Here is a 113,229-nt window from a genome sequence, read left to right as displayed (position 1 = left end):
GCGGACATCTGAGATTGCTTCTATAAACGGTGTTTCAATCTCCTTCCAGTGCAATCAGATAGTCTTTGTTCCGCCCACCCGGGCGGGTCACTTTTTGTCCGTCGTGACAAAAAGTAACCAAAAAACACTCGCCCACAAAAGCCGCCCTACGGGACCTGCGCGCTGAACGCCCTTGAGGGGCACAACAGAATGGCCGTCCCTGGCCATACTGTTGCGGCGGCGGCCATCCGGGCCTTGCCCCTGCGGGCTGAAACCCTCAAGGGCATTCAGTGCTCGTCGTCTTTCGAAGGGCCGGGGGTGCCAGCCGCTCTCAGGGTGCCGTTATCTGTTTTTCTGGCTTGAGTAAGAATGCGGTAATCCGGCTGCGACTTGGCCCCTTTGGAGCCGATGAGCACGGTGACGGGGATTCGATCAGGCCCGCGCAAAGCGCGGGGCGAGGCATGGACGCCGAGCCGGATTGCGGCACAGGCAGGTGCCGTCCGATCCGCCAGAATCACCGTTGCCGCGCGCAGTGGACCCGTAGGGCGGCGGAACCAGGGGAGCATAAGGCACAAGTAGTTCTTTCTTCCCCTGTTCTTTGGAACGTTTGCCAAAGAATAGGGCCGCCCGGGTGGGCGGAAGAGAGGCTTTCAATCAGCGCAGATAAATAGCTTAAAATCCATACTGCCCGGCCTTGAACTAAAGACCGCTCTGCGCCGATTCAAGCCATCCGCTAAAACCTGCACACTGGTACGGCTACACAGAAAAGGGCTAGGATCGCGCTATGAGCGAATCACAGCAGCGCCAGCAGCAACTTCTGCAAACCCTCGCCGCCGTGCCTTTTGGACGGGTGGTTACCTATGGTCAATTGGCCGAACTAGCAGGCCTCCCCCGCGCCGCGCGCTTGGTGGGTAGCACCTTGAAGAAGCTGCCAGCCGACACCACCCTGCCCTGGCACCGAGTGATCAACGCCAGCGGCCGGATCAGCTTCCCGATCGACTCCGACGGCTATCGCCGCCAGCGCGCACGACTACTGGATGAGGGCATCGAGATCCAGGGTAATCGGGTGTCATTGACGCGGTATCGCTGGCAACCCTGACTCGTCACAGCGGCAGCAAGCGAGCAGGAACAGTTCCCGTACCGTGTCTTGCACCCGCTGCGGGCTGCAGCAAAAGTCGGTCACCACCAGATCGCCGCGCTCCAATAAACCGCGCACCCGTTCGGCCCCCCAGTCGATCAGCACCCGTCCGCTGCGACGGTCAGTCACCCGCAGCCGTGGCTGGGGTTGCTCCAGCCATGCATCTACGATGTAGGTCATCATTCTCGCCTCCATTTGCCGGACGTACCCAAGTGCACGTCGGGCTAGATAATAGACAAGAACAGAGCCTTAATGCAAATGATTCTTATTTACTATTGAGATATGGAAGCAGCGCCGGTTGGCTGACGCGGTCCACTCCAGGGCGCCACCCAGAACAGCATCAACATGCCGGGCAAGGCGATCAGGGCGCAAAGCAGAAAGAAATCGGTATAGCCCATCGCCTCCACCAGAAAGCCGGTGCTGGCGTTAGCAAAGGTACGCGGAATACTAGCCAGACTGGTAAACAGCGCCAACTGCGTCGCGGTAAAACGCTTGTCAGTCAGCCGCGCCATGAAGGCCACAAACGCCGCCGTACCGAGGCCGACGCCAAAATACTCGAACGCCACCACGGCAAACAGGGCGGAGGGGTTGGCGCCGATCTCCGCCAGCGCCGCGAACCCCAGAATCGATACCACCTGTACCACGCCAAAGATCCACAACGAGCGATTGATACCCAGTTTGATCATTACCACGCCGCCCACCAGACCGCCGACAATCGACGCCCCCAGCGATGCGCCCTTGGCGATGGTGCCGATCTCCGTTTTGCTGAAGCCCAGATCGAGATAGAACGGCGTCGACAGTGCCGTGGCCATGCTGTCACCCAGCTTGTAGAGCAGAATAAAACCCAGCGCCGCCAGCGCGGTGCGCAGGGTCGAACGGGAGAAAAACTCGTGGAAAGGCTCTACCACCGCCGCCCGCAATGTCAGCGGTGGCGCACCGGTGACCGGTTCGGGCGCAAACAGCGACGTCAGCAACCCCACCAGCATGAACGCGGCCACCACCAGATGAACGGTCTCCCAGGGCAACTGATCAGCCAGAATCAGCGCCAGCGAGCCCGGCACCAGGCTGGAAAAACGGTAGGCATTCACAAACAGCGAATTGCCCAGCCCCAGCTCCTCATCGGGCAGCAACTCGCGCCGATAGGCATCCAGCACGATATCCTGCGTGGCACTGAACAGCGCCACCGCAAACACCACATAAGCCACCGCAGTGATCGAATCGGTGGGATTAAACAGCGCAAAGGCGGCGATCGACAACAGCAGCGCCAACTGGGTCAGGATCATCCACCCGCGGCGGCGGCCAAACAGCGGCGGCACATAGCGGTCCAGCGCCGGCGACCAGAGAAACTTCCATGTGTAGGGGAAGGCCACCAGCGAAAACAGACCGATGGTTTCCAAGCTCACGCCTTCATCACGGAGCCAGGCCGGCACCAGTTGATAAAGGATGTAGAGCGGCAAGCCCGAGGAAAAACCGGTGAGGATGCAGATCAGCATCCTTCGATTAAAAATGGCGTTCCACAGCGCGGAGGAGCGGTCAGCGTTCAAAAGCGGCCTCGCGGGCAGGTGAGTGAAACGTCGCGCCGGCCTCAGTCACGGAAATTGGTGTACTGCAACGGCACATCCAGCTCCGCTTCACGCAACATGGCGATCGCCTGCTGCAGATCGTCGCGCTTCTTGCCGGTGACCCGCACCTGATCACCCTGGACCTGAGTCTGCACTTTCATCTTGCGGTCCTTGATCATCTTGGTGATCTTTTTTGCCGTGGGCTGATCCAGCCCCTGCTTGAGCACCACCTGCTGTTTAACCTTCATGCCGCTGGCGACGTGAGGCTTGATATCCATCGCTTTGACGTCGATCTTGCGATTAACCAGTTTACCCCGCAGGATGTCCATCATCTGCTGCAGCTGAAAATCGACTTCTGCCGTCAGGGTAATGTCGCTGTCGCCGAGGTCAAAGCGGGCGTCAACGCCTTTGAAATCAAACCGGGTGGAGACTTCACGATTGGCCTGATCCACGGCGTTTTGCACTTCGTGCATATCGATTTCTGAGACCACATCAAAAGACGGCATCGTTCACTCCCTTGGGATGTTGTAGGACGGATGGCACAATAGAGCCGAGATTCTAACCCAGCTGCTAGCCGCTTTCATCCGTCAGGCCGCAAACCATGTCACAGCCTTCAACTCCGTTCTGGCACCTGCTCGGCGCCGGTAGCATCGGCACCCTGTTCGCCGCGGGGTTGAATCGTCGTCAATGCCCGCCCCGGCTGATCCTGCGCACGGCGGATCAGCCCGTCAGCACCCTGACCCTCTGCCATGGCGATCAACGCTACCGCTTCAACGCGGCCGCAGAAACCGCAGCGACCGACACTCCGATTCGGCGCTTGCTGGTCACCACCAAAGCGTATCAGAGCGTCAGTGCGCTCGACTCAATAGCCCATCGGCTGACGCCCGATGCGGTAATCGTCGTGCTCCACAACGGTTACGGCCCGCAGCAGCAGATCGCCCACCGCTGGCCCCAGCTGCGCATTTACGCCGGCACCACCACCGAAGGTGCGTACCGCCACAATGCCCGCGAAGTGGTGCATGCGGGTCTCGGAGAAACTTGGCTGGGGCCGATCAACCATGCCGCAAAGCTGGCGGGCAGCGCGCCGCTGGCGCCTCTGCTGGAACTGGAGCTGGGCGTCAGCTACGACAGCGAGATCGATACCCGGCTGTGGCAGAAACTGGCCCTTAACGCGGCGATCAACGGCCTGACCGTGATTCACGACTGCCAGAATGGCGAGCTGGCCCGCCAGCCAGAGATGCGGGCGCAGATGGCTGCGCTGTGCGCAGAAACCGAGGCGATTGCCCAGGCGCTTGGCCAACCGCTGTTCGACCAGCCGCTGTTCACCCGAGCGCTGGTCGTTGCCGAAGCCACCGGCAGCAATTACTCTTCCATGCTGCAGGATGTTCGCCACGGCCGCCGTACCGAGCTCGACAGCATCAACGGCACCCTTTGCCAACTGGCGGAGCAGACGCAGATCGAGGCACCCACCCACCACTGGCTGGTGACCGAAGTAAACCGCCGCATCAACGGCAACTGAACCGGACGCCAGCCGGACGCACAGCCGCACAAGGAGCACCCATGGGCAACCGCCTGTCGAAAATCTACACCCGCACCGGTGACAAAGGCACCACCGGCCTCGGCGATGGTTCACGGATCGCCAAGGATGACGCCCGCATCGAAGCGATTGGCGACATTGACGAACTCAACAGTTGCCTCGGGCTGCTCAACAGCGAACTGGACAACGCTGATCAACTGTACCCGCTGTTCACCGAAGTGCAGCAGGTGTTGTTCAATCTGGGCGGCGAACTATCGGTACCGGGCTACGCACTGGTCACCGCGGAGCAGGTGGCTTACCTGGAACAGCAGCTCGACGCCCTCAATGCCGAACTACCGCCCTTAACCGATTTCATCCTGCCCGGCGGCAGCCGACCGGCCTCGGTCTGCCATCTGGCCCGGGCCGTGTGCCGCCGCGCCGAGCGGCGACTGGTTTCGCTGGCGCGCGATGCCGAGGTACGCGCCGAATGCCAGCAATACCTGAATCGCCTGTCCGATCTGTTGTTCGTTACCGCCCGTACCCTCGCCCGCCGCAATGGCGGAAACGAGGTACTCTGGCGCCACCGTGCCGAGCAAGCCGCCAAGGGCAACAACGAGGAATGACCCTGCGCCTTAGCCCAGCGCTGCCTGAGCGCGCTGCACCGCGGGCCGCGCCTTGATCGCGTCCACCCACTGCCGGATGCGAGGGTAGCCCGCCAGATCGATACGGGTCTGCGGGCATATTTCGAACTGGCTGTAACCGATGATGTCGGCAATGCTGAAGCGGTTGTTGGCAAGGAACGTCTGCCCCTCAAGCTGCCGCTCCAGCACCGGTAACTGCTGCTCCAGCATCGTCTGCGCTTCGGCCAGCACCGCTTCATCCGGCGGCTGCCGGAAAAAGTGGCGCTTGATCACCTCCTCCCAGTAGAACTGCAATACCCAGCGCCCGGCGTGGTGGCTCAGAAACTCTGCCCACTGGTCAACCTGCGCCCGCGCCGCCAGAGCCTCAGGGTAGAGCTCGCTGCCACCCAGACCCGCCAGATAACGGCAGATGGCGTTACTCTCGAACAGCGTCAACTCATCATGTTCAATCGCCGGCGTTTTACCCAGCGGGTGGCGGCGCAGATGCTCCGGTGACCGCTGCTCACCCTTGGCGAGATCCACTCGGCTCAACTGATAACGCAAGCCCGCCTCTTCGGCGGTGATCATCACCTTGGTGTTATTCGGGGTAGGAAAAGCATAGATTCGCAACATCGCAAAACCCTCGGGATTGGTGGATGCAGCGGGGAGGTATCTCCCGCCCGCCAGTTACTTTATTTTTTAAAGTAACAACAAAGGTAGCATGACACTTTAATTATGCAAGCTGCTAAACTCTGCTTTCAGCCTTTCGAACAGACCAGTCGCACTCGGTGCCATCGCAGCACGGTCGCGACCCCGATTCAAAGGCATCTATTTAATCGATCCATGGAGCGCTGAACTTGCCGGAGAACTGTGACTTCAAACGCTCACCCTGCCCGATCGCCAACGTGCTCGACCTGATCGGCGATCGCTGGTCACTGGTGATTTTGCGTGACCTGTTTCTGGGCAAGCGCCGCTATGGTGACTTCACCCGCTCGCCTGAGAAGATTCCCACCAATCTGCTGGCCGAGCGGCTGAAACGGCTGCAGCGTGAAGGGTTGATTGACAAGGTGGCGTATCAACAGCAGCCCCCCCGGTACGAATACCACCTGACCGCCAAGGGGCGCGACACCCGCCCGATACTGGAAGCGATGGCGCGCTGGGGAAACCGTTACATACCCGGCACCTTCGTGCCGCCTGACGACTTTTGGCAGCAGCCCGACCCGACTGGAGGTGAGGGTTAGTGAAGACCGATCAGTAGCCCGGCGAGCAGGGTCACTTCCAGCAGCTCTACCATGGCCCCGGCGGTGTCGCCGGTGGTACCGCCGATACGCCGGCACATCAGGGCTCGAAGCCCGAGAAAAGCACCCGCGCCCGCTAACAGGGCCAGCCAGGCAGGGCTGCCCAGCAGCAGCGTCAGCACCACCACCAGCAGCAGCAGATGGCGTAGTTCGCGGCGGGGCAGTTCTGCGGCCAACACCTCGCCCAGCCCGCCCGGGCGAACATAGGGGGTTGTCATAAACAAAAGCGGAATCGCACTGCGCGCCAGCATCGGCACCAACACCAGCCACCCTGCCGCACTAGCCACCACAGCGCTCAACAACGCCGCTTTCAGCAGCAGTACCAACACCAGCCAGACCACCGCTGACGGCCCGCAGGTGGGGTCTTTCATCAGCGCCAGCGTTCGTTCCCGATCTCCCAGGCCGCCAGCCCAGGCATCGGCGCTGTCGGCCAAACCATCGAGGTGCAGACCTCCGGTCAGCACCACCCACAGCAGCAACAGCAGCGCTCCCTGCACCCACGGCCACTGCGGCAACACCCCGGCCAGCAACGCCTGCGCCAGCCACAACAGGGCGCCAATAGTCGCCCCCACCAGCGGATACCACAGCAGCGAACGTCCCAGGGTCCGATTATCCAGCACACCGGTGTCCGGCATGGGTATACGGGTAAGAAATTGAAACGCCAACAGCAGCGAGTGCCAGCGAGCCGAGGGAAGGACGGAGTCAGCCACCCATGGACTCCGTTATCCGATTGACGAAGCGGACCTCTATTCCGGTCAGTTGGTCGCCTTCGCTGTAACACTCCACCCGACTGCAACCGGCATAATCGATCGCCAGACGCTGGCTGTTGGCCAGTGGCATCTCCAGCCAGTGCGCCAACAGCACCCGAATAACACCACTGTGGGTGATCAGCAGCAGGCGCTCACCCGGGTGATCACGATACAGGGTTTCGACAACCGCCAGCGCGCGCTGCTGCAGGTCGGCCATGTTCTCGCCCCCCGGGGGCGGATAAGTCACCGGGTCACGCCAGAACGCCATCACCGCTTCGCTCTGGCGTGACCAGACCTCGGCCAGTGGCTGCCCATCCCAAAAACCGAAATCCAGCTCAGCGAGCCCTTCCCGAATCGCCAGCGGTCGCTGCAAGCGCACCGCCAGCGCTTCGGCAAACACCCGGCAGCGCTTCAGGGGAGAACAGAAAATACGATCCCAGCCTCCGTCGGCGGTGGCGTAAAGCAGCTGCTGCCAGCCATCTTCAGACAATTCTGAATCTGTGCGCCCGCGATAGATGGCGCCATCGCGGCAGGCACCGTGACGGAGCAGGTCGAGGCGGGTGCAGCGTTCCATGGTCAGCCCGCCTCCGATACCGTGGCTTCGGCAAAGGTGGCCATCTGGTTCTGCAAGGCACAAGCCGCCTGCAGAATCGGCACGGCCAGCGCCGCGCCGCTGCCTTCGCCCAGACGCATATCCAGTTTCAGCACCGGCTCCGCCTCCAGCGCCTCGAGCAGAATGCGGTGTCCGGGTTCGGCCGACTGATGTCCGAACAACATCCATTCGCGTACCGTCGGGTTGATCCGCACTGCGGTCAGTGCCGCCGCGGTGGTGATAAAACCATCCACCAGCATCGGCAGACCACGCTGGGCACAGCGAACAAAGGCCCCCGTGATGGCGGCGATCTCCAGCCCTCCGACAGCCGCCAAAGTCGCCACCGGATCGCTGGCCGTGGGCTGATGCAGTGCCAGCGCCCGCGCGATCACCTCGGCTTTACGGCTGACACCGGACGCATCCAACCCGACACCAGGACCCGCCATCTGCACCGGCTGCAGATCCAGAAATACGCACGCCAGTGCCGTTGCCGGGGTGGTATTACCGATTCCCATCTCGCCGGCAACGAAGAGTTGCGCCCCGCTTGCAACCGCGCGATCCACGGTTTCACACCCCACCAGCAGCGCATCTTCAACCTGCGCACTGCTCATGGCCGACTGCTGACAAAAGTTGGCGGTGCCGGCCATCACCCGGCAGTCAAGCACCGCATCCAGTGCCTCCATCTCATCCACGGTGCCGACGTTAACGATTTCAAACTGCGCGTTAATGCGCCGCGCCAGCACCGAAATCGCCGCGCCACCGCGGGAGAAGTTGCGAATCATCTCCTGGGTCACCACCTGCGGAAAGGCGGACACCCCTTCGGCAGTCACACCGTGATCCGCCGCAAAAACAGCTAGTGATACGCGCTCCAGCTGCGGCGTCAACGAGCCCTGCAGTGACGATAGGCGCACCGCCAAACGCTCCAGGTGACCGAGCGACCCTTGCGGCTTGGTCAACTGATCCTGACGCGTCAGCGCCTGCTGTTCGATCTCGATGCTACGCGGCGCGGTCGCGCCCAGATACCAGGATGTGGTCAATGGCTTCTTCTCTCGTTACAACACAACGGTGGATGGTTTAAGCACATGGGGTAGTCCGGCCACCGTCAGTATAACCCGGTCACAGGCGGCACCCAGGCGCTGATGCAGCCAGCCGTTATGATCCTGAAACTGCCGACTCAGCTCACCCAGCGGTACGATGCCGAGACCGACCTCGTTACCCACCAGAATCTGCTGGCCGGCCAGTCGCGGCAGCACAGCGTCCAGGGCGTCGAGTTCCTGCTCCATGCGCTCGGGTTGCTGCAGGCAGAGCAAATTGCTCAACCAGAGGGTCAGACAATCCACCAGCAGACAGCGCTGCGCAGAAGCCTCGCGTTCCAATGTGGCCGCCAGCGCCAATGGCTCTTCGACCAGACGCCAGTGGGTCGGGCGTTGAGTTTGATGGCGGCTGATACGCTCGGCCATCTCGGTATCATTTGCCGTAGCGGTGGCGATGTAGACCACCTCTAAACCGCTATCGATCGCCAGTTGTTCGGCCAGGCGACTTTTACCAGAGCGTGCCCCGCCCAGAATCAGTTGTTTCACCCGCATCCCTCTGATTTATCTGGCGCGATACTAGCAACCATGCCCTGCCCGGGCAACGAGAGCCTTTGTCAGCGCAGAGGTTTTCGAGTATCTTGCAGCAAACGCCCCACCATAGAGAGGAACAATAACGTGGATGAGCTGAGCACCCTGTGGATCGTCGGAGTCATCGCCCTGCTGATCGGTGCCGTGATCGGCCTGCTGATCGCCCGTAGCAGCTCAGGGGGGCAAAGCCGCGAGGCGTTGATCGAGGAACTGAACGACGCCCGGCGAGAGATGGAAGAGTACAAACAGGAGGTCAGCGTTCACTTCGCCCAGACCGCTGACCTGGTCAACAGGCTTACCGACAGCTACCGGGACGTTCACCAGCACCTGTCCAAGAGCGCGCAAAAGCTGTGTGACGATGAAACCCTGGTGGCCAGCCTGATGGCCCAGGAACAGCGCCCGGTGCTGACCAGCCCTGCAACCGACAACGCTGAAGAGCAGACCGACACGGCGGTCGAAGCGCCCAAGGATTATGCCCCCAAAGCCCCCGACGACGAAGGCACCCTGTCGGAGCAGTACGGCCTCAAGCGCAAAACCGGTCAGGAATCGGAAGAGGAGCCGTTTGATCCCACCAAGGTAGCCGACCACGTTCCTGATGATGCGGCCACGGACGACGACCAAAAAGCGCGCTCTTAAGCGCGCTTTTTGGTTCCGCCTGCCACCACCGGCAGGGCCAGACCTCACACTGGATTGTCGATCTCGATATAGCGGTGCTCGATACCAAACCGCTCTGCCAGCGCGTCGCCCAGTGCCTGCACCCCGTAGCGCTCTGAGGCGTGATGACCCACGGCGAAATAGGCAATATCGTGCTCCCGCGCACTGTGTACCGTCGGCTCTGAAATCTCCCCACTGACGTAGGCATCCAGCCCCAGGGCTACCGCTTGCTCGATATAGCCCTGCGCTGCGCCGGTACACCAGCCGATACGACGAATCTCACGATCAGGGTCACCGATCAGCTGCGGTTCGCGCGCCAGAGTGCGAGCCACGCGGGCCGCAAACGCGGCGGCAGTTTCCGGCTGCGCCAGCTGCCCCCAAAGCCCCACACTTTGGCGCGCCACGGGATCCAGCGGCCCCTCGACACTCAGACCGAGGCGCTTGGCCAGCTGCACGTTATTGCCGTAATCCGCATGCAGGTCCAGCGGCAGATGATAGGCCAGCAAACTGATATCGGCGGCCAACAGGCTCTGCAAGCGGCGCTTTTTGAGCCCGGTCACGCAGGGGTTCTCCCCCTTCCAGAAATAGCCGTGGTGGACCAGTACCGCGTCAGCACCGGCTTCAACTGCGGCGTCGATCAACGCCTGACAGGCGGTGACACCGGTTACCAAACGCCGCACCTCGGACCGACCTTCCACCTGCAACCCGTTGGGGCAGTAATCGGAAATGGTGGCGGGCTGCAGCCATTCGTCGATCTGGTTGAGTAGCTGTTTCAGGGGCACACTCATGGTCAAACTCCGTCAGAAAAATTTTTCGCACCTGCGAACCGCATCCGTATAATGACCCCTTTGCTCGGTCCACCGGTAGGGTCATGCGTAAATACACCTCCATGCTGCTATGGCCGGTCGCGGCAGGCGTTATCGTCGCGCTGGTTATGCTCTCGCTGTTTCCCGAGGGAATCAACCCGCGCCTGAAAACCGTGGAGGTGTACGTTGCGCCGCCAGCCGGACAGAGCAACGGCGGGCCGGTTTCATACGCGGACGCGGTGCGCCGCGCCGCGCCCGCGGTGGTTAACATCTATACTCGCCGCGAGGTCGATGAAGACAGCGCCAACCCGCTGCTGCAGGACCCCTATTTCCGCGAGTTCTTCGGCGACCAGCCGGCCCCCAACGAACACAGCCAGGCTAGCCTGGGCTCCGGCGTCATTATCAGCCCCCAGGGCTACCTGCTGACCAACAATCATGTCATCGCCGATGCCGATATCATCCTAGTGGCGCTGCGCGACGGACGTGAAACCGCCGCCGAAGTGATCGGCACCGATCCCGAAACCGATATCGCGGTACTGCGGATCAATCTGCCTGACCTGCCGGTCATCACCCTCGGCACCTCGGAACAGCTGCAGATCGGCGATGTGGTGCTGGCCATCGGCAACCCTTTTGGCGTAGGGCAGACGGTCACCCAGGGAATCGTCAGTGCCACCGGGCGTAACCGACTCGGCATCAATACTTACGAAAACTTTATCCAGACCGATGCTGCGATCAACCCCGGCAACTCCGGTGGCGCGCTGATCGACGCTCACGGCAACATGATTGGACTCAACACCGCCATCTTCTCCCGCTCCGGCGGCTCGCAAGGAATTGGCTTTGCCATCCCCTCGGATCTGGCCCGCAACATCACCGACAATATCCTTGCCAACGGTCGCGTCGTCCGTGGTTGGCTGGGCATTGAAGCACAGGAGATGACGCCGGTACTGGCCGAGTCCTTCGGGCTGAAAGAGAAACGCGGTCTGATCATCGCCGGCATCTTCCGTAACAGCCCGGCGCATCAGGCGGGCCTGCAGCCGGGCGACATTCTGCTCGAAATCGACGATATACCGGTGGAAAACTCGCGCACGGCCATGAACCAGATCGCCCGCACCATGCCCGGCGAGACCATGGCGATGACCATTTTGCGCAACGGTGAAACCCGGTCCATCGACGTACTGATCGGCGATCGCCCACGGCAAAGACCCCAAGGCTGAGACAGCCACGGGGTCCGACGCGGAGGGCAACAATTAAGCGTTAGCTGTCGAGGATAGCCGCCAGTTCTTCCAGCAAACGGGCATTTTCCGCGCTACTGCCGACCGTCAACCGCAGACAATCCGCCAGGGCCGGATGAGAGCCGTCCAGCACCTTGATCAAAATGCCGCGCAACTTCAGGGCTTCGAAAATATCACGTGCGCGCCCGGCCGGCGTGCGTACCAGCACAAAGTTGGCTTCGCTCGGCCACACGGCAAGAGCCGGTATCTGGCGGAGCATCTCCACCATCAGCTCGCGATCCTGACGCAGCTGACGGGTCTGCGCCTTGAGCACATCGAAGTGCTGCAACGCAAACACCGCGCTGGCCTGGGTCAGCACATTGATGTTGTAAGGCAGGCGCAGCTTATCCAGTTCACCCAGCCATTCAGGCTTGCCGATCAAGAGACCGAGCCGCAGACCGGCCAGTCCCACCTTGGAGAGCGTGCGCATCACCACCAGATTGTCGTATTCATCCAGCAGCGGCAGCGAGTCAGTATCGGTAAACGCGGTGTAGGCTTCGTCCAGCACCACCAGGCCATCGGCCGCTTCGATAATAGCGCGCACCTTGGCTTCCTCGAACAGGTTGCCGGTGGGGTTATTGGGCTGAGCCAGAAAGATCAGCGCCGGCTGGTGGGTTTTCACCGCTGCCAGCATCGCCTCCAGATCGAGTTCGAAGTTATCGCCCAAGGGGACACCGATATACTCCATGCCGACAAACGTGCCGATCATGCGGTACATCACAAAGCTGGGCTCCGGAGCCAAAATCGAACGTCCGGGCGCGGTCACCGCCAGAGCCAGCAGCTGAATAATTTCGTCAGAGCCGTTGCCGAGCAACACCTCATAGTCGTCGGCCACACCCATCACCTGACGCAATCCGGCCTTGACCGCCTCCGCACCCGGTTCTGGATAGCGGTTGATGCTGACCTCGTTGAGGGTATCCAGCCACTGGCGCTTGAGCGGGTCAGGCCACTGGTAGGGGTTTTCCATCGCGTCGAGCTTGAGCAACCCGGCTGCCGGTGGAACGTGGTAGGCTGACAAAGCGCGAATTTCAGGGCGAACCAGCGCCTCAACGCGCTGACTGAGCGGGCGGGTCGACATCTTATTCGTTGTCCTCGGGCAGAATACGGTATTCAGCTGAACGGGCATGAGCCGTCAGGCTTTCGCCCCGTGCCAGCACCGACGCCACCTTGCCCATCTCGGAAGCGCCCTGGGCGGAAAACTGGATCAGCGACGAGCGCTTCTGAAAGTCATACACCCCCAGCGGCGATGAAAAGCGCGCCGTGCCGGAGGTCGGCAGAACATGATTGGGCCCGGCACAATAGTCGCCCAGCGCTTCGGCGGTGTAACGCCCCATAAAGATCGCACCGGCATGACGGATCTGCGGCAACAGCGCTTGCGGGTCGGCAACCGAAAGCTCCAGATGCTCCGGCGCGATGCGGTTTATCATCGCCACCGCCTGATCAAGGTCATCGACCTTGATCAGCGCACCGCGACCTCGCAATGAAGCCTCGATAATCTCGGCGCGTTCCATGGTGGGCAGCAGCTTGCCGATACTGGCTTCAACCGCATCCAGATAGGCGCTGTCATGGCACACCAGAATCGACTGGGCATTTTCGTCATGCTCGGCCTGGGAGAACAGGTCCATGGCGACCCAGTCCGGGTCGGTCTGGCCATCGCAGACCACCAGAATCTCCGACGGTCCGGCGATCATGTCGATCCCAACTACCCCGAACACCGCCCGTTTGGCGGTGGCGACGAAGATATTACCGGGGCCGACGATCTTGTCGACCGCAGGTACTGTTGCGGTACCGTAGGCCAGTGCAGCAACCGCCTGAGCCCCGCCAATGGTGAATACCCGATCGACACCCGCTAGCGCGGCGGCCGCCATCACCAGCTCGTTGACCTCGCCACCCGGCGTGGGCACCACCATGACAATCTCTTTCACCCCGGCCACTTTAGCCGGCAGCGCGTTCATCAGCACCGACGAGGGGTAAGAGGCCTTGCCTCCAGGCACATAGATCCCCACCCGGTCCATCGGCGTGACCTGCTGGCCCAGCAAGGTGCCGTCCGCTTCCTGGTACTGCCAGGAGCTTTGCTTTTGACGCTCATGGTAGCTACGAACCCGCTTGGCGGCGGTTTCCAGCGCTTGACGCTGCTCGGCGGGCAGACCGTCGAGGGCAGCCTGCAGCCGCTCCCGGCCCAACTCCAGTGCTGCCATGCTGTCGACCGAAAGACGATCAAAGCGATTGGTGAATTCCACCACCGCGCTGTCGCCGTCGCTGCGCACGCGCGCCAGCACTTCGTCGACGATGGCGTTGACCTGGGGATCAGAAACCGACTCCCAGGCCAGCAGTTGATCCAGCTTACGCTCAAAGCCGGCATCTGCGGCGTTCAGGCGGCGAAGATTCAGCTCAGCACTCATACCGATACCTCCTCTGTACGCGCAGCCTCCACCGCCTGGCGCAGGCGTTCAATGATGGGCTGGATCTGGGCGTGCTTCATCTTGGTCGCCGCCTGTCCCGCCACCAGCCGGGTACTGATCGGCGCGATCAGTTCACGCGGTTCCATCCCGTTGGCACGCAAGGTGTTGCCGGTATCGACAATATCGACGATCTCGTCCGCCAGCCCCATCAACGGCGCCAGCTCCATTGCCCCGTAGAGCTTGATGATATCCACCTGAACACCTTGCTCGGCGTAGTAGGCTTTGGCCACATTGACGAACTTGGTTGCCACCTTCATTCGCCGACCCGCTACCTGTTCACCCACCTTGCCGGCGGTCATCAGACGACAGCGGGAGATCTCCAGATCCAGCGGTTCATATAGCCCTTTGGCGCCGTGTTCCAGCAACACATCCTTGCCGGCCACGCCGAGATCCGCTGCACCGTACTCGACGTAGGTGGGCACATCGGTCGCCCGAATCACCAACAATTTGATATGCGCATGGTTGGTATCGAAGATCAGCTTGCGGCTCTGGCTAATATCTTCAGCCGGTTCGATACCCGCCGCCGCGAGCAGCGGCAGCGTTTCCTTGAGGATGCGTCCCTTGGACAGCGCGATGGTGATCGGTTGATTCATGAGGATTGTTAGACCTTCAAACTCAGGAGGGCACTCGCCGGATTTTGGCGCCCAGCAGTTGCAGTTTTTCTTCAATACATTCGTAGCCGCGGTCGATGTGGTAAATCCGCTCGATCACGGTGTCACCATCAGCGACCAGCGCCGCGATAACCAAACTGGCGGAGGCGCGCAGATCCGTGGCCATCACCGGTGCTGCGCGCAGACGCTCGACCCCTTCGATGATCACGGTGTTACCTTCGATCGCCGCTTTGACCCCCATCCGCAACATCTCCTGGATGTGCATGAAGCGATTCTCAAACACGGTTTCCTTGATCCGCCCAACCCCTTCGGCCACCGCGTTCATCGCCGCGAACTGGGCCTGCATATCGGTGGGAAACGCTGGGTAGGGCGCGGTGGTCATGTTGACCGCTTTGGGGCGCCGGCCTTCCATATCCAGACTGATCCAGTCGTCACCGGTTTCGATCTTGGCGCCGGCCTCTTCCAGCTTCAGCAGCACCGCTTCGAGGATATCAGGGCGGGTGCGCTTGCACTTGACCCGCCCGCCGGTGGCCGCTGCCGCCACCAGATAGGTACCGGTTTCGATCCGATCCGGCAGAACCGAGAAGGTGCAGCCGTGCAGCGACTCCACACCGCGTACGCGAATGGTGTCGGTGCCCTGCCCCTCGATGTCAGCGCCCATGGCGATCAGGCACTCGGCCAGATCCACCACTTCCGGCTCGCGCGCGGCGTTTTCGATGGTCGTGGTGCCGTCCGCCAACGTCGCCGCCATCAGGATATTTTCAGTGCCGGTCACGGTCACGGTGTCAAAGAATACGTGAGCACCTTTCAGGCGGCCGTTGACCTCGGCACGGATGTAACCATCCTCCACGGTGACATCAGCCCCCATGGCCTGCAAGCCACGAATGTGCAGATCCACCGGTCGTGAACCGATGGCGCAACCACCCGGCAACGACACTTCCGCTTTGCCAAAGTGAGCCAGCATCGGGCCCAGCACCAGAATCGACGCCCGCATGGTTTTCACCAACTCGTAGGGAGCAACCAGCGTATGCACGGTGGTGGGGTCGATCTCGACGTTCATCTTTTCATCGAGGATTACTTCAACCCCCATGCGGCCCAGCAGCTCGATCATGGTGGTGATGTCGTGCAGGTGCGGCAGGTTGCCGATAGTCACCGGTGCATCCGCCAGCAGCGCGCTGGCAAGAATCGGCAAGGCGGAGTTTTTGGCGCCGGAGATACGGACTTCGCCGTCCAGCCGACCACCGCCAGAAATAATCAGTTTATCCATGAAGAGTTCCGGTTAGAGCGGAGCCACATCAGGCAGCTCCGTGAGGCGCGGTCAGTGACCGAGCGCCTGCCATTGTTCGGGAGTGTATGCTTTGATGGTCACAGCATGAATCGCGCCACTGGAGATCTGTTCGGTCAGACAACCGTAAACCAGCTGCTGTTTCTTGACCGGGGTCAGCCCTTCGAACAGGCGACCGACAACGGTAATCTGGAAATCGCAGCCCTCACCCGAGGTGATCACTTCACAATCGCTCAGCTGCGACTCAACCAGTTGTTTCACTTCAACCGCTTGCATCAATTCACTCCAATATAAACGCTTAGACCGTGCTGTCAGGCGGCCAATAATATAGAAAACCGCAGCAAAAGGCGAAAAGCGGCCGTTAGCGCAGCAGTTCCTCGAGTTCGCTGACAGCCGCCATGGAGTGCAGTTCCGACGGCAAGTTAGTGAAGCGCAGTTCACGGCCGCAGGCGCTCGCCGCACGCTTCCAGCACAGTAACAGTGTCAGCGCCGCAGTGTTGGTCTGGACCACCCCGGCAAAGTCAAAGCTCAGCTCACCAGAGCCCTCACGGAGCAGCTGTTCACCCTGCTCACGAACGGCGACCACGGTGGCAAAATCGATCTCACCTTCCAGACGCGCCTGATGGGCATCGATAGTCCGCAGCTGCAAGCCGGACCCCATGGTCACGTTTCTTTACCCGGCTGATCTACCAGATCAGCCCACGCATCTATCACCGCGCCGATCTCACCGCGCGTATTGAGAGCATCGGCAAACTGGTTGCGGAACACCTGACGCAGGTTGATACCGTCCAGCACCACGTTGGTCAGACGCCAGCCGCTGTCGTCACGCACCATGAAATACGCCAACTCATAGCGGGTACCATTACTGTCGATGACGTCCACGCGCACCAGTTGCTGGTGCGGCTTCTTGCTCGGCGCACGGTTGGGAACCACCTCGTAGCGCTCAAACTGGAACGCCGCCAGCGCCTTGGCGTAGGTCTTGATCAAGGTACCCTTAAACACCTCGGCAAAGCGCTGCTGCTCGGCGGGCGTGGCGCGACGATAATATTTGCCCATGACACCACGAGACACCACCTCGAAATCGACCACCGGTGTGAGGATCTGATCGACGCCGGCGAATAGCGCCTCAAAGTTGGCCTCATCGCGCAGTGCCGGATCCGCCAACAGCGTCATCATCTCACCGGTGGCTTGCTCCACCACCGCCCGCGCATCATCCCAGGATGCCGACGCCGGCAGCGCCAGCATCAGCAAACAGGCGGCGCAGCAGGAGCGCCACTCGGTCATCGCTCGTAACAGACTCATATCGATTACTCGTTAACTTTGTTGAACAGAAACTTGCCTATCAACTCTTCCAGCACCAGTGCGGACTGGGTATCGCTGATGGTATCCCCGTCGCTGAGGGTTTCCAGATCCGCCCCCGGAGTGATGCCAATATACTTCTCGCCCAGCAGGCCTGCGGTCAGAATGGCCGCCGAACTGTCAGTGGTGAGGTAGTCCACCCGCTTGTCGATCTTCATCTCCACCAGCGCCTGCAGATAATCCGGGTCGATACGGATATCGGTCACCTGCCCGATCACAACGCCGGACATGGAGACTTTGGAGCGCACCGTCAGCCCGCCAACGTTCTCGAACCGGGCGTAGACGGTAAAGGTGTCGGCCCCGGCGGATGCGCGCAAACCGCTCACGTTGATGATAAGGAACGCCAGCGCCAAACAGCCAGCCAGAATAAAGGCTCCGACCCCGATCTCCAGAGTACGAATTCGCATGATCAAAAATCTCCAAACATAAGCGCGGTCAGCAGGAAGTCGAGACCGAGAATAGCCAGCGAGGCGTAAACCACCGTCTTGGTGGTAGCCTTGCTGATCCCTTCGGACGTTGGCACGCAGTCATAGCCCTGAAACACCGCAATCCAGGTCACCACGAAGCCGAAGGCGATCGCTTTGATAACGCCGTTGACCACATCTTCACGGAAATCCACCGCAGCTTGCATGTTGGCCCAGAACGACCCTTCGTAGATGCCCAGCCACTCGACGCCGACCAGAACGCCCCCCCAGACACCGACGACGCTGAAAATCATCGACAGCAGCGGCAGGGAATAGAAGCCGGCCCAGAAGCGCGGCGAAACGATACGACGCAACGGATCGACACCGATCATCTCCATGCTGGAGAGCTGCTCGGTGGCTTTCATCAGTCCGATCTCGGCAGTGAGCGCGGAGCCCGCCCGGCCGGCAAACAACAGCGCCGTGACCACCGGCGACAACTCCCGGACCAAACTGAGCGCGACCATCTGCCCCACTGCCTGCTCGGAGCCGTAATCCACCAGAATGGTGTAGCCCTGAAGACTGAGCACCATGCCGATAAAAAGACCGGAAACCACAATAATCACCAGCGACAGCACACCCACCGAGTGCAGCTGCTTCATCAGCAACGGGAATCCGGTGCGCAGATTGGGCCACGCCCACAAGGATTGCAGCAAAAATATCCCTGAGCGTCCCAACGACGCCAGTACCGACAGAGTTTCATGCCCCAGCCGCTGGACCTGATCGATCATCGGCGCACCTCCGGATCAAGCAGCGACGACAGGTAATCATCGGCCGGGTAATGAAAGGGAACCGGGCCATCCGGCAGGCCCTGCATGAACTGCTTCACCTTGGGGGACTCTTCAGCCAGCAGATCGTGCGGAGTACCATGCGCCACCACTTCGGCATCGGCGATCAGGTAGATATAGTCCGCGATACTCAGGGTCTCCTGAATGTCATGGGAAACCACGATGCTACTGTGCCCCAGCGCACGGTTCAGCGACTTGATCAGTTTAACCAACACCCCCATTGCGATAGGATCCTGGCCAGTAAAGGGCTCGTCGTACATCATGATATCGGGATCAAGCGCGATCGCTCGCGCCAATGCGACCCGGCGTGCCATGCCGCCCGACAACTCGCTGGGCATCAATTTCACCGCACCGCGCAACCCCACCGACTGCAGCTTGATCTGCACCAGATCCCGAATCATATCTTCAGGCAAACGGGTATGAACCCGTAGCGGAAAAGCCACGTTTTCGAACACGCTGAGATCGGAAAACAACGCGCCCGACTGAAACAACATCCCCATTCGCTCACGGATGTCGAACAGCTCGCGCCGGTTGAGATCAGGAATATTGGCGCCATCCACCTCGATGGTGCCCGCATCAGGACGGATCTGACCTCCAATCAAACGCAACAGTGTGGTTTTACCGGTACCACTCGGCCCCATCACGGCAGTGATTTGGCCGCGCGGGATGTCGAAAGAGACATCATTAAAAATGTAGCGCTCGCCGCGGCGGAAGGTAAGGCCCCGGATGCGGACGATGGCGTCGCTGGATTGATCCATGTATGGTGAGGATTCCCTGCGAAAACGATAAGTTGGCTAGATCAGCGCGCACTATAGCATTTGTCATTTGCGAACTGTAGCCCGTGTCGCAACGCACAAAATCGGATCTGGCACCCCTTGCAACCCCGGTATACGGTGATTACAGTAGCCGCCTCCTGAAGGCCGACGAGACTCCTATGGAAGCCCTGCTTTACCCCATCCTCGCCATCATCGGCGGGTTTCTGGTACTGATCTGGAGCGCCGACCGCTTTGTAGTCGGCGCCGCCGGCACCGCCCGCAACCTGGGAATGTCGCCGATGCTGATCGGCCTGACCGTGGTTTCCCTTGGCACCTCTGCGCCTGAAATGCTGGTCTCCGCCATTGCCGCATCTACCGGCGCCGGCGGCCTCGCCATCGGCAATGCGCTGGGATCCAACATCGCCAACATCGGCCTGGTTCTGGGCGTGACCGCACTGATCGCCCCGCTACCGGTCAAGTCCGGACTGCTGCGCAAAGAACTGCCGCTGCTGCTGGCTGTAACCCTGGCCGCCGGACTGGTGCTGATGGATCTTTATCTGGGCCTGGTGGACGCCCTGCTGCTGATCGCCGGGCTGGTTCTGTCGCTTTACCTGTTCGCCCGCTTCCAGCGTTACGCCAATGCCGACGAAGTTGCCCACGAAGAGGAAGAACTGCCGGACATTCCGCTGCGCAAGGCGCTGTTTTGGGTGGTGCTGGGCTTGATTCTACTGGCCGGCAGTTCGCGCCTGCTGGTCTGGGGGGCTTCTGCCGTGGCCACCCATATGGGCGTCAGCGACCTGGTTATCGGCCTGACTATCGTTGCCATCGGCACCAGCCTGCCGGAGCTGGCAGCATCCGTCATGAGCGCCCTCAAAAAACACCACGACATCGCCATCGGCAACGTGGTCGGCTCCAATATCTTTAACCTGCTGGCGGTAATGCCGCTGCCAGGCCTGATCGCCCCAATGACAATGGAGTCGGTGGTTCTGTGGCGCGATTTTGCCACCATGCTGCTGTTCACTCTGGCGCTGCTGCTGTTCTCCTACCTGCTGACCAAGGGCCGCGTCGGACGCGCCGAAGGCGGCGCCCTGCTGCTAGGGTATTCAGCCTATCTGGCCTTGCTATACTATATGGCCACGCCCTGAGTCCCTCCGATCTTATATTTTCGAGCCCTGACTGACCGATGACCGAGCCCGCCAACCTGCTCCACGCCGCCGCCCGCACCATTGCGTTGGAAACCCAAGCAATCAAGGATCTGGAGCAACTGCTGGACCACAACTTTGTCCGTGCCTGCGAACTGATTCTGTCCTGCACCGGCCGCGTGGTAGTCACTGGTATGGGCAAGTCCGGCCATATCGGCCGCAAGATCGCCGCAACTTTGGCCAGCACCGGTACGCCGGCATTCTTTGTCCATCCGGGCGAAGCCAGCCATGGCGACATGGGCATGATCACCGCCAACGACGTGGTCATCGCGCTTTCCAACTCCGGCAAAACCGAAGAGGTCATCACCCTGCTGCCGCTGATCAAACGCCTTGCTGCGCCGCTGATCAGCATGACCGGCAACCCGGCGTCCACCCTGTCGCAAGCCGCCGACGCCAACCTCAATGTCGCGGTCAAAGAGGAGGCCTGTCCGCTAGGACTGGCACCGACCTCCAGCACTACCGCGGCGCTGGTAATGGGCGATGCGCTGGCGGTGGCATTACTTGAAGCGCGCGGCTTTAGCGCCGAAGACTTCGCCTTCTCCCACCCAGGCGGAGCCCTCGGCCGCCGCTTGCTGCTGAAGGTCAAAGAGCTGATGCATGTCGGTGAGCGCCTGCCACAAGTCACTCTGGATGCCTCGCTGCGCGATACCCTGCTTGAGATCACTGCCAAGGGGATGGGCATGACCGCCGTGGTCAACCCCGACGGCATCCTCGCCGGCATTTTCACCGACGGTGACCTGCGCCGTACGCTGGATCAACAACTGGACCTGCAAAGCACCTCCATCAGCCAGATCATGACCCGTAACGCCCGCACTGCCAGCGAAGAGATGCTCGCCGCCGAAGCGCTGCACATGATGGAGGAGTTCAAGATCAACGGCCTGATCGTGGTCGACGATGACAATCGCCCGGTGGGCGCCATCAACATGCACGACCTGCTGCGCGCTGGCGTGATCTAGGAGTCCCCATGACCCACGTTGCCGACCTCGCCCGCGATATTCGCTTGCTCGCCCTCGACGTTGATGGTGTGCTGACCGACGGCCGCCTCTACTATAGCGCCGACGGCGAAGCCCTGAAGGTGTTTAACACCCTTGACGGCCACGGCATCAAAATGCTCCAGGCCAGCGGCGTAGAGGTCGCAGTCATCACCGGCCGCAACAGCCCCGCCATGGCCCGACGCGTACGCGATCTGGGCATCCAACATCTGTACGCGGGCCGCGAAGACAAACTGATCGCCCTGCGCGAGCTGTGGCAGACCACCGGTTTCAGCGCTGAAACCACCGCTTATATGGGCGATGACTGGCCCGACCTGCCCGCCATCCGCCAATGCCATTTGGGAGCCACCGTACCCAACGCCTGCGATGCGGTACTCAAACACGCCGACTGGTGCTCCGAGCGCGAAGGCGGTCTGGGCGCCGTACGGGAGCTGTGCGAACTGATCATGTATGCCCAGGAAACACTGGACGCCCAACTGGCCCCTTATCTGGCGGAGGGGCAGTGAATCTGCCCCGCTACACCCGCCGCCTGACCTCTCTGGTGCTGGTCGGCACCGTGACCGGCTACTGGGGATTCAGCGGCAATACCGATTTGGTCCCTGAGGACGCAAGCGCCGATGCTGACCGGGTAGACAGCTATCTGGGAGGAGCCGAGATCCGCCAGTTTGGCGCCGATGGTGCCCTGAGCCGCACCCTCACGGCCAACCACATCGAACACCGCACCGCTGGCGACCATTACTTCTTTATCAAGCCCACCATGCAGATCTTTCGCCCGGGCAAAACCCCGCTGCAGATCCGCGCACAAGAGGCGGAGTCCAACGCCGACCAGACGCAGGTGGAACTGCGTCGCAGCGTTCGCGTCGAAGAACTGGCAACAGTTCCCCTGCAGCTGCACACCGAACGTTTGATGGTGATCCCCGGCAACAATTTTGCCTGGACCCCGGAACCTGTGGCTTACTATCGCGGCGACAGCACCACCCTGGCGGTCGGGATGAACGCCTATCTGGACCAGAACCGAATCGAACTGCTGAATGACGTACGGGGACACTATGAAACGCGTTAGCCTGCTCAGAGGCGTGTTCGGGGCGCTGCTTTGGATGGCAGCTGGCGGAGCCCTGGCGTTACCTGAGGACCGTAACCAACCGATCAAGATCACCGCCGACAGCGCCGAGCTGGACGATGGCAAGGGGCTCGCCACCTATCAGGGCGAGGTCAAGCTGGTACAGGGGACGCTCGAAATCAACGCGGATATTCTCACCATCCGCACCGACGGCAACGGCATTCAGCAGTTGACGGCCATCGGCCAGCCCGCCCATTACCAGCAGCAGACCGAGCTGGACACCCCGCTAACCCACGGTTACGGGTTGCGAATCGAGTACGATGTGGTCAACAACCAGATCACCCTGATCCGCGAGGCGCGTCTGGAGCGCGCTGCCGACACTTTTGTGGGCGAACGAATCCAGATCGATACCGAACGCAATCTGGTCAACGCCACTGGCAGTGAAAGTCCGGGCGACAAACCACAACGGGTCGAAATGGTGATTCAGCCCAGGGCCAACAACCAATGAGCCGTCTGCAAGCCCTCAATCTGGCCAAATCCTACAAACGCCGACAAGTGGTCAAAGATGTCTCGCTGTCGATCGAACGCGGCCAGGTGGTTGGCCTGCTGGGCCCCAACGGTGCCGGCAAAACCACCTGTTTCTACATGATTGTCGGGCTGGTGCCTTCCGACAAAGGCAAGGTACAGATCGACGACACCGACATTACCGGTCTGCCGATGCATGGGCGTGCACGTGCAGGAATCGGTTACCTGCCGCAGGAAGCATCGATCTTCCGCAAGCTCAGCGTGCATGACAACCTGATGGCGATTCTGGAAACGCGCAAGGATCTGTCGGCCAGCGAGCGGCGCGCCAAGCTGGAATCGCTGCTCGACGAATTCCATATCCAGCACATCCGCGACAGCCTAGGCATGAGCCTGTCCGGAGGGGAGCGGCGCCGGGTGGAGATCGCCCGCGCACTGGCCACCGAACCGGCGTTCATTTTGCTGGACGAACCCTTTGCCGGCGTCGATCCGATATCCGTGGGCGACATCAAGCAGATCATTACCCACCTGAAGGACCGCAACATCGGAGTACTGATCACCGACCACAACGTCCGTGAAACACTGGATATCTGCGAGCACGCCTACATCGTCAACGACGGTTATCTGCTGGCCGAGGGCACACCGGATAGCGTGCTGGAAAACCGATTGGTGAAAGAGGTTTATCTGGGTGAACAATTCCGCCTGTAGCACTTATAATCCATACGAGTCATGCTAAAATCCGAGCGAACAATCCCAACAGGCAGGCAGATTAGAAGGCGCACCCTGACCCGATGAAACCCTCTCTCCAGCTCAAGATCAGTCAACAGCTGACCATGACGCCGCAACTGCAGCAGGCGATCCGGCTGTTACAACTATCCACTCTCGATCTGCAGCAGGAAATTCAGGAAGCGCTTGAAGCCAACCCCATGCTGGAGGTCTCCGAGGACAGCCCGTCCGAAACCGACAACAACGACAGCGATACCCCCGCATCAGAATCCGCCGCCGACAAAGACACCGAATCAGACCTGCCCGACGAGTGGAACGAACAGATCCCGGTCGAGCTCTCCACCGACAGCGACTGGGAAGACACCTACCAGAGTGCCAGCCCGCCGAGTAGCGGCAGCGCCCCGTCTGACGGCGATATGGGTGATTTCGAGTCGGCCGACCGCTCCAGCGAATCACTGCTCGAATACCTTACCTGGCAACTCAACCTGACCCCCATGAGCGATCTGGATCGGGCGCTGGCGATGGCGCTGATCGACGGTATCGACGACGACGGTTATCTGCGTGTATCACTTGACGATGTGATCACCTCCGCCAACGAGGGCCGTGCTATCGACGCGCAGGAGCTGGTAGAGATGGATGAGGCGGAGGCGGTCCTGCGCCGTATCCAGCAGTTCGACCCTCCCGGCATCGCCGCCCGCGACCTGCGTGAGTGCCTGCTGATCCAGCTCGATCAGCTGCCGGCTGACAGCGAGTGGCTGCAGGAAACCCGCCTGGTCGTCGGTCAGTATCTGCACCTGCTTGGCAGCCACGACTACAAGCAACTGATGCGACGCAGCAAGCTGAAGGAAGAGCAACTGCAGGCGGTTATTCGGGTTATCCATAGTCTCAACCCTCGCCCGGGTAGCGCGGTTGCCTTCAGTGAGCCGGAATACGTGATTCCCGATGTCCTGGTGCGCAAGGAACGCGGAGCCTGGCGGGTCAGTCTCAATCAGGAATCGATGCCCCGTCTGCGGATCAACAACGATTACGCCGGTTTGGTAAAGCGGGCCGACAACAGTAGCGACAACACCTACCTGCGCAACCATCTGCAAGAGGCCCGTTGGTTCCTGAAGAGCCTGCAGAGCCGCAACGAAACCCTGCTCAAGGTGGCCAGCAAGATCGTCGAGTATCAACAGGACTTCCTCGAATATGGCGAGGAAGCGATGAAACCGCTGGTGCTGCATGACATCGCCCAAGCGGTTGAGATGCACGAATCCACCATTTCGCGCGTGACCACACAGAAGTTCATGCATACACCGCGCGGCATTTTCGAACTCAAATATTTTTTCAGCAGCCATGTCAGCACGGCCAGCGGCGGCGAATGCTCGTCGACTGCTATCCGGGCGATTATCAAGAAGCTGGTTGCCGCCGAAAACATCGCCAAGCCCCTGAGCGACAGCAAGATCGCCAACCTGTTGGAAGAACAGGGAATTCAGGTCGCAAGGCGCACCATTGCCAAGTATCGCGAAGCGATGAACATACCGCCCTCCAATGAGCGGAAACGTCTGGTATGATGGGTAACCGGGTACCGGAAACCCGCCGTTGAACAAACAGCAAGTCGCAGCCTAGGAGACTCTTATGCAAATTAATATCACTGGCCATCATGTGGACCTCACTGACGCCATCCGCGACTATGTGAACAGCAAGTTCGAGAAACTCGAGCGTCACTTCGACCACATCACCAACGTGCAAGTCACCCTGACCGTACAAGGCCAGAACCAGGAAGCTGAAGCCACCGTCAAAATCTCCGGCGGTGAACTGTTTGCCAAGTCCTCCGACGAAAACATGTACCCGGCGATCGACAGCCTGATTGACAAGCTGGATCGTCAGATCATCAAGCACAAAGAAAAGATGCAGAGCCGCAAGCAAGGCATCGCCTAAGCCCTCCACTCATCAGCAATGGACCCTTCCGCATGCTGATTCACCAGACTCTGGTACGGGAACGCTGTTTCGACAGCGTTCCCGGTAGCAGCAAAAAACGCATTCTCGAGAACTGCAGCGAGCTGATCGCCGACCAGGTTGACGGCCTTGATGCAGAAGAAATTTTTGGCGGCCTGATCAATCGCGAACGCCTTGGCAGCACCGGCATCGGCGAGGGAGTAGCCATTCCCCACTGCCGCCTGGAGGAGTGCAGAGAAGCCACCGGTGCGCTGGTCAAACTGCCCGAACCGGTCGACTTTGACGCCATCGACGGCCAACCCGTCGACCTGTTGTTCGTACTGCTGGTTCCCAGTGAGGCAACAGAAGCACACCTGCAGATCCTGGCGGCGCTGGCCGAAATGTTCAACGACGCAGGCCTGCGCCAACGGATGCGCGCAGCCAGCGACGAAGACGCACTTTACAAGGTCGCCGTCGACTACGAAATGGAACACATTTAGCGGACTCACCATGCGCCTGGTCATCATCAGCGGTCGTTCAGGGTCGGGAAAATCCACCGCATTGCAAGCGTTGGAAGATCTTGGCTTTTATTGCATCGACAACTTGCCGGTGACGCTGCTGCCGTCACTGGCAGAGCAGCTGGAACGCACCCCGATTGAAGACAAGCAGGGAGTCGCTATCAGTATCGATGCGCGCAACATCTCCATCGGTTTGCATCAGTTCCCGGAGATCTACCGCCAACTGGACCACCCCCCCTTTGACTGCGACATTCTCTATCTCGACGCAGTGCCGCCGACCCTGCTGAAACGATTCAGCTCCACGCGCCGGCGCCATCCGCTGACCGACGATGGCAAGAGCCTGAAGCAGGCGATCGAGCTGGAAAAACAGCTACTGGAACCGATCGCCGATCTGGCGGATCTCACCATCGACACCACCGCGTTGACCCTGTATGAACTGCGCGACATGATCAAGCTGCGGGTTGCCCAGCGCAGCTCTCAGGACCTGTCGCTACAGTTCCAGTCATTCGGTTTCAAGCACGGGGTACCGATGGATTGCGACATTGTCTACGACGTCCGCTGCCTGCCCAACCCCTACTGGGTGCCGGAGCTACGCCAGTACACTGGTCTGGACCAGCCGGTGGATCAATACCTGCGACAGCAGCCGGAGGTGGAAGAGATGTTCACTGATATCGCCGCCTACCTGAGCAAATGGCTGCCCCATTTTGAACACAACAACCGCAGCTACCTTACCGTCGCTATCGGCTGCACCGGCGGCCAGCATCGCTCTGTTTACCTTGCTGAACGCCTTGCTGGTCATTTTGGAGCAACTATGGATAATGTGCTGGTCAGCCACCGCGAATTACCGAGGCCCGCTTAACGCATGATCGAGAAGCAGTTAACCATCATCAACAAGTTGGGACTGCACGCCCGCGCTACGGCGAAGCTTATCGGGGTCACCAACAACTTCAGCTGCAAGATCCAGTTGAGCAAGGAGGGGCGCAGCGTCGATGGCAAAAGCATCATGTCGGTCATGATGCTGGCCGCCAGCCAGGGCACGGTGCTTGATATCAGCTGTGATGGCGAGGACGAAGACAAAGCGATGGATGCCATCGAAGCGCTGATCAACGACAAATTCGGTGAAGGCGAGTAATCCCGCCGGTAACCCCCCACCCCGCTTTACGCTATAATCCGAACGCCGCCGCGGTGCCGCACCAGCACCGCACTTCTCGCGCCATTCAATCGACGTGACATCCATGGCCCAAAGCGCCGAACAGACATCCCGCGACCTGCTTGCCGAAGCGCTCGAGAGCGGCGAATTACAATGGGTACGCCAGTCCATCAACAGCACCCTGCGTCCGGTTGAAGTCGCCCGACTGATCGAGTCATCGCCGCCGCATCGACGCGAAGCTCTGTGGGAACTGCTCGACCAAAGCCTTGAGGGCGAGGTCCTTCAGCACCTGAGCGACGACGTTCAAGTACATTTCCTCAGTCGCATGGACACCGCCACACTGGTCGCAGTGACCGGCACCATGGACGACGATGATGTCGCCGACATCATGCAACAGCTACCACAATCAGTGGTGCTGGAAGTGCTGGAAGCGATGGACAGCCAGACCCGCGAGCGGCTGGAGCGGGTGCTGGCCTATCCCGAGGACAGCGCCGGCGGCTTGATGACCACCGACGTGATCACCGTGCGCCCCGATATCAGCATCGATACCGCCTTGCGCTATCTGCGTCTGCACCCGGAACTGCCCGAGATGACCGACAGCCTGCTGGTGGTCAGCCGCCAGGACCAGTTCCTCGGCATCCTGCCCCTGACCCGGATGCTTGTCAGCCAACCCGACACCCTGGTGCGGGAACTGATGATCACCGATATCGAACCGATCCACGCCGATACCCATGATGCCGAAGTCGCCAAGATCTTCGAGCAGTTGGATCTGGTATCGGCACCGGTAGTGGATGACCTCGGCAACCTGCTCGGGCGAATCACCATCGACGACGTAGTCGACGTTATCCGCGAGGATGCCGATCACTCGCTGATGAGCATGGCGGGTCTCGACGAAGATGAAGACACCTTCGCCCCGACCATGAAAACCGCACGCCGCCGCGCCATCTGGCTGGGCATCAATCTGCTCACTGCTTTTACGGCGGCGGCAGTGATCGGTCTGTTTGAGCATACCATTGAGAAAGTGGTGGCTCTGGCGGTACTGATGCCGATCGTTGCCAGCATGGGAGGCATTGCCGGCAGCCAGACGCTGACCCTGATTATACGGGCCATGGCGCTCGGCCAAGTGGACCGGGGCAACACCCGCTGGCTGCTCAACCGCGAGCTAGTGGTCGGCGCACTGAATGGCCTGCTATGGGCGGTTGTAGTCGCGGCCGCCGCTGGCTGGTGGTTTGATGACCCGCTACTAAGCGGCCTGATCGCCGCCGCCCTGATGATCAACCTGCTGATTGCGGCACTGGCGGGCACCACCCTGCCGCTGGCGTTACGCGCCTGGGGAATCGACCCGGCACTGGCTGGTGGGGTATTGTTGACAACGATTACTGACGTGGTGGGCTTCTTTGCCTTTCTGGGCTTGGCCACCCTCTTTTACGCATGAGATAACTGATGACCGATCTATTCGACGACGCCGAGTCCGGCGAAGACCAGGAGCTTAAAAGCAAGACCCAGCTGAAGCGCGAGATGCATGACCTGCAGGAACTCGGCCGCAAACTGCTGGCGCAAAAATCGGAGATGCTCGACAAGCTCGATCTCAATGCCGAGATGCGCGCCGCCATTGAAGAGATGAAGCGCATTCGCTCCAACGAAGCCCGCCGGCGGCACTTGCAGTATATCGGCAAACTAATGCGCGATGTCGACGTCGATCAGGTGCGGGAAGTGATCGAACGCCAGGAGGCTGGCACCCAGGCCTACATTCGTTACTTCCACCAGCTGGAAAGCTGGCGCGACAAGCTGATTGCCAGTGATGACCACCTCGAGCCCTTTATGGAAGCCTACCCCGCCGCAGAACGCCAGCATCTGCGCCAACTGATGCGCAACGCCCGCAAGGAAGCAGAGCGGAACAAGCCACCGGCCGCGGCGCGCAAACTGTTCAAATATATTCGCGAGCTGGCTGACGACTAACCGCCGTCACGCGTTGGCAGCATACCGAGAGCGCGACGATGCGCCAACAGCGGCATTTTGCGGCGCATCTCGGCCACCAGCTCCAGATTCGTATCCGCCACAACCACGGACTCTCCCCGGGCATGCCGGTTCAGCACCCGCCCCCAGGGATCGACCACCATCGAGTGTCCGAAGGTTTCCCGCCGGGCGTTGTGCACCCCACCCTGATTGGCGGCGATCAGGTAACACTGGGTTTCGATCGCGCGCGCCCGCAACAACAGCTCCCAGTGGGCTTCGCCCGTCACCTGGGTAAAGGCCGCGGGAACGCTGATCAGTTCCGCCCCCGCGTTTGCCAGCTGCTGATACAACTGCGGAAAGCGCAGGTCATAGCAGATGCTCAACCCCAGGCGCCCCACCGGTGTATCAACCACCACCAGCGCATCGCCAGGTTCGATCTGCTCCGATTCGCGATAGGCCGCCTGCGCATCAGCCACGTCAACATCGAACAGATGCAGCTTGTCGTAACGGGCCACCTCCTGCCCCTGATCGTCATACACCAGGCAGGCGGCGCGCACACGCCGGCCGTCAGCCGACAGGATCGGCAGCGAGCCGGCCACCAGCCATACCCCATGCTGCCGGGCCTGCTGCGCCAGAAATGTGCGTATTGGCCCGTCAGGATCCTGCTCCGGTCGGCCACGCTCGAGAAGCTGTTGACTATCGAACACGGCGAAATTTTCCGGCAACAGCAGCAGCTGCGCCCCCCCCGCCGCCGCTTGCCCAATCAGGTCCGCCGCGCTCCGCAGATTCTGCTGCCAGTCAGCCCCGCTGACCATCTGCAGTGCCGCAACGCGACCGGCTACCCTGTCAGCCACCGACAAAGGGGTTCTCCTCCCGCTCTTCGCCAATAGAGGTATCCGGGCCATGCCCGGTCACCACCGTGGCAGATTCATCGAGGGTAAAGAGGCGCTCCTTGATCGACTTCTCGAGCTGGTCGTAGTCACCGCCCCAAAGGTCGGTACGCCCGATGGAGCGGCGGAAAAGGGTATCTCCCGCCACCAGCAACTTGGCGTCTTCAAACCAGAAACTGGTGGAACCGGGACTATGGCCTGGGGTATGGATAGCAACGCCACCACAACAATCAAGCACCTGGTCATCGCCCACATGGGCGTCAGGGTCCGGCTGCGGCGCGTAAGGCACCCCAAACATGCGGCACTGCTGCTCCAGCAGATCCCACAGAAAGCGGTCATCCTCGTGAAGATAGATCGGGGCTCCGGTCTTGGCTTTGATCGCGCCGGCAGCCAGAATGTGGTCCAGGTGGGCATGGGTATGGTAGATCGCCACCACCTTCAGCCCCAGATCTTCGACCTCGGCCAGAATTTTTTCGGCATCACCGCCGGGATCTATCACCATCGCTTCACCGGTGCGACGGTCACCCAGAATGGTGCAATTGCACTGCAGCGGACCGACCGGGAAGGTACGACGAATAAAGGTACTGCCTTGAGCCTGCTCAGAAGACACCGAAAACTCCTCGTCTAAAAGTCAGGCACCAGTGTAAACCATTGTCGCGTTTGGGATCATCTGCCGCTGCGCAATTGCGCCTCGAACTCTTCAACCCAAGTGATCCTTGAAAGCGGCATCCGCCGCGGCTCGCCGGCGTCAGTGGTTACCAGCAGACAATCCTCACCCTCGTGAACTACCAGATCGGTGGGCAACACACGCAGCCGTCGTACCCGTTCCCCGTCGCGGTAGCAGATTCGCAACCACTGGCCTTGCATCACCGCCAGCTCGTAATAATCGGTCTGTGCACAATGGCTAAGAGCGCCAAACCCCGAGTTCACGCGGTCACCAGATCGCTACCCGGGCACTGGAAAGCAGCTCCCGCGGCTCGGCGTTATATTCGCGGCTGAGAATGCATTTGCTCTGGTGATTGTCACCGCGCACCGCTTCGGCGACCCGCAACAGCTGGCCCAGCAGCCATTTATGCCGGGCCAGCGGACGGCCGGCCGGAAAGCACACGTCATTCCAGAACACCATTTCAACCTCGAGCCGCTGGCGCTCCGCGTCGGTCCAGAGATAGAAATAGCAGCTCGCTCCCACTTCCCCCACGTCGCCGCGCAGGCAATGCACCGTGGAACGAGCCGAGGTTCGAATAATCTGCTGCATGACATGGGGATCCAGGGCGCGCGCCCGCGCCAGATTGATGCCATCGAGTCGCAACAACGAGGGTGCAATCAGCCGTGACGACAAGGTATCCAGGACAGGAGCCACCTGAGTCAACGGCAGATCAATGACGAAGATCTCCGAAGCCTCATCGGACCAGGACAATACAATGGGTCGAGCTTCAGCCCAGATGCGCTCGACCATCAGGTCGATAACCACCTCAAGCTCCCGAGCGGTCGCCCGCTCTCAGTTACCGGTTACAGCCTAACTATAGACCGCTCACTGGCGGTTTTTTCTCCGTTACAGGTCTGCGTCGAGCGGGCGAGTGCGATCGGGCTGCGCAGCCTCGGGCTTGCTGATCAGTTCCATAGCGGGGCTTTCCCAGGGTCCGCTCAGTTGATAACGAACCGAAGTAAAGCGCTTGAGTTGCTTGCCGATCAGCCGTTCCACCAGAAACACGGCTCCGGCAATGGCCGGAGAGGCCAGCAACGCCGCCGCAATGGGCAGATTTTCAGCCACCGGCAGTTGCACCAGCATGGTTAGATCCAACTGCTCGCGCCCCAGATCGACATCGCCCTCCAGCTCCAGATCATAGGTGGGACTGATCAGGGTAGCCGGCTGGGTCGTCGAGGCAACACCGGCGCTCAATGCCAGCTCGAAGTCCATACTGTCGAAAAAGGTTCCTTCCGTGGTCAGATCCTTAAAATCCAGACTCAGGCGGCGCAGCAGGGTACTGACGTTGACTAAACTAAACAGCTTCAGTACAGGCCGATCACCGGTATCGAGTATCTGCCCCCGCTCGGCGTGGAAGCTGCTGCTTCCCGCCAGCGAGTTCCAGTCAAATCCCGCCGGCGAGCCCTGCCAGCGCAGCGTGCCGGCAAACCTGGCCGATTCCGTTTCGAGACTGCGCGCAGAGCCCCAGGCGGCCATGACGTCACCCAAATTAGCTGCCTCGGCATCGATCCGGGCCTCAGTCTGGTGGCCACTGCCGTCAAAGGCCCAGTAAAGCTCGCCCCCCAGCTTGAGCCCTCTGACATCACTCTGGACCTCAAGGAAGCGAGCACCCTGCTGATCCGGTCTGAGCTTGAACTGCCAGCGGCCGTATGACTCGTCACCCCGACGCAGGTCGGCGACCCGGAAATCGACCCTGGGCAACTGGCGCGGATCGTAGTCGAGCAACGGGTCCGCCTCGGACTGATCAGCATCGGCAGACGGCAGGTAAAGGCGCTCCAGCTCCGCGACAACCACCTGACCCGATGTTTTCGGCAGAATAACGACCCCCTCAAGCTCACGGCTGTTGAGGTTCAAGCGCCAACCAGGGCCCTGCTGCTGGATGCGCGCATCAACTGCGTGCAGCTGCCGCCCCTGATAGCTGACCCGGTTGCTGCGCAGATCCAGATCCACCAGCTGCACGGCATCTGCGGGTGCCGGTTCGGTATCGGTCAGACTACGTCCTGCCAGCAGATGATGCTCGATAAACGCCTGCCACTGATCCAGCTCGATATCATCAACCGCCACATGCACCGCAATCCCATCGGTGCGTGGTTGAAGCTGCGGGTAGTCGCGCCCCAACGACAGCTCCCCCCCACGCAACTCGCCCGCCTGCAACGCCAGCAACCCATCCAGCTGGGGATAACTCAGTTTCAGCCACTGATAGCCCGGCGTCAGGTCCAGTTCAAGGCTAAAGGGTGCCGCCTCCCCTCCCCGTTTGGCGAATGGTGCCGGCGCATCGACCACTACGCCCAGCAGCTTGCTATCGAGGCGCAGTCCAGAGCAACCCGGTCGCTCACCGCAGATATCCAGCTCGAAGGCGTAGTCCGTTTCGCCGGCAAAAGCATCCATCAGCGGCAATCCGGTCCAGCGGCGCACCGCGTTCATGGTGATCCCCCCCCATCCACGAATGCGTGTGGTGGCGCCAGCGCCCTGCCCCTCGGTGTCGATCTGGGCCACTAGGGGGCGATCAAAGAAGCGGCCGCTGATAACGCCGGAATAGAGGCCCTGGGTCTCATCGAAATGGACGCTGCCGTTAATCTCCTCTATCCGCAAATTCAACGCCCTGGACCAGTATTCCCCCTGGCTGACGTGACTGTCGACGCGGATACTGGAACGCTCAAAGGCGTCAAGATCAAGACCCAGATTGAGTTCGGTATGCAGCTCGCCCATGACTTCCCAGCGTTCGAACTCTTCACCGAGCTTGGCTCCTATGGGGGATTCCAGCAACGCCAGACGGCCATCGGCTGCGGGACCATTCAAGCGCGCCCGCACCTCGAGCCGGTGGGATTTGGGGGGCAGATAAACCTCGGCCCGTTCGATTCGGGTTTGGTCATACACCCGCCCTCTGGGGATATCCACCAACACTTCGCTGTTCTTGATCAGGGTAAACGCATCAGCATCCTCTACTGCCGGCCAGCCGCTTTGATAACGCAGCCGGGTGGCCCCGGTATCAAAAAACATCTGCAAAGTCGGCTGCCGATCGACGCTGTCACTGCGGCGGAGCGGCGCGTCATACACCAGCCCGCCGCTGTGGAGCACGCCCTCATTAAGCGCGCCTTCGAGCCAGCGGAACAGCGCCGGATCAAGAATACGATCGGGAACAAACAGCGGTGCCAGGGCACCGTTGCTGTCACGCATGCCAATCATCAGCACCAGCCTCCCGTCATCGGCTGCGACGGCGGCGCGCGGAATATCGATGGCAAAGCGGCCGTTGGCGTTGACCTCACGGCTTCCCAGGCTCAGCAATTGGCTTTCGATTCGGACCCTGTCTTCATCCAGGCGCCAGGACACCGCTCCGTTCGCGCGCTCAAACTGCCACCCCTGGCGATACAGTTCCGGGAAGTTAAGCCAGAAGGCGTGACTGTCAAGATCGACACGCCCACCTTCAGCATCAACACGCAAACGCCCGCTGACATTGCGTGCCTCGGGTGCCCCGTGCCAGGCCCCAACCGCCACCTGATCCAGATCCGCATCCAGTGACCAGGCCGACCACTCTGCCCCCTCGGGGCGACTCAGACGCAGGTTACGCAATGTCCCTTTAGGGCTCAGAGGAGACAACCGTTCGCGCAACGCCGCGTTCAGCAGTGGCAGACTCTGCAACTGCTGCCACACCGGCTCCAAAGCCATTGCCTTGGTAGCCAAGCCGTTGACCGCAGTGCCGTTACCCCACAAGGAGAGGTCGCCAACACCGAGCGGGGCGTCGCTGAGACGTCCCTGAATGGCGTCAAGCTGTGCATGCCAGTTGCCATCAGCTTGGTGCGCCAGCTGAATTCGGGCCATCAGGTCATCGACGCGCAATGAGCTGTCGCCGCGACGCCACACCAGTCGGGGCAAGCTCAGGGTCCCGCCCACCCACTGCTGGTGCCCCTCAACCTCCGCCCATAGTTCGGTGGTCAGCCCCAGCTCCATAGGGTGCGGCGGCTGCTCAGGCAGCAGCGCCGCCAACAGCTCCGGCGCCAGCATCGATGTGCGCAGATGATAACTCCCCCGGAACTCATCCGTGCCAAGCCGGCCGCTGGAAGCACCTCGCAGGGTTATCGCTGCCTCATCGTCCAGACCAAGGCGGGCATAGAGACGCTGTCGATCGCCCCGGTGCTGCCACGCCAGCTCCAGCTGCTGCACCGGCATTGCCACATCTCGGTCCTGCAAAGTCACCTGTAGCCGTGCGTTGCGAATCGCCACCTCACGCTGCAGCCACAGGGACTGAAGAATCGGCATCAGATCGGCCTCCTCGGCGCTTTGACCAGCCACCGCGCCTGCACCGGCCAGCTGCCAATCACCGTAGTGGTTGCGCCAAACGGCCAGATCCAAACCATCAAGCAGTAGCCGACGAGCCACCGGCCGGCGATTCCAGAGGGACGCCAGCAGATCCAGCTCCATCTCCAGTTTATCGAGGCGCAGCGCCGGTATGTTCTCGTCTCCGACAAGCAGCCGGCTGGCGGTCAAGGTCGGCGACAGGATATGCCAGCCGCCCTGCAGCTTGCCGATGCGCACGGGATAGGGACCACGTTCGGACATCAACTGTTCGAGTTCGGCACGGTAATGATCAACCGACGCCATACTCAGCCGCCCCAGGGTGAGTATCAACGCCAGCAGCAACAGCAACGGTAACAGCAACCAGCGCAACAGGTGGCGGATAAGAGGAAAGTGCAGCAGGGTGGCCATCGGTTGCTAGCGCAGCACCACGTCAAACTGCTCAGGGGTATAGAGGGATTCGACCTGAAACTGAATGGTCTTGCCGATAAACTCTTCCAGATCGGCAACGCGGTCCGACTCCACATCCATCAGCCGGTCGACCACCGACTGCGCCGCCAATACCAGATAGGTATCCGTATCGTAGGCGCGCGCCTCGCGCAGTATTTCGCGGAATATTTCGTAACAGACGGTTTCCGGCGTTTTCATGCTGCCACGCCCCTGACACTGGGCGCAGGGCTCGCACAGCAGCTGCTCCAGACTCTCACGGGTACGCTTGCGGGTCATCTCCACCAGTCCGAGTTCGGACACTCCGGTCACCTTGGATTTGACGTGGTCCTTCTCCAGCACCCGTTCCAGGGTGCGCAGGACCTGACGCCGGTGCTCCGGGTCTTCCATGTCGATAAAGTCGATAATGATGATGCCGCCGAGATTGCGCAGCCGCAGCTGCCGGCCAATGGCGGTCGCCGCCTCAAGGTTGGTTTTAAAGATGGTTTCTTCGAGATTACGGTGACCGACATAAGCGCCGGTATTGACGTCCACCGTAGTCATCGCCTCGGTCTGGTCGAAGATGCAGTAACCACCGGATTTGAGCTCAACCTTGCGCCCCAGGCCTTTCTGGATCTCGTCTTCGACGTTATAGAGATCGAATATCGGGCGCTCGCCGGGGTAATACTCCAGCCGGTCGGCAATCTCGGGAACCAGGGTCGAGACAAACTCGCTGGCCTTCTGAAAGGTTTCACGCGAGTCGATCCGGATCCGCTCTACCACCGGGTAAGCAACATCACGCAAGATCCGCATATGCAACGGCAGATCCTCGTAGATCACCTCCGGCGCCCCGGCACTCTGCATCCGCCCCTGAACTTTGCGCCACAGCCGCAGCAGGAAACGCATATCAGAGCGCAGATCCTCGTCGCGGGCACCTTCGGATACGGTCCGCAAGATAAAGCCACCGGTGACCTCCTCCTCCTGCCCGACCATTTCGGTAACCACATTACGCAGCCGCTCGCGCTCCACTTCACTTTCGATCCGTTGCGAAATGCCGACATGGGGGTTATCCGGCATGAACACCAGATAGCGAGAGGGGATCGACAGATGGGTCGTCAGCCGCGCGCCCTTGGAGCCGATCGGATCCTTGGTAACCTGCACCACCAGCGACTGCCCTTCACGCAGCAGTGTGCTGATGCTGGGCTGCGGCGATACTTTTTCGTCGCCATGCTGGTTGGGCAACAGCTCGGCGACATGGATAAACGCCGCGCGCTCCAGACCGATATCGACAAAGGCAGCCTGCATTCCGGGCAATACGCGCGCAACCCGACCCTTATAGATGTTGCCGACGATCCCTCTCTTCTCAACCCGTTCGATGTAGACCTCTTGCAGCATACCGTTTTCGATCACGGCAACGCGGGTTTCCATCGGTGTAAAGTTGATCAGAATCTCTTCGCCCATCGGTCGCTCCTCAGCGCTGCTGCCAGACATCGACGCCAAATTGGCTCAGCAATGTCGCCGTCTCCTGTAAGGGTAGCCCCACCACGCTGGAGTAGCTGCCATTGATGGCGGCCACAAAAACCGCACCCAGCCCCTGAATACCGTAGCTGCCGGCTTTATCCTGCGGTTCGCCGGTGGCCCAGTAGCGCCGGCATTCATCCTCGCTGAGCGGACGAAAAGCCACCTCGGTTTCGACCACCTCAACCGCATCCCGTTCATCATCCACCAATGCCACCGCGGTCAGCACCTGATGAGTGCGCCCCGACAACCGCATCAGCGTGGCCACGCAGTCGGCCTCATCCATCGGTTTGCCGAGAATCTGCCGGTCGCAAACAACGGTGGTATCGCTGCCAAGAACCGGGCCGCGCCCGGCAAGCTGCCAGCCGGCCCGCGCTTTGGCCAGCGCCAGGCGGGCGACATAGGCAGCAGGCGATTCGCCTGCCAGCGGGCTCTCGTCTACATCGACCTGGACGCAGTCCAGCGGCACGCCTATCTGTGCCAGCAGTTCGCGCCGGCGTGGCGATTGCGAAGCCAGCAGCAGCCGCCGCGAGCCACTCACGCTAACGCACCTGTAACGCGCGACGCACGCTGCGCAGCACCACAAACAGCCAGGGCCAGATCAAAGTGCTGATCAGTGACGGCAGCAGAAACAACAGCGTATCGGAGCCGGTTCCGGTGAGTGTCTGCGCCCACTGGAGGGCCATCTGATAGGTCCCGATCAGCACCAACACCAGCATCGCCTGCTGCCACACCGGATACATGCGAAAGCGTCGATGCAACAGCTGGATAATATAGGCGATGACAGCCAGCGACAGGGCATGGATTCCGAGCAAGCTGCCCTGCAGAATATCCAGTAGCAGCCCCAGCATCCAGGCCTGCCAGGGTCCGACCCGGTTCGGCAGTGCAGCCACCCAGTAGATCAGCGTCAAGGCGACCCATTGCGGTCGTCCCCACTCGACATATTCCGGCAGCGGCATGGCACTAAGCATCAGCGCCAGCAGGAAAGTCAGCAGGATCACCCAGCGGTTGTGAGGAGCGGCGGCCATCACGGCTGACCTCCGGACGCGCTGGAACCGGACGAGGCGGGCGCAGATGCCGTGGGGGGAGCGGCTACCGGATCGGCAATGGGGCCATCCAGCAACGGCGGTTCCTGGCGGGTCACCAGCAACAGATGACGACTCTTGTCCAAACGTGCACGTGGTACCGCCCGCACCAGCGCGAATGGGCGTCCCGGATCGTGGACAATTTCACTCACTTCTGCCACCGGATAACCGGCCGGAAAGCGCCCGCCAAGGCCAGAGCTCAACAGCAGGTCGCCCACCTGAATATCCGCCGTGTCCGGCACATGATCGAGTCGCAGCGACTGTTTGCTACCGTTGCCCAGCAGCAATGCCCTGAAGCCGCTGCGATCCACCTGCACCGGCAGCGCGTGCTGGTTGTCAGTGATGAGCAATACCCGTGACGTGTAAGGGCCCACTTCCACCAGTTGGCCCATGATGCCGTTCTCGTCCAGCACCGGCTGACCCAGATAGGCACCGTCACGCAGCCCTTTGTTGATCACGATCTGGTGGATAAAGGGATCAGCGTTAACTCCGATCAGCTCCGCTAACTGCACCCGCTCATCGAGGCGACGGGAACCATTCAACAGCAGCCGCAGGCGGGCGTTTTCTGTGGTCAGGTCATCCATCCGCTGCAGTTGTCTCGACATCAATAATATGTCGCTGCGCAGGCGACCGTTCTCCTGCTGCAGGGCGTCACGATCGGTAATCTTACTGTTAACCGTCATCCACACCCGGGTAGGCACGTCCACCAGCCACTGCACCGGGGTAACCAGCAGGGTCAGGTAGCCGCGATAATGAGCCATCGGTTTCCATAGCAGATCGGTTGCCATCAGCGCAGCTGATAACAGCAGTATCAGAACGATACCGCTACGACCGGATTCGGTGCGAAAGATAGAGCTAATAGGACACCCCCGCACCACCCAAAGAGCGGCGCGTTGCAAGCGGTGCCGTCAAGCGGTGTCCCTTCACGATCAGTCAGTAGCCAGCAACTCAAACGCGTGCTTATCAATCATCTCCAGCGCCTTGCCGCCACCGCGGGCAACACAGGTCAGCGGATCTTCGGCGACAATTACCGACAGGCCGGTCTCCTCCGCCAGCAGTCGATCAAGATCGCGCAGCAGCGCACCACCACCGGTCAGCACGATACCACTTTCGGCGATATCGGAAGCCAGTTCCGGCGGACACTGCTCCAGCGCACTTTTAACCGACTGCACGATTGCCGACAGCGGCTCCTGCAGCGCTTCCATGATCTCGTTGCTGTTAAGAGTGAAGCTACGCGGAATGCCCTCCGCCAGGTTACGACCACGCACGTCGATCTCACGGATCTCGCTGGAGGGATAAGCGGTACCGATCTCCTGCTTGATCCGCTCCGCGGTGGCGTCACCGATCAGGCTGCCGTAGTTGCGGCGCACGTAGGTAACGATGGATTCGTCAAAGCGGTCACCACCGACACGCACGGACTCGGCGTAAACAATGCCGTTAAGCGAGATAATTGCGATCTCGGTAGTACCACCACCGATATCCACCACCATGGAACCGCTGGCCTCTTCCACCGGCAGTCCAGCGCCGATGGCCGCTGCCATCGGTTCGTCAATCAGGTAAACCTCGCGGGCACCCGCACCCATGGCCGATTCCTTGATCGCCCGACGTTCCACTTGGGTGGATTTGCAGGGCACGCAAACCAGCACCCGCGGACTGGGGTTCATCCAGGAGTTTTCATGCACCTTGGCGATGAAATGCTGCAGCATCTTTTCGGTAACGTGGAAGTCGGCGATAACGCCGTCTTTGAGCGGCCGAATGGCCGAGATATTGCTGGGTGTACGCCCCAGCATGCGCTTGGCATCAGTACCGACCGCAACCACCGATTTCTGATTGCCCACCTGCCGAATGGCGACCACCGATGGCTCGTTGAGCACCACGTCCTTGTCGCGAACATAAATCAGGGTGTTGGCCGTACCCAGATCGATCGACAGGTCACTGGAAAACATACCGCGTAATTTCTTGAACATGTAACGTTTCGCTATGAAAAAATGTGATTCAGGGACCCATACACACAAACCGCTAACTCTAGCAATGGCGGGCTTTTTGGGCAAGGTGCAAATATGTTACCTTAAGGCCCCTTTTGTAACCGCAGATCAGGATCAATAGAAATGTCCCTTGACCGCTCCGATGTGGAAAAAATCGCCCATCTGGCCCGGCTTCAGCTTGATGACGCCGACATTCCTGAATACGCACAGCACCTTTCCAACATTCTGGCACTGGTCGACCAGATGCAGGCCGCTGATACCAGCGCCCTTGAACCGATGGCCAACCCCCACGATGCCAGCCAGCGCCTGCGTGCCGACGCAGTGACCGAGCAAAATCAGCGCGAAGCGCTGCAGGCCAACGCTCCGGCGACCGAGAACGGTTTGTTCCTGGTCCCCAAGGTGATCGAGTAACCCGCCGCACAAGGCCACCCCGCAACCCATTGAATCGAACAGGGCGCCACGCGACACCGGCTCCCGCAGCTATCGGAAACAGGCAACGATGCACACCCAAACCCTTGCCGAACTCAGCCTTGGCCTTGCCAACGGCGACTTCTCCAGCCAGGAACTGACTCAGACGTATCTGACCCGGATCGAACAGCTCGACGGCCAGTACAACAGCTTTATCACTGTCACCGCCGAACAGGCGCTGGCACAGGCTACCGCCGCCGACGCCCGCCGTGCTGCCGGCGATGCCACCGCGCTCACCGGCATTCCGATCGCCCACAAGGATATCTTCTGCACTCAGGGCGTGCGTACCAGCTGCGGCTCACGGATGCTGGACAATTTCATCGCGCCCTATGACGCGACCGTGATCGAGAAGTTCAACGCCGCAGGCGCCGTCAGCCTTGGCAAGACCAACATGGACGAGTTCGCCATGGGCTCCTCCAACGAATCCAGCTTCTACGGCGCGGTCAAGAATCCCTGGAATCCTGACTGTGTACCCGGAGGTTCTTCCGGTGGTTCTGCCGCAGTGATCGCCGCGCGCCTGGCTCCGGGTGCTACCGGCACCGACACCGGCGGCTCAATCCGCCAACCGGCAGCACTGTGCGGCATCACCGGCATCAAACCCACCTATGGCCGGGTCTCCCGCTATGGCATGATCGCCTACGCCAGTTCGCTGGATCAGGGCGGCCCCATGGCCCAGACCGCCGAAGACTGCGCGCTGCTGCTGAACTGCATGGCCGGTTTTGACCCCAAGGACTCCACTAGCATCGACCGCACCGTGCCGGACTACAGTGCCAGTCTCAACGACAGCCTCGACGGCCTCAAGATCGGTCTGCCGAAAGAGTACTTCAGCGACGCTGTCGACAGCCGCATCGCCAGCGCCGTGCAGGCAGCAATCAAGGAGCTGGAAGCACTGGGCGCCACGGTCAAGGAGATCAGCCTGCCGAATACCGAGCTGTGCATCCCCTCTTATTACGTACTGGCACCGGCGGAGGCGTCCTCCAACCTGTCGCGCTTTGACGGCGTCCGTTACGGCTACCGCTGCGACAACCCGGCTGATCTGGAAGACCTCTACAAACGCTCCCGGGGCGAAGGCTTCGGCGCTGAGGTTAAGCGCCGCATCATGATCGGCGCCTACGCCCTGTCGGCCGGCTACTACGACGCTTACTACCTGAAGGCGCAGAAGATCCGTCGCCTGATCAAGCAGGACTTTGTCGCCGCCCTGAACGACGTCGACCTGATCCTCGGCCCGACCACCCCGCACCCGGCTTTCAAGATCGGCGAGAAGAATGCCGATCCGGTGTCCATGTACCTGGAAGATATTTTCACCCTGTCGGTCAACCTGGCCGGGCTGCCCGGCCTCTCCATGCCGGTCGGCTTTGCTGATGGCCTGCCCGTGGGCCTGCAGCTGATCGGCAACTACTGGGATGAAGCACGATTGTTGAACGTGGCCCATCGCTACCAACAGGCCACCGACTGGCACCAGCAAGCGCCCAAGGGTATCTGAGCGTAGCTGCAGCCAGCGAAAACGAATTGAATCCCGTGGCCCCGCCGCGGTAACGAGGAAGACATCATGCAATGGGAAACGGTTATCGGGTTGGAGATCCACTGCCAACTTGCCACTGAGTCCAAAATTTTCTCCGGCGCCAGCACCGCCTTTGGCGCCGAACCCAACACCCAGGCCTGCGCGGTTGATCTGGCGCTGCCGGGCACGTTGCCGGTGTTCAACGAGAAGGCGCTGGAGATGGCGGTCAAGTTCGGCCTCGCCATCGATGCCGAGATCGGCAAGAAGTCGGTGTTCGACCGCAAGAACTACTTTTACCCCGACCTGCCCAAGGGCTACCAGACCAGCCAGCTGGCCCACCCCATCGTTGGCCCGGGCCACGTCGACATTCAACTCGACGACGGCACCACCAAGCGTATCGGCGTCACCCGCGCTCACCTGGAAGAGGATGCGGGCAAGTCGCTGCACGAAGATTTTCACGGTATGAGCGGCATCGACCTCAACCGCGCCGGCACGCCGCTGATCGAGATCGTTTCCGAACCCGATATCCGCAGCGCCAAAGAAGCGGTGGCCTACGCCAAGAAGATCCACGCCATCGTCACCGCGCTGGGGATCTCCGACGGCGACATGTCCCAGGGCTCGTTCCGTTGCGACGTCAACGTCTCAATCCGCCCCAAAGGGCAGGATGAGTTCGGCACCCGCACCGAGACCAAGAACCTCAACTCCTTCAAGTTTATGGAGGACGCCATCAAGCTGGAGGTTGAGCGCCAGATCGACGTGCTCGAAGACGGCGGCACCATCGTACAGGAAACCCGGCTCTACAACGGCGACACGAAAGTAGCGCGCAGCATGCGCTCCAAAGAGGAAGCCAACGACTACCGTTACTTCCCCTGTCCCGACCTGCTACCGGTGATGATCGACGACGACTATATCGACGCCATTCGTGCCACCCTGCCGGAGCTACCGGACGCCCGCCTGGCGCGCTTCAAGGAACAGTACGGTTTGTCAGACTACGACGCCGGCATTCTCGCCGCCTACGGCAGCATGGCGAGTTACTTTGAAACCGCCGTTGACGCCTGCGGCGATGCCAAGCTGGCCGCCAACTGGCTGCTGGGTGAAGTTTCCAAATACCTCAACACCGCCGGTATCGAAATCGACGCCAGCCCGGTCAGCGCCGAAGCCCTGGGCGGCCTGCTGGTTCGCATCAAGGACAACACCATCTCCGGCAATATCGCCAAGAAAGTGTTCGACGCCATGTGGAACGGTGAAGGCAGCGCCGATGAGGTGATTGAAGCCAAGGGCCTGAAGCAGGTCACTGACAGCGGCGCTATTGAAGCGATTGTGGACCAGGTGATCGCTGGCGCCACGCCGCAGGTTGAGCAGTACAAAGCCGCTGAGCCGGATAAACGCGGCAAAATGCTCGGCTTCTTTATGGGACAGGTGATGAAAGCCTCCGGCGGCAAAGCCAACCCGGGCCAGGTCAACCAGATTCTGAAGAAGAAGCTCGACGCCCTGTGCGACTAACCGCCGCAGTGGTAAACTGACCACTACACTGACACGGCAGCCCTCGCGGCTGCCGTTTTGTTTATTCGTTCCATTCCGTTTATTGCATCATCCCACCGAGCCCGCACCATGTCTGATTTCGACTTTGCCAGCCTTAGCCTGCCTGACGCCCAGCTTAAGAACCTGAGTGACCTTGGCTACGCCGCCATGACGCCTATTCAGGCGGCCAGTCTGCCCCATGCGCTGGCTGGCAAAGACCTGATCGCCAAAGCCAAAACCGGCAGCGGCAAAACCGCCAGCTTCGGTATCGGTCTGATCGAAAAGCTCAACCCGCGTTTCTTCGGGGTGCAGGGACTGGTGCTCTGCCCCACCCGCGAACTGGCGACTCAGGTGGCCAAAGAGTTGCGCCGACTGGCGCGCTACCGTGACAACATCAAGATTCTGATGATCGCCGGCGGCCAACCCATTGGCCCCCAGATCGGCTCACTCGAACACGGCGCCCATATCGTGGTCGGCACCCCCGGTCGCATCGCCGACCACCTGCGCAAAGGTACCTTGCAACTGGACCAGCTCAACACGCTGGTGCTGGACGAAGCGGACCGGATGCTGGACATGGGCTTTATCGACGCCATCGCTGGCATCATCGAGCACACCCCTGCAAGCCGCCAAACGCTGCTGTTCTCCGCCACCTACCCGGACGAGATCGCCGCCATCAGCGCCCGCTTTCAGCGTGAGCCGATCACCGTCAGTGTCGAAGCACAGCACAGCGAAACCCAGATCGAACAGCGCTTTTATCGCTGCGACCGAGCCGGTAAAAGCCGCGCCCTGATCCATTGGCTGGAACGCCACCGCCCCGAATCGACACTGGTGTTCTGTAACACCAAACAGGGCTGTGACGACCTGCGCTACGAGCTGGAACAAGCCGGGCTGGTTGCACTGGCGCTGCACGGCGATATGGAGCAGCGCGAGCGTGACGAGATGCTGGTGCGCTTTGCCAACCGCAGTGCGTCGGTGCTGATCGCCACCGATGTCGCCGCCCGCGGCCTCGACATCAGCGACCTGCCGGCGGTGGTCAACTACGATCTGCCGCGCCAGGCAGACACCTATGTGCACCGCATCGGCCGTACCGGTCGTGCCGGCCAGCAGGGGCTGGCATTGAGCCTGTTTAGCGAGTCGGAGCAGTACAAAATCGACCTGATCAGTGACTATCAAGGGCGCCCCATTGAGCCCAAAGACCCGGACCTGCGCCCACTGGATCCGCAAGAAGCCTTTCTGCCACCGATGGTGACGCTGATGATCTCCGGCGGGCGCAAAGACAAGGTACGCCCCGGCGATCTACTGGGTGCGTTAACCGGCGACGCGGAGATTCCAGGCAGCGCGGTAGGCAAGATCGATATCGCCGACTACAGCGCCTTTGTCGCCATCGAGCGCAGCGTTGCCAAGAAAGCACTGGGGCGGCTGATCAACGGCAAGATCAAGGGCCGCCGCTTTAAGGTACGGATGCTGTAAGCCCCCGGTACGACAGACACTGGTCAGGGCCGCCCGGGAACACCGCCGTGACCGCGATAGCCGTTATAGCCGCGCTGCCCACTGAAGCCGCGGTAACCGCCGTAGCTCTTGAAGCCACCGTAATCGCGGTGGCGGTAGTGCCGCGGCGCCTTGTAGCCGTGTGACTTATAGCCGCGGGACTTATATCCGTGAGACGGGTAACGGTGGTTTTTGTAGCCCGAGTAATGGGACGGATAGTGATAGCCGGATGAATAACCGATCCGGTAATAGTGGTGACCGCCACCGTAATAACAGCCGGCGGGCAACATCAGCAGGGCGAGCAAGCTGACCAGTGCGAGCGGATTGCCATGTGCCATAGGGAACTCCCCGGGGCCAACCACAGCGCGGGAACACGGCCCCAACTGTGCACGTTAGCAAAGGGAAGCTGAACCTAGGCTGAATGAGGGCTTAGGTTAAAGCACCACGCCCCATCATCCTACTCCGACACGGCCTCATGCCGCTTCCTTTCATTACGGTTGATGCGCCCCTCTTTCATCAAGATCCCCAGCAAGCTATAGCTCAGATAATCTTTCGAACCGCCGCCATAATCTGATTGCAGGCCTAAATATTTGGCCGCATCCGAGTTCTTGATCCCACTTGGGTTTGCCTTCGCTAACTCCATGACCGCAGATTTCAGTAGTTCCAACCCCATTTGCGCCTTTTCATAGCAACCATCTGGGATATTCACTTTCACTTTTCTGGAAATGTTGTCGGGATTGGGGCGCACTCGATTGGTCAACAACCCACCTTGCGACCGAATTCCAAATGCAGCGATCAACTCGGCCTCGATCTTCAGCGCTTGCTCTTCCGACAGATTGTCAGCAACAACTGTGTGTAGCACTTTGCTGCCGTCGTCGAGGATTGCTTTGATCAACAGACCTTTCTCAGAATCATCTATGTTCGCTTGATGCTCCCATGCGCGATTGCCAGTCCCTTTGCCGATATAAAAGGCTTTGGCTGGTTTATAACGCGGGTCTTTTAGTGCATACACGTAGAAGGGATTGCGAGCCATGGCCGGTCCATTTTGGGTAGGTTCAGCAACCAATCTAACAAACGCTAGCTTTAGCGCATAGACAACAAACAGTTGCGCCGAGGAACGCCACCGGACTTATCGGCAGATCCAGAAAGCCAGCGACCTTACTGGCAAACAGAAACCTCACGCCACCTTCGAAAACCGCCCCGCCGCATGACAGATCGGTACCAGGGTCTCGGCAAAGATCTCCGCGCAGCGTTGCCAGCTGTGTGCCAGTGCGTAGTCCCGGCAATGCTGGCGCGGCACTTTGAGTGCACGCTTGATCGCCAGTTCCAGATCCTCGTCCAGCGCGCCGTTAACCTGCTCACGCACCACATCGATGGGGCCGGTTACCGGATAAGCGGCCACCGGCGTGCCGCAGGCCAGCGCTTCCAGCATCACCAAGCCAAAGGTATCGGTACGGCTGGGGAACACAAACACATCGCCACGGCTGTACCACTCGGCCAGCTCCTCGCCGTACTTGTAACCGGTAAACAGCACCTCGGGATAGTCCTTGCGCATCTGTTCCAGCGAAGGGCCATCTCCGACCACTACCTTCTTGCCGAACAGGCGTAGATCCAGAAAGGCGCGCAGGTTTTTCTCCACCGCGACCCGCCCCACATAAAGCAGCAGCGGCTGGCAGTAATCGTGTTCGCGATCAGCCGCCGGCTGAAACAGCTCGGTGTCGACTCCCCGCCCCCAAACAGTCAGGTGCTGAAATCCCCGCTGAGCAAGCTCCTCACCGATGCTGGCAGTGGTAATCAGAGTGGTCTCCGCCGGGCGGTGGAACCAACGCAGAAAGCGGTAGCCCCAACTTACCGGAATAAAGGGCAAACGCTCATTCAGGTACTCGGGAAAACGGGTGTGCAACGAGGTGGTAAAAGGCACCCGACGGCGACTCAACCAGCGTCGGGCCACCAGCCCCAGCGGGCCCTCGGTGGCGATATGTACATAGTCCGGGCGATGGCGCCGGTATAAGCCACCCAGCTTCCATAGATCCCAGGCCAGACGAATTTCGCCATAGCCCGGCAGCGGCAGGCTGCGAAACAGCCCGGGATGAATCACCTCGGTCTCTACGCCACGCTGTTCCAACAGCTCAATGACTCGGGACAGGGTGGTCACCACCCCGTTGGTCTGCGGGTGCCAGGCATCCGTAATCAACAGCAATTTTTTCATACCGGTTCGTTTTCGCACTCTGCGTGGGCATTCCATGCCGCATTGTTCTCATATTCCGGCAGCCAGCGGATCACCCGGATGCTGCCGTCCGCTTCCTCCACCAGCGCCGAGCAGGACTCCACCCAGTCGCCGCAGTTGAGGTATCCAACCCCGTTCATGTCGCGGATCTCCGGGTGGTGAATATGGCCGCACACCACCCCGTCAAAGCCGCGCTGACGGCATTCACGGGCCAGCGCCTGCTCAAATTCGCCGATATAGCTGACCGCGCGTTTGACCTTCTGCTTGAGGTAGGCCGACAGCGACCAATAGCCGTACCCCAATCGACGACGCATCGCGTTGTACCAACGATTAAGGACCAACAGGATTTCGTAGGCGGCGTCCCCCAGCAGCGCCAGCCAACGATGACAGCGCACTACAGCATCAAACTGGTCGCCATGAATCACCAGCAGGCGGCGACCACTGGCGGTGAGGTGCTGGGCTTCATTGGTGAGATGGATATTGCCGTAGCTGGCGGCGTCGTAGCTGCGCAGGAACTCATCGTGGTTGCCGATCACATAGGTGACCTCGGTACCGCGCTTGGCCAGAGTCAGTATCCGGCGGATGACATTGACATGGGACTGCGGCCAGTAGGCACTCTTGCGCAACCGCCAGCCGTCAATAATATCGCCCACCAGGTACAGATGATCACAGCTGTGCTGCTTGAGAAACTGAGTCAGTGCTTCCGCCTGACAGCCGCGCGTGCCGAGGTGCAGATCGGAGATCCAGATGGTGCGATAGTGGCGTCGCCCCTTGGCCGGGGCCTGCATCGGAATGGTCATGAACGCCAGCATAAAAACGCCACATTGCCCGACCGTGACAGAATCATGGCATTTCAATGACAACCAACATCACCCTGCCTTACGGCGCGCCGATACCGGTCAACAACACGCGCGCCACAGGCCGGCGCAGGAGGTACCAGAGGCAAGTTGCCCTAATAGCAGAGAATCCGCTCCGCAAAGCGGGCACACTGGGACGACGCCGCCGGGTCGTTATTGAGCAGTTCTCGACGTGCCGCAAGGCTGGCAAAAGCGGCGGCATCGGTCAGCCCTTGCAGACGCCGGTCCTGATCCAGTTTCTCTGCATAGAGCAGATACTGCTTGCGGTTGGTGGGATCAGCCAGCCCCAACTCCGTCTGCGGCAGGGTTTTCAGGCATTGATTGAAAACCCCAAAATCGACGGCGCTACAACCGCCAGCAAGCACAGGAGAGGGCGAATTATGGGCGCAGGCCGACAGCGTAATACAGCCTAGCAGCAGTAAGGTATTGCGGTTCATCATATAGACTCCCCTTCAGATGACACCCATCTTAGCCGCTATCCGCAAACGCTCCTTGACCCAGGACAAGTGCAGGGAACGGGCGGCCAGTGACAAAAAAATGTCGATCCAGCAACACCAGTGTCACAATGGCTCTGATAGACTGAAGCCACTATCTCTTCCAGAATCGAGACAGGACTGCCGCCCCATGTCCGACGCGCCTGCCGCTCCCCATTACGCCGCCATCGATCTCGGCTCCAACAGTTTTCATTTAATCATCGCCCGCGAGGTCCACGGCGAACTGCAGCCCCTCGACCGCATCGGCGAGAAGGTCCAGTTAGCCGCCGGGCTAGACGCCAAGCAGCGCCTGAGTGAAGAGGCGATGGAACGTGGCTTCGCCTGTCTGGAGCGCTTTGCCCAGCGCTTGGCCGGAATGCCGCCCCACCAGATTCGGGTAGTTGGCACCAACACCCTGCGGGCAGCCAGGAACCGCGGTGCTTTTATCGAACGCGCAGAGGAGTTGCTGGGGGTCCCAATCGAGGTGATCTCGGGCCGGGAAGAGGCGCGCCTGATCTATCTGGGGGTTGCGCACGCTCTGGCCGACGACGTCGAGCGCCGCCTGGTGCTCGATATCGGCGGCGGCAGCACCGAGCTGATCATCGGCGAGCGGTTTTCACCACTGGAGCTGGAAAGCCTGCACATGGGCTGTGTCAGTTATACCCGGCGCTATTTCGATAACGGCAAAATCACCAGCAAACAGTTTCAGAAAGCGGTCAACGCGGCACAACTGGAGCTGCTCAATATTCGCCGCCTCTACCGCAGCATCGGCTGGAGTGATGTGGTGGGTGCATCGGGCACTATCAAGGCGGCCTTGCGCCTGGCCTGTGACAACAACAGCACCGACGGCAAAGTCACCCTCAAGAAGCTGTATCAAATTCGTGACCGCCTGCTCGACTTTGACTGCCCGGACGACATCCGTTTCACCGAGATCAAGTCCGAGCGCGCGGAAGTACTGCCAGGTGGTATCGCCATTCTGATCGCGCTGTTCGAGTCGCTGGATATCGACAGCCTGCGCTACTCCGATGGCGCCTTGCGTGAAGGGCTGCTCTACGACATGAGCGGCCGTCAGCATCACGAAGATGTGCGCGAGCGTACCATCAGCGCACTGATGACCCGTTATCACGTTGACCAGGACCAGGCCGCCTGTGTCGAGCACAGCGCCTGCCAGATGGCCCGCCAGGCGGAGCTGGACACCCCGGAGAATCTGGAACTGCTGCGTTACGCCGCCCGGCTGCACGAATCCGGCCTGGCGATCTCCCACAGCCAGTTCCAAAAGCACGGTGCTTACCTGCTGCAGCATACCGATATGATGGGATTCAGCCGCAGCGAGCAGGACCAGTTGGCGCTACTGGTGCTGGCACATCGCCGCAAGCTGCCACTGGCTGCTCTCGAGGCGCTGCGCCCCAAAGCGCGCCAACGGCTGCTGCGCCTGGCCTTGCTGCTGCGCCTGGCGGTACTGATCAACCGCAGCCGCAGTGCCGACCAGGCGCCGTCCCTGGCGGTGGCGCTCAATGACACCACGCTGGCGCTTCGTTTCCCGGAAAACTGGCTGGAACAGCACCCGCTCACCCAGGCCGATCTGGAGCAGGAAAGTGCTTACCTGAAGCCGGTCGAGTTGCAGCTCGACTATCAGTAGCTTCGATGAAAACCCTGGTACTGATTCGCCACGCCAAGTCCAGTTGGAAGGACGCCAGTCTCGGCGATCACCAACGCCCGCTGAACAGACGGGGGGAGCGCAACCGCTGGCAGATGGCCGACCACCTTAACCGGCTACCCCTGCGGGTCGAACAGGTCTATAGCAGCAGCGCCACCCGGGCGCGCCTCACCGCGGAGGCTCTGGCCCCCGCCCTCAGCGACCAGCCACCACACTACGAGGATGAACTCTACTGCTTCGACGCCGCCAGCCTGATTCACTGGTTAAGACGCCGCTCTGGGCAGGTGAACGCCATCGCGCTGGTGGGGCACAATCCGGCACTCACTGAACTGGCCAACTGGCTGGATCCGGAACCGCTGGAGAATCTGCCCACCTGCGCCGTACTGCTATTGCACCTACCGATCACAGCCTGGGCAGAGCTGGATCGCGGCCGCGCCCAGCGCCGGCAACTATGGCTGGCGCGAGAACTGTAACCCTCAACCGGACTTGTCGCGTTCGTTTTCCTCTTTAAGCAGCTGCAAGCCTTTGCTGCGCTGACTGTGCACCAGCAGAATCTTCTGCTCCAGCTGGGAGCGCTTCTCCGGGTTGCGTTCAAGATCGAGATTGTGACGTAGTTTGCGCTCCTTGCGTTTGAGTTTTTCCAGCACTTCGCGCAACGCTTGCTGCGACTCGCGACTGTCGGCCGCGCCCTGATCAAAGAACGCCCGAATGCGTGCTAACAGCTTGCGGGTTTTCATGCTTTCTCCTCGCGGGCCGCAGCCTGCTGTTGCTCAAGCACACGCTCAAGCTCCCCGGGATCCAGCGCAATCTGGCGTTCAGCCCCGGCCAGATCCCGTCGCCTATGGGTAAACAGAGTAGCCGCCATATTGAGTAACGTGGTATGAATTTCACTGATGTAGGCGGCATCGTTCATCAACGACCCCCCCATGGCGGGGGTGATGCTGTTGTCACGTATCAGCTGATAAAGGCGCTGATTCAGTTTTTGTTCGCGCTCCTTCTGCGCCAGCTTCAACTCATCCAGCGACAGAATCGTGGTTTCCTCGTCGCTGCTGGTACGCAACTGCTCCAGCTGCTGCAGCAGATGCGCGACACTGAGACGCAACTGGTTGTACTCTTTGCGGATATGATGGTTGTCAGAGAGCAGATAACGCAGCATGTTCTTCTGCGTATGCTTGGCCGCTTTAACCGCTTCGACAATATTGCGGTTGGCATCCCGTAGCCAGTGCAGGTCACCCGACTGACGCTCTTTCCAGGTAAACGATGCCTCACTGATAAAGGCGATAATGGCGCTGAACACAGTTTTGACCCGCTGCTCGTAAAGGCGATCCATATCCACCCGCGGTATGGCCGATTGCCTGGCTAGCTCAGATTCAAATTTGGGATCATTCAACACCCGCTCACTGCGCATACCCAACCCCAGGCAGATGATCTCACGGGCGTTATCGTAAACATGCAGGGTCTCGTTGCGCACCGCCTCAACCGCCGTATCCGGGAACTCGACCGCCGATGCCACGATATAGCGTGGCCCCTCCTTCACCTCCGCCGGCTCCTTGAAGGTCCGCTCCAGCAGTCGCACCAGCGGGTTGATCAGCGGCAGCATCAATACCACTCCCAACAGGTTGAACAGCGTATGGAACACCGCCAGTTTGAGAGTAAAGTCCAGATCGGCAATGCCGGCCCACAGGCTGACCTGATCCACCGCTCGAATCAGCTGATTGATAAACACAATCGCCACCATCCCGGTCGCCACGTTGAACACCAGATGCGCCCCGGCCAGGCGCCGCCCCGGGGCATTGGAGCCCAGGGCGCCGATGATGGCAGTAATGGTGGTACCTATATTGGCGCCGATGGCCAGCGCCAAGGCATTTTCGTAGGTGATCTGACCGGTGGAGAGCGCGGTGATGATCAGTACCAGCGTGGCGTGACTCGACTGCATTACCACCGTCGCCAGCGTGCCGATCAGCGAGAACAGAAACAGACCGGCGTAACCCGACACCGCGTAGGCCGCCAGATCAAAATTATCCTTGAAGGCATCAAAGCCCTCTTTCATATAGTGGATGCCGAGGAACAGAAAACCCAACCCACTGAGAATGTAACCGATCCCTTTGAGATGCTTGGCTTTCTGGAACAACAGGATGGTACCGAATACCAGCATCGGCATGGCGTAAGCCGATATCTTGACCTTCAGGCCAAAGCCGGCGACCAGCCAGGCGCCAGTGGTGGTACCTAGATTGGCACCAAAGATGATACCGATCCCCTCTTTGAGCCCCAGCAGGCCAGCGCTGAGAAAAGAGATGGTAATCACCGATACCAGCGAGCTGGATTGCATCAGGGTGGTGGTAAAGATGCCAAAGCTGAGGCTTTTCCACAGCTTGTCAGTGGAGCGTTTGAGAACCCGTTCCAACACCCCGCCGGAAAATACCCGGAACCCCTCTTCCAGCGACAACATACCGAATAGGAAGATCGCCACTCCCGCCGAGATCGCCTTGAAGTCGGTGCTGACCCAAAAGCCGTAGGCGAGTACAGCAAAGATCACCGGTAACAGAATTTTGCGCAGCATGGCCGCAGTGTCCCCTTCGGCCGGCGCACGACCTCACTGTCGCGCCGTAACCAAAGTTAAGCTTAAGCCGCCAGAAGTTGCAGAGCAATCGCTTGAATTCGTGAAGAAAAAAACCGCATCCGCTGAAGGCAGGACTAGACCGGAAGCAAAGGAGTAAAAAAAAGGTGCCCGACAGAATTTCAGGGACGCAAGCGCCGGGCACCTTAGAGTGGAATCGTTAACAACAGGGACGCTGACAGGCAGTTTTGCCCGACTACGCTACCGCGCGCCAGCGCTTGACCGAAGCCAGTGCTGCGGCCTGGTCCTCCTCATGCCGCAGCCAGGCAACCGACAACAGATGGGGCAGTTCTTCAAACCCCTCCTCGGCCGGCACCCGCAACTCCGGCACGATGTCGTAACGCAGCCCCAATCCGCGGTAAAGGCGGCGATAGAGGCGAGAACGGTTCATCCCCGCCACCATGACGCTGTACTGGTAGCCGAGTTGGCGCGAATGGATGATCATCTCGGCGATAAAGTCCTGCAACAGTTCGGTTGAGCGCACCTCTGGCAGCAGCGCCAGTCGCCCCCACTGACAGTAACGCGGACTGTCCTGTGGCAGGGCACGCCTGAGACAACTCAGGTCAACCCCTTCCTCTTCAATAGGCAGCACGCCAAGCGCTGGCTCGCGGCCGGTAATCCGCATACCGCCAATACAGCGATCACCTTCCCTGGCAATCAAAATCTGGCTGCAGCGATCCCAGGCATCTTCCGACCCGTCAAAGTCGGGCAGCCCCAGATCCTCACGAAAACAGCGTTCGCGCAGCCGGTAATACTGTTCCAGGAGTTCCGCGTTGCGCGTCAGTTCGAAACGTACCTGCATTGCCCCTCCGGTTCACACCTGTTGGTCAAAGAAAAACAGCCCCGGTGCCGATGTCTTGGCTACCCACGGGGCCGGACCTCGCAGTGCTTATAGCCAAACACGTGCCAACTTTTATTTATGCATAAAAATCAGAATATTAAGAATACTAAGCAGCATTATCCAAACGACCGCACAAGGACAACCCCCTGTATATGTCGCCATTCGGAGACAAAATGATCGAAAAACAACCAAGCAGATAGAAATCAATGGGATAGATGTCGCCGTATAGCGACACAGGGAGTGAAGGGGCATTTAACGCCGGTAAAAGAGGCGTTTAACCAGGGTATTCAGGCCGACGACCAAGGCTTATTTATTAGCATATCTCAATAAATAGCCATTCAAACGCCCGCTGCCGGTGCCAAAATATGCCCCGGAAAAGCTGTTGCCAATTCGCGACAGCCTCTCAATCACTCTCTTTGAACTGCTCGGGACGCAGTTCGTGGCGCTGCAGTAGCTTGTAGAAGTCGGTGCGATTTCGCTGCGCAATGCGCGCCGCCTGGGCAACGTTGCCAGCCGTCATACGCAGCACCTTGACCAGATAGTCGCGCTCAAACTGGTGACGGGCCTCGTTGAAGCTGGGCAGATAGCCGCCCTCTTCTGCCAGAGCCTCCCGTATCTGCGCCGCGCTGATGACCGGTGAACGGCTGAGCGCCAAGGTCTGGTGAATTACATTCTCAAGCTGGCGCACGTTGCCGGGCCAGGGAGCCGCCAGCAACAGATTGACGGCATCCGGAGCCAGGGTGCGGGGTTTCTGCCTCGCTTCTTCGGCAAAACGCCGCAGGTAATAGTTCGCCAATAGGGGGATATCTTCCGGACGTTCGTGCAGTGCCGGCACCCGCAGGTTAACCACATTGAGGCGATAGTACAGATCCTGGCGGAAGTCGCCCGACTCCATCGCCTGCTCCAGATTGCGATGAGTGGCCGACAGCACCCGCACATCAATAGGGTAACTCTGAGTACTGCCTACCGGGCGTACCTGTCGTTCCTGCAACACCCGCAACAGCTTGACCTGCAACGGCAAGGGCATATCACCGATCTCATCGAGGAACAGGGTGCCGCCGTTGGCCGCACGGAACAGCCCCTGATGGTCGCTTACCGCTCCGGTGAACGCCCCTTTGACGTGTCCAAACAGCTCCGATTCCAGCAGGGCCTCGGGCAGCGCGCCGCAGTTGATGGGAATAAAGGGGTTGTCGCCACGGGGGCTGGCCCGGTGGATTGCGCTGGCCAGCAGTTCCTTACCACTACCGCTGCCGCCGGAGATCAGCACACTGACACCGCTTTCGGCTACTTGCCGGGCGGTTTCGAGCAGCTTCTGCATCACCTCGCTGCGTGCCTGGATGTGGTCGCGCCACCGGGTGTCGTCATTCTGAGGTTGGGACGCCGCGGAAAGACTCAGCGCCCGGTCGATCTGCTGCAGCAGCTGTTCGCGATCCACCGGTTTGGCCAGAAAGCCGAACACCCCTTTCTGGGTGGCCGCAACCGCATCGGGAATAGAGCCTTGGGCCGTAATGATGATCACCGGCAGTCCGGGATAATAATGCTGCACATGCTCGAACAGCTCGATGCCGTCCATGCCCTCCATCCGCAGGTCAGAGATCATCACCTGGACCGACTGTCCCCGCAGTCGCTGTAGTGCCTCCGCGCCACTGGCGGCGGTGATCACTTCAAACCCCTCGGCCTCCAGCCGCAACACCAGCAGTCGCATCAGGCTGGGGTCGTCATCGACCAGCAGCAGCTTGCCGCGTGCTTTGCTCATGGCTGTGTACTCCGCTTCTCTCGCCGCTGATTCATGCTGTCTTCTAGGTTTGTCAACGCGCGGATTTTTTCCTGCAGCAACTCGGCCTCGGCGGCACGCTCTTGGGCCAACCGGGTCTGCTCCCCGAGCTGCTGCTCGTGATTGATCTGCAGCTGATTGAGCTGCTCCAGCAAGGCTGCCAGTTGACGCGCCTCCCGGGGCAGCACGGCACTGTTTTTGAGGGTACGGAAGCGGTCGCGAGCCACCACCCAGCCGTCACGCTGATGTAACTGTTGATTCAGCATGGCGTAGCGAAAGCGGGCTGTCGGATCCTCCCCGTCGCCAACCTGCAGCAGCGCGTCCGCGGCCTGCTCGGGGGTAAGCGCCGAGATCTCGGCACTGATATCCAACCAGTCGGCCAGCAGCAGCGCATCGGCTCCCGGCGGTTTGAGCGCCGCCAGCTGACAGCCGCTCAAAACGAACAGCATCAATAGCGTAGCCAACCCTCTCATTTAGTCTCCTCAAGCTGGGGCAGAGTGATGCAGAAGCACACATCATACCCTTTGCTGGATGTCAGACGCAGCGCGCCTCCCTGTGCCTGGATGCACTCTCTGGCGACACTGAGCCCGATTCCCGACCCTTTGATCGCCCCCTGGCGGCTTGCCTGGCCCTGAAAAAAAGGCTCGAAAATCCGTGCCGCTTCATCTTCAGCAATGGGGGAACCCCGGTTAGCCACCTCTAAATACAGCACCTGCTTGCGTTCATACCAACGCACCCTCAGCGCCGTGCCCGGGGTGGCATAACTGACCGCGTTGGAAACCAGATTATCAAGCGCCGCCCGCACACGGGCCGCGTCGAGGCACCAGCTTTCCGGTCCGGCATCAATCTCTATCTGCAGATTCTGCCGCTGCAACGCCAGGCGATGGCCATCGACAACGTCGCTGACCAGTTCAGCCAAGTGCGCTGGTTCAATCACCACCTGCTGCTGGCGGTTAAGCTGGTTATAGTCGAGCAGGTTTTCAATCAGCCGCTGCAGTTCCTGACTGTTTTGTTGAATGATGGAGACAATTTCGGCCTGGGCAGAGTTCAATGCCGGTCCCACCACCCCTTCATCGAGCAGATCGGCCCCCTCGCGCAAGCTGGCCAGCGGGGTCTTGAGTTCGTGCGAAATATGGCGCAGAAACTGCTGCTTCTGCGCGTCAAGTTCAACCAGATGATCACGCAACCAACTGAGTTGCCGCCCCAGCAGCTGCAGTTCACGCGGACCTTGAATCCGGATTTCGCCCTCGCTGCGGCCACTGCCGAGCAAGCGGATCACCCGTTCGATCTGCTGGATCGGTCGATTAATCCAGTAACTGAAGAACAGCGCCACCAGCAACGTCAGCCCCGCCAGCGTCAGTGCTGTCAGTAGCAGGGTGGTACGGGTTTCGTCAGCCGCCTTCAGCTGTGCGGCCAGCTCCCGGTCCACCTGGGCACGACTGCTCTGCTCGGTAGCCTGCATTTGGCGACTGATGGGATCAAACAGTTGCAGCGCAGGCCCCAGCCGCTCCGGTTGCCGCTCCACCTGCAACAGCTCCTGCTGCAGCGCCATCAGCTGTTGCCGCAGCTGCTTGGCCGCCACCATGCTCTCGGCATCGAGACGCTCACCAATCACGCTAAGGGTTGACAGCAGATCGCCAAAACCGCTCTGCACCAGACGCAGCAGATTGACGTCCTGCACGGTGGCGTACTGGCGGGTGCGCCGCTCCAAGTCCAGCAGATCGCTCTGCAACTGCTGGGTCGCTCGGGTGAGGGTAACCGTGCGCTCGTTCAGCGCAGCGTTGGCTGCGGCCTGCTCCACCAGAGTTTGCACCGTCAGCACGATCGCCAAGCTCAACGGTGCCACTACGGTGATAAAACCGAGCAGCACCAGTTGCAGGATCGAGCGGGGTTGCCAAAGCATACGCAGAATTACCGGACGCGACGGGGAAGATCAGACCAGCGGCCATTCTACGCCGCCGTTTTCAAGCTGTCTAAGGCGCCGCCAGCATGGCTTCGAGCTGCCGGTGCCAACGCTCCAGCTGGGGACGCTCGGCACTGATTCGCAGCTGTTGCAGCGACACCCCGCGCAGCTCGATGCGCAGCTCCGGCCGAGGTTCCTGAGTTGACCCCGCCAGTTCGACCCAGGTCACGCTATCAACCTGGTCCAGGCCGAAGCGTTCGCTGTGATCGGGGTAAACCAACGCCCCTTGACGGCGCTGCCGATCAAACACCAACAGCGGGTTATGCTCCAGCCGCAGATCGACCTGAAAACCCTCGGCTTCAAGCAGTCCCAGGCTGTCCTGAACCCGCAGAGCCTGATAGCCGCCCACCAGCAGCAGTCCGATAAATATCAGCGGGAACCATGTTTTAGCCTTCATCGGAGCTCCCCCGGTTGAGGGTGTAGAGAGTCAATGGGCGCTCGACCCCGGGGACCGGAAACTGGCCCACCAGTCGACAGCCTTGCGGTAACAGCGCCGCCAGACGGTCGGACAGCAGCACCGGTAGCTGACAGGCTTTGGTCAGGGTTTCGATCCGTGCCGCATGGTTCACCGCCGCACCCATCACCGTGAAGTCAAGGCGTTGCGGCGCGCCGACATTGCCGTAAACCAGCTCACCCAGCTCCAGACCGATACCGTAGCGGATCTCGGCAATCCCCTGCTGCTGCCACTTATGGTTAAGCCGCTGACGAGCACACTCGGCTGCACCAACGGCCGCCACGGCATCGCGGGCCGCCTGCGTGGCAGAGCGCTCTGCACCGATGGGAAAAATCACCAGCAAGGCATCCCCCACAAAGCGGAGAATCTCGCCGCCACGAGGCGTCACGGCATCGCTGATCAAGGCAAAGTATTCGTTCAGTAGCGCCAGTAGTTGCGCCTCCGGCAGGGCCTCGGCCAGCGCGGTCGATTCGCGCAGGTCGCTGTACCAGACCACCGCCTGCAAGCACTCACTATCGCCCCGTTTGACCTGCCCGGCGCGCACCCGCTGCGCCGAGCGCGGCCCCAGGTACGTATTGAGCAGCGACTGCATAGTGATCTCCTGGGACATGGTCTCCAGCACCGGCGACAGAAACTGCGCCAGCTGAATCAGTCCGTCGATATCGGCATCGCTGAAACCGTCGGCCTCATCGCTACTGGCAATCAGGGTGCTATCGAGATCGTCGTAACAGAAGGTCAACGGCAGCACCAGATAGTCGGTAACACCGCGCTGGCGCTGGTGCAATACACTGGAGTGCAGACTATCTGGCGCCGCCTGCTGGGGACGGCAACGGAACGGCTGTCCGCTGCGACGAACCGCTTCTATCGGGCTCCCCACATAGTCAGCGGTGGTGATGATCTGGTGGGGTGGTTCGAACACTTCAACCGCCGCCTCATCCCGCCACCAGGTAAATGACTTGCCCAACACCAGCGGGTTGAGGGTATGCAGGCTGATGCGCAATCGGCACAAGGGCAACCCTGCTGCGGCCATAGTGGCGACCAGCGCCTGGGTGAACTGCTCCGGCGAGGCGATCAAACGCCCCTCGCGCATCAGCCAGCTGATCACTGCCTGCCAATCCCAACCCGTCTGCGGCTGATTCACACCAGTCCTCCCTCCAGCTCTGCTCAGTGTATCCCAAACGAGCCGGGAACAGGCAGCCGAGGCTGTTATAATGGCGACCTCTTCGTTCGGGAACATCCAGCATGCATACCACCGAGGTGCTTATTATCGGCGCCGGCGCCGCCGGCCTGTTTTGCGCCATTCAAGCCGGCTACCGCGGCCGCAAAGTCCGCGTAATCGACCACGCCCGCAAACCGGGCAAAAAGATACTGATGGCCGGCGGGGGGCGCTGCAACTTCACCAACCGGGAGGTGCTGCCCAAGCACTTCCGGTGTAGCAATCCGCACTTTGTGATTTCGGCACTGAAGCGTTTCAGCTCACAGGATTTCATCGATCTGGTGGAGCGCCACGCTATCGACTACCACGAGCGCGACTGGGGTCAGCTGTTCTGCGACCACTCCAGCAAGGACCTACTCGATGCGCTGCTGACCGAGTGCGAATGGGCAGGCGTAGAGTTGCAGATGAACACCGAAATCCATGCTGTCGAAACGCTGCCGGAGGGCGGCTACCGCGTCCAGGCCAGCGGCGGTGCCATCAATTGCGAATCACTGGTGATTGCCACCGGCGGGCTGTCGTTTCCCAACGCCGGCGCCACGGATCTGGGACTGCGGATCGCGCGCCAGTTTGGCCTGCCCTGCATCCGCACCCACGCCGCGCTCGTACCCTTTACCCTGCAACCCCGGGAGCTGGAGCAGCTCAAGCCGCTGGCCGGTATCGCCGTGCCGGCGCGTATTCGCTGTGGCGGCGCGCAGTTCCGCGAGAACCTGCTATTTACCCACCGCGGCATCAGCGGCCCGGTGGTGCTGCAGGCCTCCAACTACTGGCAACCGGGGCAACCGATAGAGATCGACCTGCTACCGCAGCTCGACCTCGCAGACTGGCTCAAACAGCAGCGGCAGCAGAAACCACGCAGTGCGCTGCGCACCCTGCTGGCCCAACTGTTACCCAAGCGCCTGCTGCAAGCGCTGGAATCACTCGGACAACTGCAGGCGCTGGATGAAACCGCCGCTCAGCTGAGCGACCGGCGAATCGAAGCGTTACAGCAAGCTCTTGGCCAGTGGCGGCTGGTGCCCTCCGGCACCGAAGGTTACCGTACCGCCGAGGTGACCCTCGGCGGGGTCGATACCCACGCCATCAGCTCCAAAACCTTCGAAGCCCACAGCGCCCCGGGACTTTACTTTATCGGCGAGGTGCTTGACGTCACCGGCTGGCTCGGCGGCTACAACCTGCAGTGGGCCTGGGCATCCGGCTACTGCGCCGGGCAGTATGTCTAGCAGACGGGTTGAATCAACTGACCACGCGTCGAATGAAATAACGGTTTGCCGGCACCCCCTCGGGCAACGCCACCGCTTCACTGTCAGGTAGCGCAATCGGCTGGTCGCTGATCAGCAACCCACCCGGCGCCAACAGCGGCGCCAGCGCTTGGGCCAGATAGGCGGCCAGCTTGCGGTTTTCCTCTTCGACGCCAGTACCAATATCACAGTGAGCCAGCAGAGCGCTGCGCCCCAACCGTTCAGCCGCGGCAGGCAAGGTATCGTGGATATCACCCAGGAACAGGTGCTGATCGTCGGGAATACAGGCGGGATGGGCCGCTACCCGGCGGTCGAATACGTAGATAGCGTCGCGCCCGAACAGCTCGCCCAGATGATCATAGGTGCGACCGTTACCCAATCCCAGCTCCAGTATGGCGCCCTGCTGGCCCGTCAACTCCCCGGCAGCAAAGTTCAGACAGCTACGCTGCGCCTTGAGGCGGCGGATGACACTATCGAGTCGGGACATGCGAGGCTCCTGGTTCGTTGGCTACAGCTTCCGGTTGCTGGGCACGCAACGGTTATACGCACTGCCGCGTTCAACCTTTGCGCGACAGCAGCATAACCAACATCAGGGTATACTGCACCCCGTTTCATGGGGGGAGAGTTCAACGGTGGCCACAACGCGCGACGCGGCAACACAGCAACAGGACCAATGGCAGTTCTGGATCGATCGGGGTGGCACCTTTACCGACCTGGTGGCGCAGCGCCCCGACGGTTCGCTGGTCAGCCACAAATTGCTGTCGGAAAACCCGGAGCGCTACTCCGATGCCGCCATTCAGGGGATCCGCGACCTGCTCGGCTTAGCGCCGCAACAGCCCATCCCCGCGGGGCAGATCGCCGCAGTCAAAATGGGCACCACCGTAGCTACCAACGCGCTACTGGAGCGTAAGGGTGACCCTACCCTGCTGCTTATTACCCGGGGCTTTCGCGACGCCCTCAGAATCGGCTATCAGAACCGTCCGCAACTGTTCGAACGTCATATTCAGCTCCCCGAACTGCTCTACCAGGAGGTTGCCGAGGTGGAGGAACGGATCGCCGCCGATGGCGAGATCATCACCCCACTGGCCATTCCGCAGGCACGCAAGGCACTCCAGAGCGCCTACGATCGAGGCCTGCGTTCGGTTGCAGTCGTGCTGATGCACGGCTATCGCTACCACCAGCATGAGCAGGCGCTGGCGCAGCTCGCCCGCGAGGTGGGTTTTACCCAGGTCAGCACCAGCTTCGAAACCAGCCCGTTGATGAAGCTGGTCAGTCGCGGCGATACTACGGTGGTCGATGCCTACCTGTCGCCGATTCTGCGCCGCTACGTCGATCAGGTCAGTGCCGAATTGGGCGATACCCGTCTGCTGTTCATGCAATCCAGCGGTGGTCTGGTCGATGCAGCGCTGTTTCAGGGCAAAGATTCGATCCTGTCCGGCCCCGCCGGCGGTATTGTCGGCGCCGCACGCACCTGCCAGTTGGCGGGCTTCGAACGCATCATCGGTTTCGACATGGGCGGCACCTCTACCGACGTCACCCACTATGCCGGCAACTACGAGCGAGCCTTTGAAACCCGTGTCGCGGGAGTGCGGATGCGCGCGCCGATGATGCAGATCCATACGGTTGCCGCCGGCGGCGGTTCCATTCTCAGCTTCGACGGCAGTCGCTTTCGGGTCGGCCCCGAATCTGCAGGCGCCAATCCCGGCCCCGCCTGCTATCGCCGTGGCGGCCCTCTGACCGTTACCGACGCCAATCTGATGCTGGGGCGATTGGACCCGGCTCACTTTCCGCAGGTGTTCGGCCCCAATGGTGATCAGCCGCTGGATGCCGAGGTGGTGCGTCAGCGTTTTGCCGCGCTGGCCGCCGAGATTCACCAGGCCACCGGGCGCCAACTAACACCGGAAGCCGTAGCGGAAGGTTTCCTCACCATCGCGGTGGATAACATGGCCAACGCCATCAAGGAGATCTCCACCCAGCGTGGCTATGACGTGACCGACTATGCCCTGTGCTGCTTCGGCGGCGCAGGCGGCCAACACGCCTGCCGCGTAGCCGACACCCTGGGTATGACCCGCGTACTGCTCCACCCCTTTGCCGGGGTATTGTCAGCCTATGGCATGGGCCTGGCGGACATTCGCAGTCAGCGCCAAAAGGCGGTAGAACAGCTTTTTGATGCCGGCCTGGTCGCACAGCTGGGCAACGCCATCGAGGCCTTGGCAAGCGATTGCCGCGCCGAAGTGGCTCGCCAGGGGGTGCATGAAAGCGCGATGCGCGTCGAACGGCGCGCACTGCTTAAGTATCAGGGCACCGACGCGCCGCTGGAGGTGCCGCTCATCGATTACGCTGGCGCACTGACAGCGTTCGATCAAGCCCATCAGCAGCGCTACGGCTTTGTGGTCGCCGACAAGCCACTGGTGCTGGAGGCACTGGTGGTCGAGGTGATCGGCACCACCGGTAACCCGGCGGCGTCCGGGCAGGCTCCCGCCCATCACTCCGCGGCATCAGCCGCAGCCGAAGCGTCGTTCTGGCTCGACGGCGCCCACCAGCCAGTGCCCCTTTATCGGCGTGACCAACTGGCTACCGGTCAGGTGGTGGCCGGGCCGGCGCTGGTCATCGAAGCCACCGGCACCAACGTCATCGACAGCGGCTGGCAAGCGGAACTGACTCCGCAGGGCGACCTGCTGCTGACCCGTCGCGAGAGACTGCAACGTCAGGCAGCGATCGGAACCGATGCCGACCCGATCATGCTGGAAGTGTTCAACAATCTGTTCATGTCGATAGCCGAACAGATGGGCAACACTCTGGAAAACACCAGTCATTCGGTCAACGTCAAAGAGCGTCTCGACTTCTCCTGCGCCCTGTTCGACCATCAGGGGAAACTGGTCGCCAACGCGCCACACATGCCGGTGCATCTGGGTTCCATGTGGCAGAGCATCCAGAGCGTGATGCGTAAGCACGGCCGCACCATGGCCGACGGCGACGTGTATGTGCTTAACGCTCCCTACGACGGCGGTACTCACCTTCCCGATATCACCGTGGTCACTCCGGTGTTCGACCAAACCGGCAGCGAGCTGCTGTTTTACGTGGCCTCACGCGGCCATCACGCCGACATCGGCGGCATCACGCCCGGATCGATGCCGCCGACAAGCCGGCACGTGGACGAAGAGGGGGTACTGATCGACAACATCCCGCTGGTACGCGGCGGCCGCTTCCTTGAGGCGGAACTGCGAGACCTGCTGGCCAGCGGCCCCTACCCGGCGCGCAACCCGGAACAGAATATCGCCGACCTCAAGGCGCAGATCGCGGCCAACACCAAGGGTATGCAGGAGCTTCGCAGCATGATCGCCCAGTTCAGCCTGCCGGTGGTAAAAGCCTACATGCAGCACGTGCAGGACAACGCGGAAGAAGCCGTTCGGCGAGTACTGGATCAGTTGTCGGACGGCCACTTCCGTTATCCGGTCGAGGGGGGGATCGAGATTCAGGTGGCCATCAAGGTAGATCGCACCGCACGCTGCGCGCTGATCGACTTCAACGGTACATCACCGCAACAGCCCAGTAACTTCAACGCCCCGCAAGCGGTCTGTTATGCCGCGGTGCTGTATGTCTTCCGCACCCTGGTGGACGACGACATCCCCATGAATCAGGGGTGCCTTAAACCGCTGCAGATCCGTATCCCGGAAGACTCCCTGCTGGCGCCGCGCTACCCGGCGGCAGTGGTCGCCGGCAACGTGGAAACCTCGCAGTGGATCACCGATGCGCTCTACGGCGCGCTGGGCTGTCTGGCCGGATCCCAGGGCACCATGAACAACTTCACCTTCGGCGATGACCGTTACCAATACTACGAAACCATCTGCGGCGGCAGCGGCGCCGGACCCGATTTTGACGGTACCAGCGCGGTCCAGACCCACATGACCAACTCGCGCCTGACCGACCCTGAAGTACTGGAATGGCGTTTCCCGGTACGATTGGAGGAGTTCAGCATTCGCGCCTCATCCGGCGGCAACGGCGCCCATCGTGGCGGCGACGGTGTAATCCGCCGGCTGCGCTTCAATCAACCGATGACCGCAGCGATTCTCTCCTCCCACCGCGACATCGCCCCCTTCGGCGCTGCCGGCGGCGAGCCCGGCCAAACCGGCTGCAACCGCATCATCCGCGCCGACGGCCAGGTCGAGCCACTGGGTGCCACCGCCCGCGCCACGATGCAGGCCGGCGATTGCATTGAAATACAAACGCCGGGCGGCGGCGGCTTTGGCCCAAAATCGGAGTAGAATAGGCCCATGAGAAAACTGTTGATCATGCTGATACGCGGTTATCAGTTACTGGTGAGCCCCTTTTTGGGCAACAACTGTCGCTTCTACCCCAGCTGCTCGGCGTATGTAATCGAAGCGATAGAAGTGCATGGCGTTGTGCGTGGTTTATGGCTGGGGCTGCGGCGGATACTGCGCTGCCACCCCTACTGCGACGGCGGTATCGACCCGGTACCATCGAAAACAGACTCGCCCGCCCGTCCCCCCGAGGTTTGACCCAGCCCCTTGTGGTGGCTATAACCCCTTAATTGCAAGAGTCAGGGATTCAGATGCTTCAGCCCACCACTGTGATCGCCATCGTCGGCCTGTACATGGCGCTCCTTTTTGTGATCGCCCAACTGGTCGAAAAATACTACGAAGCCAAGCCGCGGGGGCTCTCTTCGCCGCTGATCTACGCGCTGTCGATCACTATTTACTGCACCTCCTGGACCTTTTACGGCAGCGTCGGTTTTGCCGCCGAATCGGGGCTGCTCTACTTCGCCATCTATATCGGTGCCATTTTGGCAGTAATGTTCTGGTGGCGCTTTCTGCGCGGCATGGTGCACGTCAAGGAAAACTACCATATCAGCAGCATTGCCGACTTCATCTCGGCCCGCTACAACCGCTCGCAGCGGGTGGCAGCACTGGTGACGCTGATCGCGCTGTTCGGCATCGTGCCGTACATCGCACTGCAGTTGAAGGCGGTGATCGAAACCTTCTCGTTGATGTCGGCCACCCCGGCAGATGCCGCCTGGGATGTTACCGGCGTACTGGTGACCGCGTTGATGATCGTGTTTACCATCGCCTTCGGTGCCCGCCGCCTTGATCCGACCGAACGCCACCCCGGCATGATGGTGGTGCTGGCGATTCAGAGCCTGCTGAAGCTGGTGGCCTTTATCGCCGTAGGGCTGTTCGTCACCTACGGCCTTTACGATGGCCTGGCCGACATTACTCAGCGGATTCACTGGACCGGTATCAACCACCTGCTCAGCTCACGTATTCCCGAGGGCTCGCTGTTTCTCCACTGGGCGACCTTGATCATCCTTGGCGCAGCCTCGATCCAGTGCTTACCGCGCCAGTTTCATGTCGCCGTAGTCGAGAACGCTAACGAGCGCCACATTCTGACCGCAGCTTGGGTGGTGCCTCTTTATCTGGTGGCGATCAGTTTCTTTGTCATACCCATCGCCGGTGCGGGTTTAATATCAGGGCTGGACTACGCCCAGGCCGACAGCTTCGTGCTGCTGCTACCGCAGATGGCCGGTGAAACCGAACTCGCCGTACTGGTTTTTGTGGGCGGTTTCTCCGCAGCCGCTGGGATGGTGATCATCAGCGCCATGACCCTGTCGACCATGGCCACCAATCACCTGCTGCTACCCTGCATCGAGCGCCTCGGCATGGGGAACGCCCTGCGCCATTATCTGCTGCAGTGCCGCTGGTTGGTGATCGCGCTGATCATTGGCAGTGCTTACCTGTTCGCGCGGGCCTTCAGTGATTCCTACATGCTGGTAGCGATGGGGATGATCTCCTTCGTGGCGGTGTTCCAGTTTGTGCCTGCCATGTTTCTGGGACTGCTCTGGCGCCGCGGCAATCGTGGCGGCGCCATAGCCGGTCTCACGGCCGGCATGCTGCTGTGGGCCTACACCCTGGTGCTGCCGGCCCTGGTGCGCCAGGGCTGGCTGCCGACGGAGCTGCTCACGCTGGGGCCTTTGGGAATCAGTTGGTTGCGCCCTGAAGCCCTGTTTGGCCTTGAGGGGCTGTCGGCAGTCAGCCACAGTGTGCTGTGGAGCGCGCTGTTCAACCTGCTGGGCTACTTTTTGGGCTCCCTGACCTACACCCCCTCCAAACTGGAACGTACCCAGTTGACCGAATTCATCAATGCACTGGTCAGCGGCGGTCGCCGCACCCGGGGGATGGCTACCGGGCTGGATGCCTATATACCGATGGCCGAAAAACGCAAGGAAGCCAGTCTGCTGCTTGCCCAGTACCTGCCGGATGACAAGGCGGACCTGGAAGTTTCCGAGGTCTGCTCTGACCTTCGTATCGGCCACAAAGAGTATCTCACCATTATCGAGCTGCTGGAGTTTCACCGCCGTCTGGAGCATGTTCTGGCAGGTGCCATCGGTACCGCCGGCGCCCATCAGGCGCTGGAAACCAGCATCAGTTACAGCGAGCGCGAACAGCAGGACCTGAAGGCGATCTACAGCCACATCATGGTAGAGCTGAAACAGCAAGAGAAGCGATCCGATGGCAACGTCACTGCGGGAGGCGGACAATACGGGTTAGTTGAAAAACTGCAGCAGCGGATCGCCGAGCTTGAGCGCGAGCTGGAAGCGCAAAGTCAGCAGCTCGAACGGCTGAGTGACCGGCTCAGCCGCAGTGACGAGAAACTGTTTGAGCAGCGGGTGCTCAACCAAAAGCTCAATCAGGAGCTGGCCAAACAGAACAATCTGGAACCCGGTGACTGATCAGCGCCGGAGCTTCAATCATCAAGATCGCGATGGCTGCCATCGCAATAGGGCGGATCAGCGGTCTGTTTGCAGGTGCACAACAGCAGCTGTTCACGTTGCTCAACATCGAATCGCTGCGGACCCAGTCCGGTCCCCTTGTGCGAACCATCGCAGAACGGCTGCTGCGCCGACCGACCACAGGCGCAGTAATAATACTCGCCCACGTCGAGGGTTACTGCCGCTGGTCGCCGACCGGCCACTTTCACGTCGCTCATACCCGCCTCCTCTTTGATTCAGGCAGTGTAGAACATCTCCCCGGCTGTCAGTGCAGCCAATGTCACGCGACTGTCACGCGCACCAATTACAGTGCCGACAATCACAGAGGAGAGCGATAATGAAATGGCTACAACAACAGCTTCGCCGCTTGCGCCAGCGCCCGCAAACCCCGCCGCTCAGTAGCGACCGTAATCGCTACGGCTACCCGGTTCCCCCGCGAAGTTACGGCGTCTGAACCAAGGCCTCCAGCGCTTCGATCCGCGCCTCACCCGACGGGTGGCTACTCAGCAGATTGAGCTGACCGGGGTTGGACACCCGCAGCAATTTGTACTGAAAGCGCAACGCCCCACGAGGGTCGAATCCCGCCTGACGCATCAACTCAACGCCCAGACGGTCGGCATCGACCTCCTGCTCGCGGCTATAGCCGGCCTCCTGCATGGCATGGCCGGCCGACAGCGCCAAGCCGCTGAGAGGCACCAGGATATCGGCCAGCATGCTCAGCAGCTCAATGGTGCTGGCACTCTCCCGACGTTCGGTGATGCGGGCATCAGACAGGTGTTCAAGCACCACGTGGGCCAGCTCATGCGCCAACACGAACGCCAACTCATCGGCATCGTAGCCGACCACGTCGATCAACCCGGCGTTGATCACTATCCCGTGGCCGCCCTCTGGCAGCCGCTGCGCGTACGCGTTGATCTGGCGACTGCCGTCAATCCGCATCGGCACCACCACCGCAACGCCACGGGACAAGCGCTCGTAAACCTGATCAACCTGTTCGGCCAGATCGGCGGGGATCATCGCCCGCTCATTCTGCCAGTAGACCGCGCCGCTGCTCGGCGGTGGCAATGACGGCGACGCTGCGCAGCCCGCCAGCCCCCAGACCAGCACTATCATCGCGCACCATCGGCCCAACCGCTGCTGCTGAATCACCCGCACTCCCCGTTCGTACTATAACCGCCCTAAATAACCATATTTCATAATGAGATAGTTGGATATAAGGGTTGCGGATATACTTGATCGAATAACAAGGCCCCGACTCAAGAAGGATAGCCCCATGACCCAGATCTTCGAAGACAACTCCCTGACCATCGGCAAGACCCCACTGGTTAAGCTGCGCCGCATCAGCAACGCCAATATCTGGGCCAAGCTGGAAAGCCGCAATCCGGCCAACTCGGTGAAATGCCGGATCGGTGCCAACATGGTGTGGGAAGCAGAAAAGTCAGGCCAGCTGAAGCCGGGGATGACCATCGTCGAACCCACCAGCGGTAACACCGGCATCGCCCTCTGCTTTGTTGCGGCAGCCCGGGGTTACAAGGTTATTCTCACCATGCCTGAGACCATGAGCCTCGAACGACGTAAAGTGATGAAAGCCCTCGGTGCCGACATCGTGCTGACCGAAGGCCCCAAGGGGATGAAAGGCGCGATCGAAAAAGCCCAAGAGATCGTCGCCGGCGATCCTGCCAACCACTTCATGCCACAGCAGTTCGAAAATCCGGCCAATCCGGCGATTCATGAACAAACCACCGGCCCGGAGATCTGGGACGACACCGACGGACAGATCGACATTCTGGTGTCAGGCGTGGGCACCGGCGGCACCATTTCCGGGGTCAGCCGTTACATCAAGAACATCCGTGGCAAGGCGATCACCTCAGTAGCCGTCGAACCCTCCGCATCACCAGTGATCAGCCAGCACCTTGCGGGCGATGCTCTGCAGCCAGCCCCCCATAAGATTCAGGGAATTGGCGCGGGCTTTATACCAGCCAACCTTGACCTCGCCATGGTTGATCAGGTTGAGCAGGTCAGCAATGAGGACGCGGTCGAGTTCGCCCGCCGGTTGATGGCTGAAGAGGGCATTCTGGCCGGGATCTCTTGCGGCGCGGCGCTGGCTGCGGCGGTTCGCGTCGCCGAGCAGCCGCAACACCAGGGCAAAAACATTGTGGTGATCCTGCCCGATTCCGGTGAGCGTTACCTCTCCACCATTCTGTTTGATGGCATGTTCTCCGAAAACGAAACCGTACAATAACCTTCTCCTGCGGTGGGTATCGACGGATACCCACCAATCCAACCCCGCCAACCGTGCGGGTAAGTGACCCACATCAACTAATTTTCCCTTACCCTGCAGTACACTGACGCTATTCTCAGAATTGGGAAGAGCCATTTACACCATGAGATTCTGACCTATGACAGGTTTCCCGCTCCGCATTGCTGTGCTCTACGCCGTTTTCGCTGCTATCTGGATAGCTGTTTCCGATCAGGCCGTAGAGGTGATGTTTCCCGGTAGCGCACTGGCGCAGTCTTACAAGGGCTGGTTTTTTGTCGTGGTGACCAGCGTACTGCTGTACTCCCTGCTGCGTCAGGAGATGGGCCGCCGGCAGCTGGCCGAGTCGGCGTTGCAGCACCAGCAAGAAGAGCTCGAGAAACTGTCGCTGGCCGTCAGCCAAAGCCCGGTTTCGGTGATCGTTTCCGACATCGAGGGCCACATCGAATACGTCAATCCTGCCTTTGAGCAGATGACAGGCTACAGCCGCGACGAAGCGCTGGGCAGCAATCCGCGCATTTTCAACTCAGGCAAGACGCCCAAAGCGGTCTACGACGAGCTGTGGCAGACGATCCGCGGCGGCGACGCCTGGGAAGGCGAGCTGATGAACCAGCGTAAAGACGGCCACACCTACTGGGTTCATGCCCGGATTTCACCGGTAACCGGCGATCAAGGCCAGGTGTCCCACTTTCTTGCCATCGAAGAAGATATCACCCTGCGCAAAGCTCAGGAGCATCAGATACGCCATCAGGCCAACTACGACAGCCTGACCGAACTCCCCAACCGTTTCCTCGCCATGGACCGTATGAGCCAGGCGATCAACGCCGCGATTCGCCACGACCAGACCGTGGTCCTGATGTTTATTGATCTGGACAATTTCAAGCAGATCAACGACTCGTTGGGCCACGATGTTGGCGACCAGCTGATCACCCTGGCCGCGGGTCGAATCCGTGAAACCGTGCGCCAGACGGACACCGTAGCGCGTTATGGCGGTGACGAGTTCCTGGTCATTCTCACCAGCATCGATACATCTGACGATGCCAGTCGAGTGGCGGAGAAAGTACTCACCAGCCTGGCATCGCCCTATCGTATCGATGGCCGCGAGCTGGCACTCACCGCCAGCATCGGTATGGCGGTTTTCCCGGAAGATGGCCAAGATCCCTACGAGCTGCTACGCCATGCCGATGCGGCCATGTTTGGCGCCAAAGACGAAGGGGGCAACCGCTACGAGTTCCACTCAGCGGCGATCAACGACGCGGCCGTAGAACGTATGGAAGTGGAGCAACAGCTCCGGCGTGCACTGGAAAAACGCGAACTCAGCCTGCATTACCAGCCGCTGGTGGACGTAGCCAGTGGCAAGATCAACGCCGCCGAAGTACTGCTGCGCTGGGACAATCCTGATTTGGGCCGGGTAGCGCCCGACCGCTTTATACCGCTGGCAGAAGCCACCGGCCTGATCATTCCCATCGGTGAATGGGTGATCCGTACTGCTTGCTCTCAATTGCGCAGCTGGCTCAACGAGGGCATCACTGACCTCAAACTGGCTATCAACCTGTCGCCACGGCAGTTTAATGATCCGCACCTGCTGCGTGTGGTCACCCAAGCGCTGGAAGAAAATGAGCTCCGTGGCGAACAGATAGAGCTGGAGATCACCGAAGGCGTTCTGATGCGCAATCAGGAAGACGCACGCCGGACTCTGGAAAAACTGCGTGGCCTCGGCATTCGCATTTCGCTGGACGATTTCGGCACCGGCTACTCATCGCTGAGCTATCTCAAGCGCTTTCCGTTCGACAGCCTGAAGATCGACCGCTCCTTCATCACCGACGTACTGGAAGAGTCGGAAGATCAGGCTCTGGTGCGCGCCACCCTCACCATGGCCAGCGGCCTGGGCCTCAGCACCGTCGGCGAGGGGGTCGAGACCCGCGAACAACTGCGCTTCCTTAATAGCGAGGGGGTGGCCTCTGTTCAGGGTTTCTACTTCAGCCAGGCGCTTCCGGCGGCCGAATTCAAGCAATACTATCTCAACTTCCGCCCTGAAGCGGTCAACAGCTAAGCCCGCCGATCAGGCAGCCCCTTCCGGCTGCCTGATCGGCAACCAGACCCGGAACCTCGTCCCCTCACCCACCACCGAGTCCACGGTAATCTCGCCATGATGTTTGGCAACGATACCGTAGGACACGGATAGACCGAGACCGGTGCCCTTGCCCACCGGCTTGGTGGTAAAGAACGGCTCGAACAGCCGCGGTAAATACTCGGCGGGAATACCCTTGCCGGTATCTGCAACCTCCACCCACACCCGTTCGCCGTCGATGCCGGTACGAATGGTAATCACCCCCTGGCCCTCAATCGCGTGGGCCGCATTGACCAGCAGATTCATGAACACCTGGTTAAGCTGTGACGGCATACACTCGATCTGTGGCAACCGGGTGTATTCCTTGACCACCTCAGCCTTGTACTTCAGTTCGTTCCAAACCACATTGAGGGTGCTATCAAGCCCCTTCAGCAGATCACCGCGCACCCATTCCGCTCTATCCACATGGGAAAAGTCCTTCAGGTCCTTGATAATCTGCTTGACCCGCTCCAGCCCTTGCTCGTTTTCTGCAATCAGGCTAGCCAGATCGTCACGGACAAAGTCGAAGTCGATCTTCCGCTCCAGCTCAGCCAAGGCCTCGCGCTGGCTGTCGGTGAGCACGCCCCGGTAGCCCTCAATCAGCTGGTAAAGATCACTGATGTAGTGGCGCAACGAACCCAGATTGGAATTAACGTAACCGATGGGGTTGTTGATCTCGTGGGCCACGCCGGCAGCCAGTTGGCCGATCGATGCCATCTTTTCGGACTGCAGTAACTGGTTATGAGCCTCTTCCAGCTTGGCGATGGTCTCCTGCTGCTCGATGGTTTTGCGCTGCAGCGCCGCCTGTGCCTGCTTGCGTGCACTGATATCGGTACCGCTACTGAGAAAATGGGTAATCTCGCCATCGCTGTTGCGAACCGGAGAGAGAATCACACCGAGCCAGTAGGTACGACCATCTTTGCGCCGGTTTTCCACTTCGACATACACCCGGTCCTCGGTGGTGCGGCCATCCACATAACCACGCATGATTTCACTCAGCGGTTGCTGCTGGTGCAGGTGGCAATCAAACGCCTCCTGAGCTTCAGCTGCGCTGAAGCCGGTTATCTGTGTGAAAGCAGGGTTGGTGTACTCCACCCGCCCATCGACCGAAAAAATGGTGACCGAGGCAGGGCTTTGATCGATCGCGCGCTGCAGTTGCCAATTACTTTGTTGCAACTGATCGTTGGCCTGCTGCAACTCGCCAAGGGTTTGATGCAGCTTCTTCCCCATCCCGTCCAGCGCCATGTCCAGTTGCCGGATCTCGTCAGCGTCCGGGTCGACCACCGCCAGTTCCGGCACTTCGCTGGCCCCCACCGGCAGTCCATGCAGCTTATCAAGCAGGCGGGCCAGAGGGCGGGCCAGCAAACGGCGGCCGAAGTAACTGACAATCAGCCACAGAGCCACCGTTTTCAGCACCGCCGCCAGAAAAATCCAGCTGAATAACTGCTGCACCCGGTCCAGCACAATAGTGTTGTGAGAGTAAAGCCACATCTCTCCCAGCGCGGGATAGTCCTTATTCTGTGACCCTACCGACTCGGCTTCGAGGGTAAAATGATAGCTGAACAGTCCGGTTACCGGCTTGACGTCATTAAGACCGTCCAGACGGGCAGCCAGGTCCGACACGGGTAACTCCTCACCGGCGGGCACCTCACCATGCTGGACCACCACCTCTCCCTGATCGTTGACCACCCGAACGCCCAACACTTCCTGATGGTCAACAATGCCATGAACCAGCCGTTCGATCTGATCGATATCCAGATACCATAACGCCGCCGCCATACTTTGATGCACCAAGGGCTCTACCTGCTCCAGCCGTTTGACCAGACCACTTTTCAAGTCGCGATACTCGAGGTAGGCATGCACCAGGGTGATCGCCACTGCGACCAAGCAATAGACGATAAAAACGCGGATAAAGAATCGCGTGGTAATTTGATTTCGGATGGGGACACCTCCCGGAACTTTCACCACTAGGGAGCAGCGAGCCCTGCGCGCTTGACCCACTCCAGCAGGTCATCACGATTAGCGGGCAACATCAATGAGCGCCTGTAAGACTGATGCCGCTCAGCAGCGATATAAAATTCGTCCGCGTGTTCACGCAACACCGGATCATGGGACAGAAAATAACGCACCGTGGACTCTGGCAATAGCACCGCATCCACCCGTTTGTATAGCAGCATCAGCAAGTTATCACGCTCAACATTGCTATCAACCCGTTCGACCAATCCTGCTGCCACCCGATCATCAATGCCCAGATAGCGATGACCGCGAATCCCGGCCAGCACACGTCCATCCAGAGATTCGGGGCCGTGATACTCCACCGCGGACTCCCGTCGCGAAACGATCACGTTGGCGTCATCCGCCAACGGCACCCAGAAGTAGGGGTCCCCTGAGCCGGGAACAAAACCCCATTTAGGATTAACCCAGGGAACCAACCAGTTGTCGCTACAGTGACTGCCGGGGCAACGGCCATCTAGCCACTGACTCAGACGCTGGTTGAGCCGCACACGGGGCAGCAACTCGACCTCAACCCGCACCCCCGGGGGGGCCACCGCGTTCAGGCGCGCGGCCAACGCATAGGTTTCACCTTCGCCGTTACCGGTAACGAAGGGGGGATGACTGTGATAGCTGAGCAGATGAACCACTTTCGGCAGTGCTACAGCAGGCAGACTCCAGCCAATCAGCAGCGCCAGTAGCAGCCCTCTCATCGGTTGTAGTCACCCGCATCGATAACGATGGCACCCTCATCGTCAAACTCTATCTGGGTAATGCCGGGACTCTCTTGCTCCAGCCGTTCCAGTTCCGATTTCTGGTAGTCGATCTGAACCTGCTGCTCTCTTACCAGATTGGCCAGACGGCGATTTTCCAGATGAACCCGACGGTAGGAGAGTCCCTGCTCAATGGCGCAGACAAGCTCGGCATCACTCCAGGGCTTAGTAATAAAGCGAAAGATCTCGGCCTGATTGATAGCGGCCAGCACCCCGTCCATATCGGCCTGACCGCTAAGCACCATGCGCACGCAATCAGGCTGAACCGCCATCACCTCTTGCAGCAAGGTCACGCCGTTCATCTCCGGCATGCGGTAATCGGAGATCACCAGATCCACCTCTTCTTCCGCGACGCGACTCAGTGCCTCATTGGGATCGCTGTAGGTCTGAATACGCCAGCCCTTGTTGCGCAAGGAGCGTTTCAGCGCATTTAGAACGCCAACCTCATCATCCACAATCACTATATTGGTCATCATGCGCCGCCCTCCACCACAACATGGATCTCGAACCGGGCTCGTTCGGAGCGTTCCAGGTTGATCAGCTTGCGAATCAGAACGTCGTTAAATTCGCGCCCTTTGGTGAGCAGCAATGTATGCGTACTATTGTACAGATCGCGAGACAGCCGCATCCCCGGTGCCAGTTCATCGCTGCCTATCTGCTGCTCGCGATTCTTGGCTTCTTCGGGTAAAGGTTGGTCTTTGTTGGCCAGCCCGGTAAATGCAGCCACCACCTCAGGGTCATAGCTTTTACCGGCCTCCAATTGGAGGCGCTCTTGGGCGGCACGCGGAGAGAGTCGGTCGGGCAGAATCCGTCCTGTCTGGTAACCATAGTAATCTCGCGCCACAGCCAACGCGCGCGCGCCCAGAGGAATTTCCGCAGCCTTTAAGCCATCGGGGTAACCGCTCCCATCCCAGCGTTCCTCTTGAGCACGCAGCAACCCGCCAACCCCCTGCAACGCCTCCACTGGCATCAGCGCCGTCTGTGCATTGAGCGGATGCTGCATGTAGCTTTTACGGTCAGCGCTGCCCAGCGCATAAAGGGGCTGCTCAACCAACTTATCAGGCAAGCCGAGCTTGCCCAGCAAGTGCAGCAAGCCGGCGTAGTAGACGTCGTCTGCCTCGGCATCGGTCATCTGGAGCTGCTGCGCCAGCTGCTTGGCCAACTCGGCTATGCGCTCACTGTGCCGCCCGGACAGGGTTTCACGCATGCCGATCAAGCCGGCAAACACCCGCATGGTGTTATGGTAGGTTTCCTTAACTTCTTCGAACGCCAGATCGAGCATGTCGGCCGTTTGTTGCAACTCTGCCGTTCTCTGTTCTACTTTCTGCTCGAGGTTATCGTTGAGGTCTTTGAGCTCTAGGTTCTGGCGCTCGGTCAGCGCCATCAGCTCACGTTTTTCCCGCTCCAACCGCTTCGTTTCGAGTGCTTGCCTAACGGCCAGCGTAATTTCAGTATCTTCCCAGGGCTTGCTCAGGTAACGGTAGATTTTGCCGCGATTGATGGCGTCAATGGTGGAGCTGAGATCCGAGAATCCGGTTAACAAGATACGGACCGTATCCGGATAACGTTCAGCAACAGCGGAGAGAAACTGGGCACCATCCATCTCCGGCATCCGCATATCTGAAATCACCAGATCAACCGGGTGCTGCTCCAGCAGCGCCAAGCCTTGCGCACCGCTTTCCGCCAGCAGGATGTTGTAGCCCAAAGGACGGAACAGCCGCCGCAGGGCCGAGAGAATGTTGCGCTCATCATCCACAAACAATAATGTTTCAACATCGGAAGACTCGCGCTCTGTAGGCGAGTTGCTTTCGGATTGTGCGGTGGTAGTTTGATTCACATGCAGCTCCTTAGTGCAGCAGTCGACCGATGACTTCCTGACTCATACTATCGATTTTCGGAATCAACCCGTCCAGTTGTTTCCAGCTCAACCCCAAGCGTTCCATAGCGGCGGGCGACAGCTCCTCCATATCCGCTTCTTCTGCACCATCAGCCCAAAGCCCCAGAGCAATAACGTTAGCCAGGTGAACCAGATCGTTGAGGGGTGAGGGATTCTGGTCAACTCGTGGAAAAGCGTGTGCCAGCGCGGACTGCGATAGCGGTTCGGGGAGTTTCCACATCCGTATCGCAGCGGCACCAACGGTGGCGTGATCAACGCCAAACAGCGCTTGCTCCGCTTCGACGAGACTGCACAAGTGTTCGTGCCGGTACACAACCACGCCGCCGTACTCTTCTGCCAAGCACTGATCCATGATGAACTGGCCGATATCGTGCAAAATACCGGCGATAAAGGCCTCATCAGGGTTATTACCGACCTGCTCGGCCAGCAACTTGGCGCCCACGGCTACCCCTACGCTATGACGCCAGAGGGCTTGGCGATCAATCGTATGACCACCGCGCATCGGAAACGCACTCACCATGGAGAACGAAATAACGACCTGGCGCAAGGTATGCACCCCGAGCAGTACCGCCGCATCCTTGACACTACTGATCTTACGCGCGAAGCCATAGAAAGGAGAGTTAGCCAACCGCAAAATGGTGGAGGCAAGAATGGGATCCAGCTCCAGTGTGCGACACACCTTGTTGATATTAAGAGGCTCTTCGCCCAACTGTTTGAGCACGGCCTGCACCGTATCGGAAAAGGGCTCAACTTTGCGAAGGCAATCCTTGAGACGCTGACTGGTCACCGCATCCATCAGCTCAGTCCTCGCGTATGATAGTGCCGAAACAGCTCTTTTAGCTGGTCCATGGTAGGACTATTGAACGGTGCGTACTGCCGTTCCAGCCGCTGCTCGATTGCCTGCCGTCGGCTCAGCCGGGACTCGGCATCGAGCTCCGGGCTATTGACCTCCAGGGTTTTGATTTCTCGCCGGCGCAGGATCTGTATCAGCTTGTCGGTCAGTTCCGTACCCGCACTCACCAACACCCCGCCATTGGCATCAAACACATCGTCCGCCAGCGTCATGCCAGCCTCCGCCTGTTCCAGCTCCAGGGTTTGCTGTGCGTTATCCATCCATGAACCTCGCTGGCCGCCCTACTGCTCAAGCAGCGTGAAAATATACCCCTGATGGGGCCCCTCACTGGCATTGCGGGCACATTGGCATCGCCACCGTTTGCCCACAAAAGTGACCTCTTGGCAAGCGCTCTGGCCGTCTACCGCCCGCCGATAGATCGCCAGCATCGACTCCGGCAACAGCTCGGCCACAGGCGCGCCCAACATCATTGGCTGCTGATCGAAAAGCGCACGCGCCTGGCGATTGGCAACGACCACATCGTCGCCGCTGATTCCCAGCACCGCAAGCGGCAGCTCTTCAAGCACATCCTGAGAGATCTTCAAAGCCTGGACATTGAACTGCAGCTCGCGGGTTTTCTCCTCTACCCGCCGCTCAAGCTCCTGATTCGCTTGTCTCAGCTGTGAGGTAAGGCGCTGATTGTCATCGTTGAGCTCATGGAGGCGAAACGCTTCGGCAACGTTCTTGCTCAGCAATTCGTCATCCCATGGCTTGGTCAGAAACTTGTACACCGCCCCCACGTTGATCGACTCCGTAACCGACTCCAGGTCGGTGTAGCCACTCAGAATGATGCGGACAGTATCGGGGTAGAGTTCTTTGACTTTATGCAGGAATTCGCTACCGGTCATCTCCGGCATACGTTGATCCGAAACGATAACACCCACCGGGTACTGCGCTAATAACTCCAGCCCCTCGGCACCGCTGAGTGCGGTGATAATGGTATAACCTTCACGCCGAAACAGGCGCTTCAGGCTGCGGAGAATATTCTCCTCATCATCAACCAGCAGCAGCGTTCGGGTTCTGTTGTCATCCATGTCCATCGCGTTACTCACCCTGAGACGTTATCAGCATCACTGCCGACACCAGATCGTTTTATCACAGTCTAATATAGGGCGGCCGACGAGATAAACTTTTTAGCTGACCTCTGGCAACAGATGGTCACAAATTCCGGGCAAAAAAAATCCCCCGCCCGGGGGATTTTCTCAGTCGAGCAGATCAGAGCAGCAGCCGGCGCACATCGCTCAGCATGGCGCCAAAGGTGTGCATAAAGCGCCCCGCATCGGCGCCGTTGATCGCGCGGTGGTCGTAGGAAAGCGCCACCGGCAACATGGTGCGCGGCACAAACTGGCTACCATCCCAGACCGGCTTCACATCGGCCCGAGACACACCCAGTATGGCCACTTCAGGTGCCGGAACGATCGGGGTGAAGCCGGTACCACCAATACCACCCAGGCTGGATATGGTGAAACAGGAGCCCTGCATATCTGCAGGTTTCAGCTTGCGGTTCTTGGCTTTCGCACCCAGTTCCGCCGCCTCTTTCGCCAGCTCGTAGATAGACTTTTGGTCGGCGTTGCGAATAACCGGAACCATCAGACCGACCGGGGTATCCATGGCAATACCGATGTGCACGTACTTCTTGTGAACGATATGTTCGCCGTCGGCGTGCATCGACACATTAAAGTTGGGGTGCGCCCGCAGCGCCGCGGCCACCGCCTTGATCATGAACGGCAGCGGCGTCACCTTGGCACCGGCCTTTTCCGCCTCAGCCTTGATCTCCTTACGGAATTTCTCCAGTTCGGTGATATCGATATCGTCGAACTGGGTCACGTGCGGCACATTGAGCCAGCAGCGGGTCATGTTCTCGGCGGTGACCTTCTTGATCTTGCTCATCTTCTCGAGTTCGATCTCGCCGAACTGGGAGAAATCCACCGCGGGAATCGCAGGCACACCTGAACCACCACCAGCGGCAGCAGCCGGAGCTTTGTCGACATTCGCCAGCGCTTGTTTGACATAGGCCTGTACATCCTCTTTGAGGATACGTCCCTTCGGGCCGGTGCCGGCAACCTTGTTCAGATCAACGCCGAACTCGCGCGCAGTGGCGCGTACTGCCGGGCCTGCATGAACTTTCTTGTTGCCTTGCTCCAGGGCCTCCAGATTCTGGACCGGTGCCGCGGCCGGCTTAGAGGCAACCGGCGCCGCTGCAGGAGCTGGTGCGGCTGCAGGTGCGCTCGCCGCGGGAGCCGGTGCAGACGCTGCGCCACCGGCCACCTCCAGCTCAAGGATAAGATCACCCTCGGAAACGGTACCACCCTCTTTAACCTTGATGGCTTTCACCACACCACTTTTGGGCGCAGGCACTTCCATTGAGGCTTTGTCAGTTTCCAATACGATCAGGGAGTCACCTTCGCTGATGCTGTCGCCGACCTTGACGCAGACTTCGATTACATCGACGCCTTCGTGCCCACCAATATCCGGCACAGTAACCGGCTCAACGCCACCCATAACGGGCGCCGGCGCTGCAGCAGGTGCCGTTTCGGGGGCCGCAGCCGGCGCAGCCGCAGTAGCTGGTGCCGCACCGCCGGCCACGCCAAGCTCAAGAATGACATCGCCTTCAGAAACCGTGTCACCCTCTTTGATGCTCAGCGCCTTAACCACACCCGCCTTGGGCGCCGGCACTTCCATTGAGGCCTTGTCGGTTTCAAGCACGATCAGAGAATCCCCTTCGGCGACCTCGTCACCCACTTTGACGCACACTTCAATCACATCTACGCCTTCATGGCCGCCAATATCCGGCACCACAACCGATTCGCTGCCACCCGCAGCCGGGGCGGCCGCCACAGGCGCAGGGACTGGAGCGGGTTCTGCCGCAGGCGCGGGGGCCGCTGCAGGCGCATCCGCAGCGCCTTCAGCAGCCATCTCGGCAATGACGTCGCCTTCGTTGACGGTATCGCCTTCATTCACCAGCAGTTTGGTGATCACGCCGCTGAAATCCGCCGGCACTTCCATCGAGGCTTTGTCGGTTTCCAGCACGATCAGCGAATCGCCTTCGTTGACCTGGTCACCTACTTTGACGCATACCTCAATGACATCAACATCGTTGTGGCCACCGATATCCGGTACGGTAATTGTTTTAGCTGTCACTTTGTTGTCCTCTCGTCGCTATCCGTTCGTGTCTATCCGTTACTCTGCGCTGTTAAACGGTCAGCGGGTTCGGCTTGTCCGGATTGATGTTGAACTTCTTGATCGCTTTGGTGACCTCTGCGGGCTTGATGCTGCCCTCATCGGCCAGCGCCTTGAGCGCAGCAACCACGACGTAGTAGCGGTTCACTTCGAAGAACTCGCGCAGCTTGGCACGGGTGTCAGAGCGACCGTAGCCATCGGTACCCAGAACACGGAAAGTGCCCGGAACGAATTCGCGAATCTGGTCGGCATAGGATTTGATGTAGTCGGTTGACGCAATAACCGGCCCCTTGCGGCCAGCCAGACAGCTCTCAACGTAAGAGACCCGGGCTTCCTCTTCCGGATGCAGCATATTCCAGCGCGAGCAGTCCAGCGCTTCACGGCGCAGCTCGTTAAAGCTGGTCGCACTCCAGACGTCGGACTCAACCCCGTACTCGTCACGCAGGATCTCGGCCGCAGCGCGTACTTCGCGCAGAATGGTGCCGCTACCCATCAACTGGACCTTCTTCTTGGCGCTTGCCTTACCCTCTTCAAGCAGGTACAGACCCTTGATGATGCCCTCTTCCGCGCCCTGCGGCATGGCCGGTTGCGGGTAGTTTTCGTTCATCACGGTCAGGTAGTAGAACTTGTTCTCCTTATCCTGGAACATGCGCTTGAGACCGTCCTGAATGATCACCGCCAGCTCGTAGCCGTAGGTCGGATCGTAGGATACGCAGTTCGGCACCATCGCCGCCATCAGGTGGCTGTGGCCATCCTCATGCTGCAGGCCTTCACCATTGAGAGTGGTCCGCCCTGCGGTAGCCCCGATCAGGAAGCCACGTGCCTGAATATCACCCGCGGCCCACACCAGATCCATGGTGCGCTGCATACCAAACATGGAGTAGGAGATATAGAACGGGATCATCGGGCAATTGTGGTTACTGTAAGCCGTCGCCGCCGCGATCCAGGCTGACATGGAACCGGATTCGTTGATCCCCTCTTCGAGAATCTGGCCGCTCTTGGACTCCTTGTACCACATGATCTGGTCACGATCGTGCGGGGTGTAGAGCTGGTCTTCCGAGGTATAGATACCCAACTGGCGGAACATCCCCTCCATACCGAAGGTTCGTGCCTCGTCAGGTACGATCGGCACTATCCGCTCACCGATGTTCTTGTCTTTGGCCAGGGTCGACAGAATCCGCACAAATGACATAGTGGTGGAAAGTTCGCGCTTGCCGCTGTCTTTGAGCTGACTGTCGAGATCGCTAAGCGGCGGAACCTGCAACGCTTCAAAGTCGTTGCGGCGCTGCGGGTAGACGCCCCCGAGCTTAGCCCGACGCTCCATCATGTATTTCAGTTCCGGGCTATCCGGCGATGGGCGGTAATAGGGAACAGACTTGAGCTGATCCTCCTCCAGCGGGATGTTGAAGCGATCGCGGAAGTCGATCAGGTCATCCATCGCCACCTTCTTCATGGAGTGGGTGTCGTTTTTGGCTTCGCCCGACTTACCCGTGCCGTAACCCTTAACGGTCTGGGCCAGAATGACGGTCGGCTGTCCCTTGTGGTTAACCGCTTCGTTGTAGGCTGCGTAAACCTTGTAGGGATCGTGGCCACCGCGGTTAAGGTTCATGATGTCTTCATCGGACATATCCTTAACCATTTCGGCCAACTCAGGGTACTTGCCAAAGAAATGCTCGCGAGTGTAGGCACCACCGTTGGCTTTACAGTTTTGCAACTCGCCATCGCACACTTCATCCATGCGCTTTTGCAGCAAGCCGTTGGTGTCACGTTCGAACAGCGGGTCCCAGTGACGCCCCCAGAGCACCTTGATTACGTTCCAGCCCGCACCACGGAAAACACCTTCAAGCTCCTGCACGATCTTGCCGTTACCACGCACCGGACCATCCAGCCGTTGCAGGTTACAGTTGACCACAAAAATCAGGTTCTCGAGCTTTTCACGCCCGGCAAGGGCGATGGCACCCAGAGATTCCGGCTCGTCGGTTTCACCGTCGCCCAGGAACGCCCATACCTTACGATCACCACGATTGATCAGGCCGCGGGCAGACAGGTAACGCATCACGTGAGCCTGATAGATCGCCTGAATCGGACCCAGCCCCATGGAAACCGTAGGAAACTGCCAGAAGTCGGGCATGAGCCAGGGGTGGGGATATGAAGAGAGACCGTTGCCGTCCACTTCACGGCGGTAGTTATCCATCTGCTCTTCGGTCAAACGGCCTTCGAGATAGGCGCGGGCGTATATGCCGGGTGCGATGTGTCCCTGGAAGAACACCAGGTCACCTTCATTGTCGCCTTCAGGACCGCGGAAAAAGTTATTAAAGCCAACGTCGTAAAGAGTCGCCGACGAAGAGAAACTGGAGATGTGGCCGCCCAGACCTTCATTATTGTCGTTGGCGCGCATAACCATCGCCATCGCATTCCAGCGAATCAGGGAACGAATACGCCGCTCCATGAACAGATCGCCCGGCAGGGTCGCTTCATCTTTCGGTGCGATGGTATTGCAGTACGGCGTATTCAGAGAACCGACATAATCAGCCCCCAGATCGCGCGCGCGCTCGCCCAGCTTTGCCAGCAGGTACTTGGCCCGCTCTGAGCCTTCGTTCTTCGCAACCGATTCGAGAGCGTCCAACCACTCCTGTGTTTCGATCGGATCGATATCGTCGATTCTTTCTTGTTGCACGATGACATTCTCCACTTTTTTATTGGCCACTAGGTCCGCGTCCACTGAGGATATGTAAGGACCCCGCAACATTCCTGCTGCGACGCAGCATTTCTCACCCGATTAAAAATTGTAGGCATACTACAAAAGAGCCGCTACCAATGTCTATATTCTGGCTAAAATTCGCGCACAAACAGACAAAAAGGTAGTAAAACTACAGGAGATTACTTACCAAAAACACACGTTAAATCGGGATATTAGCTGCCCATATTGGCACGACGTAGCGAGCGCTCCAGCCGAGTTTCCTCTTTGCTATAGGTCAACAGCGCCTCTTCCACGTACGCCAGATGCTCATGCGCAGCATTGCGGGCGTCGTCCGGCTTGCCGGCAAAGATTGCGTCCATCAACACCTTATGTTGACCGTGAATCTTGGCGCGATGACCGCGCCGCGGATAGATGTGCTCAAGGTTGGTCATGATGTTTTTCTTAATCAACGCGAGCAGTGCACGCATCGCATGCAACAGCACCATATTGTGGGTTGCTTCAGCGATGCGCAGATGAAAGTCCAGATCAGCCTGCACCTCTTTCTCGAACTCTTTTGTCTTGTGATAGCCCTCAAGCTCTTCATAGGTGCGCAAAATCGCCTGACGATCAGCCTCGGTACTGCGCAGGGCCGCGTAGTAGGCGATGACCCCCTCGAGCGCATGGCGGAACTCCAGCAGGTCATACTGTGCCTCAGGATGAGAAGCGAACAGTTCCATCAACGGATCACCAAAGGCCGAGCCGATCTCCTCGGACACAAAGGTTCCGCCACCCTGGCGACTGACCAACAATCCCTTGGCAACCAGCTTTTGCACCGCCTCGCGCAGAGAGGGTCGCGAGACCTCAAACTGCACGGCCAAATCGCGCTCAGAAGGTAACCGCTGACCCGGCTTAAGACTCCCCTCAAGGATCATGGTCTCCAGCTCCTGCATGATCACATCAGAAATCTTGGGCTGCTTTACGCGTCGATACGTCATGAATTACTACCGGATAAACCGCCGATGAAAATGGTATGACCAGTCTAAACCGGATCTCGCTAAATGCCAATCAACCCGGTCGCCCTCAATTCCCGCCCCTCGAAAACGGCCGCACAACCACCAATAAAAGCCATCATGATCAACACATTAAATGAATCATTAGACTTTGGTATTAGGCACAAAAAGAAGGATTATTTGACAGAGCAGACCTGAAACAAGTAGGGTATTTATTCCGATCGGTAAATTGGTATTACCAATTATCAAGATTGGCCAGAAAATAAAAGGCCTCGAAGCAGCAATGCAAGTTAACTGTAGTCTGCTTTACTGCACGGGGCGACCCCAAAACGCGCCATATAAAAACAACGCGAATCTGAGGATGAACCATGAAGAAAATCGCGAAGTCCGCACTGACTGCCGCGGCCTTTACCGCCGCTGCCCTGACCGCCGCTACCCCCGCGGTCGCTGCCGAAAAAACCCTGCTGAAAACTCCGATTGCCTTCGGCTCGCACCTGCCGGCACTGGGCACCCCCATTGTGTGGGTTTCCGAGCAATTGCCGATCATGAGTGATGGCAACTTGAAGATGAAGATTTACGAGCCGGGCAAACTGGTTGCACCGCCAGAGATCCTGGGTGCGGTATCCAGCGGCAAGGTTAACTCCGGTTACGCCACTGCCGGTTACTGGCAGGGCAAAATGCCGGCAGCGGCGCTGTTCTCCGCTGTTCCCTTTGGCCCCGAAGCCGGCGAATACCTGGCTTGGATGTACTACGGTAACGGTCTGAAACTGTACCAGGAGATGTACGATACCAGCGGCTATAACGTCAAAGTACTGCCGTGCGCCATCATCTCTCCGGAAACATCCGGCTGGTTCGCCAAGCCTATCGAGAAGCCTGAAGACCTGAAAGGCCTGAACATGCGCTTCTTTGGTCTGGGTGCCAGCGTAATGGAGAAAATGGGTGTGAGCACCTCTCAGCTGCCCGGCGGTGAAATCTTCGGCGCACTGGAGAAAGGCGCTATCGATGCCTCCGAGTTCTCCCAGCCTGCCATCGATCAGCGCCTGGGCTTCCACAAGATCGTCAAGTACAACTACTTCCCGGGCTGGCATCAGCAGTCCACCGTGTTTGAGTTGCTGGTCAACAAGGACACCTGGAACGACATGAGCAAGTCCAATCAGGCGATTCTGGAGAACACCTGTAAGGCGTCCATGACTAATGCCATCGCTGAAGGCGAGTCCATGCAGTTCTCTGTTATGAAGAAGAACGCCGAAGAACTGGGTGTTGAAATCCGTTACTGGAACGACACCATGCTGGCGGCCTTTGAAGAGAAATGGAATGAAGTCGTAACCGAGAAGTCTGCAGAAGATGCGTTCTTCAAGAAGGCTTACGAAGATCTGAAAGCATTCCGCGAAGGCTACGATCTGTGGGAAGCCAACGCCTTCCTGCCGCGTCCCAAGCCCAACCTGTAAGCTAGCACCACCCTGCCAGCCACCGCTCGAATATAGCCGAGCCGGTGGTTGGCTCGCTTTAGTCAACCACACACTCCGTATAGGTTCTTGCCGTGACTGACCAAGTAGCTTCTCGTCCGGTGCCGATCTCGGACTGGATCGACCGTTTTATCAAGAGCGTAGGCAACGTTATTGCCTGGACTTACGTCGCGCTTGTGCTCGTAATTATTGCCCAGGTCGTCCTGCGTAAAGGCTTTTCCAGCGGCTTAATCGTGCTTGAAGAGCTGCAATGGCACCTGTATGCCATTGGCGTCATGTTCGGCATGTCCTATGCCCAGGTCAACAATGCTCACGTTCGCGTAGATCTGTTCTATGGCGGTCTGCGCGCCAAGACCAAGCAGATCATTGAGATCGTCGGCATTCTGACGTTGGTCTTCCCGTTCATCTACGTGATTTTTGTGCACAGCCTTGACTTCGTTTACGAAGCCTGGCGCATTAACGAATCCTCCGAATCCCCATCAGGACTGCCCTGGCGCTGGGCGATCAAGTCGGTAATCCCGGCTAGCTTCTTCATGCTGGGTCTGGCGGTTCTCTCTCGCCTGATCCGTGATCTGACCCTGCTGCTGCGAGGAGAGCACTGATGGAAATTAATGAAATTCTTGTCATCGCGATGTTCGTCTCGTTTATCGCGCTGCTATTCACCGGCATTCCCGTTGCCTACGTTCTCGGCGGTATCGGTGTCATTTTCGCGTTCATTGGTTACTTCGCCGATGCCTACATGGACACCATGACCGGGCTGGATTTCACCACCCTGGGGCTGGTGGTCAACCGCCTGTACAAAATCATGGACAACTGGATACTGGTTGCCCTACCCATGTTCATATTCATGGGCATTATGCTGGACAAATCCGGGGTTGCTGAAAGACTGATGCAGTCCATGCAGGAGCTGTTTGGACGTGTTCGCGGTGGATTGGCAATTACCGTCACCGCCATCGGCATTATCCTGGCCGCCTCTACCGGCATCATTGGCGCCTCCGTAGTACTGCTGGCGGTGATGTCACTGCCGTCCATGCTGCAACAGGGCTATTCCAAGCCCCTGGCTCTCGGCACCATCGCCAGCGCCGGCACCCTCGGCATCCTGATCCCACCCAGCATCATGCTGGTCATCATGGCCGACCAACTGGGTCTGTCCGTGGGCGATCTGTTCATGGGTGCGGTATTCCCCGGCCTGATGCTGGGTGCAATGTACATTATCTACATACTGGCGGTGGGCTTTTTCAGTCCGGCTTCGGCTCCGATTCCCGACGATGCCAAGCGCATCAATATGGAAGCCTTTATCAAGGTTCTCAAAGCCGTTCTGCCGACCTTGCTGCTCATTTTTGCCGTACTGGGTTCCATCTTTGGTGGTATCGCCACCCCCACCGAGGCCTCAGGTGTCGGTGCGCTGGGTGCCACCTTGCTGGCCATGTACAACCGCAAGTTTAACTTCGGTGTACTGAAAGAGGTGATGCAGGGTACCTACAACACCACCGCGTACATCTTTGCCATCTTCATTGGCGCTACCTGTTTTGCACTGGTGCTGCGGGAGCTGGGCGGTGATGAGCTGATCGAGTCGTTCCTGCACGGCCTGCCCTTCGGCCCCTACGGTATCGTAATCTTCATTCTGGCGATCATCTTCCTGCTGGGGTTCTTCCTCGACTGGATCGAAATCACCCTGATCATCCTGCCGCTGATCGCACCGGTGGTGAGCGCACTTGGATTTGAGATTGATGGCTATGGTGTCGTCGACAACCCCGAATTGGTGTGGTTCGTGATGTTGGTGGCCATGGCGCTACAGACCTCGTTCCTGACGCCACCGGTCGGCTTTGCCCTGTTCTACCTCAAGGGCGTGTGCCCGCCGGATGTGAAGCTGGCCGACATCTACAAAGGTGTCATTCCGTTCATCATCCTGCAGCTACTGGCTCTTGCCATCCTGATCCTGTGGCCGCAGATCGTGGTTTGGTTGCCGGCCGCGGCTTACAGCTAAACCTCCGGGCGGCAAACGTCGCCCTCTGCCAACCTTCTGATTGCGGCCACCATTTGGGTGGCCGCCGCTAACCCGAACCTGAGAGTTAGTTATGAGCGCCGACTACCACGCCTTTTACCGTCGTTTGGCCGAATTCATTCCCGAGCAACGCCTGATCAGGGATCCGCTGCGCACGCTGGCTTACGGTACCGACGCCAGCTTTTATCGCCTCATCCCCCAAATTGTGGTCCGGGTCGAGTCCGCCGACGAGGTCGCGCGTATCATATCTATCGCTCGCGAGGATCGTATTCCGGTAACCTTCCGTGCCGCCGGCACCAGCCTCTCGGGCCAGGCGATTACCGACTCGGTGTTGATCCAGCTTGGCGACGGCTGGAAAGGGCATCGCATCGGCGAAGAAGCCGCAACCATCTCGTTACAACCCGGCGTAATTGGCGCCCATGCCAATCGTTACCTGGCCCCGTTCCACAAAAAGATTGGCCCTGATCCGGCCTCTATTAACGCCGCGATGATCGGTGGCATCGCCGCCAATAATGCCAGCGGCATGTGCTGTGGTACCGCGCAAAACAGTTACAACACGGTCCAAAGCATGAAGCTGGTACTGGCCGATGGCACCCAACTGGACACCGGCAACGAACTCAGCCGTGACAGCTTCCGTCAGAGCCATCAGGGGCTGCTCGACGCGCTGGAAGCGCTGGGACAACAGACTCGCGCGAATGAGACGCTGGCCAACCGCATTAGACACAAGTACCGGCTGAAGAACACCACCGGCTATGCGCTTAATTCACTGGTGGACCACCAGGACCCGTTCGAGATCCTGCAGCACCTGATGATCGGTTCCGAAGGTACGCTCGGTTTTATCAGTGAAATCACCTACCGCACCGTCGCGGAACACCCCAACAAAGCCTCTGCGCTTATTTTCTTCCCCTCGGTTGAGATCACCTGCCGGGCGGTGGCGCGACTGAAACAAACCCCGGTATCGGCGGTTGAGCTGATGGACCGTGCCGGCCTGCACTCGGTCGAGAACAAACCGGGCATGCCACCCTTTATCAAAGAGCTGGGCGAAGACGCGGCAGCGCTGCTGGTGGAGACTCGCGGCGCTTCCAAACAGGAACTGGCCAATAAAGTGGCGGCCATCAGTTCCGCATTAGGGGAGTTTGAAACGGCTCAGCCGGTACACTTCACCTCTGATCCAGCCGAGTACAACCAGTTCTGGGCTATCCGTAAAGGACTGTTTCCGGCCGTCGGCGCGGTGCGCAAGACTGGCACGACCGTGATCATTGAAGATGTCGCCTTCCCGGTAGAGCAACTGGCCGAAGCGGTGCATGACCTGCACCAGATATTCCACCGCCTCAACTACAACGAAGCGCTGATTTTTGGCCATGCGCTGGAAGGCAATCTGCACTTTGTCTTTACCCAGTCCTTTGATACCCAGGACGAGGTGGACCGCTACGAGCAGTTGATGGATGCCGTAGCCGATCTGGTAGTAGGCAAGTACGACGGCTCGCTCAAGGCCGAGCACGGCACTGGCCGCAACATGGCCCCCTATGTAGAGCAGGAGTGGGGACCGGAAGCCTATCAGCTGATGTGGGAGATCAAGGAACTGTTCGATCCGGACAACCTGATCAATCCCGGCGTGCTGCTGAACCGTGACGATCAGATCCACCTGAAGAACCTCAAGCCGCTACCGGCCGCCCATGAGCTGATCGACAAGTGCATCGAATGCGGATTCTGCGAACCGGTTTGTCCGTCGCGGGCGATGACACTCACCCCCCGTCAGCGCATCGTCATCCGCCGCGAAATTGCCCGCCTGGAAGCCAGTGGCGAAAACCCGGCGAGACTGGAAAGGCTGCGCAAGGATTATCGCTATCAGGGCACGGAGACCTGCGCTGCCTGCGGCCTCTGTTCAACGGCCTGCCCGGTGGCTATCAACACCGGCGATCTGACCCGTGCGATTCGCAGCGAGGAAAACGCCCGGCACACTGGCAAGGCGCAGTGGGCCGCCGAGCACTTCGCCGGCATCGCAGCCGCCAGTCGCACCGCGTTCACAGCTGCCAATCTGGCGCATAAGGTCCTGGGAACCACAGCGATGACCAAACTAACCGGTGCCGCACGCAAGCTCTCCGGCGGTGCCGTTCAGCAATGGTTGCCAACCATGCCGACGGCAGCCCCCAGAATCAAGCCATCGCCCGTCAGCGACAGCACCAAGCCCAAGGTGGTGTACTGGCCCAGCTGTGCCAGCCGCACCATGGGTCCGCAACGCGACAGCAACGACGGACGCGCACTGAGCCAAGTGACTGAAGCACTGCTGCGCAAGGCTGGCTTCGAAGTGATCTACCCTGAAGGGCTGGACCAGCTTTGCTGCGGCATGCCGTTCCAGAGCAAGGGGATGTTCGATGCCGCGGACTACAAGGCAGATGAAACCGAGAAAGCGCTGCTGGCGGCGTCCAATAACGGCGAATACCCGATCTACTCCGACACCAGTCCCTGCACCCTACGTATCAAGGAGTCCATCGACGCCGAGCTGAAGATCTACGAGCCAGTCGCGTTCATCAACGAGCACATGCTCGACAAGCTCGAATTCACCCCGCAGGAGGATCCCGTCGCTGTGCACGTCACCTGCAGCTCGACCCGCATGGGGCTGGCCGAACCCCTGGTCGCCCTGGCCAAGCGCTGCGCCAAAGAGGTTATTGTGCCGGAGCAGATCACCTGCTGCGGCTTTGCCGGTGACAAGGGCTTTTCCACCCCGGAACTGAACGCCTCAGCGCTCCGCGGTCTTCATGATGCCCTGCCGGCCAATTGCAAAGAGGGGTTCTCAACTAGCCGCACCTGCGAAATAGGTTTGTCATACCATAGTCGTATAGAGTATAAATCGATCGTCTATCTGGTAGAGCGCTGCACCCGCAGCAAAGCCGCTACCAGCGCGGTACCAGCCTAGCGCTGGGGTCGAACCGCGTCACAGGACACCGACTTAAGGACCAAGGAGCACAACATGTCACTGCCCGTAGTTAAAACCATTCTCTACACCACCACGCTGGACAAGCACACCCGTCCGGTATTCCGTCAGGCAGTGAAGCTTGCCAGCCTTTACAACGCCAAGATCGTGATGCTGCATGTGGTTGAACCGATTGGTGAGATGGGCCATGCGCTGATTCAAAATTATCTGCCCCAGGATATGATCAAGAAGATGCACGACGAAGGCATCGACAACATCAAGAAAACCATGCAGGAACGCGTTGCCACCGCCTGTCAGGAAGAGCTCAACGGCATCGACGAAAGCGTGAAAGTGGACATTGAACCGATGGTCGTCGAAGGCAACTACACCGATGCCATCTGCGATACCGCCGAAGCACTGAGTGCCGACATGATCGTGATGGGCTCGCACAACTCACTGGGCCGCTCCAGCGCCACCACCCGCCATGTAATCAAGTACTCCGGCCGCCCTGTTCTGGTCGTGCCAACGCACGTCAAGTAAGCCTGACGCGCTAAATACAGGGGATGGCGGCGACCTCGTTCGAGCTGGTTGAACGGATATTCTTAACCGTCTTTCCCCTGTTCGTCATCGTACTCACCGGCTACCTCTATGGCCGCCGGCGGGAAGCGGATATCGAATTCGCCAATCGCGCCAATATGGACCTGTTTGTCCCGGCGCTGATTTTTCACTCCCTTGCCACCCAGGCCTTCCCCCTCAGCCAGTATCAGGAATTGGCCGTGGGCGCACTGATCGTGGTGCTGGGATCGGGGCTGGTCTGCTATCCCATCATTCGGGCGCTGAAACTCAACACCCAGACCTTTCTGCCGCCGATGATGTTCAGCAACTCGGGCAACCTCGGCTTGCCACTGATTGTACTCGCATTCGGCGAGCAGGCTCTGCCTGCCGCAGTTATCCTGTTCATCATCGAAAACACCCTGCACATGAGCCTCGGTATATCGATGATTGATCGCCGCAGCCACCCGCTGCAACTGCTGAAGATGCCGATGATCGTCGCCACCTTCGCCGGTGTCGGCTGGAGCCTTTCGGGCATCACCCTGCCGAAAGCGGTGGCACTGCCGATCGACCTGCTGGGGCAGATATCGATTCCGCTGATGTTGTTCACTCTCGGCATCCGTATCGCCCAAGTGGGGCTGGGCCGCTGGCGTCAAGGCGTGCTCGGCGCCATCCTCTGTCCGTTGTCCGGCATTGTTTGTGCACTGGCCTGCAAACCCTGGCTTAACCTGTCGGACGAACAGTTTTCGATTCTTCTGGTCTTCAGTGCGCTGCCACCCGCTGTACTCAACTACATGGTGGCCGAACGCTACCATCAGGAGCCCCAGCAGGTGGCGTCGATTGTTTTAATCGGCAACATGGCCAGCCTGGTGATTATTCCCGCGGTACTGGCTTTTGCGCTTTAATTAGCCTCATAGATAACAGTCAGGGTTATGGCATGCGCATCGGGATCGATCTTGGCGGCAGCAAAATCGAAGCGGTCGCTCTCGCAGCGGATAACAGCGAACGTCTGCGTCGCCGCGTAGCCACCCCGCAGGGGGATTACCTCGGCACCCTCGATGCCATTACCCGACTGATCAACCAAATCGAAACGGAGCTGGATTGCTCAGCGTCCATCGGTATCGGTATTCCCGGTGCCATCTCGGCGCTGACCGGGCGGATCAAAAACGCCAACTCCACCTGCCTGATTGGCCAGGCACTCGACCAGGATCTGCAGAAGCGCCTCAGCCGCCCGGTGCGAATCGCCAACGACGCCGACTGTTTCGCCTTGTCAGAAGCAAGCGACGGTGCCGCTGCCGGTGCGCCCACTGTGTTCGGGGTAATAGTGGGAACCGGCGTTGGTGGAGGCTTGGTCATCAATGGAGAGCTGCTCAGCGGTGCCAACCGCATCGCCGGAGAATGGGGACACAACCCGCTCCCCTGGGCCGGCGACGATGATCTGGCCATGCCCTGCTACTGCGGTCTCCGCGGCTGCATCGAAACCTACCTCAGCGGTCCCGGACTCTGCCACCATTATGAGCAGGCGGGCGGGCAACCGTTGACGCGAGTAGAGGAGTTGGTACAACGGGCGGAACAGAGTGAGCCCCTCGCACGGCGACTACTGGAGCGCTATTACGAGTGGCTGGCCAAGGGGTTGGCGGGGGTAATCAACGTGCTGGACCCGGCGGTGATCGTGTTGGGCGGCGGCCTGTCAAACATGCGCCCCCTATACACTGAAGTCCCCGCACGCTGGCAGCGCTACGTCTTTTCAGACCGGGTCGATACCCGCCTGCTACCGGCACGCCATGGAGATAGCAGCGGGGTACGCGGTGCGGCCTGGCTGTGGCCGCACTCGCATAGCGGGTTTAGTTCATCTCGATAAAGGCCGCCAGACGATCGGCCGGCACGTAGCCCGGCATCAGCGACCCGTCTTCAAAAACCAGCGCCGGCGTGCCATTAACACCGAACTCTTGGCCCAGTTGATACTGGGCAGCCACCGGATTGACGCACTCTTTGGCCGCGATCGCCTGACCGGCCTTGGTCTGCGTCATCGCCTGCTGGCGGTCATCCGCACACCAGACCGACACCATCTTGTTGTACGCACCGGAACCTACGCCTGCCCGCGGAAACGCCAGATAACGGATCTCGATACCGGCCTTGTTGTAGTCCGCCATCTCACTGTGCAGCTTGCGGCAGTAGCCGCAATCAACATCGGTAAAGGCGTACACCGTGGCTTTGACTTCACCCGCAGGAGAAAAGATCACCATGTCCTCCGGGTTCAGTGCTTTGAGCGATTCGGCACGAAAGCCTTTCTTGCGCTGCTCGCTGAGATTTACAAAACCGTTGCCTTTGGCCTGGTAGAGCTGACCCAGCAGAAAGTACTCGCCATCCTTGGAGGTAAACAGCGTTTCGCCACTGCTCAGCGCGACCTCCATCACCCCCTCAATCGGGGAGTCTTTGACGCTCATCACCTGAATCTGCGGATTGATCGCCTCAAGACGGCTACGGATCTGTTCTTCGTTGCCGGCAGCGAATGCCTGGCTGCAGGCCACGGCCAGGGTGGTGGCCATCATCAGGGATTTAAATTGCATGAACGCCTCGTTGAAAATTGAGTAACTGGTGGAGGTTAGAGCCCACCGGCGCGCGAGAGTTCATCAACCGCGCGGGTGGTGTGTCTGGTGCATCGATTGTAGCCGCTGCTGGGCGATATGGGTATAGATCTGGGTGGTGCTGAGATCGCTGTGGCCGAGCAGCAGCTGAACTACCCGCAGATCTGCGCCGTGGTTCAGCAGGTGGGTGGCAAAGGCGTGGCGCAGCGTGTGAGGAGACAGCGGCTTGTCGATACCAGCTTCACGCGCGTAGTGCTTGATCCGATACCAAAAGGTCTGCCGGGTCATCATGGTGCCGCGGCGGCTCGGAAACAATACCTCCCCTCCCCCATCGCCAAGGAGCAACACTCGCCCGCGACGCAGATAACGCATCAGCCAATGGTGCGCCTCCTCGCCCAACGGCACCAGCCGCTCCTTGCCGCCCTTGCCGGTGATACGCACGACTCCCTGACGCAGATTAAGGTGCGACAACTCCAGCGTCACCAGCTCGCTGACCCGCAGCCCGCAGGCATAGAGCAACTCCAGCATCACCCGGTCACGAAAGCCAACGGGGTCCTGAGGATCCGGTGCCGCCAGCAACTGCTCGACCTCCGCTTCACTCAGGCTTTTGGGGAGCGGTCGCCCTAGTTTGGGGTTATCCACCTGCAGCGTTGGATCTTGCTCAATCCGCTGCTCACGCATCAGGTAGCGATAGAAGCCGCGCAGACAGGACAGCGCACGCGCGGTCGAGGTGGCGCTGTAGCGCTGACGCATGCGCCAGGTCAGGTAGGCCAGCAGATCTGATCGAGTGGCCGCAACCAGGGTATAGTCGGCCTGCTGCTGCAGCCAGCGATCAAAGGAGGCGAGATCACGACGATAGGCCGCCTGGGTATTGTCGCTGAGGCCTTTCTCGAACCACAGCATCTGCAGATAGGCATCGATCTCCGGGGTAATGGGCGTGGTTTTGGTCATCCGCGGTTTATACCACCCGGGCACAAAAAAGGGCAGCCGGAGCTGCCCTTTTCAAGACCTGAAGCAAGCTTACTTCTTGGCCAGTTTTTCTTTGATACGTGCAGACTTACCAGACAGCTCGCGCAGGTAGTACAGTTTGGCCTGACGCACGTCGCCGCGACGCTTGACTTCAATGCTGTCAACGCCCTGGCTGTAGGTCTGGAAAGTACGCTCAACGCCCACACCGTGGGAGATCTTGCGTACGGTGAACGCAGAGTTCAGGCCGCGGTTACGCTTGCCGATCACTACGCCTTCAAACGCCTGCAGGCGCTGACGGTTACCTTCAACTACCTTCACTTGAACCACGACAGTGTCGCCCGGACCAAACTCAGGTACCTGCTTGTTCATCTGTTCAGCTTCTAACTGCTGAATAATCAGGTTCTTGCTGCTCATTATTCGCTCCTAAATAGTTTCCGCTTGCTATTCAGCCTCGCGGACAAACTCGTCGAGCAACCGCTGTTGCTCATCATTCAGTTGCAGACCGTCCAGTAGATCCGGGCGTCGCTGCCAGGTGCGTCCCAGCTGCTGTTGCAGCCGCCAACGCCGAATCGCCTCATGGTTGCCGCTCAGCAGCACCTCAGGTACGGCACGTCCGTTATAATCCTCGGGCCGGGTATAGTGAGGACAATCCAGCAAGCCCTCCGCAAAGGAGTCCTCACTGGCTGAATCCTCATGCCCCAGCACACCGGGCAACAGACGGGAAACCGCGTCGATCAGGGTCATCGCCGGTAGTTCACCACCGCTGACAACAAAATCGCCGATCGACCACTCTTCGTCGATCTCGGTTTCCAGCAGGCGTTCGTCAATACCTTCGTAACGCCCCGCCACCAGCACCACCCTGTCACGCCGGGCCAGCTCGGCAACGCCGGTCTGATCCAGTTTACGCCCTTGAGGAGACAGGTAGATCACCTTGGCTCCCTCACCAACGGCCGCTTTAGCAGCATGGATGGCGTCGCGCAGCGGCTGAACTTTCATCAGCATGCCCGGGCCTCCGCCGTAGGGACGATCATCGACAGTGCGATGCTTGTCGTGAGTAAATTCCCGGGGATTCCAGCATTCAAGGCTGATCAGGCCGTTTTTAACCGCCCGTCCGGTGACACCGAAATCGGTAATCGCCGCAAACATCTCCGGAAACAGTGTAACTACACCGATCCTCACCAACTAAAACTCCGGATCCCATTCGACCCGGATCGTACCTGCTTTGAGGTTTATCTCTTTGACCACCTGATCGGGCAAGTAGGGAATGAGTCGTTCCCGCTTGTCGTGGCTCTCGGCCGTTCCTTTTACCACCAGAACGTCGTTAGAACCCGTCGCGATCAGGTAATCCACCCGGCCCAGATTGACTCCGGACTCGGTCACTACGGTCAGTTTCTCCAGCTGGTGCCAGTAATACTCTTCACCATCCAGATCCGGCAGCACGCTTCGCTCCACGGCAATCGCCGCTCCGCAATAGCGACTGGCCTGATCCCGATCTTCGCAGCCAGCCAGTTTGGCAATCATGCCCTTGCCGTGACGCTTGCCCTGCTCCACTTTGACTGCGGTCCAGCGACCATCCAGCTTCAGTTTCCAGGGCGAGTAGTCGAGAATGTTCTCCATCGGTTCGGTATGGGAATAAACCTTGACCCACCCCTTGACGCCGTAGAGTGAGGTAATTTTCCCCAGCTCTACCAACTCCGACGATTGACTCTCAACGCTCATCAGCAGTGCTCGATTGCCAGTCAGTCAATCAGTTAGCAGCCTTAGCTGCTTCCTTCAGCAGAGTCGCTACACGCTCGGAAGCCTGTGCGCCTTTGCCTTGCCAGTATTCGACACGTTCCAGGTCAACGCGCAGACGCTCTTCCTGGCCACGGGCGATCGGATTAAAGAAACCCACACGCTCAATAAAACGACCATCGCGGGCATTGCGGCGGTCGGCTACTGTGATGTGATAAAACGGACGCTTCTTAGAGCCCCCACGCGCTAAACGAATTACTACCATTCGCTACGATCCTTTCATTGAGTGGGTTTTGATATCGCCCACGGTTTGCTCCACTCAGAGTTACGCTCACCGAAGCGGCACGCAAAACTGAGGCTTGGTTTGCAACCCCTGCGGGGCTACACGAAGGGCGGGAATTTTACGCGAAACTTCCACCCATAGAAAGCTTTTAATGACTATTTATTAATCACTCAGCGGCGCGGCGGGAATCCGCCGCCCATGCCACCGGGGAATCCGCCGCCGGCATTACCGCCCATGCTTGGCGGCAGCATCCCTTTCATGTTGCGCATCATCTTGGTCATGCCGCCTTTACCGCCAAGTTTCTTCATCATCTTCTGCATCTGTTTGTGCTGCTTCAGCACCCGGTTGACGTCCTGAATCTGTACCCCGGAACCGGCCGCAATGCGTTTCTTGCGCGACCCGCTGATCACATCAGGAAAATGACGCTCATGGGGGGTCATGGAGTTGATGATCGCTTCCATCTGCATCATCCCCTTCTCGGCACCGGCAGTTTCAGCGGCTTCTGCCATTTTACCCATGCCCGGCAGCTTGCCCATCATCGCCGCCATACCGCCCATGTTCTTCATCTGCTGGAGCTGGTCACGGAAGTCTTCCAGATCGAAACCCTTGCCTTTCTTCAGCTTGGTGGCGAGCTTTTCGGCCTTTTTCTTATCAACCTTGTGCTCGACCTCTTCGATCAGCGACAGTACATCGCCCATGCCGAGAATGCGCCCCGCCACCCGATCCGGGTGGAACGGTTCCAGCGCATCGGTCTTTTCACCAATACCGAGGAACTTGATCGGCTTACCGGTAATGTGACGCACCGACAGCGCCGCACCACCACGCGCATCACCATCGGTCTTGGTCAGGATCACGCCGGTCAGCGGCAGCACATCACCAAACGCCTTGGCTGTATTAGCCGCGTCCTGGCCGGTCATGGAGTCCACCGTGAACAAGGTCTCGATGGGCGTGATGGCGCTGTGCAGACGCTTGATCTCGTCCATCATTTCGCCATCGACGTGGAGACGACCGGCGGTATCAACGATGACTACATCAATATGTTTGATCTTGGCGTGCTGAATGGCGGCCGTAGCGATAGCCACCGGATCCTGATCGGCGCTGGAGGGGAAGAACTCAACCCCCACTTCGCCGGCCAGGGTTTCCAGCTGTTTGATCGCCGCCGGGCGGTAAACGTCGGCAGAGACCACCAGCACCGATTTTTTCTTACGCTCTTTCAACCAGCGCGACAGCTTGGCCACCGAGGTGGTTTTACCCGCCCCCTGCAGACCCGCCATCATTACCACCGCCGGCGGCTGCATGGCCAAATTAAGTTCTTCGTTGGCGGCACCCATCACCCGGATCAGCTCGTCACGAACAATCTTGACGAACACCTGTCCCGGCGTCAGGCTCTTGCTGACCTCCTGACCGACCGCGCGCTGTTTCACGCCATCGATAAACTCTTTGACCACCGGCAGCGCCACGTCAGCTTCCAGCAGCGCCATCCGCACCTCACGCAGGGTGCCTTTGATATTCTCTTCCGTCAGTTTGGCCTGGCCCGTTACCGATTTCAGGGCGAGCGTTAAACGGTCCGTCAGATTGTCAAACATAACCAGCCTCTATACCTAATCCGGCCGCACCGGCAGCGATCTGCAGGGCGGCAAAGCAGCCCGCGATTATAGCGCATGCGGGCGCGGCGCTCCATGGCCGCAGCAAGCGGGCCCGATTACCGCCCAACGCCGCTCAAACCCTGTTCTATCGCTCCGCTTTTTGTGCCACACTAGCCGCCATTCTGAACTGATTTACGACACCCTATGACACTGCTAATCCCTTCACTTCTTGGCGCTTTTTGCTACCTGATCGCTGGCGGCCTGCAGGCCGCCAGTCTGTCGGGCAAGCGTCCGGAAAAACGTCCTCTGGTGATGGGATTGGGTGCCGTGGCGTTACTGCTGCACACCTTTGCGGTCTATCACGTGCTACACACCGATGATGGCATTCAGCTGGCGTTGTTTCCGGTATCATCGCTTATCGCCTGGCTGGTAGCCGGCCTGGTTCTCGCGAGCAGTCTGCGCAAACCCCTGACCAATCTGTTTGTGGCCATATTCCCACTAGCGGCGATCACGCTGCTGCTGGCCATGTGGGTTCCGCCCAGCGCGCCGGCCCACCAGCTAGAACCGGGCATTATCGGCCATATTCTCACCTCTATCCTGGCCTACAGCATCTTCACCATCGCTGCGGTACAGGCGTTTCTGCTGGCGGCCCAGGAGCACCAGTTAAAACACCACCACACCCGTGGCATTGTCAAAGCGCTGCCTCCGCTGCAGCTGATGGAGCAGCTGCTGTTTGAAATGGTATGGACCGGCATCATCCTGCTGACGGTTTCACTGATCAGCGGCTTCCTGTTTCTAGACGATATATTTGCCCAGCATCTGGTCCATAAAACCGTGCTTTCTCTGGTTGCCTGGCTGCTGTTCGCCTGCCTGCTATGGGGTCGCCATCAGTGGGGCTGGCGCGGGCGCGTCGCCATTCGCTGGACGCTGGGCGGCTTCCTGTTCTTGATGCTGGCCTATTTCGGCAGCAAAGTGGTGCTGGAACTGCTGCTCCCGCTCGACTAAGGGCTTTCTTGACAGCTCCAGAACCAGCCACCACAATCACCCTCCCGACCGAAATAAAAGGTTACCCTCGTCTTGGAAGACGCATCGCTTGAGCTGCTAGCGGGAATTCTTGTTCTACTAATCTGCCTGTCTGCCTTCTTCTCCGGCTCAGAAACCGGCATGATGTCGCTCAACCGCTATCGCCTGCGCCATATGGTCAAACAGGGGCATAGTGGTGCCAAACGCGCCAACCATCTGTTACAGCGCCCGGATCGCCTGATCGGGGTCATTCTGATCGGCAACAACCTGGTCAACATCTCCGCGGCGTCGATTGCCACGGTTATGGCGGTGCGCGTGTGGGGCGATGCCGGCATCGCCATCGCCACCTTCGGTCTGACGCTCATAGTGCTGATCTTCGCCGAAGTCACCCCTAAAACCCTGGCTGCGCTGCATCCTGAGCGGATCGCCTTCCCGGCGGCGGTATTACTGCGCCCACTGCTCACCCTGCTATACCCGGCGGTATGGCTGGTCAACGGCATCACCAACGGCCTGTTGCGCCTGCTGGGGGTCAAGGTTGACGCAGGACAACATGACCATCTGAGCACCGAAGAGCTGCGCACCATCGTCAACGAAGCCGGAGCCCTGCTGCCCCAACGCAATCAGTCAATGCTGCTCAGCATTCTGGAGCTGGAAGAGGTCACGGTGCAGGACATCATGATTCCGCGCAACGAAGTGATCGGCATCGACCTCGACAGCGATGACGAAGTAATTCTGCGCCAGATATCCAACTGCGACCACACCCGCCTGCCGGTGTTTAAGGGCGACATCAATCAGGTAGTGGGGATTCTCCACCTGCGCAAGATGGTGACCGTCATGCGCGAGGGTGAATTCAGCAAAGCAGCGATGCTCCAGGTGCTGCGTGAACCCTACTTCGTGCCGGAAAGCACGCCATTGCAAACGCAGTTGCTGAACTTCCAGAAAGAGGGCCGCCGCATCGGCCTGGTGGTCGACGAATATGGCGATATTCAAGGCATCTGCACCTTGGAAGATATACTTGAGGAGATTGTGGGCGAGCTTTCCGACGAACGCCGCATCGAAAATCAGGACATTCATCCCCAAGATGATGGCACCTACTTCATTGACGGCTCGGCCACCATCCGCGACATTAACAAGGCGATGAACTGGGCACTGCCTATCGATGGTCCCAAAACACTCAACGGCCTGATCACCGAAACCCTGGAATTCATCCCTGAAACCAATGTGTGCATCACCATTGATGGTTACCGCATCGAAACCATCCAGATCCAGGACAACCTGATCAAGATGGCACGGGTTTCTGACAGTGGGCGCGACTAGGGTGCGCTGCTAGCAGCGGGGCGCTCGGCGATTCGCGCCAGCACCTCGCGGCGTTCCTCATTATCGAGACTCCCCCAGGCACCGATCTCCTCGGGTGTGCGTCGACAACCAACGCAGAGCTCCTGGTTATCCAGCGCGCAGATGCCGACGCAGGGCGACGGCACTTTGGCCAGTGATGAGGGTTGTGACGACATGCTCAATCTACCTGTACCAGGCTGTCCCGGTAGCGGCGCATGTTGCTGACGTAGTGTTCGGCATTGGCCCGCAAGGCGGAGATCTCCTCTTCCCTGAGCATCCGCTTAACCTTCGCCGGCGTGCCGACTACCAGCGAGCCATCAGGGATCTCCGCCCCTTCAGGCACCAGCGCATTGGCGCCAATAAGGCAGTTCCTGCCCACTTTGGCGCCATTCAACACCACCGCGTTAATCCCGACCAGCGACCCCTCGCCGATATGGCAGCCATGCAGCATCGCCTTGTGGCCGACCGTCACATCATTCTCTATCACTAATGGATATCCGGGGTCGGTATGCAGTACCGCCGCATCCTGCACATTGGAGCGATCACCGATAGTGATCGGCTCATTGTCGGCTCGGACCACGGCGTTAAACCAGACGCTGGCTTCATCACCCACGGAGACTGCCCCGATCAGCACCGCATTACAGGCTACAAAGTAGTGGCAGCTGGCGAAGCTGACGCCACGATTATCCACATGAAAGATCATGATTCCCCCTCAGGATTGTTCCGGTCGCGGGCGCAGGGGGATCTCGGCCCCCAGTCCCTGATTGAGCAGTTCGACGATCACATACGCCGTCAATCCCCAGATAACGTAACCCTCATAACGATAACTGGGGACGTAAATATCCTTGCCCTTGTAGCTCAGGCGGTCGGTATGATGACGGCGATCTTCAAGAAAAAAACGCAGCGGCACCCGAAACAGCCCGTCAAGTTCGTCCGGGCTGGGTGACAAGCGGATCGTTTCCGGTATCACCCCCAGATAGGGCGTCACCAGAAAACCGTGCTTCGACACGACCTGGCTGAGCGGCCCCACCACCCGCACCGCATCCGGGGGCAAGCTGACCTCCTCTTCAGCCTCACGCAAGGCCGTGGCCAACAGATCTCTGTCCTCCGGATCCCGTTTGCCACCGGGTAATGCCACTTCGCCCGCATGACTGTTCATCTGCGCAGCACGCTGGGTCAGGACGATCTCGGGATGGCGGGCATTGTCAGTCACCGCCACCAGCACGCCGGCTTCCGGACGCTGTCCCGACAGCGTGCGCGGCCGCATCATTTCAACACCGCGTTCCAGCGCTGCCAGCAGATCGTCATCATGCGGGTATTCAAACATGCTCAGGGGTTGATCCTTCGCCGAGATGTCAGACATCATAACCGGAGCTGACGCCAATGTAGAGTCTTGCCCGCCGTCGATGTCGGCCGATTCCGGGCTTTGGAAACCGCTATGAAATTCTGCAGCCTCTGTGGTGCTGGCGTTCGTTTCGAGATTCCCACCGGTGACAATCGCCCTCGTTACCTGTGCTCCAGCTGCGACACCATCCACTACCAGAACCCCAATATTATCGCCGGCTGCCTGCCGGTCTATCAGGACCAGATTCTGCTGTGCAAGCGCGCCATCGAACCGCGCCACGGCCTCTGGACGCTGCCGGCCGGGTTTATGGAGAACGGCGAGACCACCCGCGAAGCGGCAATACGGGAAACCCGCGAAGAGGCCTGCGCCGAGGTGGAGCTGCAACAACTCTACACCCTCACCAGCATTCCCCACATCAATCAGGTGCAGATGATCTACCTTGCCCGTCTGCCCTCACCCCTGTTCGCCGCAGGCGACGAGACACTCGAAGCCGGGCTGTTCAGCGAAGCAGATATCCCCTGGGATCAGCTGGCGTTCCAGACCATTCGCAACGCCCTGCGCTTTTACTTTGCTGACCGAAAACAGGGCGTATTTCCGCTGCACCACGTCGATCTCGCGCCGCCTGAGCGCCGCGACAGCTAAACCAGCTTACCGGCGCGGGCCTCGATCTGCTCCCAGTAGCGGCGGAAGTCGGGGGTATTTTCCGCCGAATAGTTGAGATTGCGGAACAAGTTGGTCAGCTGAACAAAATACTCCCGCACCTGAGCCTTGGTTTCGAACTCTGGCAGCGCCGTCAGACTGCGACGTAGCTGCTTGAACACCTTCTGCTGTCGGCCCATCGACGTCGATACGTCAACCGGATCAAACGCATCCTGTTGCAGGTAAACCTGGTCAAGGAATTGCCCCTTCTGGTAACTGATGTAATCCTCCAGCGTCACCCCCTCTTCACCGGTGACCTGCATCATCTGCTGTATCGACTCACTCTCCGCCAGCAATGCCTGGGTGTCGGCGACCCAACGAGTCCACTCGGGATCAACATTCTCGGCAAACCAGGGCTGCAGCTGCTCCAGGTATCGGGACCAAGAGATCAACGGGTCCACCGCTGGGTAGGCGCGTTTGTAAGCGCGGTCGTAGCTCAAACCGAGAAACGCCTTCACCGTGCGCAAAGTGCCTTGGGTTACCGGTTCTTCAAAGTTACCGCCCGCCGGCGATACCGTACCAATCATAGTCAAGCTGCCGGTCGCACCATCATTGGTGCGCACCACGCCTGCGCGCTCATAGAGGGTACGAATCGCCGAGTCAAGATAGGCCGGGAACGCCTCTTCACCCGGAATCTCCTCCATCCGCCCGGAAGTTTCGCGCATCGCCTGCGCCCAGCGCGAGGTGGAATCGGCGATCAGCAGCACGTTATAGCCCATCTGGCGGTAGTACTCGCTGAGCGTAATGCCGGTATAAATGGAAGCCTCACGGGCCGCAACCGGCATCGACGAGGTGTTACAGATAATGATGGTACGATCCATCAAGCTGCCGCCCTTGGGGTCAGCCGTTTGCGGAAACTCGGTAATGGTTTCCACCACCTCGCCAGCCCGTTCGCCGCAGGCAACCACCACCACGATGTCCACGTCAGAGAATCGCGAAATCAGGCTCTGCAACACTGTTTTGCCGGCCCCGAAAGGACCGGGAATGCAGGCGGTACCGCCGCGCGCCACCGGAAAGAAGGTATCGATCAGGCGAATAGTGGTAAGCATCGGCTCTGAGGGATAGAGGCGCTCTGACTGGCGGTTCTTCAGTAGCTGTTCATTCAACGGGCGCCGAACCGGCCACTGTTGCTGCATGGTCAGCTCACGCTCGGAGCCGTCTTCAAGACGCAGCCGCGCCACTGGGGTGCGAACGTCAAAGGTGCCTTCCTGGATCCAACTGATCTCGGCTTCACCGGACAAATCAAACGGCACCATAATCTTGTGGCTGAAACGCCCTTCCGGAACACAACCGACCACATCGCCGGCACGCAGACGATCGCCCATCTTCACCGATGGCATGAACGACCATTTCTGCTGCTGATCCAACCCCGGCACATCCAGCCCTCGCGGCAGGAAAAAACCATGCTGGCCGGCAATAACCTCTAGCGGGTTCTGCAATCCGTCGTACACCTGTCCCAACAACCCCGGGCCCAGGCTGACCGACAACATCGCGCCACTCTGTTCAACACCATCCCCAATGGCGACGCCGCGGGTGTTTTCGAACACCTGCACGTCCGCTTCATGGCCATGCACGCGCAGCACTTCCGCCTTGAGCCTCTCGGTCAGGCCTTGTTCCTGAGTACGCTTGGGGCAGATGTAAACTACCTCGTTTTTCGCCAATCCGTAGTACTGACCATCGGCATCGCGGTTCATCCGGATCCGGACGATATCGTCTCGCACGCCCGCCACATGGGCTGTATAGCCTTGTTCTGCCATCAGAGTTCTATCCCTTGCTGTTCGAGCGCCTGGTCCACCAGGTGGTCGAATCGTTCTATAGCCGCGTCGCGCTCATGGTGCGTCCAGCGCTCCACCAAGTGCCAGCGCATCACGTAGAGCGCTACCGCTTCAAAGTCAAAATAGTGGTCGTCCTGCAGCCGCGTCAGGCGGGTCCAGAGCTCGCCCATCAACAGTTTTTCAGCTTCCAGGCTTTGGTCCTTGGCCAGCAGTTCATGGAGTTCCTGCGCAAACGGAAAACAGAACTCCAACCCGAACGCCGGCGACTGCCAGTTGGCAATAATCTGCTCCGTCCAGCGCCCCACGCCCCAGCGGGTCGATGAGTCTGGAGGAGCCAACCCCAGCCGGCGCCGTCGCAGCGCGGCAATCAGGGTTCGTAACTCAAGCCGCCACAGGGTGAATCCCTTCAGCAACGGGTTTCGCAACTGCTCCACCTGAGCTCGCTTGTCGCCACAGATCAGCTCGTCCGGCTCAGGCACCACGCTCTGGCGGTCCCACCAGAGCAGGGACTCCATCAGTTCCAACTGCTCGCGATCGTCAGCTTCCAACATCGACAAACGCCGATCGAGCTGTATCCGCGAGCAGGGTAAGCGCTTGGCACTGAACAGATGCGGCAGGTGCGGCAAACTGGCGACCAGGGTGTAGTAGCTGCCGGATTGAGCCATAACTTACTTGACCACCCCTTCAAGGATGGCGCGAAAACGCGGCTGCAAATGCTTCAGCAGCATCTCGGATACCGCCTCGGCAGAGAGATCGACCTCAGTTTCCGAGGCCGTGATACGGACCCGAATCCCTTTGCCCTTGCCGGCACCAAAGGACACCCCGTCGCTGAGAATCTCGCCTGCCAGAGACTGGACCAGCCGGCTTAGCCGCCCATCTTTGTACTCGCTGGGATTGCGCCGCAACTCTTCAAGCCCAATCACGCCTTCCGGCAACAACACTTCTTTATCTCCCGCCGCATCGAGATGGGTCTCATCCCGAACCCGGCCAACCACCTCAAGCACCAGCTGGCGCAAGAAGGCCTCGTTGTCCATCTGCTGGGCAACCAGCCGGCGCACCTGATCAGAAAAGCTGCGGGTGAGGCTCTCTTTGATCTCAAGGTTCATGTCGCGGGCGGCAATGCGCAGCGCATCCAACGAGGAGCGATTGAGTTTATCCGCCTCGTCACGCGCCTTTTTCACCATCGCGTCGGCTTCCTCGCGCGCCTGCGACACTAGCCAGTCAGCACGACGCTGCGCTTCCTCGACCAGCTTTTCGGCTTCCTGCTGTCCCTTTTTGACGCCCTGGTCCCGCAGGCGCTCAATCAGCGCTTCGACACCTGACGAGGCATGTTGGGCCTGTTGCTGTGACGGTTCCGCCATGGGACCTCCTTAAGCCGGAATGCCGGCGCTGATTACCAGAGCAAAGATGAAAGCAAAAACGGCAAAGCCCTCAACGATAGCCGCCGGCGCAATTGACATGCCGAACACTTCAGGTCGGATCTTGGACACGTTGATCACGCTGGCACAGCATTTGCCCTGCCAGATACCACTGAACATCAATGCCAGCCCCACCAGAATACCGATACCAAACAGTCCTCCCGCATTGTCGACCGTGACCGGCCGGTTCAATGCGAACATCACCACGATGCCGTAAATAGCCTGCGAAGAGGGCATTGCCGAGATACCGATAAAGCGGCCATGACCGGATTCGGTTTCCAACAAGGCCCCGCAGGCAGCCTGCCCAGCCAGCGCACAGCCGATCATGCTGCCGATCGCTCCCAACGCCATGGGACCATACAAACCAGCCCACCCCAAGGCCAAGATCAAGTTGTCCAAGCTTCCACCTCTTTTTTCGCAAACGGTTGAAAAGGATAGCCTTCATCCGAAAGGCTCCAGTTAAAGAACTCCAGTAGATTGAGGCGTAACCCGTGGATCACACCGCTCACTACCGAAAGCACAAAGTTGATCAGGTGCCCCAGCAACAGGATCAGAATCTGCATCAAAAAGCCCAGCGCGCCCCCCGTTGCGGCCATATCGACCGCCAACTGATTGAAGGTCAGCGCCAACGATGCGCTCGCCAACCCCAGCGCGAACAGGCGGAGGTAGCTGAGCACGTCACCAAACACCTTGGAAATGCCGGTCAATGCCAGCAATCCATCCAGCAAACGCCAGTGCAACAGACGCCACTCCCAGGAGCGCGCGCTACTGCACAACAAAATGGCCAACAGCCCTGCCACGACCAACAGGATGCTCAACGTCTGAAGCTGCAACAACCAGTAACCCAGGCCCGCCAGCAACAGCGCCACCCAACCAAGACTAGCCACAGCACGAACCGTCCTCCTGCATTGCCAGGCCGAGATCAGGTTCGCGAGGATGATATGCCCGGTACCGACGACCACTGAGAGCTTCATCATCTGGTCGAAATTGCTCAAATCAAGCAGTTGCAGCGACGCCAGCGGTGCAAAAGGCGCCTCGGCGCCAAAGTAGCTGCCCACCAACACCCCGTAAACCAACGAGGTGCCGGTCAGAGCGGATGCCAGCGCCCGAATTCGACGACCGGTTTCGGTCCGCCCGAGCTTACCCCAATAAACAACCACCAGTAGTCCCAGCATGGCCGCATAACCAGCATCAGAAAGGATCAGGGCAAAAAACAGCGCGAAGGAGAAAAACACTACCCGTGACGGATCCCAACTGCGGTAGCCCGGCATCTGGTAGAAGCGCACAATCTCTTCACCACCGGCCAGATTTTGCGGATTGCTAAGCAGCGTTGGCGGGAGCTCATCCTCCAGGGGAGGCTCCAGCGCCAACGCCAAACTGTGTTCGTCCGCGACGGCACGAAGAGCGTCGAGCTGCGATTCCGGCACCCACCCCTGAAGCGCAAAAACCTGCTCGTTGTCCAGCGCCATCAGCGATGCCAGACGGCGTGAATCCTCATCCTCTATGGATGCGAGACTGCGTCGCAGTAATAAGATCCAGCGTGACAACGAGTGACGTTCAGCGGCAAGATCTTCAAGCCGCATCTTCACGTCGAACAGCTCACGCTCCAACTGCTCCAGTGGCACGCTGCCGGTATGTGTGCGTTCCACAGGCAGCAGTTTAGGTGCCGGCTCGTGGGCGCAGATAACCGCGATGTAAGAGAAGCGGTTGTCCCGGTGCACGCACTTCCAGGGCAGTTCCAGTTGCTCCAGCTTGTCCATCTGATAATTGGGAACCAGATAGAACCACAAGCGTTCACCGTAGAGGGTGTCATCAGGAAGCTGGAAGTTACCCCAGGGCTTGAGGTCGGCGATCCGCTTTTCAAGAAAGTCCTTGCGGTCGTGCAGTGTCCGAGCCTCGTTACGCACGTCCAGTACCTGCTGAGCGATGGCACAGGGATCAAAGTGGGGCGACGAATCCACCTGCATCCGCTGTTCGGGACAGTTATCCAGGTAGCGCAGCGCCTCTTTGTACTCTGCCGGCGCTAGAGAACTGACCTCTTCGCGCGGCTGGCTATGCAGATCAATCAAGTGCAGATGACCGAACTGCTGCAAAGCCTGCAGAATCTCATCTTGCTGAGCCACCACTCCGGCGACGGTGGCCTTCTGAAGACGCTCGATACTCATCCCGCTCGCCTCTTTTTATCCTTGGAGATCTTGGCCCGCACCACCCCGGCGCGTTCGCCATCGGAGAGGAAAATCTGGATCCGGCGAATGTTTTCACGGGCTTGAGGGATCAGAACTTTCTCGAACAGGTTGATCCTCTGCGTGGTTTTCTGCAGTGCCTGCTCCAGCAACTCTATCCGGCGATGCTGGATTCGCTTTTCGAGCTTTAACCGCAGCATCTGTTCCAGTTGATTAGCCAGCGCATCGATCCAGTGCGGCCGTGAAAACAGCGAATAGGGCGCGCGTGCGACGCGCAGATCGGCCAGCACTGGAAGGTGAATACCGACCAGGTTCTCGTCGCCAAGCGTCACCTGTTCAAGCTGAACCAGCCCCTCCAGCTCGAGATTCATCTCGGCCAACATCGGCAACTGTTCGCCAACCCGCTGCCGCTGCTCTGCAATTTCCTGCTCGATTTCAGCCATGCGTCGACGCGCCTTGAAGCGCTCGCCGATAATCTGTTTCCGCTTGAGATCCAACGCAGGCAGATACTGCTCAAACGACTTCAGCCGTTTCGACTCACGGTGCATCGAGCTCTTGTTGAGTGCCAACTTGCCCATAAACCCGAGTCCGTCAGGCTACGTCAGAAGAGGCAGGAAAGTACTTGTCCACCAATGCTTGCTTCATCAGCAGCTCTTCAGCCTTGAAGCACTCTGCCAGCGTCTGCCAGCTGGTATCCAGCGCCTCTTCCAAGGGCATGGAAACGGCGATATCCATAAAGCGCTGTTTAAACAGCCGACCAAACTTCAGCAGCCGGTGATCATATTCGGTGAGATCGAAGGACATCGCCTGTTTTTGCTGCGCATCTTTGGCTTCGGCGTAAAAGCGCACCATGGTATTCATGATCTGCGAATGATCTTCACGAGTCACCTTGCCGATAACGTGCTGCTTTAGTCGTGACAGCGAGCCAAACGGATCGATAACCCCGTCATGGAGGTAGAACTGCCCTTCGGTGATATAACCGGTATTATCGGGCACCGGGTGCGTGACATCGTCACCGGGCATGGTGGTGACCGACAGAATGGTCACCGAGCCAGCACCGCGATAGTCGCAGGCCTTTTCGTAACGCCGCGCCAACTGGGAATAGAGATCCCCCATATAACCGCGGTTGGAGGGTACGTGCTCCATCGATATACCCACCTCTTTCAAGGCGTCGGCGTACGCGGTCATATCCGTCAGCAGCACCAGGACACGCTTACCCTCTTCAACGGCGAAGCGTTCTGCCACTGCCAGCGCCATATCTGGCACCAGCAATGCCTCAACCGTCGGATCAGAGCCCAAATGCACGAACATGGAGGTACGCGCGAGCACCCCCGCCTCTTCAAACGCACGCCGGAAAAAGTAGTAGTCGTCAAAGATCAACCCGATCCCGCCAAAGATCACGATATCGGCATCGGCATTGGTCCCGATTTGGGCCAGTAGCTGATTATAGGGCTCACCGGCGACCGAGAAGATGGGGATCTTCTGACTTTCGACCAGACAGTTGAAAACATCAATCATCGGCACATTGGTGCGGATCATTCGCGAAGCCAACGACCGCCGAACCGGGTTAACGGTGGGACCATCGATCTCGGTACGCGGATCATCACTGAGGTCCGGCCCACCATCGATCGGTGTGCCGGCACCGGAAAAACAACGCCCCAGAATGTTGGGCGAGAACACCGCTTCCATTGAGCGTCCCAGGAAGCGCACCGACGAGCGCGTAGAGATCCCTTTAGCGCCGGAAAAGACCTGCAGCGAAATCACCTCTTTATCGAGCCGAATCACTTGCGCCAACCGCGGCCGGCTGCTGCCTTCGTCGCTGTCGATCATCGCCAGGTCACCAAAGCAGATCTCTGCGACTTCGCCGGCTGCTGGCTCAGGCACATAGACTTTGATGATATCGCCAACGATTTCTAGGATCTTGGAATAGCGGATTAACTGCTGACTCACGGAAATTCCCTTCTTCCTGGCTACACCGGCGACTCTTGCTGCTAGATGTCGGCCAGTTTGATCACATCGTAGGCCACCTCTTCATAAGGGTGGGCCCGCTTTAACGCTGCTACCGCAGCAGCTATCTTGTCGTCGTCACAGACCAACTCGACACGGTACTCGGGTACTCGTTCCAGCGATCCTAATGCGCCTATCGCCGGCTGGCTTCCTTGCAGAGGGCGAAACTGCCCCTCCCCCAGAACTTGCCAGCAACAGTGATCGTAATTCCCTATCTGCCCGGCACCGGAGGCGAAGACCGCCTTCTTGACCAGCTCCAGCTCAGCTTCAGGGACGAAGAAACATAACTTATACATATCGTTATAACTATGACTTACAGCAAGCATTTTGCAGCGCATCAAAAGGCGCCAGTTTTTTGCACCCGGGGTGCACTCATACAAGGATAGGGGAAAGCCAGACAGCTTAACCATCCCCCTCCTGCTCCGCCTAACGCAGGTGAACAAACGCTGCACCCCAAGACCATCACCAACGCGGATCAACGCTGCCGATAAATTTGCCATATCAGCGCCGCGACCGCAGCGATGAACAAAGCGCCGAAGAAATAGGAAATACCGTCGCAAAGCCATTCGGGCGAACAACGCAAACCGACCCGAATCATAACAGCAAGACTCTGCTAATAGCCCGCTTTCATACAGCGGATACCGGGCGAGAGGACTCGCTCCCACGCGGCCAGTAGTTCTGCGTCGCACTCATGATCGTACGCGCGCACCGTACTTAACAGACTGCTCAGCCAGTAGTCGTAGAGTTGAGGAGGAATATCAACACCCCGACGGCTATGCAGTTCAGCCAGCGCCGCCAGAGACTGCGCCGGGTCCTGCTCGTGCACACAGCCCAACATCAGTTCCAGCGAGCCTCGCAACATTACCACCTGATGGTCCATATCGACATTGGCGAAACGGGCCGTCACATCTGACGAGGTTTCCATAAATCGCTGGTAGAAATTATCAATAAATTCCATATGTTGGCTACAGCGCTTAAAGCTCGCCTGCACAATTCCGATATCCTCTGGCGACATAGAAACACCTTTTTTGAACTTTTGGCCAAGTACAGAGTAGGCTAGCAGCACGGCATGACCTTCTCCGACCCGGTTGCAAAAACCTCGTATCAGCATAGGACACTTTCATCGACGGGACGGATAGATAGCGAGACGCCTGTTGATCGTTTATGCTGCGCCAAACGCAAGGAGGCCAATAACGACCATGAGTGCACCAAATGAGCACCTCACCACCCGCAATATCAAACGGCTGCTCGGAGGCTTTCAGCCCAGCGATATCCTCAGTGCACGACAACACTCCCCCGATTTCAACGCTACCCGCGCCGACTACATCACCAAGCGCTTGCGCTTCATGCTGCTGTTCTTTGTTGCCGCCGTCCCCGCATGGATACCTGTCGACTACCTGACGCTGAATAGTGAGAACTTCAGTCGAATCAGCCTCGCTCGCGTAGCGCTCACCGCGTTTCTTGGCCTGTTATATCTGATTAGCCGCAGCAAACCGCGTCCGCTAACCGCTCACGCGGTGCTGGTGTTCACGATACTGTCATCCGTCACTTTTTATCTGGCAAGCATGATCATCATGGCGACCGGCGTCACCGAGACGCCTTTGGCCGGTTACAGTGCCATGCCAATGATGGTGGTCGCGCTAACAGGCCTTTTCCCGGTAACGCTACTCTTCGGTGCACTGCTAGCCGCCACGATCACCCTCAGCTATCTCGGTCTGCAAACCTGGCTCGGCCAACTCGCCACCTCCGAGACACTGAACACCCTGTGGGTTATCGGTCTGGTCACAGGCGTCACTCTTTGGATTCAGTGTGGACAGCTACTAATGCTGCTCAAGCTTTACCGCGAGTCTACGCGCGATGCTCTGACCGGACTGATTAACAGACGGGTCCTGATGAAACAGTTCGAGTTGGTCATGGAGGATGCAAACGCCGGCAACACAGGCTTTGCGGTATTGATGTGCGATCTGGATCGCTTCAAACGAATTAACGACAATCACGGCCACCTGATTGGAGACAAAGTTCTCAGACAAGCCGCGGCCGTGCTAACTGACAACCTGCGCAAGTCCGATACTATCGCACGTTTTGGCGGTGAAGAGTTCATGGCCATTCTGCCAGGACTCAATGCCGCCGAAGCCAAGAGATTGGCTGAGGAGCTGAGACAAGCCTTCGAAGCGTGCGAAATAAGTGATGGAGCCAACGGAACCATCCCCGTCACAACCAGCATAGGTCTGACAGACTACCAGCCGGGGGAGCGAATCGAGGAGCTGCTGGAGCGCGCCGATCAACTGCTCTATCAGGCCAAGCAAAAAGGCCGTAACCAGGTTGTAGCCTCTGACACCACAACCGCGTAAGGCCGACCAAAGCAGCCTAAAGGCGCTGTGGTCCGGGGGAACGGCATGGAACTGGCGCAGGGCTTGGAGAGAATGGTTGAGCCAGGCTGCAGAGAGCGGTATTCCGTCGCTATCGCAGTTCGCCCGCAGGCTCTCCAAATACTGCCGCGGCATAAGCCGCGTGCGCTGGTCCATGTGACCTGCCCCCAGATTTAGTACCATGACCTGCCCCCAGATTTAGTACCAGTTTGCGTCTAGTAAAGCCCTGTTCATTTATCTCGTAATTTCCGTTCTGTACCGTCCTTCGGCTGCTGCCGTGTTCTGGCTGCAAACTCAGCAGGCGTTGCATAGCCCAGCGCTGAGTGCGGACGGTGTTCGTTGTAGTCCTGCCGCCAGATCGCTATGAGATCTCGGGCATGAGGCAAGCTGGTGAACCAATGCTCATTGAGGCATTCATCCCTGAACTTGCCGTTGAAGCTTTCAATGTAGGCGTTCTGGGTCGGCTTACCTGCCTGGATCAGCTTCAGCTCCACGCTATGTCGATACGCCCACTGGTCCAGCGCTTTGCCGGTAAACTCCGGCCCTTGGTCTGTCCGTATGGCTTTCGGATAACCTCGGAACTAGGCTATCCGGTCCAGCACGTGGGTGACGTAGTCGCCGCTGATGCTGTGCT

General features: G+C 59.5%; 117 protein-coding genes and 1 pseudogene. 43 read left to right on the top strand and 75 right to left on the bottom strand.

Going from position 1 to position 113,229, the window contains the following annotated elements:
* The first annotated feature begins 763 nt into the window (after positions 1–763).
* On the top strand, positions 764–1,078 hold the full coding sequence (locus JJQ76_RS09560; RefSeq protein WP_210396585.1) for an MGMT family protein: 315 nt from the start codon (positions 764–766) through the stop codon (positions 1,076–1,078).
* On the opposite strand, the gene JJQ76_RS09555 is transcribed toward JJQ76_RS09560, so the two are convergent.
* The 3 genes from JJQ76_RS09555 to JJQ76_RS09545 form a co-directional block, all read right to left on the bottom strand.
* Positions 1,049–1,300 carry a hypothetical protein gene (locus tag JJQ76_RS09555; protein ID WP_210396584.1) on the bottom strand — a complete coding sequence of 84 codons (252 nt, stop codon included), beginning with the start codon at positions 1,298–1,300 and terminating at the stop codon, positions 1,049–1,051. The genes JJQ76_RS09560 and JJQ76_RS09555 overlap by 30 nt on opposite strands.
* 89 nt (positions 1,301–1,389) lie before the next feature.
* Positions 1,390–2,661: an AmpG family muropeptide MFS transporter gene (locus JJQ76_RS09550; RefSeq protein WP_246480535.1), complete on the bottom strand. Its 1,272-nt coding sequence runs from the start codon at positions 2,659–2,661 to the stop codon at positions 1,390–1,392.
* Positions 2,662–2,702: 41 nt separating this feature from the next.
* Positions 2,703–3,185: a YajQ family cyclic di-GMP-binding protein gene (locus JJQ76_RS09545; RefSeq protein WP_210396583.1), complete on the bottom strand. Its 483-nt coding sequence runs from the start codon at positions 3,183–3,185 to the stop codon at positions 2,703–2,705.
* 95 nt (positions 3,186–3,280) lie between these two features.
* On the opposite strand from JJQ76_RS09545, the gene JJQ76_RS09540 reads away from it, so the two are divergent.
* Both JJQ76_RS09540 and JJQ76_RS09535 read left to right on the top strand, forming a co-directional pair.
* Entirely contained in the window at positions 3,281–4,198 is a 918-nt protein-coding gene (locus JJQ76_RS09540; protein ID WP_210396582.1) for a 2-dehydropantoate 2-reductase, read from the top strand.
* 41 nt (positions 4,199–4,239) lie between these two features.
* Positions 4,240–4,818, top strand: a complete 579-nt coding sequence (locus JJQ76_RS09535; protein ID WP_210396581.1) for a cob(I)yrinic acid a,c-diamide adenosyltransferase — start codon at positions 4,240–4,242, stop codon at positions 4,816–4,818.
* A 9-nt stretch (positions 4,819–4,827) separates the two neighbouring features.
* On the opposite strand, the gene JJQ76_RS09530 is transcribed toward JJQ76_RS09535, so the two are convergent.
* On the bottom strand, positions 4,828–5,448 hold the full coding sequence (locus JJQ76_RS09530; protein ID WP_210396580.1) for a glutathione S-transferase family protein: 621 nt from the start codon (positions 5,446–5,448) through the stop codon (positions 4,828–4,830).
* Between the two features lie 224 nt (positions 5,449–5,672).
* Between JJQ76_RS09530 and JJQ76_RS09525 the strand changes: the two genes are divergently transcribed.
* A complete protein-coding gene (locus JJQ76_RS09525; RefSeq protein WP_210396579.1) occupies positions 5,673–6,056 on the top strand; it encodes a winged helix-turn-helix transcriptional regulator in 384 nt (127 codons plus the stop codon).
* Here JJQ76_RS09525 and JJQ76_RS09520 read toward each other — a convergent pair.
* From JJQ76_RS09520 to cobU, 4 genes are read right to left on the bottom strand one after another with little or no spacing between them, the layout of a single operon-like run.
* Positions 6,053–6,823 carry an adenosylcobinamide-GDP ribazoletransferase gene (locus JJQ76_RS09520; protein ID WP_343232514.1) on the bottom strand — a complete coding sequence of 257 codons (771 nt, stop codon included), beginning with the start codon at positions 6,821–6,823 and terminating at the stop codon, positions 6,053–6,055. The two genes, JJQ76_RS09525 and JJQ76_RS09520, sit on opposite strands and share 4 nt — an antisense overlap.
* Positions 6,816–7,436, bottom strand: coding sequence for a histidine phosphatase family protein (locus JJQ76_RS09515; protein WP_210396578.1), 621 nt, complete (start codon positions 7,434–7,436; stop codon positions 6,816–6,818). Before JJQ76_RS09515 ends, JJQ76_RS09520 begins: the two co-directional genes overlap by 8 nt.
* A 2-nt stretch (positions 7,437–7,438) precedes the next feature.
* The gene (gene cobT / locus JJQ76_RS09510; protein ID WP_210396577.1) at positions 7,439–8,491 is read right to left on the bottom strand and encodes a nicotinate-nucleotide--dimethylbenzimidazole phosphoribosyltransferase; all 1,053 of its coding nucleotides are present in this window, start codon (positions 8,489–8,491) and stop codon (positions 7,439–7,441) included.
* A gap of 15 nt (positions 8,492–8,506) precedes the next feature.
* Entirely contained in the window at positions 8,507–9,040 is a 534-nt protein-coding gene (gene cobU, locus JJQ76_RS09505; RefSeq protein WP_210396576.1) for a bifunctional adenosylcobinamide kinase/adenosylcobinamide-phosphate guanylyltransferase, read from the bottom strand.
* Between the two features lie 123 nt (positions 9,041–9,163).
* Here cobU and JJQ76_RS09500 point away from each other — a divergent pair, with 123 nt between their 5' ends.
* Positions 9,164–9,712 (top strand): Z-ring associated ZapG family protein, encoded by a 549-nt coding sequence (locus JJQ76_RS09500; RefSeq protein WP_210396575.1) that lies wholly within the window; start codon positions 9,164–9,166, stop codon positions 9,710–9,712.
* A 44-nt stretch (positions 9,713–9,756) separates the two neighbouring features.
* Here JJQ76_RS09500 and JJQ76_RS09495 read toward each other — a convergent pair whose 3' ends face one another.
* The gene (locus tag JJQ76_RS09495) at positions 9,757–10,518 is read right to left on the bottom strand and encodes a Nif3-like dinuclear metal center hexameric protein (protein ID WP_210396574.1); all 762 of its coding nucleotides are present in this window, start codon (positions 10,516–10,518) and stop codon (positions 9,757–9,759) included.
* Positions 10,519–10,601: 83 nt separating this feature from the next.
* On the opposite strand from JJQ76_RS09495, the gene JJQ76_RS09490 reads away from it, so the two are divergent.
* Positions 10,602–11,750: a Do family serine endopeptidase gene (locus JJQ76_RS09490; protein ID WP_210396573.1), complete on the top strand. Its 1,149-nt coding sequence runs from the start codon at positions 10,602–10,604 to the stop codon at positions 11,748–11,750.
* 40 nt (positions 11,751–11,790) lie between these two features.
* Here JJQ76_RS09490 and hisC read toward each other — a convergent pair whose 3' ends face one another.
* The 10 genes from hisC to JJQ76_RS09440 form a co-directional block, all read right to left on the bottom strand.
* Positions 11,791–12,885 carry a histidinol-phosphate transaminase gene (hisC, locus tag JJQ76_RS09485; RefSeq protein ID WP_210396572.1) on the bottom strand — a complete coding sequence of 365 codons (1,095 nt, stop codon included), beginning with the start codon at positions 12,883–12,885 and terminating at the stop codon, positions 11,791–11,793.
* A gap of 1 nt (position 12,886) precedes the next feature.
* Entirely contained in the window at positions 12,887–14,209 is a 1,323-nt protein-coding gene (hisD, locus tag JJQ76_RS09480; RefSeq protein ID WP_210396571.1) for a histidinol dehydrogenase, read from the bottom strand.
* Complete coding sequence (hisG, locus tag JJQ76_RS09475) at positions 14,206–14,862, bottom strand: ATP phosphoribosyltransferase (protein WP_210396570.1); 657 nt, start codon at positions 14,860–14,862, stop codon at positions 14,206–14,208. Before hisG ends, hisD begins: the two co-directional genes overlap by 4 nt.
* A 22-nt stretch (positions 14,863–14,884) precedes the next feature.
* Entirely contained in the window at positions 14,885–16,147 is a 1,263-nt protein-coding gene (murA, locus tag JJQ76_RS09470) for a UDP-N-acetylglucosamine 1-carboxyvinyltransferase (RefSeq protein WP_210396569.1), read from the bottom strand.
* A gap of 51 nt (positions 16,148–16,198) precedes the next feature.
* A complete protein-coding gene (locus JJQ76_RS09465) occupies positions 16,199–16,441 on the bottom strand; it encodes a BolA family protein (RefSeq protein ID WP_210396568.1) in 243 nt (80 codons plus the stop codon).
* Between the two features lie 85 nt (positions 16,442–16,526).
* A complete protein-coding gene (locus JJQ76_RS09460; RefSeq protein WP_246480553.1) occupies positions 16,527–16,826 on the bottom strand; it encodes an STAS domain-containing protein in 300 nt (99 codons plus the stop codon).
* Between the two features lie 2 nt (positions 16,827–16,828).
* Positions 16,829–17,467 carry an MlaC/ttg2D family ABC transporter substrate-binding protein gene (locus tag JJQ76_RS09455; protein ID WP_210396566.1) on the bottom strand — a complete coding sequence of 213 codons (639 nt, stop codon included), beginning with the start codon at positions 17,465–17,467 and terminating at the stop codon, positions 16,829–16,831.
* 5 nt (positions 17,468–17,472) lie between these two features.
* On the bottom strand, positions 17,473–17,931 hold the full coding sequence (gene mlaD / locus JJQ76_RS09450) for an outer membrane lipid asymmetry maintenance protein MlaD (RefSeq protein ID WP_210396565.1): 459 nt from the start codon (positions 17,929–17,931) through the stop codon (positions 17,473–17,475).
* A 2-nt stretch (positions 17,932–17,933) separates the two neighbouring features.
* A complete protein-coding gene (gene mlaE / locus JJQ76_RS09445) occupies positions 17,934–18,716 on the bottom strand; it encodes a lipid asymmetry maintenance ABC transporter permease subunit MlaE (RefSeq protein ID WP_210396564.1) in 783 nt (260 codons plus the stop codon).
* The gene (locus JJQ76_RS09440; RefSeq protein ID WP_210396563.1) at positions 18,713–19,531 is read right to left on the bottom strand and encodes an ATP-binding cassette domain-containing protein; all 819 of its coding nucleotides are present in this window, start codon (positions 19,529–19,531) and stop codon (positions 18,713–18,715) included. Before JJQ76_RS09440 ends, mlaE begins: the two co-directional genes overlap by 4 nt.
* A 176-nt stretch (positions 19,532–19,707) precedes the next feature.
* Here JJQ76_RS09440 and JJQ76_RS09435 point away from each other — a divergent pair, with 176 nt between their 5' ends.
* The 13 genes from JJQ76_RS09435 to yjgA all read left to right on the top strand — a co-directional run bounded on the left by JJQ76_RS09435 (position 19,708) and on the right by yjgA (position 29,574).
* Positions 19,708–20,673: a calcium/sodium antiporter gene (locus JJQ76_RS09435; protein WP_343232512.1), complete on the top strand. Its 966-nt coding sequence runs from the start codon at positions 19,708–19,710 to the stop codon at positions 20,671–20,673.
* 38 nt (positions 20,674–20,711) lie between these two features.
* Positions 20,712–21,686, top strand: a complete 975-nt coding sequence (locus tag JJQ76_RS09430; RefSeq protein ID WP_210396562.1) for a KpsF/GutQ family sugar-phosphate isomerase — start codon at positions 20,712–20,714, stop codon at positions 21,684–21,686.
* An 8-nt stretch (positions 21,687–21,694) separates the two neighbouring features.
* Complete coding sequence (locus tag JJQ76_RS09425; protein WP_210396561.1) at positions 21,695–22,228, top strand: KdsC family phosphatase; 534 nt, start codon at positions 21,695–21,697, stop codon at positions 22,226–22,228.
* The gene (lptC, locus tag JJQ76_RS09420) at positions 22,225–22,785 is read left to right on the top strand and encodes an LPS export ABC transporter periplasmic protein LptC (protein WP_210396560.1); all 561 of its coding nucleotides are present in this window, start codon (positions 22,225–22,227) and stop codon (positions 22,783–22,785) included. The genes JJQ76_RS09425 and lptC overlap by 4 nt, the downstream gene beginning before the upstream one ends.
* Positions 22,772–23,290, top strand: a complete 519-nt coding sequence (gene lptA, locus JJQ76_RS09415; protein ID WP_210396559.1) for a lipopolysaccharide transport periplasmic protein LptA — start codon at positions 22,772–22,774, stop codon at positions 23,288–23,290. Before lptC ends, lptA begins: the two co-directional genes overlap by 14 nt.
* Complete coding sequence (gene lptB, locus JJQ76_RS09410) at positions 23,287–24,012, top strand: LPS export ABC transporter ATP-binding protein (RefSeq protein WP_210396558.1); 726 nt, start codon at positions 23,287–23,289, stop codon at positions 24,010–24,012. The genes lptA and lptB overlap by 4 nt, the downstream gene beginning before the upstream one ends.
* 83 nt (positions 24,013–24,095) lie before the next feature.
* The gene (locus tag JJQ76_RS09405; RefSeq protein ID WP_210396557.1) at positions 24,096–25,583 is read left to right on the top strand and encodes an RNA polymerase factor sigma-54; all 1,488 of its coding nucleotides are present in this window, start codon (positions 24,096–24,098) and stop codon (positions 25,581–25,583) included.
* 64 nt (positions 25,584–25,647) lie between these two features.
* The gene (hpf, locus tag JJQ76_RS09400; protein ID WP_210396556.1) at positions 25,648–25,950 is read left to right on the top strand and encodes a ribosome hibernation-promoting factor, HPF/YfiA family; all 303 of its coding nucleotides are present in this window, start codon (positions 25,648–25,650) and stop codon (positions 25,948–25,950) included.
* 32 nt (positions 25,951–25,982) lie between these two features.
* Positions 25,983–26,447, top strand: a complete 465-nt coding sequence (ptsN, locus tag JJQ76_RS09395) for a PTS IIA-like nitrogen regulatory protein PtsN (protein ID WP_210396555.1) — start codon at positions 25,983–25,985, stop codon at positions 26,445–26,447.
* A gap of 10 nt (positions 26,448–26,457) precedes the next feature.
* Entirely contained in the window at positions 26,458–27,324 is an 867-nt protein-coding gene (gene rapZ / locus JJQ76_RS09390) for an RNase adapter RapZ (RefSeq protein WP_210396554.1), read from the top strand.
* Between the two features lie 3 nt (positions 27,325–27,327).
* Positions 27,328–27,597, top strand: coding sequence for an HPr family phosphocarrier protein (locus JJQ76_RS09385; protein WP_210396553.1), 270 nt, complete (start codon positions 27,328–27,330; stop codon positions 27,595–27,597).
* Between the two features lie 103 nt (positions 27,598–27,700).
* Positions 27,701–29,050 carry a magnesium transporter gene (mgtE, locus tag JJQ76_RS09380; RefSeq protein WP_210396552.1) on the top strand — a complete coding sequence of 450 codons (1,350 nt, stop codon included), beginning with the start codon at positions 27,701–27,703 and terminating at the stop codon, positions 29,048–29,050.
* 8 nt (positions 29,051–29,058) lie between these two features.
* Positions 29,059–29,574 carry a ribosome biogenesis factor YjgA gene (gene yjgA, locus JJQ76_RS09375; RefSeq protein ID WP_210396551.1) on the top strand — a complete coding sequence of 172 codons (516 nt, stop codon included), beginning with the start codon at positions 29,059–29,061 and terminating at the stop codon, positions 29,572–29,574.
* Here the strand turns inward: yjgA and JJQ76_RS09370 are convergent.
* The 10 genes from JJQ76_RS09370 to JJQ76_RS09325 all read right to left on the bottom strand — a co-directional run bounded on the left by JJQ76_RS09370 (position 29,571) and on the right by JJQ76_RS09325 (position 40,456).
* On the bottom strand, positions 29,571–30,425 hold the full coding sequence (locus JJQ76_RS09370) for a carbon-nitrogen hydrolase family protein (protein WP_343232511.1): 855 nt from the start codon (positions 30,423–30,425) through the stop codon (positions 29,571–29,573). The two genes, yjgA and JJQ76_RS09370, sit on opposite strands and share 4 nt — an antisense overlap.
* Positions 30,418–31,071 carry an MBL fold metallo-hydrolase gene (locus JJQ76_RS09365; RefSeq protein ID WP_210396549.1) on the bottom strand — a complete coding sequence of 218 codons (654 nt, stop codon included), beginning with the start codon at positions 31,069–31,071 and terminating at the stop codon, positions 30,418–30,420. Before JJQ76_RS09365 ends, JJQ76_RS09370 begins: the two co-directional genes overlap by 8 nt.
* 56 nt (positions 31,072–31,127) lie before the next feature.
* Positions 31,128–31,391 carry a WYL domain-containing protein gene (locus tag JJQ76_RS09360; protein ID WP_210396548.1) on the bottom strand — a complete coding sequence of 88 codons (264 nt, stop codon included), beginning with the start codon at positions 31,389–31,391 and terminating at the stop codon, positions 31,128–31,130.
* Positions 31,392–31,395: 4 nt separating this feature from the next.
* Complete coding sequence (locus JJQ76_RS09355) at positions 31,396–31,932, bottom strand: hypothetical protein (RefSeq protein WP_210396547.1); 537 nt, start codon at positions 31,930–31,932, stop codon at positions 31,396–31,398.
* An 81-nt stretch (positions 31,933–32,013) separates the two neighbouring features.
* Entirely contained in the window at positions 32,014–35,871 is a 3,858-nt protein-coding gene (locus JJQ76_RS09350) for a YhdP family protein (protein WP_210396546.1), read from the bottom strand.
* Positions 35,872–35,877: 6 nt separating this feature from the next.
* A complete protein-coding gene (gene rng / locus JJQ76_RS09345) occupies positions 35,878–37,347 on the bottom strand; it encodes a ribonuclease G (protein WP_210396545.1) in 1,470 nt (489 codons plus the stop codon).
* Positions 37,348–37,357: 10 nt separating this feature from the next.
* Positions 37,358–37,945, bottom strand: a complete 588-nt coding sequence (locus JJQ76_RS09340) for a Maf family protein (RefSeq protein WP_343232510.1) — start codon at positions 37,943–37,945, stop codon at positions 37,358–37,360.
* Position 37,946: 1 nt separating this feature from the next.
* Positions 37,947–38,432 (bottom strand): rod shape-determining protein MreD, encoded by a 486-nt coding sequence (gene mreD / locus JJQ76_RS09335; protein ID WP_210396750.1) that lies wholly within the window; start codon positions 38,430–38,432, stop codon positions 37,947–37,949.
* Positions 38,432–39,364, bottom strand: a complete 933-nt coding sequence (mreC, locus tag JJQ76_RS09330; RefSeq protein WP_210396749.1) for a rod shape-determining protein MreC — start codon at positions 39,362–39,364, stop codon at positions 38,432–38,434. The genes mreD and mreC overlap by 1 nt, the downstream gene beginning before the upstream one ends.
* A gap of 54 nt (positions 39,365–39,418) precedes the next feature.
* Positions 39,419–40,456 (bottom strand): rod shape-determining protein, encoded by a 1,038-nt coding sequence (locus JJQ76_RS09325; protein WP_210396544.1) that lies wholly within the window; start codon positions 40,454–40,456, stop codon positions 39,419–39,421.
* A gap of 141 nt (positions 40,457–40,597) precedes the next feature.
* Here JJQ76_RS09325 and gatC point away from each other — a divergent pair, with 141 nt between their 5' ends.
* The 4 genes from gatC (at position 40,598) to dbpA (ending at position 45,434) form a co-directional block, all read left to right on the top strand.
* Positions 40,598–40,885 carry an Asp-tRNA(Asn)/Glu-tRNA(Gln) amidotransferase subunit GatC gene (gatC, locus tag JJQ76_RS09320; protein ID WP_210396543.1) on the top strand — a complete coding sequence of 96 codons (288 nt, stop codon included), beginning with the start codon at positions 40,598–40,600 and terminating at the stop codon, positions 40,883–40,885.
* A gap of 88 nt (positions 40,886–40,973) precedes the next feature.
* Entirely contained in the window at positions 40,974–42,425 is a 1,452-nt protein-coding gene (gene gatA / locus JJQ76_RS09315; RefSeq protein ID WP_210396542.1) for an Asp-tRNA(Asn)/Glu-tRNA(Gln) amidotransferase subunit GatA, read from the top strand.
* Positions 42,426–42,491: 66 nt separating this feature from the next.
* Positions 42,492–43,946, top strand: coding sequence for an Asp-tRNA(Asn)/Glu-tRNA(Gln) amidotransferase subunit GatB (gene gatB, locus JJQ76_RS09310; protein WP_210396541.1), 1,455 nt, complete (start codon positions 42,492–42,494; stop codon positions 43,944–43,946).
* Positions 43,947–44,054: 108 nt separating this feature from the next.
* On the top strand, positions 44,055–45,434 hold the full coding sequence (gene dbpA / locus JJQ76_RS09305) for an ATP-dependent RNA helicase DbpA (RefSeq protein ID WP_210396540.1): 1,380 nt from the start codon (positions 44,055–44,057) through the stop codon (positions 45,432–45,434).
* 23 nt (positions 45,435–45,457) lie between these two features.
* Here the strand turns inward: dbpA and JJQ76_RS09300 are convergent, their stop codons facing one another.
* The 5 genes from JJQ76_RS09300 to JJQ76_RS09280 form a co-directional block, all read right to left on the bottom strand.
* Positions 45,458–45,790: a hypothetical protein gene (locus tag JJQ76_RS09300; protein ID WP_210396539.1), complete on the bottom strand. Its 333-nt coding sequence runs from the start codon at positions 45,788–45,790 to the stop codon at positions 45,458–45,460.
* A gap of 119 nt (positions 45,791–45,909) precedes the next feature.
* Positions 45,910–46,485, bottom strand: coding sequence for a GIY-YIG nuclease family protein (locus JJQ76_RS09295; protein WP_210396538.1), 576 nt, complete (start codon positions 46,483–46,485; stop codon positions 45,910–45,912).
* Positions 46,486–46,629: 144 nt separating this feature from the next.
* Complete coding sequence (locus tag JJQ76_RS09290) at positions 46,630–47,661, bottom strand: glycosyltransferase family 4 protein (RefSeq protein ID WP_210396537.1); 1,032 nt, start codon at positions 47,659–47,661, stop codon at positions 46,630–46,632.
* Positions 47,658–48,491 (bottom strand): UDP-2,3-diacylglucosamine diphosphatase, encoded by an 834-nt coding sequence (locus JJQ76_RS09285; protein WP_210396536.1) that lies wholly within the window; start codon positions 48,489–48,491, stop codon positions 47,658–47,660. The genes JJQ76_RS09290 and JJQ76_RS09285 overlap by 4 nt, the downstream gene beginning before the upstream one ends.
* Before the next feature lie 140 nt (positions 48,492–48,631).
* Positions 48,632–48,973, bottom strand: a complete 342-nt coding sequence (locus JJQ76_RS09280) for a hypothetical protein (RefSeq protein WP_210396535.1) — start codon at positions 48,971–48,973, stop codon at positions 48,632–48,634.
* A gap of 187 nt (positions 48,974–49,160) precedes the next feature.
* Here JJQ76_RS09280 and ppx point away from each other — a divergent pair, with 187 nt between their 5' ends.
* Both ppx and JJQ76_RS09270 read left to right on the top strand, forming a co-directional pair.
* Positions 49,161–50,648, top strand: a complete 1,488-nt coding sequence (gene ppx, locus JJQ76_RS09275; RefSeq protein WP_210396534.1) for an exopolyphosphatase — start codon at positions 49,161–49,163, stop codon at positions 50,646–50,648.
* Between the two features lie 5 nt (positions 50,649–50,653).
* Positions 50,654–51,139 (top strand): SixA phosphatase family protein, encoded by a 486-nt coding sequence (locus JJQ76_RS09270; protein WP_210396533.1) that lies wholly within the window; start codon positions 50,654–50,656, stop codon positions 51,137–51,139.
* Between the two features lie 3 nt (positions 51,140–51,142).
* On the opposite strand, the gene JJQ76_RS09265 is transcribed toward JJQ76_RS09270, so the two are convergent.
* The 8 genes from JJQ76_RS09265 to JJQ76_RS18240 all read right to left on the bottom strand — a co-directional run bounded on the left by JJQ76_RS09265 (position 51,143) and on the right by JJQ76_RS18240 (position 59,456).
* On the bottom strand, positions 51,143–51,403 hold the full coding sequence (locus JJQ76_RS09265; protein WP_210396532.1) for a hypothetical protein: 261 nt from the start codon (positions 51,401–51,403) through the stop codon (positions 51,143–51,145).
* On the bottom strand, positions 51,400–53,226 hold the full coding sequence (locus JJQ76_RS09260) for a Na/Pi cotransporter family protein (protein WP_246480533.1): 1,827 nt from the start codon (positions 53,224–53,226) through the stop codon (positions 51,400–51,402). The genes JJQ76_RS09265 and JJQ76_RS09260 overlap by 4 nt, the downstream gene beginning before the upstream one ends.
* Positions 53,227–53,479: 253 nt before the next feature.
* Positions 53,480–54,085 (bottom strand): lysophospholipid acyltransferase family protein, encoded by a 606-nt coding sequence (locus JJQ76_RS09255; protein ID WP_210396531.1) that lies wholly within the window; start codon positions 54,083–54,085, stop codon positions 53,480–53,482.
* A gap of 442 nt (positions 54,086–54,527) precedes the next feature.
* Positions 54,528–55,880: a sigma 54-interacting transcriptional regulator gene (locus JJQ76_RS09250; protein WP_210396530.1), complete on the bottom strand. Its 1,353-nt coding sequence runs from the start codon at positions 55,878–55,880 to the stop codon at positions 54,528–54,530.
* Positions 55,877–56,371, bottom strand: coding sequence for a hypothetical protein (locus JJQ76_RS09245; RefSeq protein WP_210396529.1), 495 nt, complete (start codon positions 56,369–56,371; stop codon positions 55,877–55,879). The genes JJQ76_RS09250 and JJQ76_RS09245 overlap by 4 nt, the downstream gene beginning before the upstream one ends.
* On the bottom strand, positions 56,368–57,801 hold the full coding sequence (locus tag JJQ76_RS09240; RefSeq protein ID WP_210396528.1) for a sensor histidine kinase: 1,434 nt from the start codon (positions 57,799–57,801) through the stop codon (positions 56,368–56,370). The genes JJQ76_RS09245 and JJQ76_RS09240 overlap by 4 nt, the downstream gene beginning before the upstream one ends.
* A 70-nt stretch (positions 57,802–57,871) precedes the next feature.
* Entirely contained in the window at positions 57,872–58,258 is a 387-nt protein-coding gene (locus JJQ76_RS09235) for a hypothetical protein (protein ID WP_210396527.1), read from the bottom strand.
* The gene (locus tag JJQ76_RS18240; RefSeq protein WP_210396526.1) at positions 58,248–59,456 is read right to left on the bottom strand and encodes an adenylate/guanylate cyclase domain-containing protein; all 1,209 of its coding nucleotides are present in this window, start codon (positions 59,454–59,456) and stop codon (positions 58,248–58,250) included. Before JJQ76_RS18240 ends, JJQ76_RS09235 begins: the two co-directional genes overlap by 11 nt.
* Before the next feature lie 101 nt (positions 59,457–59,557).
* Between JJQ76_RS18240 and JJQ76_RS09225 the strand changes: the two genes are divergently transcribed.
* Complete coding sequence (locus JJQ76_RS09225) at positions 59,558–60,748, top strand: BaiN/RdsA family NAD(P)/FAD-dependent oxidoreductase (protein ID WP_210396525.1); 1,191 nt, start codon at positions 59,558–59,560, stop codon at positions 60,746–60,748.
* 13 nt (positions 60,749–60,761) lie between these two features.
* Here the strand turns inward: JJQ76_RS09225 and JJQ76_RS09220 are convergent, their stop codons facing one another.
* Positions 60,762–61,253, bottom strand: a complete 492-nt coding sequence (locus JJQ76_RS09220; protein WP_210396524.1) for a class I SAM-dependent methyltransferase — start codon at positions 61,251–61,253, stop codon at positions 60,762–60,764.
* A gap of 145 nt (positions 61,254–61,398) precedes the next feature.
* Here JJQ76_RS09220 and JJQ76_RS09215 point away from each other — a divergent pair, with 145 nt between their 5' ends.
* Genes JJQ76_RS09215 through JJQ76_RS09205 form a run of 3 tightly spaced genes read left to right on the top strand, consistent with a single transcriptional unit; the run spans position 61,399 to position 67,514 of the window.
* On the top strand, positions 61,399–65,031 hold the full coding sequence (locus JJQ76_RS09215) for a hydantoinase B/oxoprolinase family protein (RefSeq protein ID WP_343232509.1): 3,633 nt from the start codon (positions 61,399–61,401) through the stop codon (positions 65,029–65,031).
* A gap of 9 nt (positions 65,032–65,040) precedes the next feature.
* Complete coding sequence (gene yidD, locus JJQ76_RS09210) at positions 65,041–65,286, top strand: membrane protein insertion efficiency factor YidD (protein WP_210396522.1); 246 nt, start codon at positions 65,041–65,043, stop codon at positions 65,284–65,286.
* A 53-nt stretch (positions 65,287–65,339) separates the two neighbouring features.
* A complete protein-coding gene (locus JJQ76_RS09205) occupies positions 65,340–67,514 on the top strand; it encodes a sodium:solute symporter family protein (RefSeq protein WP_210396521.1) in 2,175 nt (724 codons plus the stop codon).
* A 14-nt stretch (positions 67,515–67,528) separates the two neighbouring features.
* Here the strand turns inward: JJQ76_RS09205 and JJQ76_RS09200 are convergent, their stop codons facing one another.
* Both JJQ76_RS09200 and JJQ76_RS09195 read right to left on the bottom strand, forming a co-directional pair.
* On the bottom strand, positions 67,529–67,771 hold the full coding sequence (locus tag JJQ76_RS09200; protein WP_210396520.1) for a CDGSH iron-sulfur domain-containing protein: 243 nt from the start codon (positions 67,769–67,771) through the stop codon (positions 67,529–67,531).
* A gap of 223 nt (positions 67,772–67,994) precedes the next feature.
* Positions 67,995–68,702 carry a M48 family metalloprotease gene (locus JJQ76_RS09195; RefSeq protein WP_210396519.1) on the bottom strand — a complete coding sequence of 236 codons (708 nt, stop codon included), beginning with the start codon at positions 68,700–68,702 and terminating at the stop codon, positions 67,995–67,997.
* 124 nt (positions 68,703–68,826) lie between these two features.
* Between JJQ76_RS09195 and cysK the strand changes: the two genes are divergently transcribed.
* Both cysK and JJQ76_RS09185 read left to right on the top strand, forming a co-directional pair.
* On the top strand, positions 68,827–69,795 hold the full coding sequence (cysK, locus tag JJQ76_RS09190; RefSeq protein ID WP_210396518.1) for a cysteine synthase A: 969 nt from the start codon (positions 68,827–68,829) through the stop codon (positions 69,793–69,795).
* A 157-nt stretch (positions 69,796–69,952) separates the two neighbouring features.
* Positions 69,953–71,863: a putative bifunctional diguanylate cyclase/phosphodiesterase gene (locus JJQ76_RS09185; RefSeq protein WP_210396517.1), complete on the top strand. Its 1,911-nt coding sequence runs from the start codon at positions 69,953–69,955 to the stop codon at positions 71,861–71,863.
* Positions 71,864–71,872: 9 nt separating this feature from the next.
* Here JJQ76_RS09185 and JJQ76_RS09180 read toward each other — a convergent pair whose 3' ends face one another.
* The 10 genes from JJQ76_RS09180 to pdhR form a co-directional block, all read right to left on the bottom strand.
* Positions 71,873–73,783, bottom strand: a complete 1,911-nt coding sequence (locus JJQ76_RS09180) for an ATP-binding protein (protein WP_210396516.1) — start codon at positions 73,781–73,783, stop codon at positions 71,873–71,875.
* Positions 73,784–73,887: 104 nt separating this feature from the next.
* The gene (locus tag JJQ76_RS09175; RefSeq protein WP_210396515.1) at positions 73,888–74,625 is read right to left on the bottom strand and encodes a substrate-binding periplasmic protein; all 738 of its coding nucleotides are present in this window, start codon (positions 74,623–74,625) and stop codon (positions 73,888–73,890) included.
* Positions 74,622–75,161 (bottom strand): response regulator, encoded by a 540-nt coding sequence (locus JJQ76_RS09170; RefSeq protein WP_246480532.1) that lies wholly within the window; start codon positions 75,159–75,161, stop codon positions 74,622–74,624. Before JJQ76_RS09170 ends, JJQ76_RS09175 begins: the two co-directional genes overlap by 4 nt.
* Positions 75,158–76,522: a response regulator c-di-GMP phosphodiesterase, NosR family gene (gene nosR, locus JJQ76_RS09165; RefSeq protein WP_210396514.1), complete on the bottom strand. Its 1,365-nt coding sequence runs from the start codon at positions 76,520–76,522 to the stop codon at positions 75,158–75,160. Before nosR ends, JJQ76_RS09170 begins: the two co-directional genes overlap by 4 nt.
* A gap of 10 nt (positions 76,523–76,532) precedes the next feature.
* Positions 76,533–77,378, bottom strand: coding sequence for an HDOD domain-containing protein (locus tag JJQ76_RS09160; protein WP_210396513.1), 846 nt, complete (start codon positions 77,376–77,378; stop codon positions 76,533–76,535).
* Positions 77,378–77,695 carry a hypothetical protein gene (locus JJQ76_RS09155; protein WP_210396512.1) on the bottom strand — a complete coding sequence of 106 codons (318 nt, stop codon included), beginning with the start codon at positions 77,693–77,695 and terminating at the stop codon, positions 77,378–77,380. Before JJQ76_RS09155 ends, JJQ76_RS09160 begins: the two co-directional genes overlap by 1 nt.
* A gap of 21 nt (positions 77,696–77,716) precedes the next feature.
* Entirely contained in the window at positions 77,717–78,508 is a 792-nt protein-coding gene (locus tag JJQ76_RS09150; RefSeq protein WP_246480531.1) for a response regulator, read from the bottom strand.
* A 181-nt stretch (positions 78,509–78,689) separates the two neighbouring features.
* Positions 78,690–80,615 carry a dihydrolipoyllysine-residue acetyltransferase gene (aceF, locus tag JJQ76_RS09145; protein WP_210396510.1) on the bottom strand — a complete coding sequence of 642 codons (1,926 nt, stop codon included), beginning with the start codon at positions 80,613–80,615 and terminating at the stop codon, positions 78,690–78,692.
* 52 nt (positions 80,616–80,667) lie between these two features.
* Complete coding sequence (gene aceE, locus JJQ76_RS09140; RefSeq protein ID WP_343232521.1) at positions 80,668–83,334, bottom strand: pyruvate dehydrogenase (acetyl-transferring), homodimeric type; 2,667 nt, start codon at positions 83,332–83,334, stop codon at positions 80,668–80,670.
* A gap of 233 nt (positions 83,335–83,567) precedes the next feature.
* A complete protein-coding gene (pdhR, locus tag JJQ76_RS09135) occupies positions 83,568–84,329 on the bottom strand; it encodes a pyruvate dehydrogenase complex transcriptional repressor PdhR (RefSeq protein WP_210396508.1) in 762 nt (253 codons plus the stop codon).
* 383 nt (positions 84,330–84,712) lie between these two features.
* Here pdhR and JJQ76_RS09130 point away from each other — a divergent pair, with 383 nt between their 5' ends.
* The 7 genes from JJQ76_RS09130 to JJQ76_RS09100 all read left to right on the top strand — a co-directional run bounded on the left by JJQ76_RS09130 (position 84,713) and on the right by JJQ76_RS09100 (position 93,142).
* Positions 84,713–85,792, top strand: coding sequence for a TRAP transporter substrate-binding protein (locus JJQ76_RS09130; RefSeq protein WP_210396507.1), 1,080 nt, complete (start codon positions 84,713–84,715; stop codon positions 85,790–85,792).
* A gap of 92 nt (positions 85,793–85,884) precedes the next feature.
* A complete protein-coding gene (locus tag JJQ76_RS09125; protein WP_210396506.1) occupies positions 85,885–86,412 on the top strand; it encodes a TRAP transporter small permease subunit in 528 nt (175 codons plus the stop codon).
* Positions 86,412–87,797, top strand: coding sequence for a TRAP transporter large permease (locus JJQ76_RS09120; RefSeq protein ID WP_210396505.1), 1,386 nt, complete (start codon positions 86,412–86,414; stop codon positions 87,795–87,797). The genes JJQ76_RS09125 and JJQ76_RS09120 overlap by 1 nt, the downstream gene beginning before the upstream one ends.
* 91 nt (positions 87,798–87,888) lie before the next feature.
* On the top strand, positions 87,889–90,732 hold the full coding sequence (locus JJQ76_RS09115) for an FAD-binding and (Fe-S)-binding domain-containing protein (protein ID WP_210396504.1): 2,844 nt from the start codon (positions 87,889–87,891) through the stop codon (positions 90,730–90,732).
* 54 nt (positions 90,733–90,786) lie between these two features.
* A complete protein-coding gene (locus JJQ76_RS09110; RefSeq protein ID WP_210396503.1) occupies positions 90,787–91,269 on the top strand; it encodes a universal stress protein in 483 nt (160 codons plus the stop codon).
* A 23-nt stretch (positions 91,270–91,292) separates the two neighbouring features.
* Positions 91,293–92,186 carry an AEC family transporter gene (locus tag JJQ76_RS09105; protein WP_210396502.1) on the top strand — a complete coding sequence of 298 codons (894 nt, stop codon included), beginning with the start codon at positions 91,293–91,295 and terminating at the stop codon, positions 92,184–92,186.
* A 32-nt stretch (positions 92,187–92,218) separates the two neighbouring features.
* On the top strand, positions 92,219–93,142 hold the full coding sequence (locus JJQ76_RS09100) for an ROK family protein (protein WP_210396501.1): 924 nt from the start codon (positions 92,219–92,221) through the stop codon (positions 93,140–93,142).
* Here JJQ76_RS09100 and JJQ76_RS09095 read toward each other — a convergent pair.
* From JJQ76_RS09095 to ffh, 7 genes are all read right to left on the bottom strand, one after another.
* Positions 93,126–93,851 (bottom strand): DsbC family protein, encoded by a 726-nt coding sequence (locus JJQ76_RS09095; protein ID WP_246480530.1) that lies wholly within the window; start codon positions 93,849–93,851, stop codon positions 93,126–93,128. The genes JJQ76_RS09100 and JJQ76_RS09095 overlap by 17 nt on opposite strands.
* A gap of 63 nt (positions 93,852–93,914) precedes the next feature.
* The gene (gene xerD, locus JJQ76_RS09090) at positions 93,915–94,820 is read right to left on the bottom strand and encodes a site-specific tyrosine recombinase XerD (protein ID WP_210396500.1); all 906 of its coding nucleotides are present in this window, start codon (positions 94,818–94,820) and stop codon (positions 93,915–93,917) included.
* A 69-nt stretch (positions 94,821–94,889) separates the two neighbouring features.
* Positions 94,890–95,252, bottom strand: coding sequence for a 50S ribosomal protein L19 (rplS, locus tag JJQ76_RS09085; protein ID WP_210396499.1), 363 nt, complete (start codon positions 95,250–95,252; stop codon positions 94,890–94,892).
* Positions 95,253–95,279: 27 nt separating this feature from the next.
* Positions 95,280–96,017, bottom strand: coding sequence for a tRNA (guanosine(37)-N1)-methyltransferase TrmD (gene trmD / locus JJQ76_RS09080; protein ID WP_210396498.1), 738 nt, complete (start codon positions 96,015–96,017; stop codon positions 95,280–95,282).
* A 3-nt stretch (positions 96,018–96,020) separates the two neighbouring features.
* Positions 96,021–96,557, bottom strand: a complete 537-nt coding sequence (rimM, locus tag JJQ76_RS09075) for a ribosome maturation factor RimM (protein WP_210396497.1) — start codon at positions 96,555–96,557, stop codon at positions 96,021–96,023.
* Positions 96,558–96,585: 28 nt separating this feature from the next.
* Entirely contained in the window at positions 96,586–96,837 is a 252-nt protein-coding gene (gene rpsP / locus JJQ76_RS09070; protein WP_210396496.1) for a 30S ribosomal protein S16, read from the bottom strand.
* Positions 96,838–97,025: 188 nt separating this feature from the next.
* A complete protein-coding gene (ffh, locus tag JJQ76_RS09065; protein ID WP_210396495.1) occupies positions 97,026–98,441 on the bottom strand; it encodes a signal recognition particle protein in 1,416 nt (471 codons plus the stop codon).
* A gap of 204 nt (positions 98,442–98,645) precedes the next feature.
* On the opposite strand from ffh, the gene JJQ76_RS09060 reads away from it, so the two are divergent.
* Both JJQ76_RS09060 and JJQ76_RS09055 read left to right on the top strand, forming a co-directional pair.
* Complete coding sequence (locus JJQ76_RS09060; protein WP_210396494.1) at positions 98,646–99,446, top strand: cytochrome C assembly family protein; 801 nt, start codon at positions 98,646–98,648, stop codon at positions 99,444–99,446.
* A gap of 72 nt (positions 99,447–99,518) precedes the next feature.
* Complete coding sequence (locus JJQ76_RS09055; protein WP_210396493.1) at positions 99,519–100,781, top strand: HlyC/CorC family transporter; 1,263 nt, start codon at positions 99,519–99,521, stop codon at positions 100,779–100,781.
* On the opposite strand, the gene JJQ76_RS09050 is transcribed toward JJQ76_RS09055, so the two are convergent.
* From JJQ76_RS09050 to JJQ76_RS09040, 3 genes are read right to left on the bottom strand one after another with little or no spacing between them, the layout of a single operon-like run.
* Complete coding sequence (locus tag JJQ76_RS09050) at positions 100,778–100,975, bottom strand: DUF1289 domain-containing protein (RefSeq protein ID WP_210396492.1); 198 nt, start codon at positions 100,973–100,975, stop codon at positions 100,778–100,780. The genes JJQ76_RS09055 and JJQ76_RS09050 overlap by 4 nt on opposite strands.
* Before the next feature lie 2 nt (positions 100,976–100,977).
* Positions 100,978–101,502, bottom strand: coding sequence for a gamma carbonic anhydrase family protein (locus JJQ76_RS09045; RefSeq protein WP_210396491.1), 525 nt, complete (start codon positions 101,500–101,502; stop codon positions 100,978–100,980).
* Between the two features lie 9 nt (positions 101,503–101,511).
* Positions 101,512–102,126 carry a CoA pyrophosphatase gene (locus JJQ76_RS09040; protein ID WP_210396490.1) on the bottom strand — a complete coding sequence of 205 codons (615 nt, stop codon included), beginning with the start codon at positions 102,124–102,126 and terminating at the stop codon, positions 101,512–101,514.
* A gap of 111 nt (positions 102,127–102,237) precedes the next feature.
* Between JJQ76_RS09040 and JJQ76_RS09035 the strand changes: the two genes are divergently transcribed.
* The gene (locus JJQ76_RS09035) at positions 102,238–102,786 is read left to right on the top strand and encodes an NUDIX hydrolase (RefSeq protein WP_210396489.1); all 549 of its coding nucleotides are present in this window, start codon (positions 102,238–102,240) and stop codon (positions 102,784–102,786) included.
* Here the strand turns inward: JJQ76_RS09035 and JJQ76_RS09030 are convergent.
* The 9 genes from JJQ76_RS09030 to JJQ76_RS08990 form a co-directional block, all read right to left on the bottom strand.
* A complete protein-coding gene (locus JJQ76_RS09030) occupies positions 102,783–104,600 on the bottom strand; it encodes a V-type ATP synthase subunit A (RefSeq protein WP_210396488.1) in 1,818 nt (605 codons plus the stop codon). The two genes, JJQ76_RS09035 and JJQ76_RS09030, sit on opposite strands and share 4 nt — an antisense overlap.
* Positions 104,600–105,283, bottom strand: a complete 684-nt coding sequence (locus JJQ76_RS09025; RefSeq protein ID WP_210396487.1) for a DUF2764 family protein — start codon at positions 105,281–105,283, stop codon at positions 104,600–104,602. The genes JJQ76_RS09030 and JJQ76_RS09025 overlap by 1 nt, the downstream gene beginning before the upstream one ends.
* Before the next feature lie 3 nt (positions 105,284–105,286).
* On the bottom strand, positions 105,287–105,979 hold the full coding sequence (locus JJQ76_RS09020) for an ATPase (protein ID WP_210396486.1): 693 nt from the start codon (positions 105,977–105,979) through the stop codon (positions 105,287–105,289).
* Positions 105,980–105,988: 9 nt separating this feature from the next.
* The gene (locus JJQ76_RS09015; protein WP_210396485.1) at positions 105,989–106,435 is read right to left on the bottom strand and encodes an ATP synthase subunit C; all 447 of its coding nucleotides are present in this window, start codon (positions 106,433–106,435) and stop codon (positions 105,989–105,991) included.
* On the bottom strand, positions 106,423–108,201 hold the full coding sequence (locus tag JJQ76_RS09010; protein WP_210396484.1) for a V-type ATP synthase subunit I: 1,779 nt from the start codon (positions 108,199–108,201) through the stop codon (positions 106,423–106,425). Before JJQ76_RS09010 ends, JJQ76_RS09015 begins: the two co-directional genes overlap by 13 nt.
* Positions 108,198–108,797 (bottom strand): V-type ATP synthase subunit D, encoded by a 600-nt coding sequence (locus JJQ76_RS09005; RefSeq protein WP_210396483.1) that lies wholly within the window; start codon positions 108,795–108,797, stop codon positions 108,198–108,200. Before JJQ76_RS09005 ends, JJQ76_RS09010 begins: the two co-directional genes overlap by 4 nt.
* Positions 108,798–108,810: 13 nt before the next feature.
* Positions 108,811–110,169 (bottom strand): V-type ATP synthase subunit B, encoded by a 1,359-nt coding sequence (locus JJQ76_RS09000; protein ID WP_210396482.1) that lies wholly within the window; start codon positions 110,167–110,169, stop codon positions 108,811–108,813.
* Between the two features lie 41 nt (positions 110,170–110,210).
* Complete coding sequence (locus tag JJQ76_RS08995; RefSeq protein WP_210396481.1) at positions 110,211–110,522, bottom strand: YqfO family protein; 312 nt, start codon at positions 110,520–110,522, stop codon at positions 110,211–110,213.
* Between the two features lie 317 nt (positions 110,523–110,839).
* A complete protein-coding gene (locus JJQ76_RS08990; protein WP_210396480.1) occupies positions 110,840–111,184 on the bottom strand; it encodes a globin in 345 nt (114 codons plus the stop codon).
* A 241-nt stretch (positions 111,185–111,425) separates the two neighbouring features.
* Between JJQ76_RS08990 and JJQ76_RS08985 the strand changes: the two genes are divergently transcribed.
* Positions 111,426–112,577 (top strand): GGDEF domain-containing protein, encoded by a 1,152-nt coding sequence (locus tag JJQ76_RS08985; protein WP_210396479.1) that lies wholly within the window; start codon positions 111,426–111,428, stop codon positions 112,575–112,577.
* Positions 112,558–112,755, top strand: coding sequence for a DesA/ISL3 alpha bundle tail domain-containing protein (locus JJQ76_RS18330; protein WP_425515231.1), 198 nt, complete (start codon positions 112,558–112,560; stop codon positions 112,753–112,755). Before JJQ76_RS08985 ends, JJQ76_RS18330 begins: the two co-directional genes overlap by 20 nt.
* Before the next feature lie 70 nt (positions 112,756–112,825).
* Here JJQ76_RS18330 and JJQ76_RS08980 read toward each other — a convergent pair.
* Positions 112,826–113,229, bottom strand: a pseudogene (locus JJQ76_RS08980) (integrase core domain-containing protein); the annotation flags it as partial.

The sequence above is a fragment of the Motiliproteus sediminis genome, from assembly GCF_017912535.1.
GTDB classification, from domain to species: Bacteria; Pseudomonadota; Gammaproteobacteria; order Pseudomonadales; family Balneatricaceae; genus Motiliproteus; species Motiliproteus sediminis.
Note: the sequence above shows the minus strand (reverse complement) of the source record. Positions and strands in the feature narration are given on the sequence as shown.

What these genes read in the sequence shown, in the direction of transcription:
- JJQ76_RS09560 (WP_210396585.1), top strand. Translation starts at nt 764, where the DNA reads ATGAGCGAATCACAGCAGCGCCAGCAGCAACTTCTGCAAACCCTCGCC.
- JJQ76_RS09555 (WP_210396584.1), bottom strand. Translation starts at nt 1,300, where the DNA reads ATGATGACCTACATCGTAGATGCATGGCTGGAGCAACCCCAGCCACGG.
- JJQ76_RS09545 (WP_210396583.1), bottom strand. Translation starts at nt 3,185, where the DNA reads ATGCCGTCTTTTGATGTGGTCTCAGAAATCGATATGCACGAAGTGCAA.
- JJQ76_RS09540 (WP_210396582.1), top strand. Translation starts at nt 3,281, where the DNA reads ATGTCACAGCCTTCAACTCCGTTCTGGCACCTGCTCGGCGCCGGTAGC.
- JJQ76_RS09535 (WP_210396581.1), top strand. Translation starts at nt 4,240, where the DNA reads ATGGGCAACCGCCTGTCGAAAATCTACACCCGCACCGGTGACAAAGGC.
- JJQ76_RS09530 (WP_210396580.1), bottom strand. Translation starts at nt 5,448, where the DNA reads ATGTTGCGAATCTATGCTTTTCCTACCCCGAATAACACCAAGGTGATG.
- JJQ76_RS09515 (WP_210396578.1), bottom strand. Translation starts at nt 7,436, where the DNA reads ATGGAACGCTGCACCCGCCTCGACCTGCTCCGTCACGGTGCCTGCCGC.
- cobU (WP_210396576.1), bottom strand. Translation starts at nt 9,040, where the DNA reads ATGCGGGTGAAACAACTGATTCTGGGCGGGGCACGCTCTGGTAAAAGT.
- JJQ76_RS09495 (WP_210396574.1), bottom strand. Translation starts at nt 10,518, where the DNA reads ATGAGTGTGCCCCTGAAACAGCTACTCAACCAGATCGACGAATGGCTG.
- JJQ76_RS09490 (WP_210396573.1), top strand. Translation starts at nt 10,602, where the DNA reads ATGCGTAAATACACCTCCATGCTGCTATGGCCGGTCGCGGCAGGCGTT.
- hisC (WP_210396572.1), bottom strand. Translation starts at nt 12,885, where the DNA reads ATGTCGACCCGCCCGCTCAGTCAGCGCGTTGAGGCGCTGGTTCGCCCT.
- hisD (WP_210396571.1), bottom strand. Translation starts at nt 14,209, where the DNA reads ATGAGTGCTGAGCTGAATCTTCGCCGCCTGAACGCCGCAGATGCCGGC.
- hisG (WP_210396570.1), bottom strand. Translation starts at nt 14,862, where the DNA reads ATGAATCAACCGATCACCATCGCGCTGTCCAAGGGACGCATCCTCAAG.
- murA (WP_210396569.1), bottom strand. Translation starts at nt 16,147, where the DNA reads ATGGATAAACTGATTATTTCTGGCGGTGGTCGGCTGGACGGCGAAGTC.
- JJQ76_RS09465 (WP_210396568.1), bottom strand. Translation starts at nt 16,441, where the DNA reads ATGCAAGCGGTTGAAGTGAAACAACTGGTTGAGTCGCAGCTGAGCGAT.
- JJQ76_RS09460 (WP_246480553.1), bottom strand. Translation starts at nt 16,826, where the DNA reads ATGGGGTCCGGCTTGCAGCTGCGGACTATCGATGCCCATCAGGCGCGT.
- JJQ76_RS09455 (WP_210396566.1), bottom strand. Translation starts at nt 17,467, where the DNA reads ATGAGTCTGTTACGAGCGATGACCGAGTGGCGCTCCTGCTGCGCCGCC.
- mlaD (WP_210396565.1), bottom strand. Translation starts at nt 17,931, where the DNA reads ATGCGAATTCGTACTCTGGAGATCGGGGTCGGAGCCTTTATTCTGGCT.
- mlaE (WP_210396564.1), bottom strand. Translation starts at nt 18,716, where the DNA reads ATGATCGATCAGGTCCAGCGGCTGGGGCATGAAACTCTGTCGGTACTG.
- JJQ76_RS09440 (WP_210396563.1), bottom strand. Translation starts at nt 19,531, where the DNA reads ATGGATCAATCCAGCGACGCCATCGTCCGCATCCGGGGCCTTACCTTC.
- JJQ76_RS09435 (WP_343232512.1), top strand. Translation starts at nt 19,708, where the DNA reads ATGGAAGCCCTGCTTTACCCCATCCTCGCCATCATCGGCGGGTTTCTG.
- JJQ76_RS09430 (WP_210396562.1), top strand. Translation starts at nt 20,712, where the DNA reads ATGACCGAGCCCGCCAACCTGCTCCACGCCGCCGCCCGCACCATTGCG.
- JJQ76_RS09425 (WP_210396561.1), top strand. Translation starts at nt 21,695, where the DNA reads ATGACCCACGTTGCCGACCTCGCCCGCGATATTCGCTTGCTCGCCCTC.
- lptA (WP_210396559.1), top strand. Translation starts at nt 22,772, where the DNA reads ATGAAACGCGTTAGCCTGCTCAGAGGCGTGTTCGGGGCGCTGCTTTGG.
- lptB (WP_210396558.1), top strand. Translation starts at nt 23,287, where the DNA reads ATGAGCCGTCTGCAAGCCCTCAATCTGGCCAAATCCTACAAACGCCGA.
- JJQ76_RS09405 (WP_210396557.1), top strand. Translation starts at nt 24,096, where the DNA reads ATGAAACCCTCTCTCCAGCTCAAGATCAGTCAACAGCTGACCATGACG.
- hpf (WP_210396556.1), top strand. Translation starts at nt 25,648, where the DNA reads ATGCAAATTAATATCACTGGCCATCATGTGGACCTCACTGACGCCATC.
- ptsN (WP_210396555.1), top strand. Translation starts at nt 25,983, where the DNA reads ATGCTGATTCACCAGACTCTGGTACGGGAACGCTGTTTCGACAGCGTT.
- rapZ (WP_210396554.1), top strand. Translation starts at nt 26,458, where the DNA reads ATGCGCCTGGTCATCATCAGCGGTCGTTCAGGGTCGGGAAAATCCACC.
- JJQ76_RS09385 (WP_210396553.1), top strand. Translation starts at nt 27,328, where the DNA reads ATGATCGAGAAGCAGTTAACCATCATCAACAAGTTGGGACTGCACGCC.
- mgtE (WP_210396552.1), top strand. Translation starts at nt 27,701, where the DNA reads ATGGCCCAAAGCGCCGAACAGACATCCCGCGACCTGCTTGCCGAAGCG.
- yjgA (WP_210396551.1), top strand. Translation starts at nt 29,059, where the DNA reads ATGACCGATCTATTCGACGACGCCGAGTCCGGCGAAGACCAGGAGCTT.
- JJQ76_RS09350 (WP_210396546.1), bottom strand. Translation starts at nt 35,871, where the DNA reads ATGGCCACCCTGCTGCACTTTCCTCTTATCCGCCACCTGTTGCGCTGG.
- rng (WP_210396545.1), bottom strand. Translation starts at nt 37,347, where the DNA reads ATGGGCGAAGAGATTCTGATCAACTTTACACCGATGGAAACCCGCGTT.
- mreD (WP_210396750.1), bottom strand. Translation starts at nt 38,432, where the DNA reads ATGGCCGCCGCTCCTCACAACCGCTGGGTGATCCTGCTGACTTTCCTG.
- JJQ76_RS09325 (WP_210396544.1), bottom strand. Translation starts at nt 40,456, where the DNA reads ATGTTCAAGAAATTACGCGGTATGTTTTCCAGTGACCTGTCGATCGAT.
- gatC (WP_210396543.1), top strand. Translation starts at nt 40,598, where the DNA reads ATGTCCCTTGACCGCTCCGATGTGGAAAAAATCGCCCATCTGGCCCGG.
- gatA (WP_210396542.1), top strand. Translation starts at nt 40,974, where the DNA reads ATGCACACCCAAACCCTTGCCGAACTCAGCCTTGGCCTTGCCAACGGC.
- gatB (WP_210396541.1), top strand. Translation starts at nt 42,492, where the DNA reads ATGCAATGGGAAACGGTTATCGGGTTGGAGATCCACTGCCAACTTGCC.
- dbpA (WP_210396540.1), top strand. Translation starts at nt 44,055, where the DNA reads ATGTCTGATTTCGACTTTGCCAGCCTTAGCCTGCCTGACGCCCAGCTT.
- JJQ76_RS09300 (WP_210396539.1), bottom strand. Translation starts at nt 45,790, where the DNA reads ATGGCACATGGCAATCCGCTCGCACTGGTCAGCTTGCTCGCCCTGCTG.
- JJQ76_RS09295 (WP_210396538.1), bottom strand. Translation starts at nt 46,485, where the DNA reads ATGGCTCGCAATCCCTTCTACGTGTATGCACTAAAAGACCCGCGTTAT.
- JJQ76_RS09290 (WP_210396537.1), bottom strand. Translation starts at nt 47,661, where the DNA reads ATGAAAAAATTGCTGTTGATTACGGATGCCTGGCACCCGCAGACCAAC.
- JJQ76_RS09285 (WP_210396536.1), bottom strand. Translation starts at nt 48,491, where the DNA reads ATGCTGGCGTTCATGACCATTCCGATGCAGGCCCCGGCCAAGGGGCGA.
- JJQ76_RS09280 (WP_210396535.1), bottom strand. Translation starts at nt 48,973, where the DNA reads ATGAACCGCAATACCTTACTGCTGCTAGGCTGTATTACGCTGTCGGCC.
- ppx (WP_210396534.1), top strand. Translation starts at nt 49,161, where the DNA reads ATGTCCGACGCGCCTGCCGCTCCCCATTACGCCGCCATCGATCTCGGC.
- JJQ76_RS09270 (WP_210396533.1), top strand. Translation starts at nt 50,654, where the DNA reads ATGAAAACCCTGGTACTGATTCGCCACGCCAAGTCCAGTTGGAAGGAC.
- JJQ76_RS09265 (WP_210396532.1), bottom strand. Translation starts at nt 51,403, where the DNA reads ATGAAAACCCGCAAGCTGTTAGCACGCATTCGGGCGTTCTTTGATCAG.
- JJQ76_RS09260 (WP_246480533.1), bottom strand. Translation starts at nt 53,226, where the DNA reads ATGCTGCGCAAAATTCTGTTACCGGTGATCTTTGCTGTACTCGCCTAC.
- JJQ76_RS09255 (WP_210396531.1), bottom strand. Translation starts at nt 54,085, where the DNA reads ATGCAGGTACGTTTCGAACTGACGCGCAACGCGGAACTCCTGGAACAG.
- JJQ76_RS09250 (WP_210396530.1), bottom strand. Translation starts at nt 55,880, where the DNA reads ATGAGCAAAGCACGCGGCAAGCTGCTGCTGGTCGATGACGACCCCAGC.
- JJQ76_RS09245 (WP_210396529.1), bottom strand. Translation starts at nt 56,371, where the DNA reads ATGAGAGGGTTGGCTACGCTATTGATGCTGTTCGTTTTGAGCGGCTGT.
- JJQ76_RS09240 (WP_210396528.1), bottom strand. Translation starts at nt 57,801, where the DNA reads ATGCTTTGGCAACCCCGCTCGATCCTGCAACTGGTGCTGCTCGGTTTT.
- JJQ76_RS09235 (WP_210396527.1), bottom strand. Translation starts at nt 58,258, where the DNA reads ATGAAGGCTAAAACATGGTTCCCGCTGATATTTATCGGACTGCTGCTG.
- JJQ76_RS09225 (WP_210396525.1), top strand. Translation starts at nt 59,558, where the DNA reads ATGCATACCACCGAGGTGCTTATTATCGGCGCCGGCGCCGCCGGCCTG.
- JJQ76_RS09220 (WP_210396524.1), bottom strand. Translation starts at nt 61,253, where the DNA reads ATGTCCCGACTCGATAGTGTCATCCGCCGCCTCAAGGCGCAGCGTAGC.
- yidD (WP_210396522.1), top strand. Translation starts at nt 65,041, where the DNA reads ATGAGAAAACTGTTGATCATGCTGATACGCGGTTATCAGTTACTGGTG.
- JJQ76_RS09205 (WP_210396521.1), top strand. Translation starts at nt 65,340, where the DNA reads ATGCTTCAGCCCACCACTGTGATCGCCATCGTCGGCCTGTACATGGCG.
- JJQ76_RS09200 (WP_210396520.1), bottom strand. Translation starts at nt 67,771, where the DNA reads ATGAGCGACGTGAAAGTGGCCGGTCGGCGACCAGCGGCAGTAACCCTC.
- cysK (WP_210396518.1), top strand. Translation starts at nt 68,827, where the DNA reads ATGACCCAGATCTTCGAAGACAACTCCCTGACCATCGGCAAGACCCCA.
- JJQ76_RS09185 (WP_210396517.1), top strand. Translation starts at nt 69,953, where the DNA reads ATGACAGGTTTCCCGCTCCGCATTGCTGTGCTCTACGCCGTTTTCGCT.
- JJQ76_RS09175 (WP_210396515.1), bottom strand. Translation starts at nt 74,625, where the DNA reads ATGAGAGGGCTGCTACTGGCGCTGCTGATTGGCTGGAGTCTGCCTGCT.
- JJQ76_RS09170 (WP_246480532.1), bottom strand. Translation starts at nt 75,161, where the DNA reads ATGATGACCAATATAGTGATTGTGGATGATGAGGTTGGCGTTCTAAAT.
- JJQ76_RS09160 (WP_210396513.1), bottom strand. Translation starts at nt 77,378, where the DNA reads ATGGATGCGGTGACCAGTCAGCGTCTCAAGGATTGCCTTCGCAAAGTT.
- JJQ76_RS09155 (WP_210396512.1), bottom strand. Translation starts at nt 77,695, where the DNA reads ATGGATAACGCACAGCAAACCCTGGAGCTGGAACAGGCGGAGGCTGGC.
- JJQ76_RS09150 (WP_246480531.1), bottom strand. Translation starts at nt 78,508, where the DNA reads ATGGATGACAACAGAACCCGAACGCTGCTGCTGGTTGATGATGAGGAG.
- pdhR (WP_210396508.1), bottom strand. Translation starts at nt 84,329, where the DNA reads ATGACGTATCGACGCGTAAAGCAGCCCAAGATTTCTGATGTGATCATG.
- JJQ76_RS09130 (WP_210396507.1), top strand. Translation starts at nt 84,713, where the DNA reads ATGAAGAAAATCGCGAAGTCCGCACTGACTGCCGCGGCCTTTACCGCC.
- JJQ76_RS09120 (WP_210396505.1), top strand. Translation starts at nt 86,412, where the DNA reads ATGGAAATTAATGAAATTCTTGTCATCGCGATGTTCGTCTCGTTTATC.
- JJQ76_RS09115 (WP_210396504.1), top strand. Translation starts at nt 87,889, where the DNA reads ATGAGCGCCGACTACCACGCCTTTTACCGTCGTTTGGCCGAATTCATT.
- JJQ76_RS09110 (WP_210396503.1), top strand. Translation starts at nt 90,787, where the DNA reads ATGTCACTGCCCGTAGTTAAAACCATTCTCTACACCACCACGCTGGAC.
- JJQ76_RS09105 (WP_210396502.1), top strand. Translation starts at nt 91,293, where the DNA reads ATGGCGGCGACCTCGTTCGAGCTGGTTGAACGGATATTCTTAACCGTC.
- JJQ76_RS09100 (WP_210396501.1), top strand. Translation starts at nt 92,219, where the DNA reads ATGCGCATCGGGATCGATCTTGGCGGCAGCAAAATCGAAGCGGTCGCT.
- JJQ76_RS09095 (WP_246480530.1), bottom strand. Translation starts at nt 93,851, where the DNA reads ATGCAATTTAAATCCCTGATGATGGCCACCACCCTGGCCGTGGCCTGC.
- xerD (WP_210396500.1), bottom strand. Translation starts at nt 94,820, where the DNA reads ATGACCAAAACCACGCCCATTACCCCGGAGATCGATGCCTATCTGCAG.
- rplS (WP_210396499.1), bottom strand. Translation starts at nt 95,252, where the DNA reads ATGAGCAGCAAGAACCTGATTATTCAGCAGTTAGAAGCTGAACAGATG.
- rimM (WP_210396497.1), bottom strand. Translation starts at nt 96,557, where the DNA reads ATGAGCGTTGAGAGTCAATCGTCGGAGTTGGTAGAGCTGGGGAAAATT.
- rpsP (WP_210396496.1), bottom strand. Translation starts at nt 96,837, where the DNA reads ATGGTAGTAATTCGTTTAGCGCGTGGGGGCTCTAAGAAGCGTCCGTTT.
- ffh (WP_210396495.1), bottom strand. Translation starts at nt 98,441, where the DNA reads ATGTTTGACAATCTGACGGACCGTTTAACGCTCGCCCTGAAATCGGTA.
- JJQ76_RS09060 (WP_210396494.1), top strand. Translation starts at nt 98,646, where the DNA reads ATGACACTGCTAATCCCTTCACTTCTTGGCGCTTTTTGCTACCTGATC.
- JJQ76_RS09050 (WP_210396492.1), bottom strand. Translation starts at nt 100,975, where the DNA reads ATGTCGTCACAACCCTCATCACTGGCCAAAGTGCCGTCGCCCTGCGTC.
- JJQ76_RS09045 (WP_210396491.1), bottom strand. Translation starts at nt 101,502, where the DNA reads ATGATCTTTCATGTGGATAATCGTGGCGTCAGCTTCGCCAGCTGCCAC.
- JJQ76_RS09040 (WP_210396490.1), bottom strand. Translation starts at nt 102,126, where the DNA reads ATGTTTGAATACCCGCATGATGACGATCTGCTGGCAGCGCTGGAACGC.
- JJQ76_RS09035 (WP_210396489.1), top strand. Translation starts at nt 102,238, where the DNA reads ATGAAATTCTGCAGCCTCTGTGGTGCTGGCGTTCGTTTCGAGATTCCC.
- JJQ76_RS09030 (WP_210396488.1), bottom strand. Translation starts at nt 104,600, where the DNA reads ATGGCAGAACAAGGCTATACAGCCCATGTGGCGGGCGTGCGAGACGAT.
- JJQ76_RS09025 (WP_210396487.1), bottom strand. Translation starts at nt 105,283, where the DNA reads ATGGCTCAATCCGGCAGCTACTACACCCTGGTCGCCAGTTTGCCGCAC.
- JJQ76_RS09020 (WP_210396486.1), bottom strand. Translation starts at nt 105,979, where the DNA reads ATGGCGGAACCGTCACAGCAACAGGCCCAACATGCCTCGTCAGGTGTC.
- JJQ76_RS09010 (WP_210396484.1), bottom strand. Translation starts at nt 108,201, where the DNA reads ATGAGTATCGAGCGTCTTCAGAAGGCCACCGTCGCCGGAGTGGTGGCT.
- JJQ76_RS09005 (WP_210396483.1), bottom strand. Translation starts at nt 108,797, where the DNA reads ATGGGCAAGTTGGCACTCAACAAGAGCTCGATGCACCGTGAGTCGAAA.
- JJQ76_RS08995 (WP_210396481.1), bottom strand. Translation starts at nt 110,522, where the DNA reads ATGTATAAGTTATGTTTCTTCGTCCCTGAAGCTGAGCTGGAGCTGGTC.
- JJQ76_RS08990 (WP_210396480.1), bottom strand. Translation starts at nt 111,184, where the DNA reads ATGGAATTTATTGATAATTTCTACCAGCGATTTATGGAAACCTCGTCA.
- JJQ76_RS08985 (WP_210396479.1), top strand. Translation starts at nt 111,426, where the DNA reads ATGAGTGCACCAAATGAGCACCTCACCACCCGCAATATCAAACGGCTG.